At 50.4% G+C, this 115,343-nt stretch carries 89 protein-coding genes and 2 tRNA genes (2 of these 91 running past the window's edge); 48 read left to right on the forward strand and 43 right to left on the reverse strand.

Going from position 1 to position 115,343, the window contains the following annotated elements; genetic code table 11:
- Both HJG54_RS13285 and HJG54_RS13290 read left to right on the forward strand, forming a co-directional pair.
- A protein-coding gene (locus HJG54_RS13285) for a cupin-like domain-containing protein (RefSeq protein WP_316435468.1) crosses the window boundary here: on the forward strand, positions 1–954 show its 3' portion. It extends 45 nt beyond the left edge of the window; only the last 954 of its 999 coding nucleotides appear in the window; its start codon lies beyond the left edge, outside the window; its stop codon occupies positions 952–954.
- Positions 955–1,177: 223 nt separating this feature from the next.
- Complete coding sequence (locus HJG54_RS13290; protein ID WP_316435470.1) at positions 1,178–2,380, forward strand: MFS transporter; 1,203 nt, start codon at positions 1,178–1,180, stop codon at positions 2,378–2,380.
- Between the two features lie 154 nt (positions 2,381–2,534).
- Here HJG54_RS13290 and HJG54_RS13295 read toward each other — a convergent pair whose 3' ends face one another.
- On the reverse strand, positions 2,535–4,238 hold the full coding sequence (locus HJG54_RS13295) for a GH3 auxin-responsive promoter family protein (RefSeq protein WP_316435471.1): 1,704 nt from the start codon (positions 4,236–4,238) through the stop codon (positions 2,535–2,537).
- 646 nt (positions 4,239–4,884) lie between these two features.
- On the opposite strand from HJG54_RS13295, the gene HJG54_RS13300 reads away from it, so the two are divergent.
- Together HJG54_RS13300 and HJG54_RS13305 are read left to right on the forward strand one after the other, a co-directional pair.
- Positions 4,885–6,042 (forward strand): aromatic ring-hydroxylating oxygenase subunit alpha, encoded by a 1,158-nt coding sequence (locus HJG54_RS13300; protein ID WP_316435472.1) that lies wholly within the window; start codon positions 4,885–4,887, stop codon positions 6,040–6,042.
- Positions 6,043–6,325: 283 nt separating this feature from the next.
- Positions 6,326–7,606: an aminotransferase class I/II-fold pyridoxal phosphate-dependent enzyme gene (locus HJG54_RS13305; protein WP_316435473.1), complete on the forward strand. Its 1,281-nt coding sequence runs from the start codon at positions 6,326–6,328 to the stop codon at positions 7,604–7,606.
- A gap of 345 nt (positions 7,607–7,951) precedes the next feature.
- On the opposite strand, the gene hisA is transcribed toward HJG54_RS13305, so the two are convergent.
- Positions 7,952–8,725, reverse strand: coding sequence for a 1-(5-phosphoribosyl)-5-[(5-phosphoribosylamino)methylideneamino]imidazole-4-carboxamide isomerase (gene hisA / locus HJG54_RS13310; protein WP_316435475.1), 774 nt, complete (start codon positions 8,723–8,725; stop codon positions 7,952–7,954).
- Positions 8,726–8,796: 71 nt separating this feature from the next.
- On the reverse strand, positions 8,797–9,585 hold the full coding sequence (locus HJG54_RS13315; RefSeq protein WP_316435476.1) for an Rpn family recombination-promoting nuclease/putative transposase: 789 nt from the start codon (positions 9,583–9,585) through the stop codon (positions 8,797–8,799).
- Positions 9,586–9,774: 189 nt separating this feature from the next.
- Here HJG54_RS13315 and HJG54_RS13320 point away from each other — a divergent pair, with 189 nt between their 5' ends.
- Both HJG54_RS13320 and HJG54_RS13325 read left to right on the forward strand, forming a co-directional pair.
- On the forward strand, positions 9,775–12,252 hold the full coding sequence (locus HJG54_RS13320) for a heavy metal translocating P-type ATPase (protein ID WP_316435477.1): 2,478 nt from the start codon (positions 9,775–9,777) through the stop codon (positions 12,250–12,252).
- 356 nt (positions 12,253–12,608) lie between these two features.
- Positions 12,609–15,125, forward strand: coding sequence for a DUF4347 domain-containing protein (locus tag HJG54_RS13325; protein ID WP_316435478.1), 2,517 nt, complete (start codon positions 12,609–12,611; stop codon positions 15,123–15,125).
- A 94-nt stretch (positions 15,126–15,219) separates the two neighbouring features.
- Here HJG54_RS13325 and HJG54_RS13330 read toward each other — a convergent pair whose 3' ends face one another.
- Positions 15,220–15,822 (reverse strand): hypothetical protein, encoded by a 603-nt coding sequence (locus HJG54_RS13330; RefSeq protein ID WP_316435479.1) that lies wholly within the window; start codon positions 15,820–15,822, stop codon positions 15,220–15,222.
- A 348-nt stretch (positions 15,823–16,170) separates the two neighbouring features.
- On the opposite strand from HJG54_RS13330, the gene pyrE reads away from it, so the two are divergent.
- From pyrE to HJG54_RS13365, 7 genes are all read left to right on the forward strand, one after another.
- Complete coding sequence (gene pyrE / locus HJG54_RS13335; RefSeq protein ID WP_316435480.1) at positions 16,171–16,767, forward strand: orotate phosphoribosyltransferase; 597 nt, start codon at positions 16,171–16,173, stop codon at positions 16,765–16,767.
- 318 nt (positions 16,768–17,085) lie between these two features.
- Positions 17,086–17,919, forward strand: coding sequence for a cobyrinic acid a,c-diamide synthase (locus HJG54_RS13340; protein ID WP_316435482.1), 834 nt, complete (start codon positions 17,086–17,088; stop codon positions 17,917–17,919).
- 76 nt (positions 17,920–17,995) lie between these two features.
- Complete coding sequence (locus HJG54_RS13345; RefSeq protein ID WP_316435483.1) at positions 17,996–18,928, forward strand: alpha/beta fold hydrolase; 933 nt, start codon at positions 17,996–17,998, stop codon at positions 18,926–18,928.
- Positions 18,929–18,960: 32 nt separating this feature from the next.
- Positions 18,961–19,611, forward strand: a complete 651-nt coding sequence (locus HJG54_RS13350) for a ParA family protein (RefSeq protein ID WP_316435484.1) — start codon at positions 18,961–18,963, stop codon at positions 19,609–19,611.
- A 145-nt stretch (positions 19,612–19,756) separates the two neighbouring features.
- Positions 19,757–20,737: a hypothetical protein gene (locus HJG54_RS13355; protein WP_316435485.1), complete on the forward strand. Its 981-nt coding sequence runs from the start codon at positions 19,757–19,759 to the stop codon at positions 20,735–20,737.
- 374 nt (positions 20,738–21,111) lie between these two features.
- A complete protein-coding gene (locus HJG54_RS13360; RefSeq protein WP_316435486.1) occupies positions 21,112–22,413 on the forward strand; it encodes a M16 family metallopeptidase in 1,302 nt (433 codons plus the stop codon).
- A gap of 35 nt (positions 22,414–22,448) precedes the next feature.
- Positions 22,449–23,324, forward strand: coding sequence for a fructosamine kinase family protein (locus HJG54_RS13365; protein WP_316435487.1), 876 nt, complete (start codon positions 22,449–22,451; stop codon positions 23,322–23,324).
- 76 nt (positions 23,325–23,400) lie between these two features.
- Here the strand turns inward: HJG54_RS13365 and HJG54_RS13370 are convergent, their stop codons facing one another.
- The gene (locus tag HJG54_RS13370) at positions 23,401–23,727 is read right to left on the reverse strand and encodes a hypothetical protein (protein ID WP_316435488.1); all 327 of its coding nucleotides are present in this window, start codon (positions 23,725–23,727) and stop codon (positions 23,401–23,403) included.
- A 149-nt stretch (positions 23,728–23,876) separates the two neighbouring features.
- Positions 23,877–28,061, reverse strand: a complete 4,185-nt coding sequence (glgP, locus tag HJG54_RS13375) for a glycogen/starch/alpha-glucan family phosphorylase (RefSeq protein ID WP_316435489.1) — start codon at positions 28,059–28,061, stop codon at positions 23,877–23,879.
- Positions 28,062–28,408: 347 nt separating this feature from the next.
- On the opposite strand from glgP, the gene HJG54_RS13380 reads away from it, so the two are divergent.
- Positions 28,409–30,088, forward strand: coding sequence for a hypothetical protein (locus tag HJG54_RS13380; protein WP_316435491.1), 1,680 nt, complete (start codon positions 28,409–28,411; stop codon positions 30,086–30,088).
- A 48-nt stretch (positions 30,089–30,136) separates the two neighbouring features.
- Here the strand turns inward: HJG54_RS13380 and HJG54_RS13385 are convergent.
- Positions 30,137–30,210, reverse strand: a tRNA-Asp gene (locus HJG54_RS13385).
- A gap of 137 nt (positions 30,211–30,347) precedes the next feature.
- Here HJG54_RS13385 and HJG54_RS13390 point away from each other — a divergent pair.
- The 3 genes from HJG54_RS13390 (at position 30,348) to HJG54_RS13400 (ending at position 33,696) form a co-directional block, all read left to right on the forward strand.
- Positions 30,348–31,838: an aminotransferase class I/II-fold pyridoxal phosphate-dependent enzyme gene (locus HJG54_RS13390; protein WP_316435492.1), complete on the forward strand. Its 1,491-nt coding sequence runs from the start codon at positions 30,348–30,350 to the stop codon at positions 31,836–31,838.
- A 59-nt stretch (positions 31,839–31,897) separates the two neighbouring features.
- On the forward strand, positions 31,898–32,500 hold the full coding sequence (gene cbiT, locus HJG54_RS13395; protein WP_316435493.1) for a precorrin-6Y C5,15-methyltransferase subunit CbiT: 603 nt from the start codon (positions 31,898–31,900) through the stop codon (positions 32,498–32,500).
- A gap of 323 nt (positions 32,501–32,823) precedes the next feature.
- Complete coding sequence (locus HJG54_RS13400) at positions 32,824–33,696, forward strand: phosphatidate cytidylyltransferase (RefSeq protein ID WP_036005946.1); 873 nt, start codon at positions 32,824–32,826, stop codon at positions 33,694–33,696.
- 83 nt (positions 33,697–33,779) lie between these two features.
- On the opposite strand, the gene hemH is transcribed toward HJG54_RS13400, so the two are convergent.
- Positions 33,780–34,943: a ferrochelatase gene (hemH, locus tag HJG54_RS13405; protein ID WP_316435494.1), complete on the reverse strand. Its 1,164-nt coding sequence runs from the start codon at positions 34,941–34,943 to the stop codon at positions 33,780–33,782.
- Positions 34,944–35,289: 346 nt separating this feature from the next.
- Here hemH and HJG54_RS13410 point away from each other — a divergent pair, with 346 nt between their 5' ends.
- From HJG54_RS13410 to HJG54_RS13435, 6 genes are all read left to right on the forward strand, one after another.
- Entirely contained in the window at positions 35,290–36,507 is a 1,218-nt protein-coding gene (locus tag HJG54_RS13410) for a site-specific integrase (protein WP_316435495.1), read from the forward strand.
- Positions 36,508–36,599: 92 nt separating this feature from the next.
- The gene (locus HJG54_RS13415; RefSeq protein ID WP_316435497.1) at positions 36,600–37,232 is read left to right on the forward strand and encodes a class I SAM-dependent methyltransferase; all 633 of its coding nucleotides are present in this window, start codon (positions 36,600–36,602) and stop codon (positions 37,230–37,232) included.
- Positions 37,232–37,420 (forward strand): CPXCG motif-containing cysteine-rich protein, encoded by a 189-nt coding sequence (locus tag HJG54_RS13420; protein WP_036005940.1) that lies wholly within the window; start codon positions 37,232–37,234, stop codon positions 37,418–37,420. Before HJG54_RS13415 ends, HJG54_RS13420 begins: the two co-directional genes overlap by 1 nt.
- A gap of 8 nt (positions 37,421–37,428) precedes the next feature.
- Positions 37,429–37,587 carry a hypothetical protein gene (locus tag HJG54_RS13425; protein WP_158673094.1) on the forward strand — a complete coding sequence of 53 codons (159 nt, stop codon included), beginning with the start codon at positions 37,429–37,431 and terminating at the stop codon, positions 37,585–37,587.
- 214 nt (positions 37,588–37,801) lie between these two features.
- Positions 37,802–38,674, forward strand: coding sequence for a response regulator (locus HJG54_RS13430; protein ID WP_316435498.1), 873 nt, complete (start codon positions 37,802–37,804; stop codon positions 38,672–38,674).
- A gap of 359 nt (positions 38,675–39,033) precedes the next feature.
- A complete protein-coding gene (locus tag HJG54_RS13435; RefSeq protein ID WP_316435499.1) occupies positions 39,034–40,161 on the forward strand; it encodes a PP2C family protein-serine/threonine phosphatase in 1,128 nt (375 codons plus the stop codon).
- 47 nt (positions 40,162–40,208) lie between these two features.
- On the opposite strand, the gene HJG54_RS13440 is transcribed toward HJG54_RS13435, so the two are convergent.
- Together HJG54_RS13440 and HJG54_RS13445 are read right to left on the reverse strand one after the other, a co-directional pair.
- Positions 40,209–40,550 carry an STAS domain-containing protein gene (locus HJG54_RS13440; protein WP_081914908.1) on the reverse strand — a complete coding sequence of 114 codons (342 nt, stop codon included), beginning with the start codon at positions 40,548–40,550 and terminating at the stop codon, positions 40,209–40,211.
- 280 nt (positions 40,551–40,830) lie between these two features.
- Positions 40,831–43,641 (reverse strand): GAF domain-containing protein, encoded by a 2,811-nt coding sequence (locus tag HJG54_RS13445; protein WP_316435501.1) that lies wholly within the window; start codon positions 43,639–43,641, stop codon positions 40,831–40,833.
- A gap of 213 nt (positions 43,642–43,854) precedes the next feature.
- On the opposite strand from HJG54_RS13445, the gene HJG54_RS13450 reads away from it, so the two are divergent.
- The 3 genes from HJG54_RS13450 to HJG54_RS13460 are packed head-to-tail and all read left to right on the forward strand — an operon-like array spanning position 43,855 to position 45,988.
- The gene (locus HJG54_RS13450; protein ID WP_316435502.1) at positions 43,855–45,012 is read left to right on the forward strand and encodes a quinone-dependent dihydroorotate dehydrogenase; all 1,158 of its coding nucleotides are present in this window, start codon (positions 43,855–43,857) and stop codon (positions 45,010–45,012) included.
- Between the two features lie 53 nt (positions 45,013–45,065).
- Positions 45,066–45,521 (forward strand): DUF3531 family protein, encoded by a 456-nt coding sequence (locus tag HJG54_RS13455; protein ID WP_316435503.1) that lies wholly within the window; start codon positions 45,066–45,068, stop codon positions 45,519–45,521.
- 11 nt (positions 45,522–45,532) lie between these two features.
- Positions 45,533–45,988, forward strand: a complete 456-nt coding sequence (locus tag HJG54_RS13460; RefSeq protein WP_316435504.1) for an NUDIX hydrolase — start codon at positions 45,533–45,535, stop codon at positions 45,986–45,988.
- A 50-nt stretch (positions 45,989–46,038) separates the two neighbouring features.
- Here HJG54_RS13460 and HJG54_RS13465 read toward each other — a convergent pair whose 3' ends face one another.
- Positions 46,039–46,404 carry a single-stranded DNA-binding protein gene (locus HJG54_RS13465; protein ID WP_316435505.1) on the reverse strand — a complete coding sequence of 122 codons (366 nt, stop codon included), beginning with the start codon at positions 46,402–46,404 and terminating at the stop codon, positions 46,039–46,041.
- Positions 46,405–47,093: 689 nt separating this feature from the next.
- Between HJG54_RS13465 and HJG54_RS13470 the strand changes: the two genes are divergently transcribed.
- From HJG54_RS13470 to mreD, 3 genes are all read left to right on the forward strand, one after another.
- The gene (locus HJG54_RS13470) at positions 47,094–48,140 is read left to right on the forward strand and encodes a rod shape-determining protein (protein ID WP_263975532.1); all 1,047 of its coding nucleotides are present in this window, start codon (positions 47,094–47,096) and stop codon (positions 48,138–48,140) included.
- Between the two features lie 210 nt (positions 48,141–48,350).
- Complete coding sequence (gene mreC, locus HJG54_RS13475) at positions 48,351–49,190, forward strand: rod shape-determining protein MreC (RefSeq protein WP_316435506.1); 840 nt, start codon at positions 48,351–48,353, stop codon at positions 49,188–49,190.
- On the forward strand, positions 49,187–49,756 hold the full coding sequence (mreD, locus tag HJG54_RS13480; RefSeq protein ID WP_316435508.1) for a rod shape-determining protein MreD: 570 nt from the start codon (positions 49,187–49,189) through the stop codon (positions 49,754–49,756). The genes mreC and mreD overlap by 4 nt, the downstream gene beginning before the upstream one ends.
- On the opposite strand, the gene HJG54_RS13485 is transcribed toward mreD, so the two are convergent.
- The 3 genes from HJG54_RS13485 to HJG54_RS13495 all read right to left on the reverse strand — a co-directional run bounded on the left by HJG54_RS13485 (position 49,753) and on the right by HJG54_RS13495 (position 51,667).
- Positions 49,753–50,535, reverse strand: coding sequence for an HAD family hydrolase (locus HJG54_RS13485; RefSeq protein ID WP_316435509.1), 783 nt, complete (start codon positions 50,533–50,535; stop codon positions 49,753–49,755). The genes mreD and HJG54_RS13485 overlap by 4 nt on opposite strands.
- A 218-nt stretch (positions 50,536–50,753) precedes the next feature.
- Positions 50,754–51,203 carry a D-aminoacyl-tRNA deacylase gene (gene dtd / locus HJG54_RS13490; protein WP_316435510.1) on the reverse strand — a complete coding sequence of 150 codons (450 nt, stop codon included), beginning with the start codon at positions 51,201–51,203 and terminating at the stop codon, positions 50,754–50,756.
- A gap of 56 nt (positions 51,204–51,259) precedes the next feature.
- Positions 51,260–51,667, reverse strand: coding sequence for a Fur family transcriptional regulator (locus tag HJG54_RS13495; RefSeq protein WP_316435511.1), 408 nt, complete (start codon positions 51,665–51,667; stop codon positions 51,260–51,262).
- Positions 51,668–51,828: 161 nt separating this feature from the next.
- On the opposite strand from HJG54_RS13495, the gene purS reads away from it, so the two are divergent.
- The gene (purS, locus tag HJG54_RS13500) at positions 51,829–52,098 is read left to right on the forward strand and encodes a phosphoribosylformylglycinamidine synthase subunit PurS (protein WP_316435512.1); all 270 of its coding nucleotides are present in this window, start codon (positions 51,829–51,831) and stop codon (positions 52,096–52,098) included.
- Between the two features lie 56 nt (positions 52,099–52,154).
- Here the strand turns inward: purS and HJG54_RS13505 are convergent, their stop codons facing one another.
- Entirely contained in the window at positions 52,155–52,955 is an 801-nt protein-coding gene (locus tag HJG54_RS13505) for a glutathione S-transferase family protein (protein ID WP_316435513.1), read from the reverse strand.
- A gap of 290 nt (positions 52,956–53,245) precedes the next feature.
- On the opposite strand from HJG54_RS13505, the gene HJG54_RS13510 reads away from it, so the two are divergent.
- From HJG54_RS13510 to HJG54_RS13550, 9 genes are all read left to right on the forward strand, one after another.
- A complete protein-coding gene (locus HJG54_RS13510; RefSeq protein WP_316435514.1) occupies positions 53,246–53,953 on the forward strand; it encodes a fasciclin domain-containing protein in 708 nt (235 codons plus the stop codon).
- 245 nt (positions 53,954–54,198) lie between these two features.
- Complete coding sequence (locus tag HJG54_RS13515) at positions 54,199–54,753, forward strand: peroxiredoxin (protein WP_316435515.1); 555 nt, start codon at positions 54,199–54,201, stop codon at positions 54,751–54,753.
- Between the two features lie 43 nt (positions 54,754–54,796).
- Entirely contained in the window at positions 54,797–55,396 is a 600-nt protein-coding gene (locus HJG54_RS13520; RefSeq protein WP_316435516.1) for a hypothetical protein, read from the forward strand.
- A gap of 414 nt (positions 55,397–55,810) precedes the next feature.
- On the forward strand, positions 55,811–57,007 hold the full coding sequence (locus tag HJG54_RS13525) for a response regulator (RefSeq protein WP_316435517.1): 1,197 nt from the start codon (positions 55,811–55,813) through the stop codon (positions 57,005–57,007).
- Between the two features lie 159 nt (positions 57,008–57,166).
- Positions 57,167–57,529 (forward strand): response regulator transcription factor, encoded by a 363-nt coding sequence (locus tag HJG54_RS13530; RefSeq protein WP_036005902.1) that lies wholly within the window; start codon positions 57,167–57,169, stop codon positions 57,527–57,529.
- A gap of 30 nt (positions 57,530–57,559) precedes the next feature.
- The gene (locus tag HJG54_RS13535) at positions 57,560–58,114 is read left to right on the forward strand and encodes a chemotaxis protein CheW (protein WP_316435519.1); all 555 of its coding nucleotides are present in this window, start codon (positions 57,560–57,562) and stop codon (positions 58,112–58,114) included.
- A 269-nt stretch (positions 58,115–58,383) separates the two neighbouring features.
- On the forward strand, positions 58,384–61,284 hold the full coding sequence (locus HJG54_RS13540) for a methyl-accepting chemotaxis protein (protein WP_316435520.1): 2,901 nt from the start codon (positions 58,384–58,386) through the stop codon (positions 61,282–61,284).
- A gap of 69 nt (positions 61,285–61,353) precedes the next feature.
- Complete coding sequence (locus HJG54_RS13545) at positions 61,354–64,683, forward strand: hybrid sensor histidine kinase/response regulator (RefSeq protein ID WP_316435522.1); 3,330 nt, start codon at positions 61,354–61,356, stop codon at positions 64,681–64,683.
- A 108-nt stretch (positions 64,684–64,791) separates the two neighbouring features.
- Positions 64,792–65,277, forward strand: coding sequence for a chemotaxis protein CheW (locus HJG54_RS13550; RefSeq protein ID WP_316435524.1), 486 nt, complete (start codon positions 64,792–64,794; stop codon positions 65,275–65,277).
- 64 nt (positions 65,278–65,341) lie between these two features.
- Here HJG54_RS13550 and HJG54_RS13555 read toward each other — a convergent pair whose 3' ends face one another.
- Positions 65,342–67,126, reverse strand: a complete 1,785-nt coding sequence (locus HJG54_RS13555) for a DUF3370 domain-containing protein (RefSeq protein WP_316435525.1) — start codon at positions 67,124–67,126, stop codon at positions 65,342–65,344.
- A 373-nt stretch (positions 67,127–67,499) separates the two neighbouring features.
- On the opposite strand from HJG54_RS13555, the gene HJG54_RS13560 reads away from it, so the two are divergent.
- Both HJG54_RS13560 and HJG54_RS13565 read left to right on the forward strand, forming a co-directional pair.
- Positions 67,500–67,570: transfer RNA gene (locus HJG54_RS13560), tRNA-Gly, on the forward strand.
- Between the two features lie 322 nt (positions 67,571–67,892).
- Positions 67,893–68,486, forward strand: coding sequence for a phosphate-starvation-inducible PsiE family protein (locus HJG54_RS13565; RefSeq protein ID WP_316435526.1), 594 nt, complete (start codon positions 67,893–67,895; stop codon positions 68,484–68,486).
- Positions 68,487–68,665: 179 nt separating this feature from the next.
- Here HJG54_RS13565 and HJG54_RS13570 read toward each other — a convergent pair whose 3' ends face one another.
- On the reverse strand, positions 68,666–69,280 hold the full coding sequence (locus HJG54_RS13570; protein WP_316435527.1) for a TVP38/TMEM64 family protein: 615 nt from the start codon (positions 69,278–69,280) through the stop codon (positions 68,666–68,668).
- A 212-nt stretch (positions 69,281–69,492) separates the two neighbouring features.
- Positions 69,493–70,731, reverse strand: a complete 1,239-nt coding sequence (gene argG / locus HJG54_RS13575) for an argininosuccinate synthase (RefSeq protein ID WP_316435528.1) — start codon at positions 70,729–70,731, stop codon at positions 69,493–69,495.
- 225 nt (positions 70,732–70,956) lie between these two features.
- Between argG and HJG54_RS13580 the strand changes: the two genes are divergently transcribed.
- The 4 genes from HJG54_RS13580 (at position 70,957) to HJG54_RS13590 (ending at position 77,729) form a co-directional block, all read left to right on the forward strand.
- A complete protein-coding gene (locus tag HJG54_RS13580) occupies positions 70,957–71,889 on the forward strand; it encodes a glycosyltransferase family 2 protein (protein WP_316435529.1) in 933 nt (310 codons plus the stop codon).
- 133 nt (positions 71,890–72,022) lie between these two features.
- Entirely contained in the window at positions 72,023–72,619 is a 597-nt protein-coding gene (locus tag HJG54_RS13585; protein ID WP_316435530.1) for a DUF2267 domain-containing protein, read from the forward strand.
- Positions 72,620–73,033: 414 nt separating this feature from the next.
- The gene (locus HJG54_RS35470) at positions 73,034–73,153 is read left to right on the forward strand and encodes a DUF559 domain-containing protein (RefSeq protein WP_420717377.1); all 120 of its coding nucleotides are present in this window, start codon (positions 73,034–73,036) and stop codon (positions 73,151–73,153) included.
- 181 nt (positions 73,154–73,334) lie between these two features.
- Entirely contained in the window at positions 73,335–77,729 is a 4,395-nt protein-coding gene (locus HJG54_RS13590) for a PAS domain S-box protein (RefSeq protein ID WP_316435531.1), read from the forward strand.
- A gap of 307 nt (positions 77,730–78,036) precedes the next feature.
- On the opposite strand, the gene HJG54_RS13595 is transcribed toward HJG54_RS13590, so the two are convergent.
- Positions 78,037–78,651 carry a YiiX/YebB-like N1pC/P60 family cysteine hydrolase gene (locus tag HJG54_RS13595; RefSeq protein ID WP_316435533.1) on the reverse strand — a complete coding sequence of 205 codons (615 nt, stop codon included), beginning with the start codon at positions 78,649–78,651 and terminating at the stop codon, positions 78,037–78,039.
- A 278-nt stretch (positions 78,652–78,929) separates the two neighbouring features.
- Here HJG54_RS13595 and HJG54_RS13600 point away from each other — a divergent pair, with 278 nt between their 5' ends.
- Positions 78,930–79,217 (forward strand): DUF2171 domain-containing protein, encoded by a 288-nt coding sequence (locus HJG54_RS13600; protein WP_316435534.1) that lies wholly within the window; start codon positions 78,930–78,932, stop codon positions 79,215–79,217.
- Positions 79,218–79,517: 300 nt separating this feature from the next.
- Here the strand turns inward: HJG54_RS13600 and HJG54_RS13605 are convergent, their stop codons facing one another.
- Positions 79,518–79,763 carry a hypothetical protein gene (locus HJG54_RS13605; RefSeq protein ID WP_316435535.1) on the reverse strand — a complete coding sequence of 82 codons (246 nt, stop codon included), beginning with the start codon at positions 79,761–79,763 and terminating at the stop codon, positions 79,518–79,520.
- A gap of 91 nt (positions 79,764–79,854) precedes the next feature.
- Between HJG54_RS13605 and HJG54_RS13610 the strand changes: the two genes are divergently transcribed.
- Positions 79,855–80,715, forward strand: a complete 861-nt coding sequence (locus HJG54_RS13610; protein ID WP_316435536.1) for a sulfotransferase domain-containing protein — start codon at positions 79,855–79,857, stop codon at positions 80,713–80,715.
- A 127-nt stretch (positions 80,716–80,842) separates the two neighbouring features.
- On the opposite strand, the gene pstB is transcribed toward HJG54_RS13610, so the two are convergent.
- From pstB to HJG54_RS13630, 4 genes are read right to left on the reverse strand one after another with little or no spacing between them, the layout of a single operon-like run.
- Positions 80,843–81,646, reverse strand: coding sequence for a phosphate ABC transporter ATP-binding protein PstB (gene pstB, locus HJG54_RS13615; RefSeq protein WP_316435538.1), 804 nt, complete (start codon positions 81,644–81,646; stop codon positions 80,843–80,845).
- Between the two features lie 17 nt (positions 81,647–81,663).
- Positions 81,664–82,722 carry a CDP-glycerol glycerophosphotransferase family protein gene (locus HJG54_RS13620; protein WP_316435539.1) on the reverse strand — a complete coding sequence of 353 codons (1,059 nt, stop codon included), beginning with the start codon at positions 82,720–82,722 and terminating at the stop codon, positions 81,664–81,666.
- Between the two features lie 57 nt (positions 82,723–82,779).
- Positions 82,780–84,153 (reverse strand): aminoglycoside phosphotransferase family protein, encoded by a 1,374-nt coding sequence (locus HJG54_RS13625; protein WP_316435540.1) that lies wholly within the window; start codon positions 84,151–84,153, stop codon positions 82,780–82,782.
- 57 nt (positions 84,154–84,210) lie between these two features.
- A complete protein-coding gene (locus tag HJG54_RS13630) occupies positions 84,211–84,963 on the reverse strand; it encodes a phosphocholine cytidylyltransferase family protein (RefSeq protein WP_316435541.1) in 753 nt (250 codons plus the stop codon).
- Between the two features lie 341 nt (positions 84,964–85,304).
- Between HJG54_RS13630 and HJG54_RS13635 the strand changes: the two genes are divergently transcribed.
- The gene (locus HJG54_RS13635; protein ID WP_316435542.1) at positions 85,305–86,033 is read left to right on the forward strand and encodes a glycerophosphodiester phosphodiesterase; all 729 of its coding nucleotides are present in this window, start codon (positions 85,305–85,307) and stop codon (positions 86,031–86,033) included.
- Here the strand turns inward: HJG54_RS13635 and HJG54_RS13640 are convergent.
- The 19 genes from HJG54_RS13640 to HJG54_RS13730 all read right to left on the reverse strand — a co-directional run.
- Complete coding sequence (locus HJG54_RS13640) at positions 85,976–87,235, reverse strand: MFS transporter (protein ID WP_316435543.1); 1,260 nt, start codon at positions 87,233–87,235, stop codon at positions 85,976–85,978. The two genes, HJG54_RS13635 and HJG54_RS13640, sit on opposite strands and share 58 nt — an antisense overlap.
- 347 nt (positions 87,236–87,582) lie before the next feature.
- A complete protein-coding gene (locus HJG54_RS13645; protein ID WP_316435544.1) occupies positions 87,583–91,773 on the reverse strand; it encodes a DEAD/DEAH box helicase in 4,191 nt (1,396 codons plus the stop codon).
- A 91-nt stretch (positions 91,774–91,864) separates the two neighbouring features.
- A complete protein-coding gene (locus tag HJG54_RS13650) occupies positions 91,865–94,198 on the reverse strand; it encodes a BRCT domain-containing protein (protein WP_316435545.1) in 2,334 nt (777 codons plus the stop codon).
- A 176-nt stretch (positions 94,199–94,374) separates the two neighbouring features.
- Positions 94,375–95,355, reverse strand: a complete 981-nt coding sequence (locus tag HJG54_RS13655) for an RsmB/NOP family class I SAM-dependent RNA methyltransferase (RefSeq protein WP_316435547.1) — start codon at positions 95,353–95,355, stop codon at positions 94,375–94,377.
- Positions 95,306–96,418, reverse strand: a complete 1,113-nt coding sequence (gene mnmH, locus HJG54_RS13660) for a tRNA 2-selenouridine(34) synthase MnmH (protein ID WP_316435549.1) — start codon at positions 96,416–96,418, stop codon at positions 95,306–95,308. Before mnmH ends, HJG54_RS13655 begins: the two co-directional genes overlap by 50 nt.
- 196 nt (positions 96,419–96,614) lie before the next feature.
- Complete coding sequence (locus HJG54_RS13665; RefSeq protein WP_316435550.1) at positions 96,615–97,523, reverse strand: glycosyltransferase family 2 protein; 909 nt, start codon at positions 97,521–97,523, stop codon at positions 96,615–96,617.
- Positions 97,524–97,646: 123 nt separating this feature from the next.
- Positions 97,647–98,570, reverse strand: a complete 924-nt coding sequence (locus HJG54_RS13670; RefSeq protein WP_316435551.1) for a glycosyltransferase family 2 protein — start codon at positions 98,568–98,570, stop codon at positions 97,647–97,649.
- 9 nt (positions 98,571–98,579) lie between these two features.
- Positions 98,580–99,869, reverse strand: coding sequence for a lipopolysaccharide biosynthesis protein (locus tag HJG54_RS13675; protein ID WP_316435552.1), 1,290 nt, complete (start codon positions 99,867–99,869; stop codon positions 98,580–98,582).
- An 86-nt stretch (positions 99,870–99,955) separates the two neighbouring features.
- A complete protein-coding gene (locus HJG54_RS13680; RefSeq protein WP_316435553.1) occupies positions 99,956–101,392 on the reverse strand; it encodes a glycosyltransferase family 4 protein in 1,437 nt (478 codons plus the stop codon).
- On the reverse strand, positions 101,376–102,377 hold the full coding sequence (locus HJG54_RS13685) for a glycosyltransferase family 2 protein (protein ID WP_316435554.1): 1,002 nt from the start codon (positions 102,375–102,377) through the stop codon (positions 101,376–101,378). The genes HJG54_RS13680 and HJG54_RS13685 overlap by 17 nt, the downstream gene beginning before the upstream one ends.
- Positions 102,378–102,402: 25 nt before the next feature.
- A complete protein-coding gene (locus HJG54_RS13690) occupies positions 102,403–103,398 on the reverse strand; it encodes a glycosyltransferase family 2 protein (RefSeq protein ID WP_316435555.1) in 996 nt (331 codons plus the stop codon).
- Positions 103,399–103,461: 63 nt separating this feature from the next.
- A complete protein-coding gene (locus HJG54_RS13695; protein ID WP_316435556.1) occupies positions 103,462–104,307 on the reverse strand; it encodes a class I SAM-dependent methyltransferase in 846 nt (281 codons plus the stop codon).
- Between the two features lie 9 nt (positions 104,308–104,316).
- Complete coding sequence (locus tag HJG54_RS13700; protein WP_316435557.1) at positions 104,317–105,636, reverse strand: O-antigen ligase family protein; 1,320 nt, start codon at positions 105,634–105,636, stop codon at positions 104,317–104,319.
- 21 nt (positions 105,637–105,657) lie between these two features.
- The gene (locus tag HJG54_RS13705) at positions 105,658–107,091 is read right to left on the reverse strand and encodes a hypothetical protein (protein ID WP_316435559.1); all 1,434 of its coding nucleotides are present in this window, start codon (positions 107,089–107,091) and stop codon (positions 105,658–105,660) included.
- A gap of 59 nt (positions 107,092–107,150) precedes the next feature.
- The gene (locus HJG54_RS13710; RefSeq protein WP_316435560.1) at positions 107,151–108,320 is read right to left on the reverse strand and encodes a glycosyltransferase family 4 protein; all 1,170 of its coding nucleotides are present in this window, start codon (positions 108,318–108,320) and stop codon (positions 107,151–107,153) included.
- A 56-nt stretch (positions 108,321–108,376) separates the two neighbouring features.
- Positions 108,377–109,636: a glycosyltransferase gene (locus HJG54_RS13715; RefSeq protein ID WP_316435561.1), complete on the reverse strand. Its 1,260-nt coding sequence runs from the start codon at positions 109,634–109,636 to the stop codon at positions 108,377–108,379.
- 1,403 nt (positions 109,637–111,039) lie between these two features.
- On the reverse strand, positions 111,040–112,467 hold the full coding sequence (locus tag HJG54_RS13720) for a sugar transferase (RefSeq protein ID WP_316435562.1): 1,428 nt from the start codon (positions 112,465–112,467) through the stop codon (positions 111,040–111,042).
- Positions 112,468–112,927: 460 nt separating this feature from the next.
- On the reverse strand, positions 112,928–113,899 hold the full coding sequence (locus tag HJG54_RS13725) for a polysaccharide biosynthesis/export family protein (protein WP_316435563.1): 972 nt from the start codon (positions 113,897–113,899) through the stop codon (positions 112,928–112,930).
- 203 nt (positions 113,900–114,102) lie between these two features.
- A protein-coding gene (locus HJG54_RS13730; RefSeq protein ID WP_316435564.1) for a GumC family protein crosses the window boundary here: on the reverse strand, positions 114,103–115,343 show its 3' portion. 973 nt of this gene lie beyond the right edge of the window; the window shows 1,241 of its 2,214 coding nt (coding positions 974–2,214); its start codon lies off the right edge, out of view; it ends in the stop codon at positions 114,103–114,105.

Genomic DNA, 115,343 nt, shown 5'->3' on the forward strand with positions numbered 1-115,343 from the left:
GCAGCAGCTCTCGCGATTGAACGAATTTCCTTTGCTCACCTGACTGCTGCCAACTTTGCCCAACGCTACCAGAAGCGAGGTATCCCGGTGATCATCACTGACCTGCTCCAACCGGAGTGGGACTGGAATCTGGACTATCTGTGCCAGCAGTTGGGTGAGCAGAAATTTTTGTTGCGCTACTACGGCAAAGAGCGTTATCAGCAAGACAAGCGCGAATGGACCAGTATCGGCAGCGGCGTGCAGACCCAGAGTCAGTCCTTCACTGACTATGCCGAGCTACTGCGGAACCGCACCGCCCACGAACAGGATATTTATCTGGCTAAATGTTCGCTGCAAGAGACGCCCCTTGCAGATACCGAGGCGATGCAAACCCTCAGCACCGGACTGGCGAGATTAGGATTGCAGCAGCCCGCCAGCAGCTTCAACCTCTGGGTGGGTCCAGCAGGACATATGGAATGCTTGCACTATGACGCGATGGACGGCACCCTGGTTCAGCTTCATGGCTCCAAGCGGGTGGTGCTGTTTCCGCCCGGGCAAACCTTTAATCTCTATCCCTATCCCTTCTATGCCCATCTCTGGCATGGCTTGAGGCTGCGTTCCTGGTTCAGCCGCGTTTACCCGGATCGCCCCGACTTTGAGGCATTTCCCAAACTGCGCCAAGCCCTTCAGCACAAGTACGAGGTGATTCTGCAACCTGGAGAAGTGCTGTATATTCCGGCAGGCTGGTGGCATGAGGTAACTTCGTTGAGTGATGAGCTGGGCGATGAAATGGTTTGCTCGGTGAATCGGTTTTGGCGGGTGTATCCAACGCCGCGCGCGGTCTGGCTTTGGGGCCGCTGGCGAGCCTATTTGGGCAGCATTTGTGCCATACCTCATGTAGTAGGCAGCTTGGCATTGGCGCTAGTCAGCCGTGACCGCAAGCAAAAAGTGAAGGAAATTTTGCAGATGCTATAGGCGTTTTGGGTTAGGTAGGGTGATTGAGGCGTCAGGCGTCAGAATCATTGGTTGTTTGACTATGGATGGCTGCTGACCGATAACCAGTGACTATGACCAGTGACCAGTGACAGTGACATTAGAACAGCCACAACTTGCATTTGATATTAGGATTGCGATGTAAACTGAACAGCAGTTTAGCCCAGCTAATTCAAGCTACCCGCCCAACCTCCAGTGAAATGCCATGCCGATGACCCAATCCAACCAACGCGCGAAACTGTGGGTGTTGCTGGCGGCAGGTTCGCTAGCGGTGATGCCAGGAGCAGTAATTCTGCCCGTTTTGGGGGATATCAAAGCCCAGTTTCAGCTCGATGAATTTCTGGCCGGACGGCTGGCGAGTGCTCACTACTCGATGGTGGCGCTGTTTAGTCCGATTCTGGGAATTTTGGCGAGTCGGGTCGGCTGGGTGCGGGTGTTGGTGGGTTCGCTGCTGCTGTTTGCCTTGTTTGGGATGGCCGGCACCTGGGTGAATAGTTTTTCGCCGATGTTGCTGACCCGACTGCTGCTGGGAGCTGCTACCGGAGGCATTGCCGCCGCCAGTTTGGGGATTCTATCCCAGATTTACCAGCAAGAAGAAGAACGCTCTCAGGCGATTGCTCTTGCCTCTAGCACCATTTCCCTCGCCAATATTGCCTACCCGCTGCTCGCCGGTCTGCTGGGTGCTGCCAACTGGCAAATTGCCTTTTATCTGTACGGGCTTAGTCTACCGATTGCGCTGGCCGCTCTGCTCAACCTCTCCGACCGACCCCAAAGTACGGAGGCAACGGCTTCCTTGCTCAACTCGGTCGAGCTAGCCAAGATTCTGTCGATGCTGAAAAATCCGAGGGTGCTGCGGTTCATGCTGACCCTGCTGCTCACCTCCGCAACCGCCTACGCCACCGTCACAAATTTGTCGATTTACTTAAAAACCGACCCCATCAATGCCGATACACCTGTGATTGGGTTGATCTTGGCATCCCAGGCGATTGGTTCAGCCGCGATCTCAGCCTTTGGCTTAAAGTACTTGACCCGCCGCTTCGGAGTGGTGCCAACTATCGGGATCGGATTTGGCTTGCTGACCCTAGCGCTGATTGCCATGCCCAATTCAGTTCAGCCTGCTCTGCTGCTGTTAGCGGCCATTCTGTTTGGGGTTGGTCTAGGGATTGTGGTCCCCAGCCACTACAGTGCCCTAGCAACAATTACACCGCCCAACTTACAGCCAATCGTGCTAGCCGTTGGCACCGGCGTTACCTTTTTGGGACAGTTCCTCTCTCCCGATATATTCGGCACCATTTTCAACTCCGAACAACCCATCACTACCTTCTACGCCGGAGCTATGCTTTCTTTCAGCATGGGCCTACTGCTCGTACTTGCGTCTCGCAACCTGCAACGGATCAGAGAAAGCTAGAGAAAGCATAAAGTCTACTCTCCTGCACCTACTGCGATACCTCAGGTCTTTCGGCCCCTAAATCCAATTCTGGAGGACTTTGAAGCACAGAAATGCTTTATCTCCCCCATCTCCCCTCGTTCGGCGAGGCTCACGAGCCGCATCTTCCCTATCTCTACTCCCCATCCCCAGGCAACCGCACCTCCTGCAACACCACTAGATCCTTGAGAAAGTTACGGTCTTCCGTCAGGTGGGGAATTTTGAGCTGCGAATCCGAGGTGCCGCGCTGGAGTTGGCGTTGCCGCACGATAGCGAAACTACCGGGAGTCAACAGACGCAACCGGGGCGGCGGTACTGGATCCTTACGCACAATTCGATATTGGTCATTGAACTCGCCCAGCCAGTAGTCAAATCGCTGCAAAAAGGCGAGCGGGTCGCTGAGGGTTCGTCCGGCAGCCAGCTCGATGTTGACCAGATAATGGGCCGGAAACTCCTGCTCCGACAGCGTGATGCAGAAATCATCCAGCGAGATGCCAAATTCTTGCTGCAACGTCTGCATCGTCTGAGTGAGGTGATATTCGGTAGTTTTCTCGGTGGTGGAAGAGAGCAACCCGCCGCGGCGATGCCGGAAGGCAATAATCGGAGTGTTTTCGTAGAAGCCCAACACTTCTACCACATCGCCAATGTCATAACGATAAAAGCCGCTGTAACTGCTGAGCAGGATGCGATAGAACTCTCCAGCTTTGACTTCCGTAGGCAACAGGGTTTTGGGCTGGTCTACCTCCCACTGATCCGGCGGCACAAACTCGTAGAAGCCGCTTTCAATCGCTAAAATGCAGCCTTCGGTGTTGAGGTCGTGGTAGACGCCGAAATTAGCTTCTGCTGTGCCATAGACGCCGCCAAACACCGGGATGTCGCCAAAGTATTCGGGAAAGCGCTTTAGGTAAAAGTCGGACGTGCCGCCCATTGCTGTACCAATCGTTGAAAGCTTTGGCCAAGCGTCTTTGGGAGTGAGTCTGCCTTTTGTCTCTAGGATTTGCCGCAGTTCTGCCGCTCGCTGGGGATGAGGCCGCCAACGGCGTTCGAGTTGGGTCCGCAGTTCTGGTTCAATCGTCAGCCAGTTGGCAAAGGTTCCGGCTGCAATATCTTGAATCAAATCGTCGGCATACTTGTCGAGATAGCCGCAGATCCGCAGCACCAGCATCGGAAAGTTGGCCGTAAGACCACGCACCGCCGGATTAGTAAGGGCAAACAGCAGACAGACATAGTGACGACTGACGCTTTCCGAAATCTCCATTGCCGCAAAGGGTTGGGCAAACCCCTGCTCTAGCAAAGCCCGATTCATCCGAAAGCTGCCAGCCGTCACCGGGCCATATTCAATTCCTGCCTCGGTCCGTCCCTGCAACCGCACTGAATTGGCTGAAACCACGCGGCCAAACTCCAGCTTGCGATCGCGCCCGACCGAGTGTTTTGACAATGCCTCCAGCAAGAACCCTAGAGCTGCCGCATTGGCTTTGCCCAAGGACGCCGTGAAGCGATGGGTCACAGGCACCATTTTTTGCTTGCCGGTGGTGCCGCTGGTCAGGTTGATGTAAAGTACCGGGTCGGCGTTGAGCACGTTTGGCTCGCCGCGGGCTACCCGATCGGTATACGGCTCGTAGCTGGAATAGGGCAGAATTGGCACTCGGTCACGAAACTGATCGATCGTTTTAATCTCACCTAACCCAAATTCTTGTCCCAGTTCGGTTCCCTGCTGAACCTGCAAGAGTTGCCGCAAGAACTGCTCTTGAGTTTGCAGAGGTTGCCGAGTTTTACGCACAAAGTTTGCCTTGGCATAGGTTGCATACGCTTTCACCAATGGCAGCACAAGATTGGCCATAGAAGTTCTACAAAATTTTCAACGTTTCGACAGATTTCGACCGATAACGAATCACAACTGCTCCTTACTCTAGTAGGAATAGTTGCCTAAAGACCAGAAAAACGATAATAATTTCCTAGTCCAATGGTTCAAATCAATCGGTTTGAACCTGCTCCATCCTGGCTCAGCTCAGTGCAGGCCAACTTCCTACAATGGAGGCAAGCTGGCTCATACACTGGTTGATCCAGTCAGCTCATACAATCGGTCGATAGCGGGTAGACAAAGGAGTGATAGTAGAATTACTCAGTGAGATTATTTACAGTACAACCACCTTAGTGCAACGATTCATAAGTGCTACCCATTCATACGCTGGATTCGCTCAGGACCACTCGCAACGATTTACGAAGGATGTCTAGGAATGACCACTGGAAAGGAACAAAAGTGCCTGAAATGCTTCAAATGGTACAAATGCTCGTTGATCGAGCTGCCGATTCAGTAGCGCTAACTTTGTTGTAGAGGTCACTTCAAGTCATCTGGATCCACAGCTGGGAACCCCGACATTAGCCTTTTTTCTAACTTACTGAATATGCACTTTAGCCAGGGTGAGGCCACCCTAGAAATTGAGTTCAATGAGCAACCCATCGTGAGCACTCTATAAGGTAAAGCTATGGAACTAGCGACGACGCTAAAAGGTGAGACCATTCAGAACCGGGTGCGGGAAATCGGTATCAATCCGAACTACTGGTACCCTGTTGCTTGGGCCGACCAACTCAAGCCGAATCAGGTTTTGCCAGTGACGCTGTGGCAGCAGTCAATCGCCATCTATCGCGATAACAACGGCCAAGTTCACGCTTTAGAAAACGCCTGTCCCCACAAAGGGGTGGAACTCCACAAGGGGCAAGTGCAAGGAAATCGACTGGTCTGCCCTTATCACGGCTGGGAGTTTAATCCGGCGGGTGAGTGCGTCAACATTCCCTACTTTCCGCCAGAGCAAAAGTTGCCCTGCGCTAACGCCCGCAGCTACCCCAGCGAAGAACGCTACGGCATCGTCTGGGTGTTTCCGGGTGAGGCTGGTTTGGCAACCCTGCGGCAAATTCCAGAAGTGCCTGAATATGCAGAACCCAACTGCTTAATGATCCCGATTACCGGTATTTTCAAAGCCCATTTTTCGATCAGCAACGAAAACACAATGGACGTGTTTCACGGTTTTTTGCACAAGAACCTGCAAGGCTGGTTTGATCCAGCGCTACTGAAGCTGCAACAAACCGATGATTCGGTGCAGGCGAACTACCGCGTCTCCTATCAAGGGTTTCTCACCAAATTTTTGGGCTTGAGTACCGGAGATGATGGCATCACTACGCGGACGGTTTCAATTCACTATCAATACCCCCACTACCACAGCACGATGGAGGGCGTTTCCTCGCTTTACCTGATGCGCCTGCCCGTTGGCCCGAATGAAACTCGCTCGTTTAGCCTGCTGTTTTTGCCCAATATCCGCATGCCGAAGTGGCTGCAAAGTGTGGTGAAACCGGTGCTGGTGCCTTTGGTGCGTCGCTTCCTGTTCATGCGCTTTCTAGAACAAGACGTGGAGATGATGGAAAGCGAACAGCGGATCTTTCGGCAGAATCCACAGCGGCGCTATGTAGAAGTCAATCCGGCAATTTTGGCGCTACAGCGCGTTCTGGTCCGGCAATATGAACAATTTGTGCAACAATCTAGTCAACTGGAGCATCGCCATCCAGAACCGTCTGACCCTACTCAGACCGAAGCAGAAATTCTAGTCTCGCTATCCTCTGAGCCAGCGTCAGAAAGCCCAGTGTGGTAAATGCAGGGCAATTCGTTAAGCGCGATACTGCGCGTTAAATGTGACTGTGGCTCAACTGGACCAGTCTGAGTTTTACGGTTCATCAACTTATGGCAAAGTGATAAGTAATTTTTTATCTATGCCATATTCGTGCCAACGGTCGCTAGAAGATGGGTTCAATGCCAATACCACTGGGATTTCCATGCTGTACACCGTTGAATCAAGTCTGGGTTTTCAGCCTAGAACGTCTACTACTGAACCAGCGGCCATATGCGACCAAACTAAGGTGAGGGGAGTATAAACTGTGCAAGTCGTTAAAGAATATATCCAGCGTATCGATCAGCTTGGGCTATTGCCTGACGAATATATTTGCCATCGCAAGCAAGGAAATATCGTTGAGATTGAAGAGGCAGAGACCGGACGGCGACGCACAGTGCTGACTTTCTGTACAAATGACGTTTTAGGACTAGTACAAAATCAAGCTGTCCAGCAAGCGGCCATTGATTCAATCGTGAACTATGGCACTTCGAATAGCTCAACTTCAGCACTGAGCGGTCGCATTGATCTGCATCGGCAATTGGAAGACACAATTTCAGAATTCAAGCATTTGCCCTATACGCAACTGTTCCTGAATGCTTGGATGGCAATGCAGGCTCTGGTAGATGCCTTCTGCCATTTGGCCATCCCGGCTCCTGGATTTCAACATACGCGAGAAACGCTGATTCTCACCGATGTATTGAATCATGGCTGTATTGTCTCGGCGCTGGCTCATGCCGATACCCGTTCTGGCAAGCTGTTTGGTCACAGTCCGCGGGTACGAGTGCGAGCTTACCGCCACTGCGATATGGAAGACTTTGCCCGCCGATTAAAGCGGTTTGCCCGACCTGATGACCGGATTTTGGTTGTGTCGGATGCGGTCTTTTCGATGGATGGCGATATTGCGCCTCTGCCCGACATGATCAACATTATGTCCAACTACGAAGGCAGCGTGCTGCTGATGGATGAAGCCCATGCTAGTGGCGCGATTGGTGCCACCGGACGCGGCATTTACGAGCACTTCGGCATTACTCCCCAGTACGCGATTGAGCGGGGCGTGTCTCCGCTAATCATGACTACCTTCTCCAAGTTTGCTGCCTCTGCCGGTGCAGCGATTAGTAGCCATGTCAAAGAGCTGAAGCCGTTGCTGGATGTATCGCCAACTTCGATTGGTACGGTCTCCTTGGCCCCACCGCTCACAGCCGCTGCCTTAGAGAGCATTCGTCAGGTGATGCAGCATCCAGAGCTGGTGCAGCGTTTGCAGGAAAACACGCGCTATCTGCGTGCCCGTTTGATTGAGCATGAGTTCATGCCAATCGGGGAAACTAACGTCGTACCAGTGATTCTGCCGTCCGATATCAATCCGAAGCACTTTGCCCGCAAGCTCATGGGCGAGCACGGCATTTGGGTGTCACCGATTTGGTTTATTGCCAAGCCCCGGTTACGGATTACGGCCAATGCCCTCCATACTCGTGAAGAGATTGATCGCTTGGTGACCGCAATGTCGGCAGTACGGGACACCCTGTGCAAAACCACGATTAGTGCCTAGAGTTTGACCGGATTGCAGCACTCGTTCAACACCAGCCAACCTTAGACAAACATCCAAATCGGGCGCGAAGAGCTAGTTAATAAACTGGATCCTCGTACCCCCGATTTTTGGGTCTAGTTTTGGTCTGGATTTTCGTCTTACTGTAAGCCGGCTAATGATCTTATCTGTGCTGCAACTAAGTAGAACAACATAATTAAACGTAAAACCCAAAGAAGGTGTTGTCGCGCCCGGAGGGCGGCGACAGCACCTTGACCTGATCTTAGTTAAGTTGAATCACTTATTGCATTGACTATTTTTAACGAACGTCGATGCGACGGGAATGCGATGAAACGGTAAACATTCCGATTACGCAAAAGCAGATGAGCCAAAATCGGGCGGAATATCTTGCCAGCGGCCTTGCCCCACCGCTCGGATCGCTTCCTTCAGCTCAATGTTGCCGGTATACAGCGCCCGTCCCACAATTGCGCCTGTGACACCAATTGGCTCCAGCGTTAACAAATTCAGCAAATCTGTAACCGAGCTGACTCCACCGGAAGCAATCACTGGAATAGTGATAGCAGAGGCGAGTTCCCGTAACGCTTCTCGATTCGGTCCTTGTAGTGTGCCGTCTCGGTGGATATCGGTGTATATAATTGCGGCCACGCCCAACTCGGCCATCTGTTGGGCTAACTGAACAGCCTCTACTTCTGAAGTCTCCAACCAGCCCCGCGTTGCCACTTTACCATTACGAGCATCGATGCCCACCACGATTTGACTGGGAAATTCTTGACTCAGTTGCGCTACCAGATCGGGCTGCTCCACGGCAACGGTTCCTAAAATCACCCGCTGCACCCCCAGCTTCAACAGTTCAGCCACACTCTGCCGATCCCGCAAACCGCCGCCTACCTGCACCGGTACATCCACGGCTCGCACAATTGCCTCAATCGCCATTTGATTCATAGGCTGTCCGGCCTTGGCACCATCCAGATCCACCAAATGCAGGCAAGTTGCGCCCTGATCCACCCACTGCCGTGCTACTGCTACTGGATTGTCGTCAAATACTTCAGACTGCGCATAGTCTCCTTGATACAGCCGCACGCAGCGCCCTTCTAGCAAATCAATTGCCGGAATCACTTCCATGATCTATCCTCGCCCAGTTTGGTCAAGCGTTGATTCTAGCGTCTTAATGGGCTTGTCTTAAAGAGACGTCTTTAAGACAGTGGCGTGGATTCGTCTGCGAGTTGTCGAAGCGTTTCCAACGGTAACTCGGTTACTAGGGCAATTTGCTCTAAAGGCAAATTTTGCTGGATCAGCTTAAGCGCTACTTCCCGCATAGCCTCCGCCCGACCTTCCGCCCGACCTTCCTCTAGTCCTTCTTCCCGGATTTCCTGGTAAATTACTGATTCTCGCATTAGCTCACTCCTGAGAATTCTGCGAATCAAGTCTTTCTTCAATACTAGACCAGCCAAGATAGCCGTGGAAGCTGCTAAGTTACTCTTCACTCTCGGATCTTGGATCTCCTGAATTCGTTGTGCCGCTTGCCTCAAGACTGCTGACGAATCGTCGGTTTGGCAAAGTGCTGCGAAAGGTAGCAGGCCAGGAGTTTGCAAAAAGGACTCAGGATTCTGCTCCCAGAGGCGAATCACTTCAAACTCGTGGCGGGTTCTCGGCAAGACGAATGCCGTTTGCTGAACCAAGTCCGACTCAGTAGCGCTTAGATAAATCACAAATTGATGCATCGCCTTTTGGGGAAATCGTCGATACACGCGCAGGCGATAATCAATCATGCGAAAGGGAATTGACGCATCTGGCTGGGTTTGGAACTCCAAATGAAGCACCATGTCCTCAGCTTGCAGCAAGATTAGGGCATCGGCCCGGATTGGCTCTAGAGAAAGTTCGGCAGGACTCAGCTCGGTTAACGTCCTTGGTTGCCCGATTAGCCAAGCGGCAAAATCGGTTGAGAAGGTCTCTGCGAGAAATTTACAGACATTGTCGAACATTGGATTATCCTACAGCAGTCTTAAATGAGCTGTGACATTGGTGGGGAGCTAGGAGTCAGGAGTCAGGAGTCAGGAATCAGGAGATGGAAAACTAGCCTGAAATCTCCCCTGTTTAGCTCTAGGCAATCCGGTCTAATTCACCTACCCTCTAAAGAAGAGGCTCAGCCGCTTTTGTCAGTTGGTGTGTGTATGCAGACAGTTTCAGAAATTCACGAGTCTGATCGCTCCGCTAATTCTTTGATGCCCCCATCCGAAACTTACATGCTGGATGTGGGTGGCATGAAATGCGCGGGTTGCGTTAAAGCGGTTGAGAATCAACTTTTGCGGCAGCAGGGGGTGTTAGCAGCCACCGTCAATCTGGTGACCGAAGCGGCCTTAGTTGAGTGCGAGCCAGGTGTCGATCCCCTCACTTTGATTCAAAAACTGACAGACAGCGGCTTTCCCAGCAAATTGCGTTATGCCCAGAGCGAAGTAGACGAGGCAGAATCCCTCACCCCTGTTGAAAAACAGCAGCAAGAAACTCGGCGTCAGTTGCGTCAGGTGGTGATTGCGGCGCTGCTATTGTTAGCTTCTGCGATTGGTCATCTCGACCATCTCGGCTGGATTCGCGTTCCAGGCTTGAGCAACATCTGGCTGCACTGGGGGTTGGCAACTATAGCACTAATCGGCCCCGGACGCCCGATCCTAACCGACGGCTGGCGCGGCTTACGACATAACATGCCCAACATGAACACGCTGGTTGGCCTAGGTACGCTGACCGCCTATAGCGCCAGTTTAATCGCCTTGCTGTTTCCTGGTTTAGGCTGGGAGTGTTTCTTTGATGAGCCGGTAATGCTGGTTGGGTTTATTTTGCTGGGTCGCGCACTCGAACAGCATGCCAGAAGCCGAGCCACAGGTGCCTACCAATCCCTGTTAGCCCTCCAACCCTCGATAGCGCGACTGATTAGAGTTCCGAGCGAGTTAACAGCTGTCCCTCTGACCAATGCAGCAATTTTAGAGATTCCAGCGAGTCGCGTTAAGGTGGGCGAATGGTTGCAAGTGCTACCTGGAGACAAAATTCCGGTCGATGGAGAAGTGATGGCTGGCCAATCCACTGTGGACGAGTCGATGCTAACAGGCGAAGCCATGCCGGTGTTGAAGCAGGTCGGCGATTCTGTGACAGGCGGTAGCCTCAACCTATCGGGTGCAGTCACGATTAAGGCCACCCGCACCGGCAAGGACACCACGCTGGCGCAGATTATCAACTTGGTGGAAACGGCCCAAACCCGAAAAGCCCCGATTCAAGGACTGGCCGATATAATTGCGGGTTACTTCACCTATGGCGTCATGGCTTTGGCGCTTCTAACCTTCCTGTTCTGGTATTTCATTGGCATTCCCCTCTGGTCAGACCAAATCGCTGCCCACGTTCATTTGATGGGAAGCGCCCACGCCCTGATGCCCACCCACCTACCCGCTCACCCATCCACCCCTGCGCCCCTGCTGCTCAGCCTCAAGCTTGCTATTGCCGTTTTGGTGATTGCCTGTCCCTGTGCGCTGGGCTTAGCCACGCCGACGGCCATTTTAGTTGGGTCGAGTCTGGGCGCAGAGCGGGGGCTGCTGATTCGTGGTGGGGATGTGCTGGAGAAAGTACATCAGCTGCAAACAGTAGTATTCGATAAGACAGGTACCCTGACCCTAGGTCAACCCAGCGTCACTGATCTTCTTCCCCTCAGCCAAGATTGGTCAGCCCAAACGCTGCTTCAGATCGCGGCGACTGCCGAACGGGGCACTCAACATCCGCTAGCAATTGCAGTTCAACAGGCAGCTACCAAACAAAATCTGCCAGAGCTAGCAGCTCAGTCCTGCCATACCGAGCCAGGATATGGCATTTTCGCTCTAGTAGACAACAAGCCAGTGCTGCTGGGTACCCAAGCCTGGTTAGAACAGCATGCGATTCCGATGAGTCCAGAGGCGGCCTCTACCGCTCAGTCTCTGGCTGTAGCTGGCAAGACTCCTATCTATGTCAGTGTCGAGGGCCAGCTGATTGGCCTGATTGCCGTCCAGGACTGTCTGCGGCCTGATGCCAAAGACGCAATAGCCCAGTTGCGTCAGATGGGATTGCAAGTGTTTATGCTAACCGGCGATCAGCCGACTGTCGCGGCGTCAATTGGCCAGGCGCTTGGACTATCGGATGCAGAAATTTTTGCTGACGTGCGTCCAGGACAGAAAGCAGTGATTGTTCGACAGCTTCAAGCCGCCAAGGCTCTCCCACCCCAACTGCCAAACTCAAAACCCCCATTCTTCCGCCGCAAACGTCAAACTCCCCTAGTCGCCATGATTGGGGATGGTATCAACGACGCTCCCGCCTTGGCGCAGGCCGATATCGGCATTGCTATGAATTCGGGGACTGATGTGGCAATCGAAACTGCAGAGATTATTTTGATGCGCGATCAGCTCAGCGATGTCGTTGAAGCCATTCGCCTCAGTCGCGCCACGTTTGAGAAAATTCGCCAAAACCTGTTTTGGGCCTTCATTTACAATGCGTTGGGCATCCCGATTGCCGCTGGCTTGCTCCTGCCTTTCTGGGGGATTGCGCTGAGTCCAGCTACGGCAGGTGCACTCATGGCATTTAGTTCTGTCAGTGTTGTGACGAATTCCTTACTATTGCGGCGTCGCTTCGCGGCCTAGGTCTTTCAGCATTCACCTTTTCAGCATTAACCCCAGATTGCAGAATGGCCTTGACTTTAAGCTCAGCAGTTGTACGGTCATCACAGCCATTCACAGCGGCTAAAACGTTGTAGACACTTGCTCAACTCGACAGCAGCTTCGCCTGGGCGTCATCTTGCCGCGACTGTCTGATTGGGCGTTGTTGATGTTTAGAAAATTGCATTCGCGAGGCAGGAGTTTCTGTTCCAGCTCTCGCCATTTGCGCTGGCTGCTCCGGTTGTTTTATATGGTGAGCGGTTTAGGCGCTTGGCTGAGGCAATTTTCATTAGTTGTGCAGTGGAGTAAATCAAGGCAACTTTCGTTTTTCTGAGTGAATTATGACAATCAACTTGCTGACTGATGTCCCCGGTGTCACTCCCTCTCATACTCTGCTAACGCAAACGCTTGTTGTAATTGATCCTACTGTTGCGTCTTCTTCTAGCTTAGCTGCTGGTGTTCTCGCCGATGCATCCGCTATCGTGCTCAACCCGAACGAGGATGGCATGCTTCAAATTACAGAAGCACTGCAAGCCCGACCTTGGATTACCGATCTGCACATCCTCTCCCACGGCGCTCCTGGAGTACTCTACCTGGGCAATACCCAACTCAGCTTGGAAACGCTGGATCGCTATGCTCAGCTATTGCAAACCTGGTTTGCTAATCCTGAGTCCACGCTGATTCTCTATGGCTGCCAGGTTGCCACAGGCGATGCCGGAGAAGAGTTTTTGGCGCGACTTTACACGCTCACAAAGGCTAATATTGCCGCCTCTACCAGTTTGACAGGTAGCGCAAGTTTGGGTGGTAATTGGCGTTTTGAAGCTCGCCTGGGCAATCCAAATCTGTTTCTGCCCTTTGAACCTGCCGTTCTAGCTGACTATAACGGGGTATTTAAGAAAATTGTCTGGTCCAAAGGTGTTGGCAACAGCTTGGACAGCGAAGGCAATTTCTACCTCACCGGCAGCTTTGACACCGGAACTACCCTGAGCGCAGGCAGCACGGAGATTTTTGTTACCAAACTGAATGGCAATGGCAAACCGCTTTGGAACAAAAGTTTCGTTGTAACTGGGGCTAAGCTATTCGACTGCCTCGCCTTGGACGGGGCAGATAACCCCTATCTCATCGGCAGCTTCAATACCAGCATTAGTTTTGGCAACATCACCCTCACCAGCAGCGGTAGCGATGACATTTTCGTAGCAAGATTCGACAAAGCAGGGAACGTAATCTGGGCTAAGAATTTTGGCAGTAGCGGCTCAGATTCGGCTAGCCGTCTCACAGCCGACCGTGAAGGTAATCTTTATCTGACGGGAAGTTTCAGCAACAGTATTAGCTTTGGCAGCACCACCCTCACCAGCGCAGGCAGCGAGGACATCTTTGTCACCAAACTAGACAGCACGGGCAATGTGGTCTGGGCCAAAAACTTTGGCGGCAGTAGTGCGGATTTTGCCAGCAGCACCCATATCGACAGTACCGGCAATCTTTATCTGGTGGGGAGTTTCAGCAACAGCATTAGCTTTGGCAACACCACCCTCACCAGCGCAGGCAGCGAGGATATCTTTGTCACCAAACTAGACAGCACGGGCAATGTAGTCTGGGCCAAAAACTTTGGCGGTAGTGGAGCTGACAAGGCAAATACGGTGCTGGACAAAGCCGGTAATCTTTACCTTACCGGCAGTTTCAGCAACAGCATTAGCTTCGGCAGCACCACCCTGACTAGCACCGGCGAGACGGATGCCTTCATCACCAAGCTGGACAGCACAGGTAATGTGGTCTGGGCCAAAAACTTTGGCGGCATCAGTGCTGAGGTTGTAGATCGCATCTTGGTAGATCAGAGTGGCAATCTGTTTGTGATTGGTAGTTTCAGTAACAGCATCAGCTTTGGCAGTACCACTCTCACCAGCACTGGCAGCGAAAACACCTTTGTCACCAAGGTCGATAGCACCGGCAACGTGGTTTGGGCCAAAAGCTTTGGTAGCGCGAATTATCAATATGCTCGCAACTTCAGCTTGGATCGCAGCGGCAATTTGTTTTTGATTGGTAATTTCAATGGCCTCACGGCTACCAGCATCGATTACAGCAATTTGTTTATTACCAAACTGGACGGCAGCAGCGGCACCACTATTTGGGACAAAACCTTCAACAGCTTCAGCAATAGCCAAGAACTCGCTTTTCTGGGCGTGGGCATTGCCGTTCAGGCCATCAACTTCCGGGGTGGCAAAGGCAAAATTGGGATCAAGTTCAAGGGCACCGCAGAATCTGAGATTGTAGAAGGCAGCCCGTTCCGCGATGTATTGCGAGGCGACGATGGGGATGATCGCATCTCTCCTGGATACGGCAAAGCCTGCTTTGGTAACGACCGGTTGTTTGGTGGCAACGGCGACGATTGGCTAAACGGTGGCAACCACAATGACTGGCTAGAAGGCGAAGCCGGAGACGACGAACTGCTGGGCGGCAATGGTCGCGATCAGCTCTTGGGTGGTGACGATGACGACAAATTAATCGGCGGCAACGGAGCTGATATCCTAGTGGGCGGTGCTGGCAAAGACACCCTCACCGGCGGCAGAGGCGTCGATATGTTCGTCTGCGATGCTCTCACCAAAGATGTGGATGTGATCACCGACTTCAAAGCCCAAAATGATTTGCTCGACCTGCGCGGCATCTTTAAGCAGCAAGCGTTTAGCGCTGAGTTCAGCTTCGTGCAATATCAGCGGTTCATTAAACTGGAGCAGGTTGGCACTGGCGTTGCCGTCAAGATCGATGCCGATGGAAATGGTACCGGTACCCGTTTCAGCACACTCGTCACGTTAAACACAGTCTCGGTGAGTGAGCTAAGTATGAGCAATTTTGTGCTGAGATAAGGCCAGGTTTTTATAACCTCATGGCATAAAAAGCAAAGGGGTGCGACAACCGCACCCCTTTTTGTTTTGCCCTTTTGCTATGCCTCTGTTGCGACTACCATAGGGCTGGTACCGGGCCTTCTCGGCGGGGAGCTGCCTCGGTTTCGGTCCGGGGAGAATCCGCGGGCGGAGGAGCCACGGGCGGACGGCCAAAGCTGGGGAAGGGAGGAGGCGCAGGTACAGGTTCTTCCGTAATCACTAGCGGTGTGGTCAGGATAGAGCCGGTATAGGGATTGGGCAAATCGGGCGTCCGCAAAACGGGACCGCTAGAGGTCTGCTGCTCCAAAACATCCCGATACAAGCGATTCACCGCACGACCATCCTGAGAAATGGAATTATCTACAAAGTTGGGAACGCCGAAAATCAGGCGAAATTGTTGCCAGATGCCGCGATTATCAAAGAAATTTCCTGTATGGCTGTAGAAGGCGCGGTTAAATGCCTGGGGAATAGTGGGTAGTGGTCGCACCTCACGATCACGGCGATAGTGATGATCACGCGACTCAGCCATCAGCGTTTCTTCTGAGCTGCGGTCAGAAAAACCAGTCGTCTGGGATGGCTTTGCTGCTACGCTTTCGGCCAACAATGCGGCTCCTGCCGTTACCAAGGTAGTTCCCAGGAGTCCCCATAGCACTGTTTTGTTACCTGTTTTTTTACCCATTGCTTCTGCCCTCACAAGCCTTTGCTGCAATTTGAACTGAATCTGACTAAACTAGATCCGCAACGCGGAAGCGACACTGTGGTAAATCCCTATATTCTTTACTCTGCCTTTGCCAAGCCTGATAACTCCAGCCATAAATCTAAATTACTGAATATTCTCTCAAGCCCTAATTAATCATAAACTCTAGGATAAGAATTCGTACATAAAAATCTGGGACAGCCAAAACCTAGAACAGCTAAAACCTGGGACAGCCCAATTCGATAACAGCCGCTAACCACTCGACAGTTCAGCGCGATCGCGTGATTGCTATAGTGACTGTTGACTAAAACTTAGAACTTTTCAACTTTCATGCAGTTTTCTATTTCCATTCCCCAAGCGGACCTATCCACCCTACGCCAGTGGCTACTCGATTTGTTTTGCCAGGTTGCCTACAAAGAAGGAGATTTTACGCTTTCGTCTGGCCAGCGCAGTACCTATTACATCAACGGCAAACAGGTGACGCTTCATCCTCAAGGAGGAGCTGCCGTTGGGCGTATTCTGCTGTCGATGTTACCGGCAGAAACTGTAGCCGTTGCCGGTCTCACCCTAGGCGCTGACCCAATTGTCACAGCGACGAGCGTGGTTGCAGTCTATGAGGGCCGTTCGATCACGCCGCTAATTGTGCGCAAGGAAGCCAAGGGACACGGTACGCAAGCCTATATCGAAGGACCGGTTTTGCCGCCCTCCAGCCCGGTGGTGGTGCTGGAGGATGTGGTGACAACCGGACAATCGGCCCTTAAAGCCGTCGAGCGGTTACAGCAGGCGGGCTATGAAATCATGCAGATTATTGCTTTGGTGGACCGGCATCAAGGCGGAGCAGAACTTTATCAACAGCACCATTTGCCGTTTGCCAGTGTGTTTTCGATTCGAGATATCCAGGCTCGCTGGGCGGAGTTGAATCAATGATTGAAGGAAATAGGACCAAGCCTCAAGTGCGAATCGGTGAATCAATCATGCCAATTAAATCTGCGAACTTTCGCCGCCTGACCTCTCGAGAATCTGATGACCTTGTGATCTTGATCTGGTGATCTGTGATCTTGATCTGATGATCTAAAGTGGGCAAGCTAGCTGTAACCAGTACTCATACCATTTCCCTTTAATCGGGCTACAGATTACAGCATTCGATGGGTTGCGGTATGCAGCTTCCGTAATTCAAAACTCAAAACTCAAAACTTAAAACTAAGAATTGGTATCAGGTGGTCCAATGGTTCGCCTAGCGTGGGTATGACATCCTTTTTTGAACAATCTGAGCAGTTTGAACAAACACCAGCTAAGCGGCCAGTCCCGTCTTCCCCTGTTACGTCGGTAGATAGTATTCTGGCCCAACTGCCATCACCGGCTAAAGCCTGGGTCGAGAGTTTATCCTGGCAGCAACGACGCTATGTGCTTTCACTTTGCCATCTGATGTGCGCGGCTCCTCCTGAAGTGCAGGCAGAGTTTCTCGATGAATATACGGCAGATGGTCTGGTTTCTAAAAAGCTGGAGGATCAGGAAACTCGACAGCGAGTCGGCCAGTACCTGAAGGAGTTTCAAATTGAAACCGATTTAACCGAAGCGGGGCTGAGAGCCTACATTCGGCAGTTCTATCTCCACTCGGCTCAGGATATGCGCCGCCAGCCAGATCTTTATTTGCAGTCTGCTCTGCGGCTGGTGTTTAGCACCGAGGAGCGCAACAATGTCTTTAACTATATCCTGGGGGTTGAGTTACTCAAAATGATGTTTTGCATGAGCTGGTTTCAGCATGAGAAGCTGTATCGATTGCAGCGAAACCAGGATGAATTCATCAATCAATACATCAAACCGATCCAATATGCCCATCGGATTAACGGCATTATTGTTCCGAAAGATGAGGACCGCTTCTTTGCCCGACGGGATTACTTTGTGCAAAAGCCCAAGCTTTCGCGTACTAAATTAACCGCGCTGGTGATGGCCACCTTTACCACCGAAGTGGCATCCAACTTTGGCTTTACAATTATTCGGCACCCCAATTCCCTGTGCTTTGATTACGACTACATTTTTCAAGACAATGAGCTTGAAATAACCGGTTTGCAGCCATAGCGAGCATGAAGCCGCAAGACAGCCAGCGAGACAAAACAAGAGAGAAAAGAACCAATCGGGTGCGATACTGATCCCTATGGCGACCCGTTTTTTGTCTCTCCCGCTGGATCAACTCACCGAACCCACTTCGATTGCCCTGGCCCAACAGATTGAGTGCGCAGATATCTTGACGCCGCTGAGCCAGGAACCAATTGCCACGGCATTTGTCCGCCAAGGGGAGGGGGATATTCCACTTGTGCTGCTGCACGGATTTGACAGCTCGGTGCTGGAGTTTCGTCGTCTCTTGCCGCTCCTTGCTTCTCACTATCCAACCTGGGCAATTGATTTGCTGGGATTTGGTTTTACTGCCCGATGCGGCAACAATCAATCAGCCAAGCCATTAGCCAAGCAATCAGCCCAAATTCCCTTTAGCGCTGCCGCGATCAAAACTCACCTCTACGCCACCTGGAGTGTGTTGATTGGTCAGCCGATGGTGCTGGTGGGTGCATCGATGGGAGGGGCCGCGGCGATCGATTTTGCCCTCACCTACCCCGAAACGGTGCAGCGTCTGGTGCTGATTGACAGTGCTGGGTTTTCGGCTGGACCCGCGATCGGCAAATACCTGATTCCGCCCTTGGGATATTTGGCGACGGCCTACCTGCGCAACTTGAAAGTGCGGCAAAGTATTACCCTCAAAGCCTATCACGACCCTACCTATGCCTCTGCCGATGCCCTCCGCTGTACGGCCATGCACCTCGATCAACCCGGTTGGCAGCAAGCTCTGATTGCCTTTACCCGCAGTGGTGGCTATGGCTCTTTTCAAGCTAAACTGGCCCATCTGCAAACCCCTACCCTGATTCTGTGGGGAGAGCAGGACCAGATTTTGGGAAGGGCGGACGCAGAAAAATTCCAACAGGCGATTCCTCAGAGCCAACTCGTTTGGATGCCAGCCTGTGGCCATGTGCCCCATTTAGAAAAACCCCGGGAGACGGCCCAAGCCATCTTCAACTTTCTGGAAACCTCGCCCTGAGTCCATGCCCCATTTATCGTCGGAGGTCTGCTGTGAATGCCGCATTGAATGCTCCCAAGGTGCTAGCCATCCTCAACGGTAAGGGCGGCGTGGGCAAAACTACAACAGCAGTGAATTTGGCGGCGATTCTAGCTCAGACCTACTCGGTGCTGCTGGTGGACGCCGATCCGCAGGGATCAGCGACTTGGTGGGTGGAGCAGGGCAGCGACATGGGGTTTGACCTGACACAAGAGAATGACCCCCATCTGCTCAAACAAGTGCGACAAGTACCAAACTATCAGTTTGTTGTGGTAGACACGGCACCCGCTCTTGACTCTCACGCTTTGGCGGCGGTGATTCCGGCAGCAGACTACTTGCTGTTGCCTACACCTCCGGCAGCTATGGACCTCTCAGCGCTAGTGGAAACAATCAAACGAGCGGTTAAACCAACTGGTGTGGCCCATCGGGTTTTGATCACTCGCGTGGATCCGCGCAGTCAAGCCGATGCAATCGAAGCTCAAGCAACCCTAACTGAACTGGGGATCTCAGTCTGTCAAACCTTTATTCGAGCCTACAAAGCGCATGAACGAGCGGCCCTAGAACGGGTATCAATTTTGCAATGGCGCGGCAGAAATGCCAAAGAGGCACAGGCGGATTATTGCCGAGTTGCGGAGGAGGTGCGGCGGGATTTGGAGCAGGGGTAGGGATGGGGAGATGCGGCTCGTGAGCCTCGCCGAACGAGGGGAGATGGGTGATTTTTGCGGTTTGTCTCTTGCTTCTCGTTCTAAATCAGATCGGCTGTAACCGGAAAAATCCGCGATGATAGAAGGAGCAGGATTAGAGGTGGTTATGGCAAGGAAGCGATTGTCGGATCTATTGCGGGAAGAGGACCAAAAAGTGGCAGCCCGTGAGAGTGCTCCAGAACCCGCGTCGAACCAGCCTTCGGTTGACAAAACTGATGGCAAGTCTGATGGCAAATCTGGCAATCAATCTAGCAATCAATCTGGCAATCAATCTGGCAATCAATCTGGCAATCAATCTGGCAATCAATCGGACCAAACTGCCGATAGCAATCTAAATCCTAATCTAAACCCTGATACCGAGGCAGCCGCCATTCCTGTAACGGCAGAAGTGATTGCTTCACAGGCTGAACAGGTGGGTGATTTTGTTAACGAATTACGGAATGCAGCGGTGGAGCCAGTCGGAGCAGAAGCCGCAGAAGTCGCAAAAGAAAAGGCAGCTGAAACAGATACGGTTAAGTCTAATGTTGCTCCTACTGTCAATCCCGAGCTGGTTGAAACGCTGGAAGCTACAATCGCTCAATTAAAGCAGGAGTTAACGGTGGCTCAGGAGCGTGCTCAAGCTGCGGAAGCAAAGCAAACGGCGCTGCAAGACCAGATCATCAGTTTAGAAACTCAGGTCGCGGCTCAATCAGAAGCTTTGCAATCACTCCAGAACGAGAAACAGCAATTACAGCAACAGTCGCAGCAGGTCGAACAGCTCCAGAACGAGTTGGCAGATGCAAAGACGATGATTTTGCAGCTTTCTCAGACCAACACTAAACCGGTCGCCAAACCCCTGCCCAGCACCCGCGCTGCCGAACCAGAACTAGAACCAACGAACAGCCAAATCGTAGTTCCAGCGGCCAAGCCTGCTCCACCAGACCGCCCCAAACTGCACCAGCTTGAGCTGCGCAGAATGCTGGATCACCCCACTCAACCCGGCTCCCTGCCGCCGATGCCGTCTGAACCCAAACCAGTTGAGAAAGACAAAGTCAAGGACAAAGACGAAGTCAAACTGTCTGAAGCAGATGTGGGCTGGATCGATTAGGGAATTGATGGCATAGCTGCACGTGGCAGAAGCAGAGTCCGCCTACGGTTTGTGCAATCGTTCTAGATCGCTCAGTTGAGTGATTGGACATACGCTTGGCATCCTCCTACGGTGTCTACAACCATCTCATGGCGATGGCAGATGCCCGCTCTCGATCTACTCTGTAAGTAGGTAGGCTAAATTAATCTTCGCTCCACAATGCCGGGTCTCGACTCCGCTCAACCCTCTGCTTCCCGAAACGTTGCGCATTGAGCGGAGTCGAAATGCGTCTTCTCAATCATTGCGCCCACCTACTTAATTGGCTGGAATTACTCAGTACTAATTAAGATAGTTGAAGAACGTATCAACCCCTTAAAACAGCTCTTAAAAACTGCATGACTTCAATTCTCGCGAACTCTGCGGCAGCACGGATTAATGCACCTACCGTTCACCGCTTGCCCAATGGTCTGACTATCGTCGCTGAACAAATGCCTGTAGAGGCCGTTAACTTGAGTCTTTGGTTGGGGGTCGGCTCCGCCGTCGAGACTGATGACATCAATGGTATGGCCCATTTTCTGGAACACATGATCTTTAAAGGCTCGGCTCGCTTACAAAGCGGTGAATTTGAGCGAGAGATTGAACAGCGGGGTGCGGTGACGAATGCAGCTACGAGCCAAGACTATACCTACTACTACATCACTACAGCGCCGAAGGACTTTGCCACCCTGGCACCGCTTCAAATTGAAGTGGTGTTGAACGCGGCGATTCCAGATGTGGCCTTTGAGCGGGAACGGTCGGTTGTGCTGGAAGAAATTCGTCGGTCAGAAGATAACCCACGGCGGCGCACCTACTACCGGCTCATGGAGGCCGCCTTTGAGCACCTGCCCTACCGTCGTCCGGTTTTGGGACCTTCCGAAGTAATCGAACACTTGAAGTCCCAGCAGATGCGCGATTTTCACGCCACTTGGTATCGGCCTCAGTCGATTACGGCTTCTGTCGTCGGGAATTTACCCGTCGAGCAGTTGATCGAGATTGTTGCTGCTGGATTCGCTCAGGCCGAAGCTCACCGATCTGAGCCAATCAGCTTCTGTCCGCCCGATTTACCAGAACTCAGCCCAGAAGCTGCGTTTACTGGCATTCAGCGCTATGAACACATCGACAATAGCTTGCAGCAGGCCCGCTTGGGCATTCTGTGGCGGGTGCCGGGTATGGCTGATCTGCCCCAGACCTATGCTCTAGATGTCTTGGCCTCGATATTGGGACAGGGACGAACCGCTCGGTTAGTGCGTGACCTGCGCGAAGAGCGGGGGTTGGTTTCCGGGATTTCTGTCAGCAATATGACCTATATTCGCCAGGGGTTGTTTTATATCTCTGCCCAACTGCCAGTCGAGAACCTGGACACCGTAGAAGCGTTGATCCTCGATCACATTCGCAGACTACACCTTGAACTGATTAGCGAAGCGGAAATTCAGCGCGTCCGTACTCTGGTGGCGAATCGCTATATTTTTGGTAACGAAACTCCCAGCGATCGGGCTAGCTTGTATGGCTATTACCAGTCGATCATCGGCGATCTGGCTCCTGCCCTCAGCTATCCTGACCAAATTCAGTCCCTCAACGCTCAAGCCCTGCAAGCCGCTGTACAGCAGTACCTTGCTCCCGACGCCTACCGCGTTGTTGTCCTCAAACCTCAAGCTTAAGCTTAAGTTAATCCCTAGCCTTTTCTACTGCCGCTATGATGTCCCACTCTGCTATGTGGAACCAGATTGCTCTGCAGATCAGCCAAGCCACCGGCCAACCTTTTCAAATTGGGCATCGGCGTTCAGTAGGGGGTGGCAGTGTCAATCAGACCTATGTAGTCTCAGAGGAGGAGCGGGCCTACTTTGTGAAGCTGAACCAGGCTAGCCGCGTGGCGATGTTTGAAGCTGAGGCGCTGGGATTGCGGCAGATTGCTGAGAGTCAAACGATTCGTGTCCCGCTTCCCGTCTGCTGGGGGGTGGCAGAGCGGTCGGCCTACATTGTGATGGAATGGCTGGATTTGGGCTACGGAGACCAATCAGCCTGGGAAAGGATGGGGCGCAATTTAGCGACAATGCACCGCGTCACCAGCGACCGCTTTGGTTGGCAGCAGGACAACACAATTGGGTTTATTCCCCAAATCAACACCTGGACCGACGACTGGGTCGAGTTTTTCACGCGGCATCGCTTGGGCTATCAGTTTCAGTTAGCGAATCGGCGGGGCGGCCACTTTCCCAAGCAGGAGAAATTACTGGCCGCCGTTCCTGAAATTCTGGCGGGCCACCGTCCCCAACCTTCTCTGGTGCATGGCGATTTGTGGACGGGAAATGCGGCAGTGACGAAACAGGGTGAACCGGTGATTCTCGATCCAGCGACCTATTTTGGCGACCGCGAAGTCGATCTGGCGATGAGCCAGTTATTTGGCAGTTTTCCAGCTGCTTTCTACCAGTCCTATAACGCCGCCTTTCCGCTAGAACCGGGCTATGAGCAGCGCCAAATTCTCTACAACCTCTACCACATTCTGAATCACTTCAATCAGTTCGGCGGTGGCTACGAGTCCCAGGCCAATCAGATGATCGCGGTGTTGCTGTGAGGCGGATGGGGCAGGGGAGTAGGGGTAGAGGGTAGAGGGTAGGGGGTAGGGGGAGCCTAGATTAACGGTTTCTGGCTTAAATCCGGACGATTGTAAGCTGGAGTTCGCTGTTTGTTGTTTGATCGATGGTGTCGCTGCCGAGACAGAAGGCATATAGTGTGGTGGGTTCCAGTACCTCTAGCGTTAGAATGTCGTCGTAGCCGTTGAGGGTTGACCAGGTAGCCGCAACCGGAACGCCTGTTTTCTGATTCACAACGTTGCCGCCATAGATCCACAGCATTACAAGGGGTTCACTGGCCCGGTCAACTCCTCCGCTGCTAACGCAAACTCGTCTCAGGCTAACCATGTGAGTGCCGACCTCCAGCGATACCGGCACCGAAACCTGATGTTGCAACTGCTGCATGGCTGCCGCATCTAGCAGATAGCAATTTTGCCGACTGTGGACTTTGAGTTCAGTCTCGATTGCCTGTGGCTTGATTTGATGGGTGAAATCCTGGCTGATCGTCGGACTCGGTTGCTGGTTCTGAGTTTCCTGAGGACGAATCAGCTCGGCTACTTTTTTGTTGGCATCGACTCCGTAGCTGCTTCTGGCTCTAGCTCTGGATTGGCTGCTGGGTTGGCTGACGAATTAACTGCTGACTTGGGGGAGTCATTGGGGGAGTCGCCAATGGTAGGGGTGACCTTCCAGATCGCTGCCGCGTAGTCTCGCACTGCCTGGTCTGACGAGAACCGTCCCATCCGCGCTGTGGTCAGGATCGACATGCGGGTCCATTCCTCTGGATCGCGATAGGTTCGGCTGACTCGCTCCTGGCAAGCTACATAGGAGGGGTAATCGGCCAAAAGCAGATAGTGATCGCTATAGAGCAGCAGGTTGATGAGCGGCTGAAATAGCTCGGTGTTGCCCTGGGTTAGTTGCTTAGAGGATAGTAAATCGATGGCTCCCCTCAGTTCGGCATTGGCCTGATAGAGCGTCATGGGGTTATATTGGCTGCGCCGTTGCTGCACTTCTGCTGCCGTTAACCCGAATTGGAAGAAGTTGTCAGTTCCTACCGCATCGCGAAGTTCTAGGTTGGTGCCGTCGGGTGTGCCGATAATCAGGGCCGCATTCAGGGCCGCAATCATATTGCCGGTATCAGCAGCTTCGGTACCGGCCAGGGAAATATGCTCGGATAGGTCAATGGCCGGATAGATAGGCTGGGCGGTTTTGATATTGAAATCTTTCAGGAACACCACCTTTAAGCGGTCTCGCACAGCGGCATCACTATTCACCAGATCGGCCACGGCATGGATCAGCCTGATGATCAGCTTGGCAGTGGAGTAGTCGGGGGCAGCTTTGCCTGCAAAGATAAAGGTGCGAGGCGCAATTTCAACCTGGGGATTAGCTTTGATCCGGTTATACAGCGTGAGGATATGCAATAGGTTCAAATGCTGCCGCTTGTATTCGTGGATCACCATCGCCTGCACATCAAACAGCGAGTTGGGATTCACCTCAAGGCCGGTCTGGTGGCGGATGCGAGTAGCCAGTTCGTGTTTGGCCACCTGCTTGATCCGCAGCCATTCCCTACGAAAGCCTGGATTGATGGCGTAAGCTTCCAACTCTCTCAACTGGTCGAGGTTGCGAATCCAGCCCTGACCGAGCTTGCTGGTGATCAAATTGGCCAGTTCGGGATTCGTCTGCAGTAAGAAGCGGCGTGGAGAGACTCCATTGGTTTTGCTGCTGAATTTGTCGGGGTATAGCTGGTAAAAATCTCGGAAAACCGTCTGCTTTAGCAATTCGGTATGCAATTGCGAAACCCCATTCACCGCGTGGCTGCCTACGGTTGCTAGATAATTCAACCGAATGTAGCGCTCTCCCCGTTCATCGATCAACGACATGCGGCTGAGGCGGGCCGGATCCTGCTGGAACAATGCCTTCACCGTTTCCAGTAGGCGATAGTTGATTTCGTAGATGATTTCTAGATGACGCGGCAGGAAGTAGCCAAACACGCCCACGCTCCACTGGTCGTCTAGTGTTTCTGGCATCAGGCTGTGGTTGGTGTAGCCAAAGGTGCGCTGGGTAATTTCCCAAGCTTGCTCCCAGTCAATCTGATAGTCATCGACGAATAACCGCATCAACTCGGCAATGCCAATGGTTGGATCGGTGTCGTTAAGCTGGAGCGCCCAGCGTTGATGAATGGTTTCAGGTTGTCCTCCTGCTTCCAGGTGCAGCCGCATGGCATCTTGCAATGCACAGGCGACTAAAAAGTACTGTTGCTTCAGCCGCAGCGCTTTTCCTTGTAAATCAATATCAACCGGATACAGCACTTTACACAGGTCGCTAGCATCGGCTTTCCAGAGGCGCATCAAGCTAGCGGTTGATGTTTGGTAGCCCGGTATGGGCGTATCGTAAGCAACACCCCGCACGGTTTCAGCCGGCAGCCAGCGAACTCGATAGCGGCCTTGGTCATCGACATAGGCAGAGCTGGAACCGCCAAAATGAACGGTCACGAACCGATCGGGGCGTTCCACTTCCCAGGGGTTGCCGTGGCGCAGCCAGGTGTCGGTAACTTCGACTTGCCATCCATCGTGGATCTCCTGGTCAAAAATGCCGTATTCATAGCGGATGCCATAGCCGATGGCTGGAATGTTAAGGGTCGCCAGCGACTCCAGGTAGCAAACCATCAGCCGCCCTAATCCACCTTTACCCAATCCCGGTTCTTCTTCTTGGTCGATGATCTGCTTCAGATCGAGGCCCAGGTCCTGCATGGCCTGCTGCGCCTGGGACATCAACCCCAGATTGAGCAAACTGTTGGCTAAATGGGGACCGGGCATGAACTCTGCCGCAATTTCTCCGACTAGCCGCGTCTCTTGTCCCAGCTTCGCTCCCGGTAGGCTGAGCGCTAGCATGCGGTCCCGTAACAGGGTTGCCAGAGTGGTGTATTGCTCTAGCAAAGTAGCTGTCTCCAGGTTTTGCCGGTACAGGTAATGTAGAAACGCCTGCTGGAGACCTGCTGAATCTAGCGGGGCTGTTAAATCAGGTAGTTCTGTGCCTACGGCTCGTTGGTCCAAGAAATCAGCCGGAATGCGCCATACGGTGCGGGGCTGTACCAACTCAGCCGAAACCAGAGCCGCTGCTGTCTCTGATGATTCTGATGATTCTGATGTTTGTAATCGACCCGCTGCTGTTGCTCGGTCTGCTCCGCTGACCACATCAGGTGATAATTCTGCCTCAGGCAATTCTGGTTCAGCGAAGGCTGGACTGCCTTCCTCCCAGACAAAGGGCGTCTCTGCCGCTGCTTCGGCTGTTTCAATTGGCTCTTCCGCAATTGGCGCTTCTGCAACTGGCGCTGCAATTGGCGCTTCAGCTGACTCCGCTTCGACCAGTTCGGCTCTAACGAGTTCGGCTTCAATCAGCTCCGCTTCGACTAGTTCGGCCTCTGCCGCTTCAACTAGTTCCGCCTCAATCACGTCTGACATTTCCACCACTTCCACAACCTCAGCCGTAATTTCGGTATCCGCTTCAGCAGGTTCAGCAGACACTGAGTCAATCGTCCCTGAGTCAATTGACTCAGCATCTGGAAGCGGCACTGACCTCTCCCTATCATCAGAGGGTTCTTCCTCGGCAACTGGCTCTAGCGCTGTCAGCGGCATCGGTTGCGAAACGGGCGGCTCCTCTTCTTCAATCTCTTCTTCAACCTCTGCTGTCGCAACGACTGGACTGGTGGTCCCATTGGGTGGCTCAGGTACCGGAGTTGGTTCAGGCGGGGCTTGCTCCTTGGTAATTGGAGGACGAAACCTTGTAGTCAGCCAACCAATCAACAGTCCTACCAAAATCAGCGGCAACCAGAGCCACCAAAACCAGGTGCGATCCTCGGTGGGCAGAATAGCTGGCTGATCTAAATCTGGCGTTACGGGCTGCGCTACCGGGAGTGCTACTGGTTCACCCTCGGCCACCGCTTTCGCTTCCGTGATTTTGGCGCTGGCCACCGCCGCTTGTCCGGATTTAGCTGTCGCGAAGCCTAAAAATGCCTGTGCTGCACTGGTCGGAGTTTGTTTATAGGCATAGCCACGGGGCTGGGTATAGGGATAGAGCGGATCGTCGGGCAAGACATCTAGCCTGAGCACGAGTTTGACAATCCGGGCCTGGTCTTGCTCGGCGAGCTGACTGGCAATGGCATAGCTAATTCCGTCGCGACCCAAGGCTCGAATTACGGCGGCTGTATCATCGGTATCTAAGCGTATCACCTGCTCGCCCTTGGCAAAGTCGGGGTCTCGAAACATGGGATATCGCCGCAGTGCTAAGCGCGTATCGCTGAGAATGGGCCGATCGATTACCCGAATCGGGCCGGGTTCACCTCCTACCTCTGACCAGTCCGTGATTTCGCCGCCAAAAATTTGGCTGAGCTGCTCCACCGTCAGGTCGCCTTTGAAAGGATTCTCCTGACCGACAATAATGGCAATTTTTTCGCGGCTAATCGGAACTTCCTTTAGCCCCTGGGCTTTTTCTGCTGCCGTTAGGGGACGCCCGATCGCCGCCAGATCGATTTCGTCATTCAGTAATTCCTCAATGGCTGTTTCGGTACTGCTGGTGTTCAGCTTCACCTCGGCACCAGGGAACTGCTGCTCGTAGCGCTGTTTTAGCAGTTGATTGATCGCCGCCATATTGTCAGAGCCATCGATCCGCACCGGTTCCCGATTGGTGACTTCAACCGGCACAGCCGCAACCTCAAGCGCAAGCGCAGGCGATGTGAGAAGCATTGTCGATGCCAGAAATACAAGCACCAACTTCAGGAAAAAGGGGCACCCTCTCTGAAGCATAGAAAAATACCAAAATGTGTCAGGTTTGCACGAGGTAGAGGCATAATCAGACCGCTAGCGATACTCTCAGAAACTCCGAGAAAAGGAAGTTTTGCTCTATACCTTATTGAGCGGGAACCAGCGGGTTGATTCAGCAGGTTACCAGTGAATGCAGCTAGATTTGCTGAAATTAAGTGCTGGAATCAGATGGTTGTGCTAAAAATAAATCCTTTTAGCACCGGAGCTTAGCCCCAAGCTTAGAACCGCAACTGCCTGAGACCATCCTGAGACAATCCAGCATCATCTGCATGTTAAACAAAATTCAAGCGATTTTCCGCTTTATTTGGCAGCATAATCTGTTCATGAAGGCGCTTGCCCTAGCGGTAGCAGCAATTGCCTTCTGGGTTTCATTCCATGCCTATGCTGGATTCCTGGCGGTAGATTTTGATGCGGATCAGGCGATTCATGTTTTGATGACGGCAGATTTGCAGTTGCCAGCCGATCTGTATTATTGGGGGCAGCAGCGCGGTGGCAGTATTCTACCGGTGTTGGGCAATGTTCTACTGCAACATAGCCGCCTTTCTCCGATTGAAGCCGTTTCCTATGCGCAATACTTTGTCCTAGGCATCGGTTATTTAGCTTTTGCTGCGATTTTCAAAACGAATTTAGCCAGAATGTTATTTGCCCTGGTTTGGTTTTTGCCGCCCCATCCCTTTGCCTTTCTACTGATGCTGGGGCATCCCTACTCGGCTCAGCTTGCCTTTCTAGGACTGGCAATGGCGCTGATTACAAAACTGCCCCATCCCCCCGGATTGTTGCGCCTGGGGCTACGTCATCTAATGATTGCGGCGGCGGTGGCCTGTTTGTTTATCAGCTACTGGGCTTCAGATTTCAGCATGATTTCGATGGCGCTAATCGGTGTCTTGGCCGTTGGTGGAATGCTGTACCGCATCTGGACTGCTCCAGTGACGCCGGTCCTACCGAGGCTTTCCCGGTCATGGAATATTCTGCTGGTGATTGCGCTGCTAGCGCTGGAGGCTGGCACTATCTTACTCACCTCGCGCTATGGGGTTGAATTCATCCGCTATGCTAAGCAACACGCTGCTCCATCGAATGAGCCACTGCTGCAAGTCAACAGTTGGGAACAAGCTAAAGCTCTGTTCGACCTATTCAGCCAGCCGACCATTCAAGCCCTAGCGCTACAAAGCGACCGCTTACGAAACATTTGGATAGGGTCGATTGTCGCTTTCTGGGCCTGTGCAGCCACCTTTTTGGCGGTCTATGGCTTAGTTTGGTTACTCCAGGCTTGGCTGAGAAAATATCCCCTGCCTCGGTTAGCGCTGTCTCCTTGGTTGGGGGTGCTGGTGGCGAATGTCGTGCTCGGGTTGATCGCCATCTTGTGGTCCCAGTGGGTTTACATCAACTCAATCGACAATGGCTCCGGTAAGCGCTACTTTGTGCCGCTCTACATTCTGGGTTGGGTTGCCGCCCTATTGTTTACCGAAGGCATTCCCCGCCTAGCCGCCAAACCCCTCTGGGCAATTTTGTTAGTAGTTGCTGTAGTGGGCAGTGCTACCTTACCGGCTTCCGTGTATGGGTTAGAGCAGTTTCAGCCCACCGTTGTGCGGCTGCAGGAGATTCAGCGGTTGGGGCCGGTTGGCATCATTGGCAATCACTGGACTGCCTATTTGCTGTGCAGCGTCAATCCCCACTTGCAGAGCTGTACCCAATTTGACGAGTATGGTCAGACGTTTTGCCTTAATGTTGAGGAGCCGCCTGTGCGTCGTCCTAGTGGCCGTTGCTTTCGGTGTGTGGAGCGCGTGCTGAATGCCCAGACAGTTTACCTAGCCAAAAATTCTTGGTTAGAAGAGTTTCCCGAAGAAACCGAGCAGTTTGGCGAATGTTTGGTCAAAATCGGTGAACCAACGGAGGTCGCAGGCTACACACTAGCTCCCTACCGACGCAGAATCCTACTCCAACCAAGTTGAAGTCTCAGGGTTAAATCCGGAATCTAGCTAATTCCGACTAATCTTGGACGGGACCGACGGGGCTCGAACCCGCAACTTCCGCCGTGACAGGGCGGTGCTCTAACCAATTGAACTACGGTCCCTCAATTGGCGCGATCTCTATTATCCTTAGCCAGGAGAGGTTTGTCAAATTTTTAGCGGCGATTTTTGGCTAAAGTTTTGGCTAAAGTTTGAGCCGAGCTACAAAATAGGGGATTACCGACTTCGTTTTGCCTTTGCCATGACCCCAGCCAACCAACAGGCGGCTCCCCTACTCGACTGCCTTCAAACCCTAGCCAACCGCCAGCGAGCTGCCTTCCACACGCCCGGTCACAAACAGGGCCAAAGCGCCCCCGCGCCGTTAGCCAACCTACTAGGAACCCAGGTCTTCCGAGCCGACCTGCCCGAATTGCCCGAACTCGATAACCTATTTGCCCCGACTGGCGTGATCCAAGCTGCCCAAGCCTTAGCTGCTGCTGCCTTTGGCGCTGAACAAACCTGGTTTTTAGCCAATGGTTCAACCTGCGGGATTGCTGCTGCCGTATTAGCCACCTGCTGCCCAGGAGAGCGTCTGATCGTGCCGCGTAATGCCCATCAGTCATTGATTTCAGCGCTGATTTTATCCGGAGCTATCCCGATTTGGGTGGAACCCGATTATGACCCAGACTGGCAAATCGCTCTCTGCCCCTCTCCGGCCTCTATTCAAGCCGCCTTGGCCGAGCATCCCGATGCCAAAGCCGTGCTGCTGGTTTCGCCGACCTACCACGGGATTTGTGCCGACATCGCCTCAATTGCCCAAATTACCCAACAGTACGACATTCCTCTGCTTGTCGATGAAGCCCACGGCGCCCATTTAGCCTTCCATCCTGATTTGCCACCCTCAGCCCTAGCCAGTGGTGCTGACCTCGCCGTGCAATCGATTCACAAAACTCTGTCTGCCCTAACCCAGGCCGCCATGCTGCATGTCCAAGGCAATCGTCTGGACCGCAACCGCATTAGCCAAGCCCTCCAGCTTGTCCAATCTACTAGCCCCAGTTATTTGCTCCTAGCGTCCCTCGATGCCGCCCGTCAGCAGATGGCCACCACAGGCGAAGCCCTCCTCGATCAAACCCTCCACCTCGCCGCCCAAGCCAGAACTCAGCTCAGTCAAATTCCCGGACTGGCCGTACTCACCACCTCTAGCCAATCACCCACCAACCGCTACCAGCTCGATCCCACCCGTCTCACGATTGATATTACCGGATTGGGACTAACCGGCTTCCAAGCCGACGAAATCCTACACCAAAGCCTGAATGTCACCGCCGAACTGCCAGGGCTAAATACACTCACCTTCATCCTCACCCCTGGTAACACCCCAGCCGACATCGCTCACCTCATCCAAGCCTGCCAATCCCTAGCCCCCACCCCTCACCCCTCACCCCCCACCCCTCACCCCCCACCCCTCACCCCTCACCCCCCACCCCCCACCATCTCCCCCCGTGCTGCCTTCTTCTCCCCCACCCTCGTCCTACCCACAGAACAGGCAATTCATCAGATCAGCGCCGAATTGATCTGTCCCTATCCGCCCGGTATTCCGGTTTTGCTGCCAGGAGAATTGATTACAGCTGAGGCGGTTGCTTACCTGAGGCAGATTTTAGCCAGTGGCGGTATCCTGAGTGGTTGTGCTGACCCCACGCTCGATACCCTAAGAGTGATCCGTCAAACGAGTAATGATGAAACGGGGAAACAATGATTTAATCAGCAAGTGATCTGCTATATCGACCTTCTGACCTGTTCATCCTCTTTGCCGTTATGTCATCTGCTCTCTGGCCCTATGTCACCCCCGGCATTCCTGACCATTTGTTTGAGCGACTGCCTGGTATTCCGCTGAGCCAACGCGAGATTCGACTGCTGCTACTGGCCCAAATGCGGCTGCTGGCTGACTCGGTGGTTTGGGATATCGGTGCGGGAACGGGCACCATTCCAGTAGAAGCAGGACTGCTCTGTCCCCAAGGCAAAATTGTCGCCATTGAGCGGGATGAAGAGGTAGCCAGTTTGATTCGTCGCAACTGTGACCGCTTTGGCGTGGAGAATGTCGAGATCTTGGAAGGAAGTGCGCCTGACTGTCTTCAGCAGTTAAAAGCAGCCCCCGACCGTATTTGTATCGAAGGTGGGCGAGCGATCAAGACCATTCTGCAAGCAGCATGGCAGCGGTTAAAACCCCAAGGGCGGATCGTCGCAACGGCTACTAATTTTGAAACGCTATACGCCATCTCTGAGAGTCTGGCAGAAGTTCAGGCCCGTAATGTTGAGGTGGTACAGTCGGCCATCAACCGCCTGGAAACTCGCGGCAACCACCAGGTGTTTGCAGCCGTAGATCCCATATATATCCTTAGCGGAGAAAAATTAGAATAGGGAGATTGTGTTGGGCCAGATCGGGGTTGTAGGTTAAATTTGCCATGAGCATAGCCACAGGTTTCCAGTGGGTGCAATCTGCCAAGACACCATCTGAATTCATGTGGTTGAAGCAATGAGAGTAATGAAGACTGAATTTATTCAGAGCAAGAATTCAGTTAAAAATTGACCCTCTCGTTCTGGTAATGCAGAATCCAAATCGCTAAAAATTGGTCGATTTATGCCAGAGTGATTCTTAACCTGAATTTAAGAGGCTGTCTGAAAAGGCATGAGAGATCATCCATTACTTCAGTTCAGGTCAGTCTATTGTCAATTTATTCCCTATGCCGTTATCGCGAATCCTCAGTGCTATTGTTGCTATCGTCCTTGCTCTGGGGATGATTGTCTTGGGTGGTTGGTATTTTACGGTTGGTTTTGGCGTGATTGTCTATTTGGGGCTGCACGAGTACTTTGATTTAGTTCGTGCAACTGGCATTGCTCCGGCTGCTAAAACCACTATTGTAGTGAGTCTGATTTTGCTGATTACAGCCAATCTAGCTCCCAATTTAGTCGATGCCGTAATGCCAGTAGCTGGAACGTTGATTTGTTTCTACCTGTTGTTTCAGCCCAAGCTGGCCACCATTGCTGATATCTCCTCCTCAATCTTGGGCCTATTCTACGGCGGCTATTTACCCAGCTACTGGGTGCGGCTGCGGAATTTGGGTAGCCCAGAAGCGAGCAATTTGCCCCTGGGTGGTTATTTACCAGAGTTTCCCCTGCCCCATCCCCAGTTATTGCCTCCTGGCTTGACGGTGACTCTACTTGCCTTCGCCTGTATCTGGGCGGCTGATATTGGGGCCTACATTTTCGGCAAGCTATTTGGCAAAACTCGCCTGACGGATATCAGCCCTAAGAAAACCGTTGAAGGTGCAATTTTCGGCGTTTTAGGCAGCATTGCGGTAGCGACCGTTGGCTCCTGGTACTTGGGTTGGGCTGGGTCACCGTTAAGCGGCATGGCGCTTGGATTGTTAATCGGTATTGCCAGCCTTTTGGGTGATCTAACTGAGTCGATGATGAAACGCGATGCCGGGGTTAAGGATTCAGGTCAGTTAATTCCTGGTCATGGTGGAATTCTCGACCGCACCGACAGTTATGTTTTCATTGCGCCGTTGGTGTATTACTTTGTCACGCTGCTGTTGCCCCTTTTGCCTGCCTGACTTCCAGCAATTTGCGCCCCAGATGAAGAACCGCTGCAACTGAGCTAGCCTAGAACCAACCTAGAACTAAAGCATGGCGAGCACTACAGCAGACCTACGAAATGCAGGGGACCATGCCCGCTGATCAGCTCAATCAGCAAAGCAATGAAACCAATCATGGCAATCCGCCCGTTCCAAACCTCAGCCGAAGTTGTCAAACCCCATTCCCAGCGTTCCTGGGGATACATCTTCACCTGCTTTCGCATCTGGGGCACCTCATCCAGCTTCAGACTGGGAGAGTGCATCGCATTCAGCACCATCTCAGCCAGATCGTTGATAAACACCGGATGGGTATTGAGAGCGGGCACCCGTTGAAAATGGTGAATACCAGAGGTTTCTGCAAGTTCGCGATACTCGATGTCAATCTCTTCCAGAGTTTCAATGTGCTCCGAAACAAAGCTGACCGGCACCACAACCAGGGTTTGCACGCCTTGTTCCGCCAGTTCCGGGATGGCCTCCTCGGTATAGGGCTTCAACCACTCGACCGGACCCACACGGCTCTGATAGGCCAGGGTATAAGGGTTAGGGCGATTCAGGGTCCGCATAATCAGCTCCGTGCACTCTTCGATTTCCTGCTGATAGGGGTCACCCGCCTCCTCGACATAGCTCAATGGCACGCCGTGGGCGCTAAAGAAAATATGAGCCTCGTCTGGATTGGCAAGCTGGTCTAACTCTTGGGCAATTAACTGGGCCATCGCTTTGAGGTAGCCAGACTGCTTGTACCAAGAGGGAATCACCGTATAGTCAATTTTTTGCAGGGTCGGGTCTTCCTGCCAGAGTTTTTCTAACAGCCGAAAGCTGGAACCGCTAGTGCTAATGGAAAACTGCGGATAGAGGGGCAAAATCACCAACCGCTCAATACCGTCTCGCTTAATTCGAGCAATGGCCTCTTCGGTAAATGGGTGCCAGTAGCGCATACCGATATAGACCTGAGCATCCTGTCCCTGTTCGCGTAGAGCTGACTGGAGGGCTTGAGCTTGCTCTTCGGTAATCCGACGCAGGGGTGAACCGCCGCCAATCAGCTTATAGTTCTCCTGCGATTTCTTGGCACGACTAGTAGAAATTAGCCAAGCCAGCGGCTTTTGCAGCCAAGCAAAGGGCAGCCGAATAATTTCTGGGTCAGAGAATAAATTGAAGAGAAAAGGGCGAACATCTTCAAGCTGGTCTGGTCCACCCAGGTTGAGTAATAAGACGCCAACACGACCCATAGTAATTCCAGTTCCTTGCCCTTAATATTTGTTACCGATTTTAACAATAAACTCCACCTGTTTCAGCGTTTGTCTCAGATTTCACTTTACTGAAATTCACACTAAAATGCATGCCTTCTTCTGAAGCTTTTGCTGCGTGTGCTTCTCCGCTCAAAAATTAGAAAGGCGCAATTCTTTATAATCTGCCTTAATATCAATTCTTGAATCCATTCTTGGGGTTGACTGCCCGCAAAAGCAATCTTTAGCAATCGTTAAAATGATCTTCTCCTGCGCTACCAGGTTTTTCTTTCCCCCCAACCTGCTTTCGAGCGCCCGAATAAAAAGCGATCCGTCTCAGTGAATAGGCATGCCTAAATCCCCTGGCCAATCTACCAGTCCAACTGCCACAACCAGTATTGACGACCAAATTGCCAAGGTAAATCACCGCTTAAAGGTCGCCCAACTTGGCCTCCAGGTTGAACGACGCGGGCAAAAGCTAAGTCTGCGGGGAACTCTGCCGCCTCGACCGGGGAGTGATCGGCTACGGCCCCATCAGCAGCGGATCAGCCTTAACTTACCAGCCACTGCCGCTGGCCTGAAGCAAGCCGAACAGGAAGCCAAAGTGATTGCGGCCCAGTTGATTCAAAACTGCTTTGACTGGCAGCAGTATTTACCTGTGGCTGGAGGCCGCCTGCATCAAATGGACTTGGCCGAGAAACTGGCAGCCTTTCAGCAAAGTTTTCTGCAAGATGGTTCCGGCTTTGCCCAAGCAGCATCACGCCAAACGACTTGGGACGCGGCCTATGCTCCGTATCTGCGCAAACTAGAAGAGATTGTCCAAGCTCGTCCCCACCTCAGTCTGCCAGAAGCGATCTATGCCACTGTGCAGGCGACCCGCTCCAACAGCCGCAGTCGGCAGATTTGCTGCACCGCCTTGAGTGGTTTAGCCGAGTTTTTGCATCTGGAATTGCCAATTCCGCTCAAAACCTATTGGGGCACCTATGGCCCCAACCAGACCAAAACCCGCCGCTTGCCTTCCGATCAAGAAATTGTCACAGCCTTTGGTAAAATTCCCAACCCAGCCTGGCAATTTGTCTATGGCATCATGGCAACCTATGGCTTGAGGAATCACGAGGTATTTTTCTGTGACTACAGCGGGCTGGTGTTGGGGCAATCCGAGGCGGTGATTGAAGTGCTAGAGACCAGCAAGACCGGCAGTCATGCTGTTTGGCCGTTCTATCCAGAATGGGTTGAGCAATTCAATTTACGGCAGGTAACTCTACCCGCACTCAATACTGACCTGAGCCAAACCACACTGCGGCGGATTGGGCAACAGGTTAACTGTCAGTTTCGCCGCTATCAAATTCCGTTCTCGCCCTACGATTTGCGCCATGCTTGGGCAGTCCGAACAATCCATTTCGACCTTCCCGATGCGGTGGCTGCTCGCATGATGGGGCACTCGGTGGCGATTCATAACCGGACTTACCATCGCTGGATTACCCTGCGCGACCAGCAGCAAGCGGTAAAAACAGCCCTCAGCCGCAGCAATTTGCAAGCACCTCAACCGGAGAACAATTTGTCATAAAAGCAGGAAATAACTTGCCCCTCCTGAACAGAAAGCCGGGAAAAGCCTTAAAGTTGGTTATAAATACATAGAATCACTAGGATTTGTCAATTGTGGCAACAATTCTTAGAGAGTGGAGCTATCGCTACCCCTGGTTTTATGATGGGGTGATTCGATTGGCAGCCCTTACGGTGGGAGGAGAAACCAAATTTCGTCAGTTGGCTCTAGACGGATTAGAAATTACTCCCGATCTGCACCTCCTGGATTTGTGTTGCGGCGATGGGCAGGCCACGCGATTTTTAGTAACACGCTCTGCCCATGTCATTGGGTTTGATGCTTCACCGATTGCAATTGAACGCGCTAACCAAAATGTGCCTGAAGCCAAGTATGTCAGAGGTTGGGCAGAAGCTATGCCGTTTGAGGATCAGCAATTTGATCTGGTTCACGTCAGCCTTGGTCTGCACGAAATGCGTCCGGTTCAGCTATGGCGAATCATGCAGGAAGTGCATCGGGTGCTGAAACCAGGAGGCGTTTTCACACTGATTGATTTTTATGTTCCGGTGAATTGGTTATATAGCTTAGGATTAAATTTATTTTTGCTATTGTTTGAGACCGAGACAGCTTGGCAATTCATCAAAACCGATTTGTTGGATTTATCAGCAAGAGTGGGTTTTCAGGAAGCTGATCGGACCCTTTATGCTGGAGGAAGTTTGCAAGTTGTTCATGCTCGCAAAGGAACACAATAATGCAAAATACAGCCGAATATTATTGTGCCTATTGTGGTGAACCCAATTTAACGTTCATTGATTTCAGTGCGGGTGGTGATCAATCCTACGTCGAAGACTGCCAAATTTGTTGCCGTCCCAACATTCTCTACATCCACATTGACGAAGAGAGCTTAGACATTGAAATTAGCAGCGAGTATGAAGGATAAAAACCGCAATGACATTCTTAACCCTTGCTAGCATTCTGCTGTTTTTTGTACTGATTGTGAACAAGCTGCTTTTAGAGCCGCTTGAGTTTTTAGCTTCGTTTCATTTGCCTTCCTGGTTGATGCTGACCCTTGGCCTCAGCTTACTGGCTTGGCTGATCGGGGAATAATTAATCTGCACTAGCAATCTAAACGAAAATTATCAGGAATCATCTGTACTGGATGCTGATCGTTTTGCTCAATTAAACTGGGAAGAATAGCACATCGTTACTCCATGGCATCACAGTAACAAAGGCTGTTGGAGTAGGTTTAGTGGAGGTGGGCTGGTCTAAAAACTGCTAGTTGCAACAGAATACTATTAATCGATTGCGCATCGTAGCCACTATGGGAATTGAACCAGAATTACCATCCCATCCGCAGCCGCTTGCATCAGCGACTCAGTTGCCGATGCTCAATATCCTAGTGGTAGAAGATAATTTGACAAATCAGAAAGTAATTATGCGGCAATTGCAATTTTGTGGCTATCACCCCGATGCTGTTGCCACAGGTCAGGCAGCCCTAGATGCCATCGTCCAACGCTGCTACGACATTGTGTTTATGGATTGTTGCCTGCCCGAAATGAATGGTTATACTGCCACACGTCTGATTCGTCAGCGCGAACAGCAGCTCAATCGAAACAGAAGCATCATTATTGCTCTCACAGCCAGTGATGATCCTCGTATCAAAGAAGAGGCGATTGCAGCTGGGATGAATGATTTCTTGACCAAGCCCCTGCGCCGAGAGGTTCTAGCTGCGACTCTAAACCGCTGGAACCAATATCTGCGTCAAACCAGCCCTTCTGCCCAATTGCTGATGGCGGTCAACGAGGAGCAGCCGATATTCCCCGACTATCGCTCTTCGCTATGGGAGCTTCATTTCGACCTAATTCAACTTCATCAACTCTCCGATCACAATCCAGAATTTGAGCAAGAACTGTTGCAACTCTATCATGCAGATACCCAGGACCAGCTTCAGCAGCTCCAGCAGGCCCACAGTAAGCTGAACTTTCAGCATATCGAGCGAATTGCTCACCACATCAAAGGAGCTAGCGCCAGCGTTGGGGCCAAAATGTTAACCGAAATTGCTGAGCAATTGGAGCATCACGCTAAACAGCAGCAGTTAGATCAGGTAGATTACTCGATGCAGCAATTAAACCAAGCTTTCAATCAACTTCAAGCTCTTTTTAGTAGTTCCGATCAAAGCATTTCTAATAATTAAAATTAGGTCACCTATCATTTGCTGAAAAGAGCTAGATTAAACCAAAATCCACCCCAAAACCGCCAAAGATTCTATCGATCTAAGGTTTTTTCTGCTATTGGGTTCAAACACTGCGCTGCTCAGGCAGTTCTGATTATGCTGGTGCTATCAACGAAATTCAAAAAACAAAAAAACCGACTAATGCTATTTTTAATAAATCAGGATGCCCGATTATGAATTGCCGTCTTGCTTACTCTTAATCCCAGGGTAAGTAGTCAGTTTGGCTTGCAGATTTATTTGAATGGTTTGAATGAACTGTTTGAAAGGACTGATTGAAAGAATTGTTTGGCAAAACTGTTTAGCACCGCTCGATTTTTAAGATGTCTAGAATTCTTGTAATTGATGATGACCCAACTGTCTTAAAGATCATTCAGCGAGCGCTACAACATCAGGGGCATGAGGTTTTGGTAGCATCCAACGGCAGAGAAGGATTAGAGATGGCCTGCCAAAATCAGCCTGCTCTCATCATTTGCGACTGGATGATGCCCTATCTCGATGGGCTAGAAGTTTGCCGTCAGGTAAAAGCCAATCCCCACCTATCTACTACCTTTTTTCTGCTTTTAACATCTCGAATTGGTCTGGATGACCGGATTGAAGGACTCAATACTGGCGCAGATGACTTTTTATCAAAACCGATTGAGATTGCTGAACTGCAAGCACGAGTGCGGGCTGGCTTACGGCTACATCAGGTCAGCCAGGATTTGCAAACGCAGAAGGAGATTTTAGAAGCTGAATTGGCCGAGGCGGCTGCCTATGTCCGAGCACTGTTGCCTCCTCCCATGAGCGGTGAAGTCACGGTCGAGGCTCGCTTTATCCCCTCGCGGCAGTTGGGTGGCGACTGTTTTGACTATTTTTGGCTCGATCCTGACTACCTGGTTATGTATTTGCTAGATGTCTCAGGTCATGGTTTAGCCGCAGCTCTGCCTTCAATTCTGGTGCTGAATCTACTGCGCTCCCAATCATTGCCCAACGTTAATTTTTATCAACCTCAAGATGTTCTGAAAGGGCTGAATGACACGTTTCAGATGAGCACCCAGAACGAGAAATACTTCACCATCTGGTACGGGGTCTACAACCGAGTCAAGCGCCAGCTCACCTATGCCAGTGCGGGTCATCCACCCGCTGTGTTGATCACCCCAGAGCAACCTAGTCAACAGGTACAGCATTTGCGGACCCCATCGTTACCCATTGGTATGCTTCCAGACGTTGCCTTCACCTGCGAGCGTTGTACCATACCTGTGCATGGAACGCTCTACGTGTTTAGTGACGGTATCTATGAACTTAATCCGATAGGGCATCACAATTGGAGTTTGGATGACTTCATTCGGCTGCTGACCCAGCTCGACCCTGATCTCAGTCCCGATGCCATTTTGCAGCAGGTTCAAGAAACCAATGCTGTTGGCACGTTTAATGACGATGTGTCGCTGCTTAAAATTCAGTTTGCCTAGTAATTTTTGGCGCAATTTTTGGCGCAATTTTTGGCGCAATTCGTGCGTTAATTGAGGTTGACGCTGCTCGTTACCTGACCATTGACTTTATAAAAATCGTTTTGATCTCGGAAAATTTCAAATATCCGATCCATGCTAGTTAGCTCGAACAGAATTCTCACTTGATCGTTCACCGAACATACGCATAGCTTTCCTCCTTCCGACCGCACCGTTTTCAAGGCCGTCACCAAAGCGCCCAAGCCTGAGCTATCCATAAACGTCACGTCTTTGAGATCCACCAAGATGATCTTTGCTCCTTGTTCAATGCCTTGGTCAACCCGGTCGCGTAGTTCTTGGGTCTTAGTGCTATCTAGGATTCCGCTGAGTTGAATAACTTCGGTTGCCAACATAATGAATTTGAGTAAGTGAGCAGGTTATAAGCGTCGTGTGAGTAAGGGATAAGCACCTAATTCAGGATCGAACGGCTGAGAAATCAGACCATCAGGGATAGAACGGTGAACAGATCGATTATAGGCAGCTGATTGTAAACTTCCCGTGAACTTAGGTTTAGAGTTTCCTCAGAAGCTGCCCTGAGTTGAACAACTTATTTGACCAACCTATCTGAACAACTCATCCTTAGTATTCCCAGACTAGAAATCGGGATGCTTAAAAAACTTAAAATTAAGCCCACTAGAAGAAGCCGCTGATTTCGTGCTCACCGCGGATTGGGGACGTTGCACCAATCGCAACCGGGATAATCAAACGGCTTAGCATGCGTCCGTCTTCTAGTTGATCCAGCATAAATTCTCCCCCCATGCGTCGGATCAAGGCTTGGCAAATGGCAAGATGCAGTCCGGGGGGTTCGTCAAGCAGCGATGGAACCAACAGGTCTCCACCTCGCCCAGTGTTCATCTGCTCCAATAATTGGGGTTCAATCAAGCCATTGTCAGTAATGGACATCTCCAGCCAGTGGTCATCCAGTTGCCGACACCAGACATCGAGCCGTCCGCCAATAGGAGAACGCAAGCAGGCCGCCATCAAGATTTCATGCACAATACACTCGATTTTGGCAATATTGCCGCCGATGCTGAGATTGGCTTCGTTATGCACCTGTGACCAGAGCTGCCGCTGTTTGATCAGGTGATCGAGCCGCTCTAGAGACCGCTTCATTAGGCTAGCGAGGGGAATGGTTTCATAGTCATCTTCAAATTGCCATTGTTCCTGTTTCAGCAGCGGGGTAGCAGCCGTCAATGTATTGCCTAGATGACGTAAAACTTGCTGATAGCGCAGGCTCGATAGGGCATCTTTTTGGTGGCTTAATTCATTTAACCGCCGCACGCCTATGCCCAGAATGCGATAGATTTCCTCTAAGCGCCGGTGTTTGTACCAATTGAGCTGCTCTAGGGTGCTGCGCTGCATCACGAGGGTTGCAGTCAGCTTTAGATAACGACGGCACCAAGCCAACTGATTGACTAAAATGCCAACAGCGCTCAGCTGATGCTGAGACCAAATTCGTTCAGCCCGGTCACCAATCACAATTAGGCCGGTCGGTTCGTGCTCTGGAGCAGTACGCAGGGCATAAACCAAAATTTGGTCTAGATCAGCACCATTCAGCCACTGGCGCGTCTGTGGACTCAGCTGATTGGTCGGAAGAGGCTGCAAGTCGTCGTTTTGCAAGGCCCATTGCAGCAGTGGATCATTGACTACAGAAATTTCCGCTTCGGTTGCCACTCCGAATTGGGGTTTAGTGGAGGTGGCGGCTCTGATTTGAGCGGTTGGGTGTCCGGGTTGCCAGGTGACTAGGGCTGTTAGGGGAACCTGTAGCAATTGGGCAATCTGCTGTACAGAGGCTTGCTCTAAGCGCTCTAGCTGCTGAATTTGCTGCATGGTGGCCAATCCCCACTGAACCGCCTGATAGGTTTTGCGGAGCTGCTCAGTCTGATCCTGCAACTTGAATTGGTGCAACAATAGGCCAATCTGCTGGCTAACTACTTTCAACAGCTCGCGCTCAGCTCGGTTCCAACTGCGGGTCGCCTCATGGCCGATCACTAGCACTCCCTCAATCGGTTTACCAACCGATGTACTGCACACCAGCAGTGACCGCACCTGTAGGTCTAGACAAAGCTGCCGCCAAGCCATCAGCTTCAGGTCCGATTCCAGATTCTCGATGCCAATCGCCTCGGTACTACGCTCTAGCATCTGCCAATCGACCGGATTGAGGGTATCAAGGCAACCAACAATTGGCCGACGATTGGGAGCTTGCTGCTGGTAGCAAATCTCGAACTTTTTGCGGTCCGGATTGTAGAGCAAGACCAAGAACCGTTCGGCTTTCAGGCGTTGCAGCAGTCGATCGGCACAACGGTGCATGGTACTTTGCCAATCGGCTTCGCTGTAGAGGGCATGGGTCACCTCAGTTGTTAAGCTCTGATCTTGTTTGACCTGCTGAATCGTTGCTTCAATGTCTTCTAGCGGGGCAACGAGAGCCACCAGTTGGGCTACCCCACGCACATATTTCTTTTCCTCCTCGTGCCAGATACGGGCCTCTGTGCCTTCAACGGTTAAAAAGCCAAGCAACTCGCCTTGGAGCAGAATCGGAGCGGCAATCAAAGAACGGGCCTGGATTTGCTGCATCAGCCGTCCGGTTGCATCGGCTTTAAGGGAACTGCGGGCTTCTCCGATCGACACCACCTGATCGGCAGTTAAGGCTTGATAGAAACTTCCCAAATCCTGTACAGAAATCGGATTTTCGCCATTGTCGGCTAAGGTTGTCGCTTTGTCGCGATGGCTAGATCGCTGCCAAAAATAACGCTGTTGTGGCTCATACCAATAGATGCGGGTGCGGTCTGGGGCAATAAAACGATGGGTTGCTTCTACAACAGCTTCTAGACGTTTATCCAGTGTGGGGAGGCTGCGCAACTGGGATAGCAAGTTCAGTAACGGTTCATCGGGATGTTTGGTCAACCGCCGCCGCTGCTCAACTTCTGCCTGGTAAAGCGCTTCGGCTAAACTGCCGAGAATCATAGTCAGACGGGCTTTTTCTTCGGTGTGGGGGGAGGTTCCCCACAGCTGTGATCCTAGCAGTACCACTCCAAAACACTGCCCCTTATGTCGAATCGGCAAAATCACGGTTCCTTGAATAGCATGTCGCTGGGCAATACTACGCCATTCCCCGGCCCTGGGTTCCTCCCGCAGGTCGGGCACGCCAAGCGAACACTGCTGGATGACAACCTGCTCTAGCAAATCCCCCGGATTTAGGTGAATCCGTTGTTTCAGCAGGCTCTTTTCCCCATTTAAACAATAGCCGCCTTTTCCTGAGAGGCGATGCTCTACCCGCTCATACAATCCTACCCAGATCAGCGCATAGTCGAATCCGGTCTGGAGGTAATCCAGGACAACTTTGACAGCGCCATCTACGGTTTCCTCTTCTCGTAATGCCTGAAGAGCGCGTCCTAGGGTAACTAATTGTTTCTCATTGTTTGACGGCTCTTTCGAAAAAACCATGCCAACTTAACTCCTGGGCCGCACAGGTTAGCGATTTTACTAAAGGTGTAGTCTAAATCTCCACTGGGGTGGCTGTTGCCAAGGGTAGCCCTGTTTCTAAAGTTCCCGCAGAAAAGGGGTCTGATACCTTTTTGAGTTCCTGGCTTTGAGATCCCGGCTGGGGGATTTAAGCAGTACTCTGGAAAGTAGGTCGCACGTAAGGTTTCTTCCAGTTTGGACATCTACAAATTTGGGCTTCGCCCCCTTTTGTTTTCCGGTTTAAAGGCCGATCCAGAACAAATTCACCATCAAATGCTGCAAGTGTTGAGTCGTCTGGACGATCAGCCCAATCACCCACTTGCGCACTGGGCCAAGCTAGTTCTGAGTCAGTCCTGTCGCTTTTACCACCCGGCTCTAATTCAATCACTGTGGGGCTTGTCCTTTGTGAACCCGATAGGACTGGCAGCTGGTTTTGATAAAGACGGTGTGGCGACTGGTCTCTGGTCAGCTTTTGGGTTTGGGTTTGCTGAACTGGGAACTGTCACCCTACATGCCCAACCCGGCAACCCACCACCCCGTTTGTTTCGCCTGCCGCTCGACCAAGCCGCATTAAATCGCATGGGTTTTAACAACCAGGGAGCTGCGGCCTTAGCCAAGCGTCTGGAAAGGCAGCGACAGCGCTGGATTGACCGAGAAGAAACCAATCTAATTCCGCTGGGGGTGAATTTGGGCAAGTCAAAAGTGACGCCTCTGGAAGCAGCGGCGGTCGATTACCTGGAGAGCTTTCGGCTGTTACAGCACCTGGGAGACTATTTTGTTGTCAACGTCTCGTCGCCTAACACGCCCGGACTGCGCTCTCTGCAAGCTGCCGATCAACTAGATCCAATTTTGAAGGCGCTGCAACAGGAAAATCAGGCTAAAAAGCCGCTTTTGGTGAAGATTGCGCCCGATTTAGACTGGGAGGAAATTGAGGCCGTGATCGAGCTGGCTCAAACCCACCGTTTGGCTGGCTTGATTGCGACTAACACCACGATTCGGCGTGATCAGCTAACCACGCAAACCATTGCGGCAACCGGCAATCCAGTCAGTGCCGAAGCGGGTGGCATCAGCGGTGCTCCCCTGCGCAGCCGAGCCACTGAAGTGATTCGCTTCATTTACCAACAAACTGAGGGAAAATTGCCAATTATTGGTGTTGGCGGTATTTTTGACGCGGAGGATGCCTGGGAAAAACTCACCGCCGGCGCTAGCTTGCTCCAAGTTTACACAGGCTGGCTCTATGAAGGACCCTGGATGGTGCAGCGCATTTTAAAAGGACTGGTAGAAAAACTGGAAGCCCACGGGTTAAGCCATATTTCTGAAGCGACCGGCCTGAGCGAGAAAGCTGGAATATAGGCCACCTTGGGCACGATTTCAGCAAACACAACCCCACCCATTACCCTTGACTTATGAAAGTAGAATTTCGCGAATGTGATTTTTTTGATCTGTGGATTTGGCTGGAGCTGCCACTGCCGCCAGCCCAAATGGAACAGCAGTATCTCGAAGAAGTGTTTAGCTCCTGGTTTTTGCTAGGCAAGCTCGGTGGCTTTAACGCCGAAAACTTGCAAGTGCAGGATGCTGGCCTTGATATTAGCTACATCGATTACGACGAACAAAGCGCTGGTGATAGCTTTATGGCGCTGATGCACAACATGAGCGAGGTCGAGTATCAAGGCAACTGGGCACGCTGCTGGTTTGACCTGGGCACGACCGATGCCCTAGCGCTGGATGTGTTGATCAATGCGCTGGAACAGCTCAGCAAGGACTATGTGCCGATTGAGCGGGTGATTATTGGAGGCGAAAATCCAGACTGGAAGATTCCTGGAAAGAAACGGTCGGAGTTTGTTGATTTAGAAAATAATTGATCACCTTTTTAATGGATCACCCCAACCCAATCCTCACTCCAACTAAGCAACCGCAAATTCGTGTGATTACGCTGGGTCTAATCAAAACCTCCACCCATCTACTGGTCTCCAGTGGCTACGATTCGGTGAAACAGCAAGTCTTCCACCGCGCCCTCGGTGGTGGCGTGGAGTTCGGTGAAGCAGGCCAAGATGCCTTGCGGCGAGAATTCCAGGAAGAAATTCAGGCGGAGCTAACCAATATTCAGTACCTCGGCTGCATCGAAAATCGCTTTGTCCATGAAGGCAAACCAGGACATGAGCTAGTCTTGCTGTATCAGTGCGATTTGGCTGACCCCCAGCTCTACCAGCAAGAAGTCATCTCTGGTTACGAGGGCGATCAAATGTTGACGGCTCACTGGGTCGAGATCGAGCGGTTCAAGTCCGGTGAGCTGCTGCTGGTGCCGCAGGAATGCCTGCAATTTCTCTGAGCTAAGATTGGTCGAACTGAGGGCGCGTGCTGCTTTTTCGAGAACTCGTACTAGAACTCGTCCGCTGAATAACCGGAGTCCATTCCAGCTTCATTATCCTTACGCGAACCCAGCAGTTCCAATCGATCCACGCGGATAATCGGCTTAGTACGGTTGGCTCCAGTAGTGCGGTCTTGCCAATGGTCAAATTTAAGTGGACCGCTGACGCCAATCAAACTGCCTTTGCGCACGTAGTTAGCAGCTGTCTCAGCCGGCTTGCCCCATAGCTCCAGATTGAACCAATCCGGCTCATCGCTATTGCGGCTCAGCTTTCTGACTGCCAGAGTCAGGCTACACTTCACAGCTCCAGACTCAAAGTACTTGACATCTGGATCCCCACCGACACGACCAACCAATGTGACAATATTTAAACTCATAGGACGTCTGCACTGTCTGCACTAAATGAACTGGAAATAAACTGGACTGGATGAGCTGAAGAAAAGGAATAGACGGCTTGAGTTTGGACTTGATGTTTTAGCTTAACCACTTAAAGCTTAACCACTTAAACTCAACCACAAGCCCAACTACCGCAATTTTTGAGCAGAATTTGGTACAGGGGTACTACCCTGTCTTTTTGCTATTTTATATCGACTTTTGAGGAAACGCACCGAATTTGATAGACTGCCAAGGCGTCAAAGTCTAGAGCGCGCGCTAAAGCATTCATCAAAGCGTTAATTTAAATGGCGGTAGGTTGCGCAGATAGCCTGAATGCTATAAATTCAATTGAAACATCAGCCGTGTGGATTCGATTCAGCAGTGGAGCCGTAGCATGAATCCAGCGAAAGGCAGTCATTCCATTGCATTCTGGTTTGTGAACTGGTTCAGTGGTTTATCCTGATTTTGCCACCTTGAACTGAATAGGTTGCTAGCGTTGGCGGGTGCATTTGATGGTAATCTGATTTTTCTAAGGCGACTAGACTCAGATCCAAAAACATATTAGGATCCACCTGTAATTTTGTTAGTTGGAGATTCTGTAGATTCGCACGTGGATCGCGCTGGATTGTTATAAGTTGTTATAGTCTAGTCACAAGTTGAAAGCAGCTAAATTTGGGGGCTTAGAAAGCTAGTGGGTTTCTTCAATCGCTTCTCATTCTCACGTGACATGGGCATCGACCTTGGCACTGCCAACACACTAGTCTATGTGTCTGGTAAGGGCATTGTGTTGCAGGAGCCTTCCGTTGTTGCTATTGACCAGGAAGACAAAGTGCCCTTGGCTGTTGGCGAAGATGCCAAGAAAATGCTGGGACGAACCCCCGGCAACGTAGTTGCATTGCGTCCTCTCCGAGATGGTGTGATTGCCGATTTTGATACGGCAGAACTGATGCTGAAACACTTCATTCAGCGCGTTCATGAAGGTCGTACTGGGCTGATTGCTCCTCGGATTGTGATTGGTATTCCCAGCGGGGTTACGGGCGTTGAGCGTCGAGCTGTTATGGAAGCGGCATCTCAGGCTGGTGCTCGTGATGTTTACCTGATTGACGAACCTGTAGCAGCTGCAATTGGGGCTGGTTTGCCGGTTGCTGAACCGACCGGTAATATGATTATCGACATCGGTGGCGGTACGACTGAAGTGGCAGTTCTCAGCTTGCAGGGCACAGTATTGAGTGAATCGGTGCGGGTGGCCGGAGATGAGCTAAGCGAGGCAATCCTTAATTACATGAAGAAGGTGCACAACCTGGTGATCGGGGAACGCACTGCCGAAGAAATCAAGATCATGGTTGGCTCGGCCTATCCAATGGATGACGATGACGATGCCATCATGGATGTGCGTGGTCTACACCTGCTGTCGGGTTTACCCCGAACCGTGACCGTAAAGGGGCCAGAAATTCGCGAAGCGATGGCCGAACCGCTGTCGGTAATTATTGAAGCTGTAAAACGCACGCTGGAACGTACACCTCCTGAACTCGCGGCTGATATTATCGATCGCGGCATTATGCTAGCTGGGGGTGGGGCACTGCTACGGGGTCTAGATACCTTGATTAGCCACGAAACCGGTATTGTGGTGCATGTGGCTGCTGATCCCTTGAGCTGTGTGGTGCTCGGTACTGGGCGAGTCCTAGAGAACTTTAAGCAACTAGAGCGGGTATTCAGTGGGCGCTCACGCAACTTCTAACCAATTAAATCGATCGCGCCATTGCTCAGCTTTTCTTTTCTGACTGTAGGTAATAAGTAGGATTGCTTATCTCGGAAATTTAGCGCTTGAACTAGAGCTGGCCTTGGGGTAGGTTGGGATAGGTAATAGGACTGGTTGTGGCTGCCGTGTTACCTTGGCGACTGGCCGCAGCTTTGTTCGTGATTCAGATAGAGCACCCTACAGAACTCAATGTACGCAGTACGTCGCTGGTGGGATCGAAATGGCATCAGGCTAGGGCTGATTGGTTTAGCCTTGGGTAGCGCTTGGTTGATTCGGCAAACTCAGGGTGGATTGATTTATGAAGTTTACCGTGGGTTGGCTCAGCCCTTTGTTCCGCAGACTCCTCAAGTCGAACAATCGAAGGACCCGAAGGTATTGGAACTGGAACAGCGGCTGGTTGAATTAGAGAGCCAGAACCGTCAGCTTCAGGAGTTGCTAGGGTATGTGGAAAAGCACCCCAGTGGGGGGACGGTTGCTCCGGTGATTGGTCGTAGCGCTGACCATTGGTGGCAACAAGTCATCCTGGGTCGCGGCAGCAAAGATGGCATTCAGATCGGAGCAATTGTCTCTGGCGATGGTGGTATTGTTGGCCGTGTGGTGCAGGTGACGCCCAACACCAGTCGGGTGTTGCTGATTAGCGATCCGACCAGTCAGGTCGGAGTTACCATCAGCCGCTCACGCAACATGGGATACATCCGGGGGCAAGCCGCCAATCGCGTGATCATGGAATTTTTTGATAAGGTGCCAGATGTGCGTCCGGGAGATGTCGTATCCACCTCTTCCTACAGCCAAATATTCCCAGCAGGTTTACCCGTTGGCGTGGTGGAATCAGTTAATTTGAATAAAAGCCCAGCGCCGGAGGCCGTAGTAGCCTTATCGGCTCCAATCAGTCGTTTAGAATGGGTGATTGTTTCGCCGAATCCGAAGGCGGGTGCAGCAGAGCTATCCTCTCATACCGATCTGGATCCGAATCATAAAAATCAGCTAGAGAGTGCTAGCGGTGTTGCATCAGCAGAGGACAGACCGTGATTGACTTGACCCGTTGGCATCCTACAGCTCGACAAGCGCTCAATTGGGGCGTCACCGTAGGTTCGGTGCTGCTGTGTTTGTTAGTACTACCCACTCGCTTTCCAGGTATGGCTTTGCTGGATGTGGGGCCGAATTGGTTGCTGATTTGGGTGGTCGCTTGGAGCATCAACCGAACCGTATTTGAGGGAGCCACTGCGGGACTAATTTTGGGTTGGCTGCAAGATGGGATGTCCTCTCCTAATCCGACCCACGCTCTCAGCTTGGTGGTAGTGGGTGCGCTCACGGCTCGTTTGCAAAAACAGCGCTATATCCAGGAAGACTTTATTTCGATTGCCTTGATCGTATTTGGCATGGCAGTCTTAGCTGAAACGATCACAGCGATCCAGTTCAGCTTGCAGACCATAGGAATCGCATCTGCAAATCAACAGCTGGGCAATATTTGGCTCTATCATCAGCGCATTGCCCTGACTTCGGCAATTCTGAGCAGCCTTTGGGCACCAGCCGTCTACTACCCCTTAAATCGCTGGTGGGAACACATGGCGGAGTTTGAGCAACCCCAAGCCTAGGCTACGGTTTGAGCAGAGTGCTGAGCAGAATCGGTCAAGAAATGAGCTGCCGAGAGCAAATCAGCATGAATTCGAGTCGGCTGAAATTTCTGCAGGTAGGTCCGGCTGCGAATACCGCAAGTCAACGCAATCGTAGGAATAGAGCTAGCCTGCCCTGCTAGAATGTCTGCCTCAGTGTCACCCACCATCCAGGCTGCAGTCGGAGCACAGTGGCTCATTGCGGTTTGCAGCAGACGAATTTTGTGCTCCGATTGGTTTAGATAGGCCACATCTTCATCCTGAGTACCCCAGATCTGGCTAAACAGCGATTCTAGTTCATGTTCACGCAGAATTTGTGCGGCTTGGTTTTGCTGTCGTAGCGTCACCAGCACCAACCGCACCCCCTGGCTATGGAGGAGCGCTAAGGCCCATTTCACACCTGGCTGGATCTGATCTTGATGCAGCAGCTTGGGCTGATTCACAATTTGCTTCACTCGATCCAGGAATTGTTCAATCTGGTGGCCTCGCAAACCCGAACGCATAGCAATTTCCACATCAGGCGTGCGTTCCTGTTTCATTTGCCAAAACCGCTCTTTGGTCAACTCGTTCAACCGCGGAGCGATGCCTTGCCGCTGATACACTGACTTGATTTCAGCCAGTCCCAATTGATAAGTCTGGTAGTAGCGTTCAGAGACATCTACAATTGGCCCATCAAAGTCACAAAACAAGGTGAGCGGCGCATCAGAGGAAACAGAGGACTGGATGAATCGGTGAGCTGAGCCTGCAGCGGCATGAATCATAAAAATTTACTTAAGAAACCAAATGCGAAATGTTTATTTACATTAGCAACTGTTTTGATAAGTCGTCAATGCATGCCAAAGTTTTTCTATTAAAAAAATTTATATATAAAATATTTCAGAATGACTATAGGAATAATCCGCGATTGCCGTAAGGTTCTGCGCAATCAGCCGCTAGTTTGATTGAATTGGGTTTGACCTTGAGCTTGGCCTGAACGCGACTAGGATGCCGTTTTTTCCAGCAGAATGGTTACGGGTCCGTCATTCTCGATCGAGACTTGCATCATGGCACCAAACTGACCTGTCTCGACTTTTAAGCCACTCTGACGCAGCCTTGTCACAAATTCTTCGTACCGTTTTTCAGCTATGGGCGGAGCTGCTGCTCGATCAAACGATGGCCGTCGGCCTTTGCGACAATCTCCATATAAGGTGAACTGGCTAATCACAAGCAGCTCACCCTGGATTTCCTGAACTGAACAATCGAAGCGGTCGCCTTCAGCACTAGGAAACAGCCTCAGCTCCAGGCATTTTTTGGCCATCCAGTCTAATTCTGCATCCGTGTCGGTCTCGGCAATTCCGACCAACAAATTCAAGCCTCGTCCAATTTTGCCAATCACTTTGCCGTCAACCGTAACTTGAGAAGCAGTGACTCGCTGGATCACGACACGCATAGCCAAGATTTGCCTTGAAATTTCAACTCTTCATTATCGGCCGATCAAGGGTTTAATCAAGAACCCGATGACCCACTGAGATGGGCGAGCTGGCATTTGGTGCAAAGGCCAAAGAATTCTAATGTATGGTAGAAAATTTTGAACTGATAGGACTGGTGCAACTGCGTTTCTAAGTCATGCACTGGGCATTTATCGATGGGGATCGAAATGCCGCACTGAAGGCAGGTGAGGTGATGACGGTCTTCCTGCATGGTGCTGTAGAGAGACTCACCGTTAGCAAGGGTCCGCACCTGCACTGCTCCTTCTAGCTTCAGCGCCTCAAGCGAGCGATAAACCGTAGCCAACCCCATACTTTCATTGCGGTTGCGCAGTTCCATATAAATATCTTGGGCCGAAATAGCACGGTCCAATCGTTTGAGTAAGTTGAGGATTCGATCTTGACTACGAGTCCGTTGGGATTTCATACAGTAACCTGCTGGCTGCTGGGCATGGGGATCGTTGGCAAGCCGGTGATCAGAAGTTATCTCAGCCTGATGTCGTGTGATGGTGTCACGTGGCTCACGATTCGCTTGCTTCCATCATAGAATGAGGTCTATAACGTTCAGCCTAGTCAGCCTAAATTGCCGTGACCCAAACCTATCAAGCTCGGATTTATGTCACCCTGCGCCCTTCGGTGCTTGACCCAGCCGGAACCGCAGTCCAGTCAGGACTGAAACATATGGGCTATGAAAATGTGGAACAGGTGCGGATTGGCAAATATATCGAGTTAGTACTCACCGCCGCCGATGAAGCCGCAGCCCATGAGCAGCTTGACCGCATGTGTGACCAGCTACTAGCTAATCCCGTGATTGAAAACTATCGGTTTGAGCTAACGGCTCTGGCAGTCAGTGGATAAGCGGTAGATAGATGAGTGGATGGGTTGCTTCAACCAACTTGACTACCCAATGCTGACTACTCGATATTGATTGAGGTGGGGCCTGTGCCCGAAGTGGCGGTTGATTCGCCTGGAATCCCAACTTTACGGTAGGTTGCATAGAGCCGGTCGCGCCATACCCAAAACAAATCATAAGCTGGGTTGTCGGCTAATCCTGGCACCCCCATACCCTTCAAAGCTTCGGGTAGCTTGAGGTAAGCCCCCGCAGGGAATTTGACATACATGGTCAACGCCGCCACGGCAAAGTCGGCCAAGGTTGGTTCCTCTCCCAATAAATAGGAACTATCCTGTAACAGCACGCACAGCGATTCTAAATTCTGCTGCATTGTCTGACGAGCGGCTTTGACCGCATCGGGACCAAAACCTGCACCCATGCCCAAGACTTCTAGCGCTTCGGGGGGCACCGAGTCCACCACGGTTCTAAGGAAATCTGGCGTTGAGGATGGTAGGAAGGCTCTACGGAAGGCCGCACTTTGGCTAAAGGCTCCAATCATAACTTTGCGAGCGTTTAACCCAATCGACTCGTCAGCCCACTCTTCCATAACAAAACATAGCGCTCGTTGCTTTGGATCAGTAGGAATAATCGGTCGTTCCGGATAGTGCTGATCAAGGTATTTGGCGATTGCGGTCGAATCTGCAATTACCTCGGCCCCATCTTTGAGGACAGGAACCTGGCGTTGCCCAGATAGACGGTAGAGATCCAGTTGCCCAATTCCGGGCGTTACTTCCACTTTGCGATAGGGCAACCCCTTGTAGTCCAGAATCAACCGAACTTTTTCACAGTAATGCGATAACTCGAATTGGTATAGCTCTAGCATGGCTGCCTCCTAGCAAACAAGAAAATCCTGGCCCATGGCATATTCCCATTGCATATTCCAAGTTACAGCAGATCTTCTGGGAACAGGAGCATCGTCAGAGACAGGGGCCTGCTAACCCAGACATAAATCACCGATATAGGAGACAACTGATTCAGAATTCAAACCAAACTGGCTGCTAATCATATAAAGTTCCTATGGCAAGGCAGGGAACCCGGTCTTAACCAAAACGTCATAAACTGCAAAGGAAGTTAACACTTTCTTGATGGTGCAGTAAGTAAGGACGAAATTCCATGAACTCACTGAATAACGTGAACTTGGTTAAGCGAACAGTTGGTTTGGTTGGTTTTCTGGCCAGTGCAGCGATTGTGCTGCCTGTGGCTGCTCAAGTAAAGCCCGCCACCGAATCACCTGCGCCAGACGCCCAGATGCCCGCGGTTGAATCCCAAACTCCTGAAGTCCAAACTCCGGCATCCGGTGACCCTCAATCCCCGACATTAAGTGTTCCTGCTCAACCTCAAAGTGCTCCATCCGAAGCTGAGGCTCCTACATCCAATACACCGGCTCCCGCACCGGCAGTGGCTGCTACCAGCGGCACGATTGTTGACATTGCTTCAGCCAGCGACTCTTTCCAAACCTTAGTTGCTGCGTTAACCGAAGCTGAATTGGCCGAAGTCCTCGCCGGGGAAGGTCCATTTACAGTGTTTGCCCCAACAGACGAGGCATTTGCCGCTCTACCAGAGGGTACGGTTGAAGAACTGCTCAAGCCCGAGAATCGGGAGCGGCTAGTTACTATTCTGAAGTACCACGTGGTTTCTGGTGCTTATCCCTCTAGCAGCTTGTCTTCAGGTGAAGTTCCTACCGTTGCAGGCAGCCCGGTGATGGTGGATGTCAGTGAAGGTCAAGTTACCGTCAATGGCGCTAATGTGATCCAGCCGGACATCACAGCCACCAATGGCGTTATCCACGTAATCGACCGTGTAATTCTGCCTCCCCAGTAGCTCCGCTAGCTCTGGTTAATCAATTCACTGGATTCACTTTGCTTCACTGTTTAAGGCTCCTCATGCGCAGAGGGTACAGGTTATCTGTGCCCTTTTTACGTTTTAGCCTTGTGGTCAGTAGCCCCACGATCAGGAACCTTGTGGTCATAGAAGACCGTGTTTTTAGAGCACGACAATGGTGAAATGTGTTTCTCGGCCCAAATTGTATGTAAACTTTTATTAAGAGATAGTTTAATCATCTTGCTATGCCAGTTTCCCGTCGGTTTGCGCTCAAATTGCTAGCGGTTGCTTTTCCTAGTGGGTTGGCTGCCTTTAATGCTCCGTCTGCCCTAGCCTTAGGTGGCCCCCAACCACCTTTAAACGAAGTGGCCCCTACCTTTACTCTGCCTACTAATACTGGAGACGGGCAAATTTCCCTGGCCGATTACCGTGGTCAATGGGTTGTGGTTTATTTTTATCCCAAGGATTTCACGCCAGGTTGCACCTTAGAAGCACGCCGGTTTCAGCAGGATTTGCCCAAATACAAAGCGAGAAAGACACAAATTCTAGGCATCAGTGCTGATGATGTGGACTCCCATGCCGAGTTTTGCGACTCGGAAGGGCTGAAGTTTCCGCTGTTGGCCGACGTGGATGGTACGGTGAGCAAAGCGTATGGTGCTTGGTTGGGTTATGCTTCGTTACGCCATACCTATATCGTTGATCCGCAAGGTCGATTACGTGCGATCTTTACCGGCGTGAACCCTGTCGTCCACAGCAAGGAAGTTTTAGCTAGATTAGATGAACTACAGGCTGATTCCTAGCTGGAACGCTGTTGAATAGGGACTGGTGAATCTAGACAGGGGTATGGTTGAGTCGGCTGCAAAACCTGAGTTTCTGGAAATTTTGACGGCTGCTGCTCAGGCGCAAGCATCGAATCGTCCGGCTGCCAGCATGGTTGTTGAAGCTTTGCTGCAGGCCGAAAGGACAGCCAAACAGCAGCGCCACCTCTACCCATCTGAGGCATTATCGGGCGAATGGCAGCTTCGCTTTGCCACTGGAACCCGCAAACTACGCCAGGGTGGCATTGCCCTCAGCAAAGGCTATTACCTACCTCGGTTTGTGCAGGGTCAAATTGGCTTCGAGCCATCACCGGATGCTACCGATCGGTTTCAAATCAGCAATCAACTTCAGGTGGGAGCAATACGCTTTCGGATCACGGGACCGGCTAAATACCTCAACAAGAAAAACCTGCTCGCGTTTGACTTTACGCAGATGGAACTCGCAGTTTTCGGGCAGGTGCTCTATCGGGGTGGCTTCCGGGGTGGACGGATGCAGGCAGATACTTTTGAGCAGCAGCCAATTGCCAAGTTGCCCTTCTTTAGCTTTTTCCTAATCACCAACGATTTTATCGCTGCTCGTGGACGGGGCGGCGGACTGGCAATCTGGGTCAAAGCTCCAGTTTAACTAGAACCGTTAATTGGAACTACCGCGGTGGGAACACTAGACACAGAGACCAGCTTCAGAGGTTAAACAAGAAACCACACGAATTTTACGTCTAAGTAGAACAACATAATTAAACATGAAACCCAAAGGGGGTGTTGTCGCCGCCCGAAGGGCGACAACACCCTGATCTTGGTTTTAATTAAGTTGAATTACTTAGTAATTACTTTGTAATCTATTTGTAATTCACTGGTAATTTACTCATAATTCACAAATCGTTCCCCAGTAATCCATTCGGCTAATTCAATATAGAATCACTGTTCCTACTAGTGCGACCCAGGTTGACGAGAGTTCTGGCAATTTTCGCTTGACTAGCCGCTAAGGGATCTCACTTGCTTTTTCACCCTGATCAAATTTCAACCCCGGATGCACTTAACGATGACCGCCGAAGAAGCTCTACCCATTGTTTGCATCGAAGATTTCTCTGGCTCAAACCAAACAACCTTTTTCAAACTGCTGAAACAGCCTCGCTTTTCAGGGCAGTTGATCTTGTCAGATTGTAAAGGACAGAGCTGGATATTCTACATCTATTTAGGCCGCATTACCTATGCCACTGGTGGTCCCCACAGTTATCGCAGTTGGAAGCGGAATATCCTCACCCATTGTCCCCACATGACGCCTTTCTCATCTTTGGTGAGACAGGCGGCTAAACAAATCCCTGAGCTGGATGCAAACGCCGGTTGGCAACAGCAAATTCTTTCGCTATGGGTAGAGCAACAAAAAATTACGCGGGAGCAGGTAGTCAAAGTTGTGCGAGCCGTTGTTATTGAGGCATTATTTGATGTCACTCAAGCCAGACAGGTTTCTTACCAAATCAAACAGGATCAGGTGTCTGATACACAGCTCGCGTTACTGGATGCGGAACAGATTGCCACAGAAGTTCAAGCCCTGTGGAAAGTCTGGCAGGCAGCAAAAATTGCCGATCGTTCTCCCAATGCGGCTCCGGTGATTCGCCAGCCCCAACAGCTAGAAAAAAGTACCTCTGCCAGCCTGTACCAAGCTCTGAGTAAACTGCTGAACGGACAACGAACATTGCGGGATCTGGCCCTGCAAATGAAACGAGACGTAGTGGATGTAACTCGCTCGCTGTTGCCCTATGTGCAGCGGGGCTTCATTGAATTGGTTGATATTCCAGATCTGACTTGGCCAATTCAGCCATCCTTACCAGTGCAGTCATTGGTTCAAGCTAGTGTAACCAGCCCGTTGATCGTTTGCATCGACGACAGCCCCGTGATTTGCCAGAGCCTGGAAGAAATTATCAAAGGTGCACAATATGAATTTTTGGCTATCAATGATCCGTTGCGAGCCATAGCGCTGCTCATGTCGCGTAAGCCAGCGTTGATATTTCTCGATCTAGTGATGCCAAACGCAAATGGATATGAAATTTGTGGGCAACTGCGAAAGCTGACGATTTTCAAAGAAACGCCAATTGTAATTTTGACTGGGCAAGATGGCATTGTGGATCGAGTGCGGGCCAAGTTGGTTGGAGCGTCTGATTTTCTCTCTAAACCTGTAGAGGCAGCAGCAGTGCTCGGTGTAATTCGGAAACATTTGCGGCATGGGGTTGGGGTTTAAAGGAGGACCAATTGTGCCCTGTTCAAGAAAAGGGGAATCCTGTAATCGAGCCAATTTTTCTGACCAATGGTCAGTCAGTTGCACGGTTCAGATTGGTGAAAGAGACATCTTTTAGCGATTTAGCAATTGTTGTTATTGAGGTAAATAGAGGCAAATATCATGGGAACTGCATTGGTAATCGACGATTCCATGACAGATAGAGAAGTGCTGACTGCCTGCCTAAGGCAAGCTGGAATGACAGTGATGACAGCAACAACGGGTGAAGAGGGACTGGAGAAGCTGAGCATCAGTCAGCCAGACATTATTATCGTTGATGTGGTTTTACCAGGATGCAGCGGTTTTGAGGTTTGCCGTGAGCTAAAAGCACAGGCAAAAACCAGCAAAATTCCAGTCATTATCTCTTCAACAAAAGGAACAGAGATGGATAAATTTTGGGGTATGAAACAGGGTGCAGATGCATATATTCCCAAGCCAATTGATCAGGAGGAGCTAATTCGCACTGTTAAGAAATTGGTTGGATAACGATTGTCGATCGGCTAGTTTGTAAAAAATATGTCTATACGCTCAGGTCTACCACCTTCTGTAAACCATACGGTCAATCCTCAAACAGGTGAGCAGTTCTTGCGTTGCTGTTTAGCCCCTGATGCACTTGTCATGCTACCTGTAGCCCAACTCACTGAGGTTTTGCGCATCCCGATTGAGCAGATTACTCCCATACCGCATCTTCCTGCCTGGGTGATGGGGGTTTACAACTGGCGGGGTGAAGTGCTCTGGATGGTAGACCTGGGCCATCTACTTGGATTTGAGCCTTGGCATCAGCGGTCGGTGAGTCCCCTCTACACAGCCGCCGTTCTTCATGCTGATTTTTCTGATCAACGGTTAGGAGTGAATCATGAGCTTGGAGAAGACCGTCAGATGCTCGGTTTGGTGGTTACTCAAGTACAAGAGATTGAATGGTGCGATCCAGGCCAATTACAATCACCGTCGCCTTCTGCGGTTACACCCGAATTAGCTCCTTTTCTGAGAGGCTATTGGCTAAAGCCAACTGGTGAAGTGCTGGCTAGTTTGGATGGTAATGCATTGCTGGCAGCTATGCCCAAAGCTTGATTCGAACTACAACAGTTGCACTTTTATGGATAGTCAACCTAACTCCTACTCAGTACTCTCAGTATCACCGTTCCATTTGTAGGAAAAATGGCTGCGCTCTATCTGTCGGTGATTAGGTTGAGTTACCGACAGCTGCGATCTTTCAGCTTCAATCTTTATAGTAAACACCGCTCACTCATCTATTCATTGAGATTCGCTTATTGCTTATCGCTTTGGTTGATGCATTTTTCTAGCAACATTCCACCCAATCATTACTTAGTTAGACCTCTATGACTCAGAATCTCTCTGGTTCCGAACTACATGTCAACGGTAATAGCCGTATTGCTTCAATATCGACTCAACCTGATACTACAGCTTCTCATTATGCTGTACCTGAGCCTGAAGTGCAGCCAGCTGCAACAGATACGCTGCTTCAGTCGCCGCAAGCAACTCTAAAATCAAAGCAATTATCGAAATGGCTGAATAAGTCAAATTGGCGTAAGCTGAGCTTGCGAAACAAGGCCACGATCCTGGCGGTTGCGATTGGTACAGTCCCGACCATCCTAGTTGGAGGCAGCGCTTACTACTTTGCCAACAAATCCTTGGTTCAGGAGATCACCAACTCGCAGGCTGCCAGTACCAGCGAAATTGTCGATAAAGTCGCATTCTACATGCGGGAACGGTACGGCGATATTCAAATTATGGCGAATCTGGATGTTTTTACCGATCCCCAGCTGCGACTGACCACCAATCGCCAAGAAAAGCAAGCCGCTCTCGATCAGTTCGTCAAAGCCTATCCCATTTATGACAGTGTGGCCGTTTTTGATTTGAACGGCAATCTGATGGCCCAATCGCAGGGGCAACCTTTGGGCAACCATCGGGATCGGGCCTATTTTCAGCAGGTACTCAAAACCAATCAGCCGGTGATTGCAGATCCGTCAGTTTCCCAATCTTCAGGCATGTTGAGTGTGCATACGGCAGCTCCTGTAAGGGATAAGATCAGCGGACAGACGATTGCAGTAGTTCGTGCTCGCCTGCCCGTTAGCAACCTGCATGAGCTATTGGCAACGATCGTGCAAAGTGGTACGGCCCAGTCTAACCGGATCAACGAAGCAGTGAAATTATACCTGACCGACCGGACTGGCAAAGTGTTTGTTGGTTCCGACCCGGCCTATAGAGCATTGAAGGGATCCCTTGAAGGGACTACGCTGTTCCCACCCTCCTACACAGAAATGCGCGCTGCGAATCAAACCAACGTCAGCCTTGATGCAAAGCAGCTTGTCACCTATGTTCCTTTTCCCCAATATCAAGACAACTTCCGGGCCGAACTGCCAGACCTAGGCTGGCGAGCAGTTGCGACGGTGGATCGGGCCATCGCATTTGCCCCTCAACAGCGGTTGCTTTTCACCCTAATGGCAGGAACAGCCCTGGCGGCGGTGGTGGTTGGTGTATTGGCAGCCTGGATCGCGAACCGAGCAACGCGACCGATTCTGGCTGCTGCTGATGCAGCTGAGAAAATTGGTCAAGGGGAGCTCAACACTCGTCTACAAACAGCAGGAGGCGACGAACTGGCAAAGCTGGGCGCAAACATCAATACAATGGCAGCGCAGCTCCAGGAGATTTTGCAAGAGCAGGAAATGACCGCCGACAAGGCTCGCTTCCTGACCTCCATCACGGCTGAATCTCGGGCCAACAATGAAGCAGCTCTCAACCAGGTGTTTGATCAAGCCTTGGAAAAAGCCCGCCAGTATCTGCAGGTGGATCGGGTGGTGATCTATCGGTTTAAGCCCGATTGGAGTGGTTTTATTTCGCATGAGTCGGTGGCGGCAGGTTTACCAAAAGCACTGGAAAAGAAATTGGAAGATCCCTGCATTCCCCAGCATCTGCTTGACGCTTATCGCAACGGTCGGATTGTTCCCACTAGCGATGTGTTTCGCGCGAACTTCCATCCAGACCATGAAAAACTGATGGAGCGCTTGCAGATTAAAGCTAATCTGGTGGTCCCCATTCTCAACCAGGGCCATTTATTCGGTCTGCTCGTGGCTCACCAGTGCCACCAAACCTATTTCTGGAAACAATCTGAAATCGAGTTTTTATCGCAGTTAGCTACCCAGCTTGGCGTTGCGCTATCGGTGCAAGAGTTAGAAGAGGCGCGCCGCATCGCTGAAACGCTGGCAGCCGAACAAACTCAGTTAAAAGAGAACCTCCAGCGCCGTGCGTTGGATTTGTTGTTAGCCGTTGATCCGGTCAGCAAAGGAGATCTGACGGTCCACGCGAGAGTCACTGAGGATGAAATTGGCACGATCGCCGATTCCTATAACGCCACCATCAACAGTTTGAGGAAAATTGTGGTGCAGGTGCAAGAAGCAGCTGTGCAGGTAGTTGCCACAACTAACAGCAACGAAGCAGCTGTGCGGGAACTATCAACTGGAGCATTGCAGCAAACCGCAGAAATTTCTGCGGCCCTCGATCGGATTCAGGAGATGGCAACCTCGATTCAAATCGTGGCTCAAGACGCTCGCCAAGCCGAAGTTGCGATGCGGCAAGCGGTTGAAACGGTACAGACTGGAGATGTGGCGATGAACAGAACTGTAGAAGGAATTTTGGCAATTCGAGAAACGGTTGGTGAAACAGCTAAAAAGGTCAAACGGTTAGGTGAATCGTCGCAGAAAATTTCCAAGGTTGTGAACTTGATTAGTACGTTTGCGGCCCAAACCAACTTGCTAGCTTTGAATGCCTCGATCGAAGCCGCTCGCGCTGGCGAAGAAGGGCGTGGCTTCGCGGTGGTGGCCGATGAGGTGCGCTCCTTAGCCCGTCAGTCGGCAGAAGCAACAGCAGAAATTGAGAAGCTGGTAGCTAGCATTCAGACGGAGACGAAGGATGTAGTAGCGGCAATGGAAGCCGGAACAGAACAAGTCGTGACCGGAACTCAACTGGTGGACGAAGCGCGGCAAAACCTGACCCAAATTGCCACCGTCAGCGCTCAGATCAGCGAACTTGTCAACGCAATTGCCCAAGCCGCCCAGATGCAGTCCCGCACCTCTGAAACCGTGACTCAAACCATGTCGGACATAGCCGCCATTGCCGATCAAACCTCCAGCGAAGCCACCCAAGTTTCTGATGCCTTTAAGCAGCTTTTGAATGTGGCTCAAGCGCTTCAAGCAGAAGTCAGCCAGTTTAAGGTGCGCTAAGGTCAACCTCTCTATTCTTCTGATCCTTATATCCTCTTCTGATCCTTATATCCAGGCTCAATCCCGCTTATGCTCAGTCCTGATATCCGCGACCAAGCCTATCAATTTTTCATCGAAGAAGCGCCAGAGTTGCTGGAAGGAATCGAGAGTGGTTTATTGCGGCTGCGGCAGGGCCGAACTACGGCAGACGTGCATGAACTGATGCGAGCGGCCCATTCGATTAAAGGTGGAGCAGCTAGTGTACAGCTTGATTTGATCAAAACCATTGCCCACCGCTTGGAAACCATTTTCAAAGCCTTGTATGACGACAGTGTCGCCGTAGATTTGACATTAGAGAGCCAGTTGCTAGAAGCCTACGACTGCTTGCGATTACCATTAATCCAGCAAATTGAGATGGGTTACGTCGATGCAGAGCAGGCGCTCACCAAGGCAGAAGCTATTTTTGCTCAGTTGGAAAATCGCCTTGCTGCCTCGCTTGCCCAAGCCGACGGCTATATTCCCACATCGTCAGATCTAGGAGTTGATATGGTAGGCTCCATTTTTGAAATTGATGTAGCGCAAGGTTTAGAGCGGTTCTCTGCAGTGTTGCAGCAGCCCGATGCCTACCCAGTAGCAGGGGAATTGCAAGCGCAGGCAGAAGTGTTTATGGGATTAGCAGAATTACTGGATTTACCAGGATTTGCTGCGATTGCTCAAACCGCGCTGACTGCATTAGAGACCCATCCCGATCAAGCGTTGCGAATTTTGCAGCTTGCCTATGCTGATTTTATTGCGGGACGGGAAGCGGTCTTGCAAGGCGATCGCACTCAAGGAGGAACACCTTCGGCTGAACTGTTAGCTTTAACAGATGCAGATTATCTAGACCCTAGCCAACCAGGTAATGACCGTTCAGATCATCTATTTGACAAGTCGTCTGAGAATAGCCAGGACGACTTATTTGATAACTTATCTAATTTGGCATCTGTTTTCAGCGAGGAGCTAATCGATCGTTTGGATCTGGAAGAATTAACAGCGCTAGATTTTATAGAGAGGAATATTCAGACAGATACAGCAGTAGATACAGAGATTTATGCAGAAAAAGATAATCTAATTGATGTAGAAGCAGATCATCCTCTAGTGCCAGAAGCAGCGCCATTTCAGGAATTGTTTGGCATTGAGCCAGAGTTAAATAGCACGCCCGTTCCCGTTCCGATTGATGCTGCCTCTGTGCCTACAGAACAGCCTGAAGTCGAGCTATTTCCTGAAAAGCAGGAAGGGGATCAAACTAGCACGGAACTTTCCCTCGATATGGCTGTGCGAGCTGCTGAGCAGCTATTTGATCAACTGCCTGCTTTGGCAGACGAAATCCAAGCTCAAATCCCTGATTTTTCTGATAACAAATCCGTAGCCGCGAGCGCGCCTGAGGAAGAAACCAACTGGAAACAGTATGTGCGTCCAACTCAGACCGGCAAATCGACTCCATCCACCTCTACCAACTTAACGATTCGAGTTGATCTGCATCGGCTGGAGCGAATGAACAATTTAGTCAGCGAATTGGCGATCAACCGCAACAGTTTGTCTTTGCAACATGAGCAGCTTCAGGCAGCGGTACGGGACTTAGGTGAGCGATTTGAGCAGTTTCAGAGCTTGATTGAACGCTTGCGAGAGGTTTCTGACCGCATGCTGGTGGCTACAGCGGATCGTTCTAGCCCTCAATTGGGCTCAAGCGACGCCACCTCTACCCTCCTGGCTGGCTTCGATACCTTAGAAATGGACCGCTACAGCACGCTGCATTTTCAACTTCAGGAAATTTGGGAGCAAGTGATCCAGCTCGAAGAGGGACTAGAAGATGTCGGCCTATTTGCGGGTCAATCCAACCAAACTCTCACCGAACAACGGCAAAAGCTGACCCAACTGCAAAACGAACTGATGTGGGCACGCATGCTGCCCTTGGGCAATGTGTTGAACCGCTTTCCGCGAGTTTTGCGTGACCTCTCTGCCAAATACAACAAATCCGTTAGCCTCAAACTCAGCGGTACCAGCGTGTTAGTAGACAAAATGGTGCTAGAAAAACTCTATGACCCATTGTTGCACTTACTGCGGAACGCCTTTGATCACGGAATTGAAACGCCGGAGATACGACAGCAGCGAGGTAAACCGGAACAGGGCAGCATCGAAATTCGCGCCTATCATCGTGGGAACCAAACGCTGATTGATATCGTGGATGATGGTCAAGGCATTGATGTGCAGCGGATTAGCAAACGAGCCGTCGAATTAGGCTGGTTATCTGCCGAAGCGTTAGAAACCGCAAAACCGACCCAATTGCTTGATTTCATTTTTGAACCGGGCTTTTCTACCGCAAGTCAGGTGAGTGAATTATCAGGGCGGGGAGTTGGTTTGGATGTGGTGCGCTCCCAGGTGCGGGCATTGAAAGGTAGCCTGTCGGTCAATTCCAGACCCGGTCAAGGGACTACCTTCACACTGCGCATTCCTCTCACCCTAACGATCGCCAAGCTATTGACCTGCCTGGTGAATGCCACACCAATTGCCGTTCCTGCTGACAGCATCGAAGAAATTTTAGTGCCCAAAGCAGAACAGCTCAAACAAACGGGTTCACAGCGGTTTCTACACTGGCGGAGCCAATTGGTGCCGATGTATCGACTGGCTGATTTGCTTCACTATGCCTGCCCACTGCCGGAAAATTCCATCCGTGCCACGCTGTCTGGCTCACCTGCTCCAAAGGAATGGGCAATGCCTATCTTGGTGATTCAGCGGGCACAGCATAGCTTTGCGCTAGAAGTGGATCGACTGATTACCGAACAGGAGTTGGTGATCAAACCGTTCGGAGCCGCCATTGCTCCCCCAGCCTACACCTATGGCTGCACCATCTTGAGTGACGGTAGCCTAGTACCCGTGATCGATGCCGCGACCTTAGTGGATCTGATGCTAGATCCCAGTTCAGGAACCTCAGCCACTCACACTGCCCTAGCCGCCAACCTGTCTTCCTCAAGGCAGCCAATGCGGCCTAGCGCCTTATCAACTAGAGCTACCCAGACAATTCTCGTGGTGGACGATTCTGCAACACTGCGGCGCATGTTGGCACTGACGCTAGAGAAAAGTGGCTATCGGGTTCTGCAAGCCCGTGATGGCCAAGAAGCCCTATCCCACCTCCAGCAAAGTTCATCGGTGCAGTTGGTGATCTGCGATATTGAAATGCCTAATATGAACGGCTTCGAGTTTCTGAGCCAACGACGCCAAGATCCGAATCTAACTGCTATTCCAGTTGTTATTCTTACGTCTCGCAATAACGAAAAGCACCGCCGTCTAGCTATGCACTTAGGAGCAACTACCTATTTCAGTAAACCTTACATTGAGCATGAACTACTGGATGCCCTCAAACATCTTCTAGTGCAATCTTAAGTCGGTTAATAAAATTATTGAGAAAGCTGCTGAGTAGTCACTCTTTATTGGTTATTGGTTATTGGCTATTGGCTATTGACTGCTGGTTACCATCATTTACTCTTTGCGATGTCACAATCTTCTATATCTTCTCAAGATTCATCAATCGTTCATCCTAACGCTAAATTAGTTGCATTCTCTGTCGGTCAACTGACGTTAGCTGCTCGGATCGAGCAGGTGGACAAAGTTGTGAACTTACCAACTGTATATGGGAGTGGCCTCAAGCCCGTAGGGCTGGCCCAAGTAGATGAGCACGACATTACGGTGATTGATCTACAGCGACATCTGTTTGGCATCACGGCTCAATCAATGCCAACGCCCTATCTAATTCTGCTGCATACCCGCAGTGGTGAAGGCATCGGTATTCCGGTCAGCGATACACCCATACTGATAGAAGTACCAACCAACCTAATCCGCAGCTTACCAGCGTCCTACCGTCGGGCCGATACCCTAGAAATCGCTAGCCATATTGCCATTATTTCTGAAGCCGAGCAAACTCGGACATTGTTCCTCCTCGATGTGGAACAGTTGAGTAGTTCAATCCAAATCCATTGATCAGCTCTCGTTTCGTCGGCGACGAGCTAACTTCCCGTCTTTAACTGTTGATTACTTTTGTATGTCAAGGTGCATTTGCGATTGATCTCTCTATCTCGGCCTCACTTCTGGAACGGGTAGGGGCATTGGGTTCCTGCACAACGCCGTTATAGGATTGGGTTTCTATAGTTAGCACCTGGGGTGGAGTAGAATCAGGTGGATAGAGGAACTGAACTTCAACTTGGCGGCGCTGCCCCCTGGGCAACGTCAGCCGAATCAGGGGTTGTCCCTGCTGACCACGGCGCTGAACTAGGTGCATGTAGCGAGTTTGCCGGATGCCCAGGTCATCGGTATAGCGCAGGCGTATTGTGCCGCGAAAGAAAATTTGATCGTAGGGTGGATTGCGAAACCGTAGAGCTTCCCCTTTCAATCGTTCATCTTGCAGCGGTGTTTGCAGCATAATGGCTACTCGCTGGGGCGAATCTGTGTCATTGCGTAGCGGCAAGGTGATGTTATAGAGAATGCCATAGTTACCGTGGGCACGATAGGCAGTATCAGGATAGCGAACAAGCATAGGTGCACTTTGGATTTGTCCAGTGCCGAATGTATTGCGATCAACGCTGCTAATTACATAGGAAATGGCTTCACCCGGTTGTGGAATGCTGAGGTAATCCACATCGGGTTTATCAGTAACTCTAGCGGTCCACTGAGAGCCTTGCGCTACTCCAGCCACCCGGCCATAGTAGAACCGAGGCACAAATCGCGTATCCGGCGGCGTTGGCTGTCGGTCTCGCGGACCAGACACATCGGAGGTTCGCAGCAGTTGCACCCACTCCGACAAACTGGGAACCCGCTCATCACCTGTTGGCGTGCGGGGAGCATACATGGCTAAACTCGCCACATACACCGGACCGCTGCTCGAAAGTCGCATCAGGATTGTACGACCGTTGATTGGAACTGGACGATTGTCGTTGACCGGGGGGCGAGATGGGGGCGGAGGACTAGCTGGGCTAGCTGCACCGACTGGATTTGTAGCATTTCGAGTTGAAGCCAGCGTTACCGCGCTCGCCGTTGATTGGGTGTCTAGTTGGGGTTGGGCGATGGTGGTTGGAAATCCCGGAATAATTGAACCGGGTGGCAGCGTGCCGTTAGTTGCCACAGTCAAACGTCGAAGTGGAATTGGTACATTGACAAGCAGTTGGGCGCTCTTAGCTGGAATGGTTACATGGCTCGGCCACTGGTACTGCCGCTCACCTCGCAACACATCATTCATCACCCGACTGCCCGGTCCCGCAAATACGGTACCCATCGGATTGGCGACATAGGCGGGTAAATCGTTGAACGGAGCTTCTTGGCTAAGATAGGTGACACCCTGCAAAATATCAAGTTTGATCGGTCGGTCGGCTGGGTTGTACACCACAACGCCTACATACAGCGTTCGCACATCATCGGCATTTATTCCTCTGGCAACATGATGAGCAAAAATGTCAAAGCGGCCTTGCAGCGGATGGTTGAGATGGGCCGATCGAACTTGCATTCCCTCGGGTGGAAAGGTGGAGAGCAAAATGCCGTCTTTTTGAATCAACTCAGGGCTATTACTGTTAAATACCGGAACGTCATCCAACTGCCCCGGTAAAGGACGTACTTGCTGAGATCGAACAATGTCCGAGCGTTGGGGAACTGTCTCCGGCAGAGGAGGTGTATCGGGTAGAGCAATAGGAGTTCCAGAAAACGGATCGCTGCTGACCGTGATTGGCGCTGGAAAGGTGCTTGAGACCGGCTCTGTTGAAGCGAGAGATGCAGGTAGGTTGGGTGCAGAAAGGGGTGAAAGAATTTGAGCGAGTGGTAATAACGATAAAACTTTGAGCATGAGCGAACTTGACAAACCTTAAAGATCAACAGACAACACAACTAGCAATTGGTTGATGCACCAGCGAGCAGACTAATTATGCCCAAAACGAACAATTTGCGCCCGAATAATGGCTAGATGCGTAATCATACGGGATTTCCTCACTTTTTTGATCCGTCAACTACGCAGCAACGGGGTGAATAGCCCATCCTCCACCATATCATTAAGGAAATCTATATTTATACTCAACCGCCAAATAATCTTCATAACACGCATTGGAATTCGATTGGACCCTGATTCGCTAGAACTCCTAAGAATCGCGAGCTGCCAGAGCTGCCAAGGTTCTCTAGTCAGAAGGTTCAACCTATGTTATCCTAGGATAGGTTTGTGAAATGCGGGCATAGTTTAGTGGTAAAACTACTGCCTTCCAAGCAGTTAATCGGGGTTCGATTCCCCGTGCCCGCTTTATTAGGTTTGAATAGCCATCGGTACGAGCGGTAGTTCAGCGAAGTCATCCTGCGAAACTTGCACAGCGCGCAGAGCTAAGGAGTCCTGAATCAGCGATTCACCAATGGCAATGACAATTATTGGGTTTGGCAATGAGACCGGCAATTGCAGACGCAAAAGCTGCGTGAAAGCCAGCAGGCCGCAATCAAATTGCCTATTGTGGCAAGTTCATTAATCTACATATTAATAGCATCAGTTTTTTTGATTGAAAATACCTTTTCTGATAAGAGGAGCTGAAGATAAGCTAAGGAAGATTGCGTCAGCTGTTAGGAGTAAAGCCATGCAGAACTCAATTCCTCCTGTAACGACCCGTTATGAGTGGCTCAAGCAAAACCAATTGGTGCGGGCACTGGAAGCCGTTCAAGATTTAATTGTCGTGTCCTTATGCATCGGACTGTTTAGCTTTATGCTGATTCAATTGCGGGAGATGTTTCTGTCACTGTTGCCGCCGCTTGATTTTACGGCTGTTACCGCCGATATTCTGTTTTTGCTGATTTTAGTGGAACTATTTCGGCTGCTGATTATTTATTTGCAAGAGCAGCGGGTTTCGATTGGGGTGGCGGTGGAAGTGTCGATCGTTTCGGTTTTACGAGAAGTGATTGTTCGGGGCGTATTGGAGGCTCCGGTCGGCCAAATTTTGTCAGCTTGCGCATTTTTGTTGGTGTTGGGTGCTCTGTTGATGATTCGGGTTTGGTTGCCGCCCACCTTTGAAGGAATTGACCCAGAGCATATTATTTCACTGCGTCGTCAACAGGAACTTGCCCATACCCGTCCTGATCTGGCCAGTGCGCCTGAGGAATTGCTTCATCCGCCAATTACTGCTGATCTGGAGCTAAACCACTTAAATACAAACATCGATTCGTTGATTCATTGACTTGCTCGATGCTTTGAGCTTGGTTTACCCAACTGAGTTCTACCAATTGCTTAGCGCCTAAACCAAATAGCGGACTTATACCAGTTCTTAGTTTTGAGTTTTGAGTTTTGAGTTACGGACCCTGCCCAATCTAGCCGGTTGAGCTTGGTGATCTGTAGCCCAATCAAAGGGAAATGGTATTAGAGCAGTGCCTCCAAGAGACTCGTGCCCAGGTAGATGTAAGCAGCCACCACTACAAAGCCACTCGAAATTAGCGCCACCAAAAAGCGGTGGTAGGAGATGGGAGTCAACCCAGCAGCATAGCTGACAATATCCTGCGACAGTGGCATTACCAAAGTGAGATAGAACAAGCCGCGATTTCCTTCTAGGCACTGAGTAAACTGATCCAGTTCCTCCAAACTGTTTTTGCCGATCAGACGAGCCACCACCTGCCGACCCAACTTGCGAGAGAGCCAAAAGTTAATGCTGCACCCAATTATTGACGCCACTAAGCTCAGCCAGAATCCGGTCCCCTTGCCAAACAGTGCTCCCCCGGCAATAAACAGGGAACTGCCGCTGAGGGGGGCAATCACCAAACTCAAGGAACAGAGAACCACAAACACAATCGGTGCCCAAGCACCAGACTGATGAATGAACCGATGTGCGTTCTCCAGGCCGATCGTTCTCAGGACCAAAATCATCACCAGGTAGAACAGAGCCAAACCGAGTAGAGCGAGCAGAATTCGCTTTAGCGCATGGTCTTGACGGTTGGAGTTTAGGCGGCTGGAGTTTAGGCGGTTGGAGGTTCGGCGCATGGGTTGGCTCGATCAAGCATCGAAATCGGCGTGTCCAGCAGAATTGCTTTTTCTGGCCGATAGAACAGTAGCTGCCATCCGCAGCCCACCTTTCCACCATAGCCCAGGTAGTCCGTTGAGATACAGTTTGCTGGATAACAGGCTGCTGAAATCCAGGCTGCTAGCTACAGTTTGCCACCGCTCGATTTCGGGATGCCCGCCTCAGGAATGCCCTAAGGCGTAATTTGGCCGCTCGTTGCCAGGACTCTGGCGCTGACCCCAAACACGCGCAGCAGGCCCTCGGAATCGGTGTGGTTGTAGTCGCCGACGCCTTCCATCGAGGCGTTTTCTTCGGAATAGATCGAGTGGGGCACATCGGTGGCAGCCACAAAGGAGATATTGCCCTTGTAAACCGAGACGGTAATTGAGCCAGTCATCAGCTTGGCCGTACACTGAACTGCCTGCAACGCCATTTGGGTGGCCAGGTCAAACCAATAGCCCTGATAGATCTGTTTGGCAATCAGCAGCGAAAGCTGGTCAAAAAATTCGCGAGCGCGGCGATCCAGAATCAACTGGAGCAAATAGGCATAGCAGGTGCCCAACAGCTCAACGCCTGGACTTTCGTAAACCCCCCGCGACTTGATGCCGACAAAGCGATTTTCGACCAAGTGCGTGCCGATGCCCACTCCATACTTACCGCCGATGGCATTGGCTTGCAGAAAGGCATCCACCAAGCCTACAGGCTGACCGTTGATCGCCACTGGCCGGCCTTGCTCGAAGCGAACTGTAAACTCTTCGGCAGTGTCAGGCGCATCTGCCGGATAGCAGCCCATGATTGGCTTGACAAACTGCGCTGGCGTGGTGAGAGCCTCCAGCATGCCCGACTCGTGGGTCAAGCCCAGCAGGTTGGCATCGGTGGAATAGGGTTTTTCTTTGCTGGCCGTGACGGGCAATCCGTGTTCCTGACAGAAATCAATCATTTCGCTGCGGCCCGGAAAACGGGAGAGAAATGCTTCATCGCGCCAGGGAGCATAGATCTCAAATTCAGGAGCCAGCATGTTGGTGATCAGCTGAAAGCGCACCTGATCGTTACCGCGTCCAGTAGCCCCGTGGCTAAAGATCGTCAAGCCGCGCTGTTTCATTGCCTCGACCATAGCCTTAGTCAGCACGCAGCGAGCGATGCCGGTAGTGTTCCAGTAGCGGCCTTCATAGCAAGCCTGAGACTGAATCACCTGCACGCCTGCCTCGGCAATCCCTTCCCGCGCTGGCAGTAAAACAAACTCCTTGGCACCGGCCTGCAACATGCGATTGCGAATCGCCGACACGTCTTCTTCGTCGGGCTGACCCAAATCCGCCGTAAAGCAAACCACCTCGACGCCCATATCACTGAGCCAGCGGGTGATGGTGCAGCTATCTAAGCCGCCGGAACCGGCAAAGGCAATGGTTTTTCCCTTTAGATCTTGCGCTTTCATATCGATGTCCCTCCTCGGTGGCGTACCCCAACCCCGGTGTTGATTGGATTCAAGAACAAAACTCTCATTATCTAATCAAAGCGACTGAATTTCCTGTTGGAATCAGTACAGATTTACAAGCAGAAATCGGTCTACAGGTTTGCGCGGTTAATCAGGCTAGACAGCAAGTTGGCTCCCTTAGCCTTTATCCTGGTTTAGGGACGTGAGGGAGGGAAAAGGAAAACAGTGTTTTTGAGTGTGGTGATTCCAACCTACAATCGGCTGCCGATTTTGCAGAAGTGCTTGCAGGCCCTAGAAAACCAGCAGGTGCGGCCAGAACCGATCGTCGGCTACGAGGTAATCGTGGTAGACGATGGCTCGACCGATCGGACGGTGGCGTGGTTGCAACAGGTCAACCTGCCTCACGTGCGCTGGTTTGAGCAAAACCATCAGGGGCCTGCGGTGGCCCGGAACCTAGGCGTCGAGCAGGCCAAAGGCGACATAATTGTTTTCATTGACAGCGATTTGGTAGTAACGGAGCGATTTTTGCAGTCCCATGCCGAGGCGCTGGTGCGGGGTCAGCAGCAATTTGGTCACGACCGGCTGTTTACCTATGGCAGCGTGATCAACACCTGTAACTTTGAGCATCCCACCACGGAACCTTACAAACTGACTGATTTTTCTGCCGCCTATTTTGCGACCGGCAATGTGGCGATTGCGCGGCACTGGTTAGAAGCTGCCGGACTGTTCGATCCGCGTTTTCAGCTCTACGGCTGGGAAGATCTGGAATTGGGCGTGCGGCTAAAGCAATTGGGACTGAAGCTGATCAAATGCCCAGAAGCGGTCGGCTATCACTGGCATCCGCCCTTTTCGTTGGAGCAGTTGCCGCAGTTAATCGATAAAGAAATTCAGCGGGGCCGCATGGGGGTCCTGTTCTATCAAAAACATCCCACCTGGAATGTGCGCATGATGATTCAAATGACCTGGATTCATCGCTTGCTGTGGGGTGGTTTATCGTTGGGCGGATGGTTGAATGAACGCACAATGGCTCCGTTGCTGCAATGGCTAATTGACCGTGGTAAGCCCCAACTCGCCTTAGAAATTGCTCGGATTTTTCTAAATTGGTATAACGTCCAGGGGGTGTATGCCGCCTATGCGGAACTGAAAGCGGCTAAATGAGATCTGACTGCAATCTCTACCTTCTGTGTTGCGGCACTTGGCACCTAAGAAAGATGTTGGTCAACCTCTGCTTGCGTACCTTGATTGAGAGACAAACGTTTGTGTAATTTGCTCAACATGAAGGGAAATAGCAATGGCTGATAACACTGTGAACCAGGATGTGAAGCAGGATGTGAAGCAGGATCTACCTGAACAGCATGTCCCGGAAATTGATCCAACCGAAGTTGAGGATTCCAGAATTCTAGAGGCCGATCCAAATCGTTCCTTTTTGGAAAAGGTGATGGTCGAGGGCGGGTTTGCTGACCCCTATGATGCCAGAGATTTTGCCGAAGTGGTGTTCCGCGTCATGCGCGACCTGATGAGCACCGAATCGGCTGAGCGGGTTGAAGCTGAATTACATGAAGAAGCCCTGCCGACCAAGGAAAAGGCGCTGCAAATGGAAGTCGCCGATCTGTGGCGCGATACCAACCCGCTAGTAGATTTCCTGAGCCGGGTGCGTCCACCTTGGCAAGGTCCTGGTATTTTCAAGATTGATTCAGACCGCTTCTTCTTCCGGGTTGCCAACGAAAGCGGCTTTGAGCGTGGCTTCGAGAACAAGGACGCAGAGCGGAAACGGGCAGTGAAGGCCGTATTCTCAGCCACTAAGGCAGAACTGTCGCAGGAGCGGATTCAGGAGATCGCAAGCTGGCTACCCGAAGGTGGTGTGCGCGAACTTTGGCAAGAAGCCTAGTTCAGTCGATTGTAAATCCTGTTGAGATCCCCCCTAGCCCCCCTTAAAAAGGGGGGAATTAAGCTAATAGTGGTTTGAAGTCCCCCTTATCAAGGGGAATTTCGGGGGATCAAACCTTGTTGATTGGTTGATTGGAAATTGATTACACAGGCGGGTTTAGCGAACTAGCTAGTATGCGATAGTTTGCTCAAGCAACCCGCCTTTACTATTGCAAAAATACTATTGAAAAAATTCAGCTCAAATCGTTAGAGCAGTAAAACTAATACCAATTTAAATTGTGATCACAATAGATTAAACCCCTCCCATCCTCCCTTGGGTAAGGCTACCGTGTATACATAAGTGTTTAACTGACATTCGTTTCAGTCTTTATCGCCCCCTAAATCCCCCATTCTGGGGGACTTTGATTAGACAAAGTTGATCATTCGATCCGGTAAATCCAGGGGGAGATATCGAGTCATTCGCTTCAAGAACCAAGCTGTGATGTCAGACTTAACGGCCGTCCTTACAGAAATTGTTAAAGCCATCGACCCCTAATTCCGCTCGACTCAAAGTCCCCCAGAATGGGGGATTTAGGGGGCTGACAGGACTTGTCTATACACAGTAGCTTGGACAAGGGGAGGTGCCGCCTGCGGCAGGTAATACGGTACAGTTACCTTTGAACAATTAAACTATAAACCATGCCAAAGTTCTTGACCTTCTCCCATGAGTAGCCGACATGAATACTCCGACCATCCTCTGTGTTGATGACGAACAGGATGTTCTGCTCACCCTGAGAACTCAGTTGATGCAGGATTTTCCTGATTACATGGTCGAAACTGCTGAGAGGGGCGATGAAGCCCTAACTCTGGTTGATGCGCTGATGGCGAAAGGTGTTGAGATCCCCTTGGTGATTGTTGCTCAGAACATGCCAGGGATGCAGGGTGATGAATTGCTGATGGCACTCCACGCTCGCCATCCTGAAATGCTAAAGGTAATGCTGACAGAGCAAATCAGGATAAAGGATGTAGTCAATGTGGTGTATCAGGGTAGTCTTTATCGGTTTATTACCAAACCCTGGGATGAGACAGATCTGAGCCTGACCGTAGCCGAGGCTCTGCGACGCTACCAGCAAGACCAGCAGATCGCTCGTCAGCAGGCCGCATTGGAGCAAGCGAATCGGGAACTGGAAGCGTTAAATACGGAACAGAAACGGCTAGAAATGACGCTACGTGACAGTGAGGAACAAAATCGCGCCATTTTATCAGCAGTTCCAGACATCATGACAATCATAAATGCTGAGGGCCAATATCTCAGCTTTTCCCGCAATCAGTTTATGGGTGAGTTAATCGCTTCAGAGAACTCGGACCTCACCGGCCTACATGTTAACGATATCCTTCCTCCAGAGCTTGCGATTCAGTATCTAACCGCTATTCGACAAGCGTTGAACACAGGCGAGATACAAACTTTCGAGCAACAAATTCAGTTTGGCGATCGGATTCAGTATGAAGAAGCTCGCATTGTTCCCTACCAATCGGATCGTGTCCTATGTCTGGTGCGAAATATTAGCGAGCGCAAGCAAATCGAACTGGAGATTTCCCGCAGTCGAGATTTGCGAGAAGCGATTTTCAACGAGTCAACCGATGCGTTGTTTCTGGTTGATCCAGATACGCTACTGACGGTGGACTGCAACAAGCGGGCCATTGAGATGTTTGAAGCCGATAGGAAGGAAAGTCTAATCAATATTGAGGGCCATACCCTGCAATGTCACCCCTTTACGGTTGAGGAATTGCAGCAGATTTCGGATGAAGTGCATACCCAGGGATTTTGGAGCCGGGAAATTGAGTACATTACCCTGAAAGGCAATAGTTTTTGGGGAAATCTGGCCGCTAATCGGATCTCAGTCGCCGATAGACACCTGAACTTGGTGCGGGTGACGGATATCAGCAATCGCAAGCGCGCTGAACTGGCCCTAGCCGAGGTCGAAAGCCAGCAGCGATCGATCTTGGAAAATGTCCCCAGCTTTATCACCAAGGTGGGTCGAGATGGCAGAATGTTGTTTGTTAACCGGCTTGCTGCCGGTTTTAGCCTGGACGATGTGATTGGACATACTGTAGACGAGTTTACTGCACCCGAAAGTCGGGCCATTCAACGAGACACCTTGGCCGAGGTATTTGCGACGGGGCGAACGCTGACAATCGAGACACTAGGAACTGGTGACAACGGAAAGCCAGCTACTTACGAGGTTCGTATCGCACCCATTCAAACCGAGGGGCAAATTGATGCGGCGATTCTGGTCGCTACCGATATTAGCGAACGCAGACAGACTGAACTAGCGCTTCAGCAAAGTGAAGCCCGGTTCCGGCAATTGGCAGATACTGTAAGCGAAGGATTTTTCGTATTCGAGGTGGCTTCCTTCCAATATTCCTACGTCAATCCAGCCTATGAAGCAATTGTCGGCATTCCTTTCCAGGAGATCAACAGTGTATCCTCCTGGCTTGACTCTGTCCATCCCGATGACCGAGAGCAGGTGGAAGCAGGGTTACAACGAGAATTGCAGGGCGAAGTTTTTGACAAAGAATATCGCTTTATCCGACCTGATGGAGAACTGCGTTGGCTGAGATGCCGCGCCTTTCCAATTGTCGATCAGACAGGCGCGGTGATTCGGATTGTGGGTACGGTGGATGATATCAGCGATCGCAAACAGGCTGAAATTGCCTTGCAACAATTGAATGAAGAACTAGAGCAACGAGTTCAGCAACGCACTCAGGAATTAGCTCGTTCAGAGCAAGATCTACGCACTATCTTCAACAATGTCTACGACGCTATCTTCATTCATGATCTAAATGGCACCATTCTAGATGTAAACGATCGCGCTCTAGAATTACATGGCGCTGCCCGAGATCAACTTCTTGCTGCCACCATTGCTGATTTGTCAGCGCCCGACACACCCCGTGAGCGCATTTCTGAAATGCGCCAACAGGTGCAAACCGGAAAAAGAATTCAATTTGAATGGAAGGCACGACGCTTTGGCGATCATTCTAGCTTTGATGCCGAGATCTCGCTGAAGAAGACAACCTTGGGGAATCAGCCTGTTTGTATCGTTGGCGTGCGCGATATCAGCGATCGCAAACAAGCTGAAGCACAGCTCCGCGAGCAGGAACAATTTCTCCGCAGTATCTACGAAGGGGTGAATCAGCCGATTTTTGTGGGTACCGTATTGCCCGATCAAAGTGTGCGTCAGCTCGGATGGAATCCAAGTGCAGCTCGGTTGATGGGTAAATCCAGTGAAGAAGTAGCAGGGAGGCCACTAGAGGAGATCTTTGCGGCTGAGGATGCAGCAGAAGTGATCCAACGCTATGCCCAATCTATCACTACCAAACAACCTTTTACCGTTGAAGAACGCATCACCTTTCAGGGCCAACCCCGTTGGGTGCTCAGTACCTATAACCCCCTAATCAACGAAGCTGGGCAAGTTCATCGCGTGGTGAGCACACTGTACGACATCACAGATCGCAAGCAGCTAGAACAGGAATTGCTGCAAATCAACGCCGAACTGGAACGCCGGGTCGAAGAACGAACGCTGGATCTGGAACAAGCGATGAGAGCCGCCGAAGCAGCCAGTCGGGCCAAAAGCACCTTTCTAGCCAACATGAGCCACGAATTACGAACTCCCCTCAACGCCATCCTGGGATTCAGCCAGTTGCTGAGTCGCGATACTACCCTGCCACCCGAACAACAGCAACGAGTCAATATTATCAACCGCAGTGGTGAACACCTGCTCAACCTGATCAACGACATCCTGGAAATGTCCAAAATCGAAGCGGGTCGGGTGAACCTAACGCTGAAAAACTTCGACCTGTTCGATCTCCTTAAGAGTCTGGAAGAACTCTTCCGCTTAAAGGCCGAATCCAAGGGATTGCGCCTGGTCATTCAATCCGATGCAGATGTTCCCCAATATATCCAAGCCGATGAAGGTAAACTGCGTCAGGTGCTGATCAATCTGTTGAGCAATGCGATTAAGTTCACCCAAGCAGGCAGCGTCACGCTGAGGGTGCAGGCAGAATCGGCCAAGAATGAAAAATTAGTGGCTCAGTCTGAAAGAGCACAGGCCAGAGCACAGGCCAGAGCACAGGATCCGGCGTTGATCGGTTCTCAATTTTTTATTCGCTTTGAAGTTGCAGACACGGGTCCCGGTATCGACCTGCCTGATCGGGAAGTTGTGTTTGAACCCTTCGTCCAGACTGAAATCGGGCAAAACTCCCAGGAAGGCACCGGCCTGGGACTGCCGATTAGCCGCCAGTTCGTCCAGCTGATGGGCGGTGATCTGACTGTTGAGAGCCTGCCTGGTCAGGGCGCTACATTCCGCTTCACAATTCCGGTAGCATTGGTTCAGGCGGTTGATTTGTCGGCTGAGCGCCCAATCCGCAGAATGATTGGACTAGCACCGAATCAGCCTGTTTATCGGCTGCTAGTCGTGGAAGATAATCCCGAAAACCGCCAGTTCCTGGTGCAACTTTTGCAATCCGTTGGTTTTGAAGTGCAGGCAGCCAGCAACGGACAGGACGCCGTGACCCTATGGCAACAGTGGGCACCCCACCTGATCTGGATGGATATGCGAATGCCCGTGATGGATGGCTACGAGGCAACCCGGCGCATTCGTTCCCTTGTCTCGCCCTTCCACTCCCCGCCTAAAATTCTTGCCCTCACCGCCAGTGCCTTTGGAGATGAAAGCGCTGCTATTCTAGCGGCAGGGTGTGATGATCTGGTCTGTAAACCTGCGACAGAAGCCAGCTTGTTTAGGAAGATAGCGGAGCACCTTGGGGTTTGTTATGTTTACGCAGAGCAGCCTGACGGTTTAGAACCAGAAGCCTTAGCGCTAGAAACCACATCACCAGAAAATGCAGCACAATTAAATCAGCAGCTGGTTGACGTGTTGCCACTCATGCCATCAGAGTGGATTGAGCAATTGCAGCAGGCGGCTCGCAGGGCTGATGAGGAACTTATTCTCCAGCTTCTAGAGCAGCTTCCTCCCACTCAAACATCGCTGGCCGATGCCCTGAGAGCGCTAGTGAATGAATTCCAGCTAGAGCAATTGATTGAGTTAACAGGGAATGTAACCAAAGCCCTTTAGAGGACCGATGATTTGCTCTATTCCTTCGACGGGGTTAGAGAATGCAGGCAGGAGCATACCAGCAGGGATGGCCAAGCCTTCGCTGCCCCCAAGCCCCAAGACTGGGCGCTTTGAAGAGTTATATCAAATCCGGTTGATCAGCCAGAGTTCGCGTAGAGGCGTTTCGCCGAAACGCCCGTACAATGCGGCATTTAAATTTAGGGCGTTTAGTCGGATTTGATATTACGAGTTGGTTCCCAAAAAATGGGGGCTAGGAGGGCATACTTTCACATGCTGGAGGAATAGGAGCGGTTCGCACCAATGCTAATCAACCAGATTTGAGGTTAGATTCAGAACAATCCAATGCAGAAGGCTCCGATTGAGCACGTCGGTGAACGCAGTTGGTCCAGATTTCGTCCGGAAAGACGATGCGATTGAGTAGCCCCTTCGATTCTGCACTACTGGCTTTGAGGTCAATGCCTTGAGTCAAGTAGGCTTTGTAGACGAGCTGACTGCAATAGAAGGCGTCTTCGGTGTCTGGATCGGGAAAGACAACGTTATAGGGCTTTTCTAGCATGGCCTGCTCTAGACAATAGGCCACTACTGCTTTGCGGATTTGGTTTTGTTCAACGATGGATAGGCCGCGATTGGCTAATGGATAGGCAACCCCGTAAAAACTATCAACAAAGTGCCGTTGTTCTGCAAGGGAACAAGCATCCCATTGTTCACCGGCCATTTCATAGACAATCACGCCGCCCGGTCCCGCTTCTACACATCGGCCCTGTGGTCCCAGATAGATTGCACAATGATCTACTTCACCGGGTAGAAGTCGCCCAACCTGCCGCCAAAATTCACCATACAGGCTGCCAGGAACGCCATCAACGGTGCAGATAATATCGCCGGTTGTAAGGGGAACGCCATTGAATTGGTGGGTGTAAATCATGGGTGGTGTCGAGTGATGTCGTAATCCGTTCTCAGTCATTAGATCAGTCATTAGAGTTCGTAGTCAGTCATTTTATCAGGTTGGCTCTACCCGCAGGCAGAAGCGCATTCTGTTCGGAGAGTTTACTGTGAAGCTAAATCTTGCCAAGACTGTATTAAGATTGCTGCAACTCAAGTTTTTGAGTGTTCCACTGAACCATTCATTACAATGCTCAACGAGCATTCGCTAGTATTCACTAAGGGTGCCAAATGGATATCTCTCAGATCAAAGAACATTTGATGGTTCACGCGAAAAGACCGGGCAGTACGAATGATGCAGGCGTTCATATTGGTACAGTTGATCGACTAGAAGACGGACAGTACATTAAGCTAACCAAAGCCGATTCGCCGGATGATCGCCATCGTTGGTTTCCAATTGATTGGGTCGAATCGGTAGACGACAAGGCGGTGTATCTCAACAAGACCGAAGCAGAAGCGATTGCCGGGATGCTGAATGAACCTCCAAGTCAAGCTATGCAGGATGCTTCACCAACAACAGATCCGGCTACTGGTGCGGGAGTAGATTGATATATGTGGATTGATATATTGTTAGGGGCTAAGTCAGGGATCTGTAAATGATTCTGTGTCGCTTCGTGGCCTGAGCTGCCCGCAGATGAATCGCGGGCTAATGAAGCAAGTCCACTAAAGTGAACTAAAATCTTCGTCTAGTCTGCTACTCTGCGAGAAGGCTTCGCCTAGAGCAGACTTCCTCCGTTAGCCCGCAATGGATTCGCGGGTAGAAGAAGTGCGAAGTCAAACGCTAAATTGACACAAAATTCTGGACAGACCTTAAGTCAGACAGTTGCAGCAAAATTCGCCCAATTCGGTTCAGTCAGTGCAGTAGGAAACAGTCTCACCATTCACTGAAATAATTTGATCGAGCCGGATCTCGGTACCGTCCTTCAGCTTCAAAAAATCGGCTTGATTGGCGGCATAGACATCCACAATCCAATCTTCTACTTCAGTGATTGCATTTGCTTGATTGCGGTAAACAATCTGACATTTTTGCCGTAAGGTAGCGAGCGCTTCTAGCCAATCGTGGAAATCGCAGCTAACCGGGATATAGGCACCCATTGCAAATCCTCCCTACGAGACTGGATTGGACTGTCTTCATCCGCTATTGATCAGAGTAGCGAATTTTTTGAGGTTTGAGCTGGGAGCGTTTATGTGGGTATTTTGCTGCGGCATGTATCGTTCGGCGTCAACCTTACAATTTCAGATCACGACCCATCTCGTTCAGCAGTTTGACTTGGGGCAGGTGGTGGGCTGGATTGACGCGAATCGGTTTGCTGAAGTGCGTCAGCAGGATAAACAGGAAGCTGGGCTGAAGGTAATCAAGGTGCATAAATGCACCGAGGCCATCAAAGCCGAATTTCTCAACAATAATGCTATCGGCATCTATGCCCATCGAGATGTGCGCGATGTCTATGCTTCGATGATGAAGCAACGGCAGAAGTCGTTTGAGTTTTTGTGGAATGAAGGCTTTTTAGAATCGTGTCTAGAAAACTATCGAAAATGGACGAGTTTGCCAAACGTGTTAGTTTCTCAATACCAAAAGATTATTGCCGATCCAGCAGACGAAGTCAGGCGAATTGCCACTCATCTGCAAAACCCAGTTGATCAGGACTTACGCAGCTCAGTAATTTCTGCCCCCCTAGCCCCCCAATCTGGGGGGAAACAGATTGAAAGTCCCCCATTATTGGGGGATTTAGGGGGCAAATGCGTAAGTCCAGTTGATGCTAAAACCTGCCGCGAGATTGCTGATCACTACACCATTGAATTACAGCAGGAACGCATTGGCAGCTTTAAGCAAAAATTATTACAGCTTCAGCGTAGCCCTGATGATCATCGAGATATCGTTGACTATCATGATGAGAGCACCTTACTGCATATGAATCATATTGATGCGGTTAAAGCAGGCCGCTGGAAACAAGATCTCTATCCGCGGGAGGTTGCACAGATCGAGCAAACTGTGAATGCCTGGTGCAGGCAACATGACATCGATGCAGCTATCTTTCTGACCTGAATTGCGCTACTTGTTAAACTTTTAGAGAAAGCATGTTCGGCAAATCCAGATGTCAACAACTGCGCAAAACAACAAAACCGGCACTCAAGTTGGGGTGATCACTATCTCCTAACGCAGGTATCGCCGTCTATCCAAATCGTCCACTCACATATTCGCGAGTAATTTCTTGCTGGGGACACTCAAAGATCGTTTCAGTTTTATCAAACTCGACCAGATAGCCGCTGCCTGCTGTTTGGCTGACATTGAAGAAGGCAGTGTAGTCTGACACTCGTGATGCCTGCTGCATATTATGAGTCACAATCACAACTGTATATTGCTGCTTGAGTTCACGAATCAATTCTTCAATCCGAAAGGTTGAAATTGGATCGAGCGCTGAACAAGGTTCGTCCATGAGAATCACTTCTGGCTGAATCGCGATTGCTCGCGCAATGCATAGGCGCTGCTGCTGCCCACCCGAAAGCGCTAAACCACTCTGCTTGAGCCGATCTTTGACCTCATCCCACAGAGCAACTTTCCGTAACGACTGCTCGACCAACTCATCCAAATCACCGCGATAACCGTTGATGCGAGCACCAAAGGCAATGTTGTTGTAGATCGATTTTGGAAACGGGTTAGGCTTTTGAAAGATCATGCCAATGCGCCGGCGCACTTCGACCGGATCAACTTGTTGGGCATACAAGTCTTGATCCTGTAAGGTAAGGTGACCAGTGACACGAGCGTTCGGGATCAGATCGTTCATGCGATTGAAGCAGCGGAGCAGCGTACTTTTGCCGCAGCCAGACGGGCCAATAAAAGCGGTCACTTTTTGCGGAGGAATATCCAAGAAAATATCTTGGATGGCTGGAGTTTTGCCATAGTAGACACTGACTCGCTCGGCCCGTAGAATCGTGTCTGAGTGAGTGGGTAACGATGGCTGAATTGAGGAAGTCATAGGCTTTCGATGAACGTCTATATATGAACCATTGAGGGTTGCCGAGACAAAAGGCGTTCGATTGCCGCAATGCCGCGTTGGGTCGCTTGATTATCTCTAGGATTGAATACGCTATAGTGCAACAGGGATTCGCGCATGGTTTGATAGGAATCGACGGCTAGGTTAGCCTCCACCAAAGACTTGATCTGCCGCATATCATGGCAGACTTCGCCACATTGCCAGAGGTACGTCATGGACGCAACATCCGTGCTCGGTTGCAGCACACCGGGCTGGGGATTCAGAAATATCATCGGGCGGTTGTAATAGAGCCATTCGTAGCCTGCCGCAGAAATATCGCCAATGAATAGATCCGACTGGGCGTACCAGGGCATCACGTTGCCAGAGCGAATCAATTTCAGATTGGGCAACTGCTGAAGCTGCTGCAAGCGATCAACGATACTGGGATCATAAAACTGGCGATCGGGGTTAAAGAGATTGGGATGGGGCTTGACAATCAGATTGTAATCTTGGGTGAGCTGTTCGATGACATCGGCGTGATCGAGAAAGATCTCGATAGAGCTAATGTTTTCCTTCCGCCAAGTAGGACAGTAGATGATTGTTTTGCGATTATTCTCAAACAATGGCGCAGCCGTCGGAGGGTGATCAAACTTGGGATAGCCAATCAGTGTCCATTGCATTGTTTGATTACAAGGTGTTTGCAAGAGGCGCTCGACTTGGCGTTGCCCTACACAGAGACAGAGAAGATAGTTGCTGAAGTCGCGTTCGTAGGTGAATGGTTTATCGGACATGCCGTGAAAGATCTGAACCGCCGGAGTCCGGTCACTGCGCTCCTCTGGCCGCAGAAAGGAAGGTGTGACGACGAGATCGTAGCTATCTAGGTCACAATCGGTGGTGAATAGATGGGTGAATCCTGCATACTCTGGATTTTGTAACCAATCTTCGTTAATTTGAGTAACAGCGAGAAAAACCTGGTGATGATTTGCTTGAACAAAGTGGTTTAAGTAGGGTTTAATCGCAGCGAAATAATGCAAGTTACCGCAAGAGCGGAGATAGAAAGCAATCCGTTTGGTGGTCATAGTAACAAGGTATCCTTCTCAGAGACAGTTAGGGAAGAGCGTTGTCAGGTCAAAAAATTATGATGCAGCGATAAAACATTGGGAAAGCGGCGGTAGCACAATGTATTGACTACAGCCTGCCAGCAGCCATTCTGCTTCAGCCACGACAAACTCTAAATCCTCTTGCCAATGGGGAGGTAATTTCCGCAGCGAGGAAATCTTGCCGCGTAGCAGGATTTGCATCGTCACATGCCAAGCCAGACAGGTGCGATCAAGCTGCCAGGTAATTGCTGATTCATAGCCTTCCAGTAGCGCTTCAATGCAGGTTTTAACGGTTTTAGTTGCAAGCTGCTCGCGTCCGGCTAAGTATAGAAAGTGGGCAATCAATCGTCCGACATCGTAATGGGGATCACCCAAGGATAAGGTATCCCAATCGACGATGCCAATTTGATCACCACTGTAGAGAATCTGATCACCGAATAGATTGGCGTGAATAGGATAGGAACTGGAAAAATCAATGTGATTTGCTAACTCAGTTAGTTGATTGCTAATCCAATCGATCGATGGGGCTAAATGGGGCAACGCCAGTTTCACGTCCGCCATGGCGATGTTGAAGAGTCTGAATTCCTTTGCAGGTGTCCAAACGCTAATGGGATGCAAATGGGTTTGGTGGAGTTCCGCTAAAACTTGTCCGACTCGCTTGAAGGGCTCTAGTTGGGGTCGAGCTTGGCACATCACCGTCGTAAACTGCTGTCCGGGGAGTGCCCGCATCGAAAAGGTCCGAGATACAGGATCGGCCGCAATGGGTTCTGGCACTTTAAAGCTGAGCTGATCCGATTGCGCATAGATCTGCTGAAAGTTAGCAACGACTTGAGTGAACTCCAGTTCCTGGCAGAGTTTGACGAAGTAGCGATGCTTGCCATTAGGAGCGTCCCAAGTCAAGATGGCGCGTTTGAACGGCACATAGCGGAAAATCTGCGGGGCCGGATAGTCGTTTGGATTGATTGGCAGATCATCCGGAGCAATCAGCAGCGGGCAGAAGTAGTCAGGCTGCAGGAGTTCGGTCAGTTCGGGTAGGCATGGGGCATGGGGCAATGTCCAAACCACGGTTTGCCAAGCATTGATTGCGAAAACGGGCAAAACAGCGTTGGGAGGGACTGCTAGTTCGTAACCCTTGTTAACTTGATGACGAACCTTGTCCGGATCCGCGAAGCTGTGAAAAAACATGTGCAATTTCAGCGGCTCTGCAGCGTTGCTAGTCAATACCGTTACCTCTGCGACCACGCGGGCGCAATTAAACGGACGGTAGTATGTCAAAATTGGCTTCACTTTGAGACTTTCGGGCGTCTCTCCTAACCAGTGATTCCAGGTATCGATCAAAATCGGTTCAATGGCTGTAGGGTGATTAATTTGCTGGACAGCATGATAAACCGGATCATCAGAGTAGCTCATGATAGTATTCCTAAACAGAAATTCGGGATGTACGAAATGTGTAGGTTTCGGTAATCGTTAACCGACACGATGCTGGCGTTTTGTTAGCTGCGGGAGAGAAGCAGTTGGAATCATCCGCCAAACGGTTTGCCGAGCATGGTGTAAATCGGCAGGAAAATCGATTTCAACCCAGGGCAGTCCAGCCACATCGATTCCAACAATCGTCTGCTGCTGAGCGAGCCGGGCAATTGCTGCGGGTGCCCACTGGTTTTCACCACCGAGTTTCAAAACCGTTTCAGCTTCGGTAAACAGCGCTTTCATGCTGGCCTCGGTCAACTTCAGCAGCCCCAGACTTTCACCTTGAGAATCTTCTAGAGACAGCGATTTGCTGATCTGCTGGAGTTTTTTCTCGTGGAACGATACTTTCATATGCTCCTGATCACGACCTGACCAGGAATCGTAGGTCAAGGCATTGCCAGCGGAATTCAACAATCGTTTATAGATTTTGGGATGCGCTAGGACATCGCTGTTCATGATCAGGCAATCATCTTGAACCCAATTTCGAGTCAGCCACAGTGAATAAAGACTGTTTGTCTCAGCATAGCGTCGGTTGATAATGCAGTGACAGCGATCACCAACAGCGCGGTATACTTCATGAGCGCGATAGCCCAGAACGATGCAGATATCGGTGATGCCAAAGTTATTTAGAACAGCGAGCTGATATTCAATCAACCGAATGCCATCCTCTAAGGGCGCTAAACACTTGGGTTTACCTTTGAGAGCTTTTGCCAATCGTGAACCACAACCTGCTGCTAAGATAATCGCCTGCATGGTGAGTATCCTCCTTGAGTGATGAGGGAGCTTAACTTTTGAGCTGAATGACTGAATTCGACAGGTAGAGCTTAACGGATCATTAAACTTAAATTCGCCTTCTATTAACCTTGCTTTAATCTTGACCGAAGGTCGTTAGCTAAACATGAGGCAAGCGTGAGAAATTTCTCATGCGGTTGATTGATCTAACTCCGTTTTGTTTCGATCGCGATTAATCTGCTCTTAATGCTGATTTAATCTGGCTGAGATGGAACGGGTATGAAACGGGGATGAGAAAATCCTCACAGTTAGTAGCGATTGCTACGATTGATGGTGATGCAATTCTGGGCGGATGAGATGGTATGCAGGTGATCGGACATCGTGGTGCAGCGGCCTTAGCCCCCGAAAATACTTGGGAAGGGTTTGATCTGGCGCTCTCTCTAGGGGTAGATGCCATTGAAACTGATATTCGGGTAACTGGTGATGGCGAACTCGTTCTCATGCACGACCGTCGGCTAGAGCGAACCACCAACGGAAACGGCGCAATCGACCAGACCGCTTGGTCCGTGGTGCAGCAGTTAGACGCAGGGTCATGGTTTGATCCGCAATATCGCCATGCCAAAGTGCCCCGTTTGGATGAAACCCTAAAACGCTACGGGAAGTGCACCCATTGGGTTCTAGAAATAAAACAATCGGGGCTAGAAACTCAGGTATTAGAGCAGGTAATTGCGCTGGGCTTACTCGATCAGGTGACGTTTACAGCCTTTGAGTTTGGGACGGTTCAAGCCATTAAAACTCAAGCCCCAACAGCACGAGTCGGCTGGTTGACGGCCAATATTGACCCGGCCACGCTTGCCCAAGTTGTTGCCGCTGGTTTTGAGCAGATCTGTCTACCGGCTGCCAGCCTCTCTGCAGCACTAGTGGCTGATTTACACGCTATGGGTCTAGAAGTGCGAGCTTGGAAAGTAACCGATGAGGCGGCAATGCAGAATGCGCTGAATGCTCAAGCTGATGGCATGACGATTGACTTTCCTCATCTGTTGCTGGCCGCTTTGGGCCGTTCAAAGGCTGAGATAGAACGGCTGAGATAAATCGTATAGGCTTCGGTGGCAATGGCGAGCAGGACGCGCACCCCCAGCATGACTGACAGTCCCCAGGTACTCCAGAGGAGACCGGCCAGAACAGGTCCGGCAATCGCGCCCGCATCTTCTCCCAGCAGCATCCAACTCATCGTCTGTGCCCGCCGTCGGGGGTCAAAACTAGAGACATGGGTCATGAGCGCGCCCCAGGCTGGACGAAAAGCGCCTTTTCCGGCATCATCTGCTAGTTTGCCAACCATAAAGCCAGCCAGATCGGGAGCCAAAATATATACGATCGAAGACAGAATGTTTCCCAAACTGCGAACTAATAGAACTAGCTCTTGTCGCCCGTGATCCGACAGCCAACCAAAGATTGGCCCGGAAACCAGCACAATCACCGTTGAGGCCGTATAGATCAATCCCGTCTCTGCTTCGTTTAAACCGGCATATTCCGTTGCCAAAATCGGAAACAGACCGCGCAACATCTCTGCCGTGCCATTAATTGCAAACGAGAGAATGCTAAAGGATAGAATTACTCCTTTAGAACTGGCTGAAACACTCGGCTCGATAATGGCGGCAGGAGGAGCGACTTTGGCAGGAACGCTGACAGGGCCAGCCTTGCTCCCAGCCCTTGCAGGACGAGCGGCATCGTGAATTGACTTGTGACCGCACCTGCGATCGGATTTGACGTAGCGAGCAACGCTGTAGAGCGGCAGTAACGACAGCAGAAAGGCAATATTAAATACTAAGGAGAAGTTAGAAGCGGTGAGAGTGAGCAGGATACCCGCAATTGCTTTCCCCATCGAACCTGCGACGATCTTGGCGGTATGATACCAAGCAAAGGCAGAGGCAATCGCTTTCTTCCCGCCTTGCTCTGCAATCAGGGCATTTGCGGCTGGATCGCGTAGCGCTTTTGAGGCACCGTGGATTGACTTGATGCCGTACAGTTGCCAAGGTGACTGGGCCACCACCAAACATAGCGCAATCAAACTGCGAAAAAAGATAGCGGCTGTAAAACTGCGTTTTAGTCCAACCCGATCCGCCACCCAACCCATGACTGGTTTTAACGCCATTGCCACAGCCTGGTTGAGCGTCATCAGCATGCCAATTTCAAATAGGCTTAATCCTAGGCGATGGGCATAGAGCGGCAACGCTAGACTAATGATGCCAAAGCTGAGGCGGGATAAAAATCCCTCGGCAACAATGGCCAGCATTGCCAGATTCCTAGCGGGGGGCGAGGATTGCGGAGATTGTTTAGCTGTCATTGAGGTAAAGACGGTATATATCAGGTGAAAGCACCTTTCCCTAGGATGCGGTTTCAGAGCGATGAAACGACGCAGAAAAAGGTTAAACAGAAAAATCGCTATCAGCGCGAATAGGTTATAGAAGACAAATGACAGTTTTTTCCTGAAGATCGAGAACAGCTCAAGTTCTAGATTGCAACATTGATATGAAATGCATTTAAGGAATTCATGAGACAGTACTCATAAACGGGTTACCCTGCTGAGAGTGCTTGCATCCAGCTTGGGAGCAAAACGACCTCGCTCAGGCGAGTAGGCCCTCACCCGGCCTGGATTAGCCGCAATAAATCGTCGGTAGACATTTTGCCGCTGAGGTCGGCTCCTTCTAGCAAGCTATCGGCCAGATCGCGCTTGTGCTGGTGCAGGTCCACAATTTTCTCTTCGATTGTATGTTTCGCCACCAGTCGGTAAATCGTCACCGGGCGCTGTTGTCCAATTCGGTGTGCCCGGTCGCTGGCCTGATCTTCGACTGCCGGATTCCACCAGGGGTCCATGTGAATCACATAGTCGGCTGCTGTGAGATTCAATCCGGTGCCGCCTGCCTTGAGGCTGATTAAAAACACATCGCCTTGACCAGCTTGAAACGCATCAACTCGCTTTTTGCGCTCAGCGGCAGGAGTGCTGCCATCTAGATATTGATACCGAATCTGTTGAGCATCTAGATACTGTTGCAGGATATGCAAATGATCCACAAATTGGCTGAATACCAGGGCCTTGTGCCGATTGTCCAATAACTCGGCCAGCACTTCCCCAAACAGATTCAGCTTCGAGCTGGGCAGCGTCAGAGCGGGGTTGACCAATTGGGTGTTGCAACAGGCTCGCCGCAGCCGCATGATTTCTGCCAGCACTTGCAGATGTTTTTGCCCTGCCGTGGCGTCGCTCTCTGCCAGTTTGGTGATTGCTTCCCGCCGCAGCGCTTCATAAAACGCCACTTCCTCCTGGCTCAGATCCACATGCAGCAGAATTTCTGTACGCGAGGGCAGTTCGGCCAGCACCTGGTTTTTGGTGCGCCGCAGCAGAAAGGGTTGAATTAATTTTTTCAGCTGGTGGCGGGACTGTTTGTTGCCATAGCGCTCGATTGGGATGGCAAAACGCTGATTAAAATGGTCCAGCGAACCGAGTAGGCCCGGATTGATGAAGCGAAACAGGTTCCACAGTTCGCCCAAATGATTTTCGATCGGCGTGCCGGTGGTGATCAGCTTAAAGCCACCTTGCAGATTCATCGCCGCCTGAGAGCGCTTGGTAGCGAAGTTTTTGATCGACTGAGCTTCATCCAGCACAATCGTCTGCCACTGCACCTGAGCCAGCATTTCGGCTACCTCTTCCTGCTGCAACAAACCATAGCTGCAAATCAACAGGTCGAAGGGGTGCAGATGGTTCAGCACTTTCTGGCGGTCTCCCGTGCCCAACTGGATTGGATGCAGCGTTGGGGCAAACCGTTGCGCTTCGCTAATCCAGTTCATACAGACCGAGGTGGGAGCCACAATCAGGGTTGGACCTGCTGCCGCGCGAGTCAGGATCACCGCCAGCGCCTGCAAGGTTTTGCCCAAGCCCATGTCGTCCGCCAAACAGGCCCCGACGCCCCAGGTCGCCAATCGCGCTAGCCAGCGGAATCCGTCGATTTGATAGTCGCGCAGCTCGGCTTGCAGCGTCGAAGGCAGGGGCGGCTCCAGGGTTTGAATTTGCTTGAGCTGCTGGATGTGAGCTTTCCAGTGCTTATCGGCCTTGAGGTTGCCCACCTCGTCGATCCAGTCTTCCACCGCCAGTGCCGCCAATGGATGTAGCCGCAGTCCCTGGCCGGATTTTTCCGAGAAGGCTCGCAGTTCGTCTAACCGCTTGCGAAACTCCTGAGTCAGGGCCAGAAATTGCCCATTGCCTAGCGGAATAAACCGACTGGGAGTCTGCTGCAACAGCTCCATTAACCGCTGCATGTCGAGCACTTGCTGATTGGCCAGTTTCAGCTCGCCCTGGGTATCAAACCAGTCATTCTGGCGTTTAATGATTAGCTTAAAGTCCTTCAGGCCGGCATGCTGACTGACGCGCAGTTTTTCACCTTCGGGCCATTCTAGAATCACATTGTCTTTGAGGGCCTGCAATTCCAGCAATAGCTCCAAACAAGCTTCTGGATCGCCTAGCCACCATTCACCCTCCTGTTCATCCTGTTGCACCAAAGTGGGGCAAGCCACTACTGCTGCATCTGCCAATTGTTTCTCCTGGGCCAGATCGCGCGTGGTTTGTAGCCGCTGGCCGTCAATCTCTGCAATCACCGTCTCGCCGCCGCTGCCTGGATGGTAGTAGGGGCCACCCGTTGCAAAGGGACGCGACAGGATGGCGACTTTGAGTCCGGCTCCCGCTGGCAGCAAATGCAGATGAGGCTTAGGATCGGAGGGAACTTCGGTAGCACTGGCCCTGCCACCGCCAATATCGGAATGCACCGTCACGATACCGGAGACGGCATTGATTGCAGCTAAGACGCGCTCCTTAGCAGCCATTGGTACTTCCAAACGGTTCTGCTTGCCCAAGATTTCGCCAATCCGGCGATGCTCCGGCGTTACTTCGATCACCTTGAGGCGGGTTGGGCTTTCCTTCACGAGCAAAATGTCGCGGCTCTCCTTCAGCTCCGGCACAAACTGGAGAATCAGCTGTTCGCCCTTGGCTTTTTTGACCACTAGTTCCGGTTCGCCTTTCACCACTTCAACCCGCGTCGTGGGAATATCTTCCCAAAACACTAAGGGATGGCCAATCAGAGCTGCCACGGCCTTGTCGCCAAACGTGTAGTCGGTTTTGCCCCAGCCGTAGGACTGGATTTTGATTTGAGCGCAAACCCGCAGATCTTGAGCCGTGAGGTAGCCAAACTCATCGGCGCTGTTCTTCAGACGTTTGAGCGCAATTGGGCGGCCCTTGCTCCACTCGCCTTTGGCGTTAAGCGACTGCTCACGCGGTTGCAGCATACAGGAACTTCCGTAGAGCGTGATCAACCAGGCGAGGCGTTGATTGGTTTCTAGTTTGGCAGTAACCGGCGATTCTGAGGCTTGGTTGAGGTTGACCAGCGCATTCAGGCAAACCTCCCAGGCGTCCTGCGGCTGAATCAAATCCACCAGCGGTGGAACGCTGGTTTGTTGCAGGGCTGCTCGTTTACCGTATTGACTGGGTTTCAGTCGGGCCAACAGCGCAACCGCCTCGCGGGCTATCCAGGCGTAACCAGCGGCCTCGGCTTGCTGATAGAGCGGTTCCACTAATCGCAACAGATGGCGCTTGGCCTGATCCGCATCCACCCAGTAGAGGCAAAGGGAGCACAGCAACACCTCCAGGCTCTGGGTCAGTTCGTGGGGCGCAATCGGTGTGTTGAGAATGACTTCGCGTTTGGCCAGATCGCCCTGCTGCACCTGTACCACATTCTCTAGGATGCGGTAGGTAGGGCTGAGCCAATGTTTCGCCTGACGGGCCACGCTGGCATAGGTTTCTGCACTGCTGAGGCTGCCGGGGGTGTTTTGTTGCAGCAGAGCCAGGATAAAAAACAGCCCGCTGATCGATTGAAAGTAGACTTTCTTTTTGCCGCTGCCTTTGAGATCCTGTACGGCGGCAGTATAGAGCGCAATTGCCTGCGAATAATCGCCCTGCGCAAACGCCAGCCAGCCCTGGAGGTTTTTAGAACGGCTGCGATAGGGTTCGCCAAACTGCTCCAGGAGTTGTGCCGCGTCTGAGCATCGGCCCCGCAGCATCAGTTGCTCGAATAGGACAACGCGCAGTGAATCTGAGCCAGTTCGAGCGGCACAGGTTTGCTGGAGTAAGGCAAACGCTTCGTCCGCAGGCGTCAATCTCAGCATCGACAAGTTCAAAATGCTCGCCAGTGCTGGCTCATACAATTCTGGCGGCAGGGTACCAAACCACTGCGGATCAAAAGGATTATCGCAGATGCGCTGATAGATTTCCTCTAGGCTAAGTCTATCTTTTTTATAACTGTATTTGTAATAGGCTTCTAGCTGTTGATGAATATATTGAATATCATTTCGGTAAATCCCAATCCGCACTTCTCGAATCAATTGACGCTCATTACTAAATGCACGCGGCCCGCCCTTCCAGCGCAACGGTATTGGGATACATCCTTGTACAGCCTGAGCCAGGATTTCAAACCGACCGAGCCTGACAGCATCACGAGTGGCAATCTCGGTTAGCAGCGGATGGCATTGGGGTCCGAGGCCACCACCCTGCACCAACACACCCAGATCCAGCAACCGATCGATGTAGGGTTTAAGGATTGGGCCAGTAAAATGCTTCCCCTGTTTATTCTGCACTGCTAACTGATTTAAGCACAGCGCCACCGTCGCTCGGCTAATCGGCTCGTAAATCACTGAGAACAACTGCACGATGAACTGCTCTAGAGACGGTAATTCATGATATTTTTCGACCAGCGAGTGACGCGAGACCGGATTGGGAGAAAGAGTGGACATACAGACGAAAATGTAAATGAGCAGATAAGTGAATAGGCGAAGATTACTTTAGTTTGAATTACTTTGGGGATGGGTGAGACTAGAAGGGTTGCTAAGAGTCAGGCTGGATATTGAGCAGTTCCAATAATTGCGCTTCTGTGAGCTGGGGAACTTTGTATTTCTCGGCTTTTTGCAGTTTGTTGCCCGGATTCTCTCCCACCACAATGTAGCTAGTTTTGGAACTGGGCATACTGTTAATTCGGCCACCAGCCTCCTGAATCAGGGCCTGTAGTTTTTCCGGCGACATTTTTAGCCGCCCTGTAATCACAAAGCTCTTTCCTTCCAGAGATGGTTTCTCCATTAATGGGGTTTGGGCCGGTTCGGAGCCGGGTTCGGATTTGGGCTGTGGCTGTAGTTTTGTCTCTGGTTCGGGTTTTGATTCGGGGGCTGGTTCAGAGTCTAGTTGTGGCTGCGGCGCTGGTTTAAACTGACGGCTTGCTTGACCTTTGAGCTGTTCTGCTTTAGGTTCCGACTGTGTAGACGTTTGCTTAGACTGCTGTGTATCCTGAATCACTTCCCTTAATTCTACCGGCTGGCTTACTTCTAACGAATGCTGTTTGAGCTGATTTAATTCACTCTCAAGCTCTTGCTTGTCTTGCATTAGGTCATTCACCTGTTGTTCCAGCGTCGATACAACCTCTCTAGCCAGTGTCATCGCTTCTTCTAGCTCGGCTTTGCGGCGTTCCAGATCCTGGAGCTGCTGCTGTAAACCCTGGAGCTGAGCTTGTAGGCTGGAAATCAACTCCTGATCGGCCTCATACCTGCGGTTGATCTGATCACGTTCTTGAGAAAGCTGGCTGATCTGCTGCTCAAGGCCAAGGGGACGAGCTTCGGCTTGCTGCAGGGCATCGCTCAGTTCTGCGTTGCGTTGTTCTAAAGTTTGTAGCTGTTCCTCTAGGGTCGTTTGTCTCACTGTGGCGGCTTGTAGGGCTTGGTTGAGCTGCTCGTGGTCTTGATGCAGCGTAGTGAGCTGCTCATCGAGGGATAGGGCGTTCAGCTTAGCGGTTTGCAGTTCACCAGTCAGGCTATCTTTCTGCTGCGTCAGAGCTTCGACCTGCTGCTGTAGCGTGGCAATGCTGGCCTGACTGGACTGCAGCGCTTGATTGAGTCGATCCCGCTCTTGGGTGAGCTGTTGGACTTGTTGCCCCAATGCAGCAGGAACAGCCTCGGCATTTTGCAGGGTGGCGGTGAGTTCGTCGCGCTGCTGTTCTAAATCTTGCAGTTGGGCTTGCAGTGCAGCAATAGCTTGGTCGCGCCGTTGTTCTAAGTCCCGCAGTTGAGACTGCAGCGTGGCAGTCTCTCCATCTTGCTGTTGTGCCAGATCCCGCAGTTGAGCTTGTAGGGTAGCGGTGGCTTGATCGCGCTGTTGTTCCAAGTCCCGCAGTTGGGTTTCAAAGGTGGCAGTCAGTTCGTCGCGCTGTTGCTCTAGGTCTCGTAGTTGGGTTTCGAGTGTAGTAATTCTGGCTTCAGCCGCCTGTCCGATTTGGGTCAGGTGTTCGCGCTCCTGAGTGAGCTGATTCAGCTGTTCAGTCAGGGTGTTAATGGCAGTTCGGTTCTGCTGCAGGTCTTGTTCGAGCTGGGCGTTTTGCTGCTCTAGGGTTGATTTCTGCTGTTCTATATCTTGAAGCTGCTGCCGTATAGCCGCGAGTGCCGCTTGGTCGTGTTGCGTTGTTTGTTGCAACTGCTGAATTTCCTGGCTGAGCTGGTCAATCTGTTGGCGCAGAGCGGGTTCGGTGGCCTGCGCCTGCCGCAGGTCTGCTTCTAAACTGGCAAGGCGCTGCTGCTGCTGTTCGGCCTCTGCAGTTTGCTGCTCCACCTGCTGTTCCACCTGCTGTTCTAGGGCCGCAATGGTGGCTTGGCGCTGGCGCAGTTCGGCGGCCATTTGCTCGACTTCTAAGCTGAGGCGGTGGTTGAGTGCTTCGGTTTGCTGTTTGCTCTGCTCCAGTTCGGCAATTTGCTGTTGCAGCGACTGGCGGGCTTGTTGCAACTCAACTTCTAGCTGTTGTTTCTCTTGCTCTAGTTGCTGGATGGATTGCTGGAGCGTGTCAACGGATTGCTGAAGTACATCAACGGTTTGGGCTTGCTCCTGCTGGGTCGCGGTTAGCTGCTGTGTTAATTGCTGCTTCTCCTGCGTCAGCGTGCCGATCTGCTCTTCTTGCATCGTCACGGCAGCTTTGGCTAGTTTCAGCGCCTCCACCAGCGATTGTTTCTCTTGCGTTAGCTTGTTCACCTGCTGCTCTAGGGCAGTCTGGTTCTCTTGCGCCTGAGCCACTGCCGTCAGCCGTTTTTTGCGCTGATACACACCAAAGCCGAGCAATACTCCTACTACACCCGCTGCACCTGCCAATTGGTAAATCAGTTGAACGTCCAAAAGTTGAGCATCCATTGCTAAGCCCCCATCTATGGTTTCCAGCCAGATCACACCCACGTCTATCGCCAACGGTAGCAGAGAAATTTCCCCCCCGACTCAATCGTTATTGCAATTTTACGCGTTGCGTGCTCTGCTGCTCATGTCACTGCTGTTCTCGGGAGAGGCACTCTTCTCTTCTGGCAAACACCAGACTAGATATGGGTCAATTTGGCGATCGAGTGAATTACCGGATGCTGCTCTAAAAAGTCAGTTAGTCTCTGTATTGTTCTCGGTTCCGTCGGAGTTTCTGTATTTTGCAACAGGATGGTGAAGGCTCCGGCTCCCAAACCCGACTGCGGAAACATGCGGTAGCAAGGCAAATCGGTGAGGTGAGACTGATAGGCTCGCAGGTAGGGCACTTCAACCGGCTGAAACTGGGGAAACTTTTGCAGCAGCCATTCGCTCACCTGTTCATTTTCTTGCGGCGAGTAGGCGCAGGTCATGTAGGCCAGAAATCCTTGAGGTGCAACCGTCTGGGCTGAGTTAGCCAGGATCCGCTTTTGTCGATTGGCATTTTTGTTAATTGTCACCGGATGAAAGCAACCGGGATTTTTTTCCCCTTTGGCTAGTAGCGATTGGCCGCTACAAGGAGCATCGACTAGCACTAGATCGGCAGTCTGGGAAAGCTGGACCGCCAGCAAACTGGAATCCAAACTAAAGGCGAACGAGGGTTGGATGTGGCAGCGCTTCAGATTAGAGATCAATGCCCCCATCCGTTTGCCGATCACCTCATTGCAGAGCAACTGTTGGGGTTGAAGGGCCTTCCAGGCAAAGATGCTTTTCCCACCAGGAGCCGCACACATATCGAGCACAACGCTGACCGGCTGCTGAATCGTCAGCAACACCGAGGCTGCAAACACCGAAGAAAAATCCAGACAGTAAAATGCTCCCTGCTGGTGTAAGGCATGCTGGCCAGGTTTTTCACCCAACGCTAGCCGATCTACAAAGTCAGGCTGCCAGTCTATGGGTGGTTCGACAGCAAAGGGAAAGGGGTTTGGCTTTGGCTGCAGCCAGAGAATGCAGGGATGAAAGGGTTGGGGATGAGTCAGCGCGGTCAGAAACTGGTTTTGCTGATCGGGTTGGTCAAACAGCTTCTGACTGAATTTTTGCAGCAGGCGTGGTGCGGGTTCCATGAGCAGGCGCAACAGAAGGAGAGAGGAGCAGCCGTGGGTTTTCTGATGAACTTTCTGGCAGTAGAGTTTGCAGCAGGGCAGCGCTCTCGGTAGCGGATAGCCCGGTGATATCCACTGGCTGAATTGGCCGATTGCGACGCTGCAAATCGTAGGTGTAGGTGCGGTCGTAGTAGTCCAGAATCAAATCGAATGCCTCTGTCAGTTTACCTTGCAGTAGCAGCGCTACGGCTTGCTGGGTGCGTAACCCGCCCAACCGTTTGCGGATCCGCTCTGTGGCCGTGATCAGTGCCTGCCGATCTGCCGTGCCGTAGATCTCTACCAGAGCTGCCAGTCGCTCGGAGCGAGGTCGTTGGATTTCGATAATCTGGGCACAGTCCATCTGCTGAAACACGGCTTCGGGGATGCGGCACAGCCCAATCCGGCGGCTCTCGGCCTCCATCCAGACAGGTTGGTTAGGGTTGAGCTTGGCCCACTGGAGCGCTAATAAGTTCTCGAACTGTTCGTTGCTGGGCTGGGGCGGCAGTCCTAAAGCACCAAAGCTACTGCCCCGATGATTGGCTAACCCTTCCAGATCGATTACCTGGGCACCTTGCTGGGCTAGCGCAATCAGAATTGCGGTTTTACCCGTGCCGGTCATGCCGCCTAAAATCACAATCGGTTTGGGAGTCTCAAATTGCTGGTGCGCCCACCGCCGAAATGCCTTATAGCCACCGCTGAGTAAGGTGACCTCGAGTTTTGCCATGCCCAAGACCCAGGCCATTGCTTCGCTGCGCATTCCTCCTCGCCAGCAGTGCAGCCGCAGTTGACGATCAGGGGCTAGCCGTTTGGCTTCAGCAATGAATCCAGCAAATTTGGGTCCAGCTAGAGCAAACCCCAACTCGACTGCCGGATCGGGGCCTTGCTGCTTGTAGCATGTTCCCACCTGTGCCCGCTCTTCGTCGCTAAACAATGGCAAGTTGATTGCCCCTGGAATATGGCCTTGGGCAAATTCAGCCGGACTGCGCACATCGAGAATTGGCCCCGGGGCATGGAGAAATTCGCTGACTGACAGAGACTGAGACACGTGCTAGAAAATCGACTTGCTAAGTTCTTGATTACCTTTATATATGGTAAGGCTCAGGAAGGGCAGTCAGCATTGTTTTAAATTCCGACGAGTGAGCCGTTGGTCTTGCTCGCCTTAGGTTTTGGTTGGGCTAACCCTTCTCAAACATGCTCACAGGAAATTTAGCTACTCACTGCATTGTAGTTTGGAGAGGTTTTCAATGAATCATTAAGATGATCCATCGCTTGATCAGCCACTTAACTAGGTTGCGTGTATAAGCATCTAATAGGATCGGAGGGTAGAAGCGAATTGCAGTTAGCAGTTTATAGGCTGCCATTTGCACCCCTCGCAAATCGGTACTGTTCTTGAGATACTGCTGAGTGCAATATTGGTGAATCCAAGCCAAACTCCGGTTTTTCAATGAATGATACTGCAAAGGAGCATTTCGATAAGCTTTTTCAATCACTTTTAGCGCTTCTGCTTCCATCACCTCAACTTTGGACGTCATAGCATTTGGTGATTGGCGATAGAGGATCTGCCATTCCGGTACTACTACAAATTGGTATTTGGCTGCCAACCGCAAATAAAAGTCCCAATCTTCAACCGACTTAAGTGTTGAATCAAATCCTCCTATAGACTCAGCCGCTTCTTTATAAACCAAGATATTGGAACCATTAGCTATAAAATTGTTCAGCAGCAGTTGATGGTAAACGTCACCCTGGAAATAGATAGGATGATAGCGAGCTAAAAGGCTACCTTCTTGACCGATTAAACAAGACCAACTATAGGCAACACTTGCCTCTGGATGCTGTTGTAGGACCTTAAGCTGAAGCTCTAGTTTATCCGGCGTCCACAAGTCATCCGCATCAATGAATGTAATCAGCTCTCCTATCGCATAGGAGATACCGCGATTGCGAGCAACTGGAAGACCACCATTTTGATCAGAAAATATTTTGATGCGTGAATCATTTACGCTTTGCACCAGCTCTAGAGTTCGATCCGTTGAACCATCATTGATCACGATAATTTCTATATCTGAAAAAGTTTGGTTCTGAACGGACGCAAGGGTTTCTAAAATTGTTTGTTCAGCGTTGTAGGCTGGAATAACAACAGATATAATCGGCATCTTGGTTCACGAATTCAATTAGATGGAATGAGGTTAAAATTAATTCTTAGGGCGGAATTTTTTTAGATTGCAAGTAGGCTGCACTGTATAGGCAATAATAATATTAAGTTGTGGGTAAGAACATTATTGAGCGAGTTGAGCCAAAACTGATATTGCTGCTTTGCTCCACCACTTGAACAAGTTAAATGTATATGTCTCTAATAAAATTTTCGGATTAATACAAACTGCTTGCCACAGCTTTTTCCCGGCGCATTTTATATTGTGCAAATTTCCATTACAGTTACGGAGATACTGCTGAGTTAAGTATCGATAAGTGCAGGATAAACTGCGTCGCTTCAAAGGTTGAAGGTAAGCAGGCGCAGCGGCAAAAATTTGATCGATGGTTTGCAGCATGGAACTTTCTAAAATTGCTAAATTTTGATTAGAAGCAGAGTACGGTGAATGGTAGTAGAGGATTTGGGGTTTGGGTACCAAAACGAAATTCCACTTTGCAGCTAATCTAAGCCAGTACTCCCAATCTTCTCCATAAGACAGGCATGGATTGAAATTGCCAGTCGAAAGAATGGCCTCTTTGCGAATCAAGGGATTTGAGCCACTGTGCAAAAAATTTTTCAGCAGTAGGTCCGCATAGACATTCCCTTGGTAAGCTTGAGAATCCTCAATAAAAGAGTCTGCCTTGTCCTCAAAAATAAAATGTGTGTAGCTATAGGCTACGCCTGCATCTGGATGATGTTGTAAAGCAGCAAGCTGAGCTTCTAGTTTATCAGCTGTCCATTGATCATCGGCATCTAGAAAAGCAATATAATCGCCGCTAGCCCGATCCAACCCTCGATTGCGAGCGGTAGATACGCCGGCATTAGGATAGGAAAATACTTTAAGTCGCTGATCTGAGATAGATGCTAGCTTCTGAACCGTGCCGTCGGTGGAGCCGTCATTGATTACAATAACTTCCCAATCTGAGAAGGTCTGTTTCTGCACCGAAGTAATAGCTGACAAAATTGTTTTTTCAGCATTGTAAGCCGGAATAATCACAGAGATAGTCGGCATAGGTATCCTCTATCGCGGAGGGTGAACTGGATCAAGCGAGCTGAAATGGAGCCTTTCGGTCAATCCGTAGCGATTCCCCAAAACGGCAAAAATCGGCAAGACTATTAAATGCGAGAACAGCACTGCCGCTGCCACCCAATACAGGTTAACCTGAACGGCAATTAGAATTGAAGCCGCAAAAATTACGGTGAAGCCAATATCAACGTAGAGTGTAATATGGGTTTTATCAATAGCGTTTAGCAATAAGTAGGTAGCCCAGGAAAAGATGCGGGGAATAACAGAGAGGCAGATCATAATTAAAATCGGAATTGCTGGCACCCAGCGTTCACCAAAAATAATTGGCACATAAAAGGAGGCCAGGAGCGATTGGATCAGAATCAGCGGGATGGCAATTATAGCCACCTTCTTCAGGCTTTGATAATAGCGTTGCCGAAATTGATCATACTGATGGCGCACTTCACAAATATGGGGATAAAGGGCTGACATAAATGTATTGATCACGTTCATGCTGATGCCTAATCCGGCGTTAAAGGCAAAGTAGTAGAGACCCAGAGCTTCTACTCCTAAAAAACGCCCCACTACTAAATAATCAAAATTGCCTCTGAGCTTATTGAGTAGCTCGACTCCCAACAAATTTTTGCCAAAGTTGACTATATTTTGCCACTGCTCTAGCTGAAACCGACGAGGAGGCCGCCAAGCCTGGTTCCTCCAAGTGATTACGATCCAAATCGGCGTCGTCAACACCATTGCCCAAACGATCGCCCAGATTCCCCAGCCCAGCAGCGTGAAAGCGACAATCGCCAGATTATTCAAAATCGAGTGAACGGCAGTGCAGAGCGCGATGACTTTGAGGCGATTTTCTCGCTCAATCAAAGCTGAATGCACGATATAGAATGGACTCATCAAATAAACTGATGCCGCGACACATAGCGGTAAGACCAACTGCTGATTGTTGTAGAACTGAGCAATCGGAAACGCAATAGCGCATTGAATCACAAATACAAAACCGCAAAGAATTACATTAATCCAAAAGGCCGTGTCTGCTAAAATATCGACATCCTGTTTGTCGGCTTGAATCAGCTTTGCACCAATGCCACCTCGCAAGGTAAATACCGTTGCAAAATCAAATGCTGTATAAAGAATTGCCATCAAGCCATAGTCTTGAGTTGTAAACAGCCTTGCCAGCGTAACCGTTGTGCCCAGGCGAAACACTCGATTGATCAATTCTGCTGCACCCAACCAGCCGACATTTTGCAGAAATCGGTTAGAGAAAAGCTCGCGAAACTGGTGGATCAACATGCTGATAAGGATGGAAGCTAATTACGACGGAATTATTGGTCTTTAATTGGTCTTTAATTGGTCTTTAATCGGTCTTTAATTGGTCTTTAAACAGTAGATTCAATTTTTTGAGTCGTTAGCAGGTCAGTCTGGTCAGATGAAGACAACAAAAATTCCCGTAACTGCTGGCCAATTACCTCCATTGAAAAGGACTGAACATGCTGATAGGCCCGTTGTCCGAGTGTCTCTGCCCAGCCAGAATCATCAAGCAAGTTTCCCAGGGCATCAGCCAGAACACCCACATCCCCACGAGATACCACCAGACCACCATTCGCTTCTCCATCGGGCAAAATATCTGGAATTCCGGGTGCATCTGCTGCCACGATGGGAAGGCCACAAGCCATCGCTTCCAGAGGAGCTAGCGGAAATCCCTCTAACCGCGAAGGAAAAACATAGATATCAGCAGCATGCAAATATTGGCCGAGCCGTGGCTGATCGCGGATAAATTCCTTGTGCCACTCCAGCCCCGGTAGGGGATTGGCTGCCAGCCGCTGCTGCAATTGCTGGGCGTCGCTGCCAGTTCCAACTAGAAGCAAACGTAAATCGCGACCTTGCCGCTGCTGCTGAATTTGTTGCCATACGGCTAGCAATATATCCAATCCTTTGCGTTCAATTTCAACCCGACCATGCCAAATTACGACTTGAGCAGAAGCAGGAATGCCTAGCTGCTGCCGCGCCTGTTGCCGCAATTCTTGCCGATTGTTTGCAAGTTGCGTAGACCAGACACTCGGATCAAATGGATTGAAGATCTTGGCGATGGGACAGTTTGCAATTGAATAGCGTTGCCTGACGCGCTCAATTTCTCGTTGAGAGGGAATGATCAGCCCAGTGCACTGCTGCAAGGTCAGCCAGCGCAACGGCACCTCTAACCCACTCTGCGTGCGATCACCTCCCTGAAAGGTGGCAAATACCGGCAGCCGCAACCATTTGCCTAGCAGTACACAAACATCAAACCGCGCGTACTCATATTCCTGGCATAAAATTACCTGACAGTTTTCTCGCTGCAATTCATCAGCTAGTAGATTCAACGGCATACAGCAGTAGGTGCCTAAACTTTTTAGGAAGTCTTTGATCGGCGTCAGCCCTGCCCGCAGCCCGGAACTGGCAGACTGAATATCTTTGAAAGATTGCCCTGCTTCGGCTCCATACAAACTGAGGGAATGGCGACGCAGTTTGCGGTAAAACCGATATAGCTTGGTGGGTGGTAAGACACAAATAGTCGCGCCAGTTGGTCGATGCAGAAATCGAGTGGGCGTCTGCACCTGAGCCGAGATGCAAAACAGCACTACTCTGACATTGGCTTTTTGTAAGGCAGTAATGTAGCCAAACATCCAACTGCCCATAAATTGATCACAAAACTCTTGAAAGGAGAGATCGAGCGTTTGCAAAAAATCTTCAATCAGGTCGTAGCAATGTAGAAGCGCTATGGTTGAACGACAAGCAGTTTGGCGCTCTGCCGTGAGGATTTTATGACTTGGCAGCATGGTCCAAACTCCTAGGCAGTCGGGGATCGGGAATGGTGCGCGTCTGGCTCAATCGTTGCAGAACTTGGTTGGCAATTGCTGGCGGGAATATGCGTCTGAGGCATAATTTGACGATGCTGCGTTGCATATCTCGTCCGAGTATGGCTTGGGGCTGAAGCTGAATTGCTTGCCATATATGCTCCTGTGCTTGGCTCAGTCCTTCAGGTGTAGGCTGGTGATTCAGATAGAGACCTGTGCAGTATTGATGGAAACTGATCAGCGTCTGCCGTTTCAGCTGCTGTAATTCCGGCGGTGCTGTTTGATACGCTTTTTCAAGTGCAGCCTGAGCAGCCATTTTCATACCCTCAACTTTAGCCGACATGGCTTGAGCAGACTGTCGGTAAAGAATTTGATACTGCGGCACCGCTCTGAAGGGCCATCGCACCGAAGCCCGTAACCAATAGTCCCAATCAGCACATTGGGGCATGGCTGGGTCAAATCCGCCTGTCGTTTCAACCGCCTCTCGCCGCATCAGAACATTTGAGCCGCTATAAATAAAATCTCCCACTAATAGCTTCTGATAAACGTTACCTTCAAATCGGATGGGCGGGCAGGGATGAAATTCTAAGGTATTGTTTTTCTCATACATGTAGCAAGTCCAACTATAAGCCACACCTGCTTCTGGATGCTGCTGTAGTGCTTGATACTGCAATGCCAGCTTATCGGCTGTCCAGAGATCATCGGCATCTAGAAAGGCAATATAATCGCCGCCACATTGCTGAACACCACGATTACGAGCAAGCGATAATCCTGCGTTTGGATAAGAGAATAACTTGATGCGATCATCACCAATTGCTTCAACAACTTGCGCCGTGTGATCGGTTGAACCATCATTGACCACAATCACTTCAAAATCTTGAAAGCTCTGTTGTTGAACGGACTGAATTGTCTCCAGAATAGTTCGTTCAGCATTATAAGCTGGGATGATCACGGAAATAGTTGGCATTGGCTTTTCTCCTATATCAGGAAATTCACTCCGCTATTTTGATCACAATCTTGTGACTAATTACAGAAACGCTGCGTCGGAGTTGATGAAACAGGGCTAAAAACTGCTGATAGCCAGTAGAGCCAAGCCAGCGCAGTAGTATCATTGCTACTGTTAAACGAACATATTCTTTGGAAAATCGCACCTTTGGCCAACTTTGTACAGCCGCGTCACGAAATGCAATAGCTTGACGATAATTTTGCTCACGAGATTGAATTGCTTTCCAGGCTAAACAGAGATTGGCCGAGGCGTAGCTTTGTTGCTTTAATGGCAAGAGGTCCGGCGTAGCGTTGGCAAAGGCTTTTTCGATCACAATTTCATAGCTTTTCTGTACCATTGGCCAGTTTTTAGAAGCATTATTGAAATGCTGTCGATAGAGGACGAGCGGCTCCTTAATTACCCTAAAAGGATAAAAAGCGGCAATCCGCAACCACATATCCCAGTCTTCATTTATGTTGAACCTAGAGAGCTGAATATCGAACCAGCCAACCCGCTCCAAACAAGAGCGCCGAATTAATGGTACGCTACCACATCCAACTATGTTGAATCCGACTAGCTCTCGCCAGACATAACCTTCCACATGCTTTTCAAATGTTCTGCCTGTAGGATGGCCATTCTGATCAATCAGAGCAACCCAGGTGTACACTAAGCCAACTTCTGGGCACTCTTCTAAAACCCGGACTTGCTTCTCTAATTTAGTTGCATCCCAAAGGTCATCTGCATCCAAGAAAGCTAGGTATTCCCCTTGCGCATGAGCAATGCCAGTGTTGCGTGCGCCTGCCAGTCCTTGATTGGCCTGAGAGATCAACTTGACTCGTGCATCAGAGAGTTGAGCGACCCATTGCTCAATTCCATCTGAACTGCCATCGTTAATCACGATCATCTCAAAATCAGCAAAGGTTTGGCTCAGGGCACTCGTCATGGTTTCCGGAAGATAGGCCATCGCGTTATAGGCTGGAATGATCACAGATACTTTCGGCATAGTTAGAAAATTCTGAAGATGGCCTCTCTCAGCAGGAACAAACGATATGAATGAAGGGCAGCTCTATTTCTCTGCCACAAGTATGACTCCCAGCAGTGCTCTAAAAAACATAGTTCTGGCAATCTTACTTCTTACCGAGAAGGATAAGCTACTGAGAAAGCGCTCAACCCACTGAATCAAAGCTAAAGGAAACTTCATATATAGCCCTTTGCCTCCGATATAGGATGTTATTTTCGAGAAACCAACCACTGAAAACAAATCAGCTAATTCAGTACAGGTATATTCTTTCAAATGAAATCCTGAAGCAGTTTCATCAAAGTACTTTGAAACATCATGTGGCCCAGAAAGCCGATTGGGCGTGATGCAGATATAGATTCCACCTGATTTCAGCAGTCGATAAACCTCATAAAGTTGATCCACAGCATCATCAGGATGAAGATGCTCCATCAGTTGATTACTGTAAGCAAGGTCAATAATATTGGCTGGCAGAGGAATGGTGTACCCATCAAAAATAATCAACTCGAAGTTGTCTGGGCAATTGAGATTTTTGGTGATTTCGTTAGACACATCGATGGCATAAACCTTTTTTACCTGCCTAGCAACTTCAAGGGACAAACGACAGTCACCAGGCCCAATTTCTAGAAACACCAACTCAGGAACCAGATACCGAGCTAGTAATTTCAGCTTTCGGCTTACCTCTTGCTGGGACTCGGCTACATCAGCTTTTCGAGCCAGTTGGGGATGATGAGGAATCTGTTCAAATAACTGATCATAGAGAGCAGTATAGAGATATTTACGCTCCTGTTTATCCGCCGTTTTCAGCTGATGGGCTAAGCCTTTCTCTAGCTCATAATGCTGTTTAATTTGTTCTAGTGTTCTGTTATCATCTCGGGCAATTTTGATAGACATGAGAATCTCCTAGCTTGCCTTTGGTTGACGCGCGACTATCCTCTCCTTGAATGCAATCCCCATAACAACCAACCCTGGCCAGAATAGGTAAGCAAAAAATTCGATGTTGTCAGCAAATGAGCAAACAAACAAAACTAACAGAACGCTCAATCCAGTTTTAGCCAATCGAGAGCGTTGTGCTTTAATGACCAGGTCAATAAAACTGCAAAGGAATGCAACCGCCAAAACGCTAGCACCAACTAAACCGTAAGAATAGAGCACTCCGATCCAAGTATGGTGTGAGCCTAACGGCAGTCGTGACACCAAAAAAGGTCCCTTTTCTCGCTGAGTTAAGCCCCAAATTGGCGATTCACTCCACCATCGCTCCAGAGAAATCCGGTACAGAGTTTCCCTCACTTCAGAAGAGCCAGAGCGAACTTTATCGAACTCTGCTCTAAGCAGAACCAATGTATCCACTAGCGTGGTTGCAAATACGCCAACCAAACCACAGACAAATCCTGCCACAATTTGTACCCAGGGGCGAAAGAAGTTGGTCAATATCCAAACCGTTACCAAAACTACAGGCAAGCAAAGGGTTGCGAGACGGGAACGCGAGCCTAAAATTAAGACTATAGAACCCACCAAACCAACCCAGCGCCACTTTTTATCGGATTCCTCCAACGCAAAAAAGAAGTAAATGTTGCCAAGCAAAGCCGTAAAGGTTGGCCAGACTCCAAACAGCGTTAGGCGCGTATTCGAGATCGAGTGAAATAGATTGACATAAAACTGCTCAGGTGCGCCTCCAGCTACTCTAATCATCACATTCAGAGGAGATTCATAGCCAATGGTGGGCAGATTCAGCAGATCAGCTGCTGTGCCAATTGCAGTTACCAACAGGCTCTGTAGACAAAGGATGGAGGTAGCACGGTAAATGAGCTGAGGGCGAATATTCAAATGCCCCACCAGCACAAATAGCGCCAGTAATCCCCAGGTGATATACCACAACAGCAAGGCCCGGATCAGGTCAACTGGACCAAGCTCTAGAGAGATGTGTCCTGCCAGTGTTACGACCCCAATTACCAGAATCGCCAGAATCCACATCCAAGTGGGCCAAGAAATAGTAATCCTCTCGCTCTCTGGTGTAGCCTCGGTTTGAGTCCAATACTTAAACAATAAGTAGGCTGTGAGACCCGTTGCTAAGCAAGGAGCCAGGAGATATTGAGCACCACAGAGGTAAATCAGATAAGTCCCCAAAATGTAATACCAGATCAGAAATTCTGGCAAGTTCTGGGGCCTAAGGGGCCTATCTCTGGTGGTGGAAGATGAGTTGGCGAGAACGCTAGTAGCCATCTAGTTGAGAGAATTGGGTTGTCAGGAACCAGGATTCCGATTGTGCCGCCAGAGGGTAACCATTCCTGTAGTCAAAAACACTGAGCCGAGTGCTGCCCCCAGGAGTGCAGCAACCGAAGAGAGTGGAATGCGTGGATCTTCTGGCAAGTTGGGAGGGGTTAGAAGGGTGGTTGGAGGATAGGAGATAGAAGTATCCGTTCGATTCAAACTGAGTCGAGTTTTGTTACCAGAGAAGGTTGCTTCAGCAATTTTGACATTGCGTTCTAGACTGTTCAAGGTTTCTTCCTGCGCAGACAGGCGGGCTATCTGCGCTTCCAGTTGAGTAATTTGCTGATCGAGTTCTTGGGCCTGAGCTTGAGTTCCCTGCTGCTGAGTCTGTAGCGAGATCAACTGCTGAAACAAATCAGCCCGTTGGGAAGCAGAACTGGAAGAACCTCCGCCAGTTAAGACTAGCCGTTCAATGGCACTGAGAGAGATTGGGCGGCCCAAAACGGCTCGAGCTTGAGTCAATAACGCAGCCTGAACTTCATCTTTTTCCCGTTGTTTAGCATCCACAGAAGGGCTAGCAGGCAAGAACCGGGCACTCATTGAGGTAAGTTCTGCACTCACCTGACTGTAGTTCGCTAAATATTGCTGAAATAGCTGATCAGACTGTAGTGCCAAGGCATCGGCTGCCTGCTGAGACGATAGATTGAGATTGGCAGCCAACTGTCTGACCTGAGCGTTATCGCGTTGCAGCTGGGCCACAAGCTGTGCTCTTTCGCGACGCAGCCCTTCTAGGTTTGAGGTAATGTCTCGCAGTTGATCAGATGATCGCAACGCAGCACGAGCTTTATAGTCAGTCAGCGCTTGCTGAGCAGTTGCTAACTTTTGAGCGTCTGAGCCAAGGGCAATTTCCAAATTTTGGTCCTGTTGGGCCACTTCTAGTTGACGCAGCGCAGCTAATCTTGTCTCTAACGTTTTTTGCAGGGTTTCTGCTTTTCTTTGGGCCAGTTCGGGCGTAGCGCCGTTAACTTCAAACTGCATGATGGTGGAATTATCCAAGATTCTCACCTTCGGCTTACCAAATTGGGCGAGCGTCATTCCCATCTGCTCTGCCGCGACCCTGAGTAGGTCGTCACTCCTAATCAGAAACCGATAGTTCTCCCTAGGGTCAGAAAACCCTTTGTAGGCTGAATCAGACCAAGAAGAAGCCTGCCCAATCCCCGGCAGTGTTACATTACTGGTGCTGGCAGCAGAAAGAGGAACATTGATGGCCCATTTACTGGTATACGAGACAGGTTTGTATTTGATGTACAGCAGGCACCCTGTCCATAGCAGTGCGTTGGCCAACAACCATAGACCGAGATAAAACTTCCCACCTCTAGCAATCTTGAGTCGGTTGGACACAGCTGGAGTTGGAATAGCCTCTATAGCATTGTGCGGCATTTGGGATCCGGTCGAAGAGTCAAACATGGGCGTATATCGGTATGAAGCACTATTTCAGGAAATCCTTGAGATGCGTGTTTGAGCCTCTATCGTTGAATTAATTCTGTAGCTGGTTTAACTTTGGAGCGCGGGGGGCAAAGCAACGATTCATAAGTTCTCAAAGTAGCAGCCGTAATTCCATCCCAACCATACCAGGTTTGCACATGCTCCTGTGCTTTTTGAGCCATTTTTTTCATTTCTTTTGAGTGCTGTATTGCCCAATCAATCATCTGAATGCAACTCTCTAAATCGCCAGCATGAAATAGCCGTCCTCGGTTCATTCCAATCAACTGGCGATGGGGAGGAATATCACTAGCCACCACTGGAATGCCTTCCTGCATAGCTTCTAACATCGCCAATGGTAAACCTTCTAGGTTAGAAGGTAAAATAAATAACCCTGCTCCACGCACAATCTCAGCCAAGTAACGTTCCTTGAGTTCCCCAGCAAATATAATGTTGGGATTAGCAGCAGCTAGCTTGAATAGATTCATTTGATAAGCGGGTGCATCACTTTGCCCTCCAACAATAGCCAGTTTCCATCCGGTTGATGTCAATCTTTGAAATGCTTGAATGAGTAAATCTGGGCATTTTTCAGGCACTAATCGCCCTAAAAACAGTAAATATTTTTGCGGTTCTAATCCAAGCAATTTTACAAACGAAAAGGTTGGATCGGACTGCCAATAACTAGCAGGACCGTTGGGAATATTGATGGCCTCTACAGCGTAAGTATCCTGAAAGTAATCGACCAGAGCTTCAGAAACTACAATGATTTGATCCGAGCAGCGGATAGCGACTTGTTCACCTAGCCAAATTAAGCAACTAGAGCAATTTCCCCATTTCTCACGCTGCCAATCTAATCCATGACAGGAGACAACTACTTTAGCAGACGCAGCCATTCTCGGTAGCCAGCAGAAGAGCGAGGGACCCAACGCATGGAAATGAATGATGTCATAACGCTTGCCTAAACAGGCTATTGCTCCCAAGCTCGAACTGATCAATCCATCTAGTCCTCGTTTACCAGGACAAGGTAAGGAAATTACCTGTACACCGTGGAATCGACAAGATTGATACCAAGGTAGATGAATCCAAGAAGAACGGGCGAACAAATCTACTTGATGCCCTTGAGCAACCATCCTTGGATAAACTTCAGCACAATAGTGCTCAATTCCACCTTGTCTGGGCGGCAAGCCCTTGGAACCAATGACGGCAATTTTCATGAAATTTGTTCTTTACAGGTAGATGCAAACCATTCAGTCAGAATGAATCGAATCCTTTAGGCAGTTGATAGTGAGATTCGTTTGTCCCAACGCTGGAGCATATCATCATACACATCACGAATTACCGAACGGGCACTAAAAGGTTGGGCCACTCTGACACAAGCTTCCGCAGAATAATGCTCTGGATGCTGCAACACCTGCCGAAGTTTGTCAGCCACAGCGACGGCAGTCCGCTCTTGGCAAATCCCGCCGCTATCAGCCGTCAGCAGGTTTGGTGTATCACCACAGCGAGTTGTGACTACAGGTGTACCACAGGCAAGGGATTCTAGAACAACCAAAGGCATTCCCTCATGGGTGCTGGTCAGCGCAAAAACATGAACAATTTGATGTAAATTGGCTAGCTGAGCCTGAGCCAACGGTCCAAGCAAGGTAACATGGCTATATATACCCGCTCGTTCAACTTCTGAACGTACTGTAGGGGCCAACTCTCCATCTCCAGCAATTAGTAAGTGCACGCCTGGATCAGCCAAAGCTGCAATAGCACGCACAAGCAAGACTGGATCTTTCTGTGGATGCAAACGACCTGCAAACAGAACAAACTTTGTATCTTCTGGTAATCCCATACCGTGTGCAAAGGTGATCCTTGCCTGCTGGCGCTCCTCCGTGGACAGTGGATAGAATGTATCTGTATCTACAGTATTACGAATGTGAGAAATCTGACCTAGAAGAGCGGAATAACGCTCCTGATAAAGTTTCACAGATTCAGCATTACAGGAAAGAATTTGATCAAATTGACCAATTAGAAGCCGTTCAAGCAGAAAATAGGCTTTAGGAAAGCGTTGCCACAACATTGCATTGCTATTACCTCTGTGCTGAATTTGCTTGCGAATGTCGTTGTGAACAAACAGCGTTTTATCGCCTGACCACGGTAAAGCCGCTAGTGTTGGCTCGAGGCGATGAAAATGCATGAAATCGGAGCTCAACCGATGTCCTAGGAGAGCCGCCGTATACCTCAAAGTCGTTGGAAAGATTTTTCTCACATTGTCATTTTGCAATCTGAATAGAGGCATAAACCAAACTGCCCTATCCGCGAAATTTGCTTCCTGCCATTTACCTACAGCTTGATCAGGTTGGCTTGCTGTGCCAACAACCCGTAGCTCAAACTCGTCCGGTGCATACTTAAGGAAATTAGCAATTATAGTTTGAATTCCGCCAATTGTGGAATGCCAAGGGTCAAATTGATAGAAGATTGTCAAGACAGGTTTACGCATGAAGCAATCCCATACAATTAGGAAATAGAAGTTAGAAGCTAGCACGTTTCCTAACTCCTGACTCCTTAATGAATTTCACAACTCAATTTAGGACTGCTATGACATTAAAGGCAAGTAAGTATCGCCTTTGTGATCTTGTTTGTGATCTTGCACCTCTTCACAGCAACTGATAAAAAATCCGCAATTGCAACCAAGCTATAAGCCAATGTGACTATCAGGAACTTAAATATTTGCGAGAAACTATAACATAACTTAAATCGCTTTACAACGGCACAAAAATGCGCCATTGACGGTAAGTATTTTACGCCGCTTTTATGTAATTTTACGTCGATTTCGTACTTCTCAAGGCTTTAGATTTGAATTGTTTTAAAAGTAGGTTGACCTCGAAATCTCATGGTTTTATAAAACGTATCCATCAGCCATAGTACGATCTGGATATTTTTTGATTTAAAGTTACTCAATTCCTCACCTCTTCCAGGTATAATCTCTCCCGCAACCCACATTTTACAAACATCTCCAAAGCAGGAAATGCTGATTTTTTCAAATTTAGTTGCATTTTATACTTGCTGCAGGAAGATGGATTGCAAGATGAGAATTAGAAGACTTGCTGAGAAAGAATAGGCAATTATTCGTCTGCTTTTTGCAGATCGGATTTTAGATTGAAACGCTACAAGATTGAAACACAGAGGTTGATAAAATTACCAAGCAATACGACAAGCCGTTAGTTTATTTCTGTAGAAGAGGGAATCTCAATACATGATTTCAAAACACTTACAGCCTTTTTCAGGCTAGTGAAGTACGAAAAACGGGGTGCAGGGGTAGTCCCTCTGCGTGGGGGCGAAGCCCCCATACCTCACATGAGTGAAAAACGCTGTAAGTGACAAATATAACTAGTTAATTTTGTTGGAAAAGTAAGATTTTAATGATTGAGCTTTAGATTTTCCTTTAGTAAACATAGAAATAAAACTATGAATCTTACTTTTTTGCTCTGCATAATGCAATGAATATGATTGCAAATGCAAAGTTGTACAAGTTTTGCTGCTCTCAATTCGTTTGATAGTACGAACGTCCTAAACGATGAGCTGTGGAATTTGCTGAGATATCAGGAGCCAAAAATACAGCCTTGAGATTTTGGAAAGAGCGAAATCAGCAGAACAGACAATTGTTTTGTTAAATGATCAAATTGCAACTGCTAAGAGACTGTTTGTAAATGAATTTTAAGAGGCTAGAATCGACTTCACATCTGATCCTCCCTAACCCTCCTTAAATAAGGAGGGAACCGAGTTAAATCTCTGAAGTCCCCCTTAAAAAGGGGGATTTAGGGGGATCTCAAGCTTTGTTTACAAACAAGCGCTAAGTCGATCAACATCATTAATCCTGAAAGCGGGTTTTATCCTTGTAGGTGCGACTTCGAGTTGCCAGCGATTAGGGTTCTGTCAGTCAATCAGTTAATAGGCTCCAGTTTTGCACAGCACTACCTTCACCGTTTGCAGCAGAATTTTTAGATCCATCCACAGTGACCAGTTAGCAATGTAGGTGATGTCTAAATTGACTGCTTCTTCGAAGTCTGTGATGTCAGCCCGTCCGGACACTTGCCACAGGCCCGTAATTCCAGGTAGCACCTCTTGCCGGATGTAATGGCGCTCCTTAAACCGCTCTACATCTCGTACCGGCAGGGGGCGCGGTCCGACCAAGCTCATCTCACCCAGCAGCACGTTAAACAACTGTGGCAACTCGTCTAGGCTGTACTGACGCAGAAACTGGCCAACTTTGGTGACGCGCGGATCGGCTTTCATTTTGAATAGGACTCCATCCTTCATCTCGTTCTGAGACTCCAACATGACCTGCAACTGATCGGCATTGACGACCATCGTGCGAAATTTCCAAACCTTAAATTTGCGACCATGCAGCCCGATGCGCGTCTGCCGGAAAAAGATTGGTCCAGGAGAATCCAGCTTAATCCAAACCGCAATTGCAATATATACCGGCAATAGCAGCAAAATGGCCATCAACGCACAGCAGAAATCAAAACAACGCTTCACCCAATAGTCGCCGCCGACCAAAACTGGGGACTGCACCGTCAGTGAAGGGACACCGCCGATAATCCAAAACTCGGATTTTGGAAAGAACGAGTTGACATCGGTCGGCAAAATTCTCAAGGTGATACCCGCACTCTGAAAATGCCAGCACAAAAACAGGCGGTTTTTAATCGCATCCCAGGAGACAAAGGCTTCTACAATTCCCAAATTGCGCAGCGTCTCAAAGGTGGCTTCTCGATTGGCGCGGTCCAAGGCGCTGGCTCCGGCGACGCCTAGAATGTTGTAGCATTTTTCTTCCCGAATTAACTGGAGACTGCGTTCGCGAGATTGGGCATCAGCAATCAAAAAGGCTGGATGGCAAATCATGCCGCGTTGACGAATTAATTCAGTTCCGAGGTCAAAGACAAACCGTCCCAAGCAGATAAACAGCGACGTCAGCACCCAGGAAAGCAGAAACGAGGAGCGGGAGATGTATTCGTCTGGCTCATAGAGAAAGGCTACCAACAGCAGCAAAACTTCGGATATCGTTGTGGCCTTGATCAACCCTAGATAGTTACGCCGATCTTCCCCAGGGCGATACATGCCGCGGGCTGCAATCACCGTGATGCTGACTGCCACAATAAAAGGCAAAAAATGTAGGCCGTTTCTTTCAGTCCAGGGTGATACCAGATAGGTTCCGTAGGCCACCGACAGGAGCCAAGCCGAAGCAATTGCCAGCGCATCAAGTACCATCAGAATCAGCGTTCGTATAGTCGCAATCACAACGCCCCGCCGCAAACGTGTGAATTTTGGTGAACGCAAATCTGGTTTGAATGCCGGCAAAGAATCAGAAGTCACAGTTCTCTCTCCTACCCCTAGTTCATGTATAGCTAGTTGGGATTTGATAGGTCGCCTGCTCTAGTGCAGTTATTTACTCTGGCTCAATCAGTTTCCGCTCAATTAGTTTCCAGCTTCACAACTATGCTGAGCCTCATAGTTTCAGTAGATACAACAGGGAAAGCGAGAACAGTATTTAGTATACAGAAATCTATCTCAAAGTAAAGCTTAGATTGAACTTATTTTTAAATAAGTAGAACAACATAATTAAACATGAAACCCAAAGGGGGGTGTTGTCGCCGCCCGAAGGACGACAACACCCTGATTTTGAGTTTAATTAAGTTGAATTACTTATAATGGTTACTGTTTATGTAGATCGCAATAAATTAGTTGGGCGCAATTACGATCGCCACTAGAATTCAGGCTTAGGCAGATTTGAGAAAAATTTTGGACGATTTTTTGGCAAGCTTTAGAGCAAATTCTAGAAGCGTCCAGGAATTCCCAGCAACAGAGTAAGGGGATTTAGTAGACGAGTAGCGAAATCGAGGACTGAAGCAATATCTTTTTTAGGCACAATCACCACATCTCCCGCTTGAATTTGATAAGTATCGGTTAAGTTTCTTAAATCTATCACTTGACGGACTACTTCTCCTGATTCATTCATCCGTACATGTACAACTTGACTCAATCGGGCATCTACAGTAGGACCACCGGCAATTGCAACTGCGCTAGATATCGAGCTATCGGGTGGCACCTCTACTTCTCCGGGTTGCTTGACTTCGCCCACCACCCGTACCCGCACGGTCTCTGGAGCAAATTGGGAACGGGCCAGCAAGCGACGGTCAATTGTATCGGCGTTGGCCAATCGGGGTACAAAGATCGAATCACCATCCTGCAAAGCAAAGTTTTCTAAAACACTGCCGTTAGCGATGGCATCCCAAAGATTAACTGTCGTTTCGTATACTTCACCGTTTGTTAACGTGCGTCGCAGCGTAATCTGCCGCATATCAGCATCCTGACTCACACCCCCAGCCTTGATCAAAGCGGCTGCGATGACCGGCATCTCTGGAGATTTTTCGGTTTCGTTTGTCTGGTTGTAGAAGCTAATTGGCCCAGGTCGCTGAACGGCTCCTGCTACATTGACACGAACCGGGCGCAGCTCGGTTAGGCTGACAGTAACGACTGGATCGATTAGGAAGGGTTGCAATTTCTGCTGTAAGGTTTGAGCAAATTGAGCTGATGTTAAACCAGCAGCTCGTACCGTTCCTACCACTGGCAATGAGATCGTGCCATCTGGGAGAATGACTTGAGTTCCCGTGTATTCTTCATAGCCGAAAACGGTAATCTGCACCTGATCGCCTTCTCCCAACACATACCCATGCTGTGCTGCACTTTCTAGGCTAAGGGATGCTTCAGCGGCTGATTGAGCCAGGGCAGGTGTAGATTGCAGCAAACTGCCAATAGAGATTTGGATAATACTGCAGTATATCAATGCAATTCGCAGGCAATTATACATCTTTAAATTTGAGATAACAAATGATGCCATGACTTAATGAATTTTAAGGATATTTCAAAATCCACAAAAGCGGACACTACACATTAGACAATGCTTATCAGAAAATTGGTCAGGGATTCACCGAAAGTTGCTGAAAGCAGTCAATTACGTGCATTTTCTTGATGAGACGCTAAGGGAACTAAGCGTGAGTTTGGCTCCAATTCCACATCGAGCTGTTCGCGGCGATGATAGAAGTAGCCATCCCGCTCTTGATCCAGAGGAACACCATTAGCAACCAAGCCGAGCACAGGTTGATTGGACTGAGTCAGAAATTCTTTAGCTGCCGTTGCGCTCGTGGAATCGGCGACACCAGGTCGAACGACTAGTAAAATCCCGTCTGACATCCTGCCTAGAATGGCCGCATCAGCCACCTCAACCAAAGGTGGTGTATCGAGAATTACTAAATCATAGGTATGGGCAAAGGTCTTGATCAACCCAGCCATGCGTTTAGAATCTAGCAATGCAACTGGATTGGGAGGCACCACGCCTGCAGGCAGGACATCTAACCCTGGCATCGCTGGCTGAATTGCTGTACTCAGCTCTTGCTGGCCCACAATCACATTACTCAGGCCACCCGTGTTGAGCAAATCCCAGATATGGTGCTGTTGTGGGTAGCGTAGATCGGCATCGATCAGCAAAACTCGTCGGCCAACTTGAGCAGCAGCGGCAGCTAAATTAGCTGCGATTGTAGATTTTCCTTCTTTAGCAACTGCACTTGTCACCACCACCACGCGAATTTCCTGATCTGAACTGAGAAACTTCAGATTGGCTTGCAGCATGTGATAGGCTTCGCTGATCGGCGATCGGGGCAAATCACGGGGAAAAATTCTCAGGGTTGCAGGTTCAGCAGATTTGCGTCTGCTGGCTCCTAGCTTGGTGTAGTCGGGAATTAGCCCCAGCAGCGTATAGCCGAATAGGGCTTTAGCTTCCTGTACGGTTTTGATCGAGCGGTCGCACAGGTCGAGAAGAAACGCCGTAGTGATGGCAAGCAACGCGCCTACAATCCCACCCGCCAGCAGGTAGACTTTTTTACTAAGGCCGCTGGGTTCTTCAGGAACGATGGCGCTAGAGATGACGCGGGCATTGCCAACGTTCTGGTTCTCGGCCACTTGCACTTCTTGCAGCCGAGTCAGCAGCGTTTCATAGGTGGACTGGGCAGCCTGTAGCCGGCGCGCCAACTCTCCCTGGGTTTGAGCGAGTTTGGGCAGTGTACTTGCTCGCTGCCGATAGGCGGATAACGTGTTGCGCAGCGTCTGAGTTTGTCCCAGTAAACTAATCCGTTCGACTTCGGCATCGATCAGATTGGCCGTGAGCGTTTCCCGCAGTGTTCCCAACTGCAAAC

The organism is Leptolyngbya sp. NK1-12, assembly GCF_032598965.1.
GTDB lineage: Bacteria > Cyanobacteriota > Cyanobacteriia > Elainellales > Elainellaceae > Elainella.

Coding starts and splice junctions, on each gene's coding strand:
- HJG54_RS13390 (WP_316435492.1), top strand. CDS start 30,348: ATGACCCCAGCCAACCAACAGGCGGCTCCCCTACTCGACTGCCTTCAA.
- HJG54_RS13545 (WP_316435522.1), top strand. CDS start 61,354: ATGCTCAGTCCTGATATCCGCGACCAAGCCTATCAATTTTTCATCGAA.
- HJG54_RS13330 (WP_316435479.1), bottom strand. CDS start 15,822: ATGGGTAAAAAAACAGGTAACAAAACAGTGCTATGGGGACTCCTGGGA.
- HJG54_RS13690 (WP_316435555.1), bottom strand. CDS start 103,398: ATGCCGAAAGTATCTGTGATCATTCCAGCCTATAACGCGATGGCCTAT.
- argG (WP_316435528.1), bottom strand. CDS start 70,731: ATGAAAGCGCAAGATCTAAAGGGAAAAACCATTGCCTTTGCCGGTTCC.
- HJG54_RS13640 (WP_316435543.1), bottom strand. CDS start 87,235: ATGCTGGCCATTGTTGCCGAGGGATTTTTATCCCGCCTCAGCTTTGGC.
- HJG54_RS13705 (WP_316435559.1), bottom strand. CDS start 107,091: ATGTTTGACTCTTCGACCGGATCCCAAATGCCGCACAATGCTATAGAG.
- HJG54_RS13380 (WP_316435491.1), top strand. CDS start 28,409: ATGTTAAACAAAATTCAAGCGATTTTCCGCTTTATTTGGCAGCATAAT.
- HJG54_RS13585 (WP_316435530.1), top strand. CDS start 72,023: ATGGCTGATAACACTGTGAACCAGGATGTGAAGCAGGATGTGAAGCAG.
- glgP (WP_316435489.1), bottom strand. CDS start 28,061: ATGCTTCTCACATCGCCTGCGCTTGCGCTTGAGGTTGCGGCTGTGCCG.
- HJG54_RS13625 (WP_316435540.1), bottom strand. CDS start 84,153: ATGAGCTACTCTGATGATCCGGTTTATCATGCTGTCCAGCAAATTAAT.
- HJG54_RS13495 (WP_316435511.1), bottom strand. CDS start 51,667: ATGAAATCCCAACGGACTCGTAGTCAAGATCGAATCCTCAACTTACTC.
- HJG54_RS13340 (WP_316435482.1), top strand. CDS start 17,086: ATGACATCCTTTTTTGAACAATCTGAGCAGTTTGAACAAACACCAGCT.
- HJG54_RS13325 (WP_316435478.1), top strand. CDS start 12,609: ATGACAATCAACTTGCTGACTGATGTCCCCGGTGTCACTCCCTCTCAT.
- pstB (WP_316435538.1), bottom strand. CDS start 81,646: ATGACTTCCTCAATTCAGCCATCGTTACCCACTCACTCAGACACGATT.
- HJG54_RS13510 (WP_316435514.1), top strand. CDS start 53,246: ATGAACTCACTGAATAACGTGAACTTGGTTAAGCGAACAGTTGGTTTG.
- HJG54_RS13550 (WP_316435524.1), top strand. CDS start 64,792: ATGTCACAATCTTCTATATCTTCTCAAGATTCATCAATCGTTCATCCT.
- HJG54_RS13525 (WP_316435517.1), top strand. CDS start 55,811: ATGACCGCCGAAGAAGCTCTACCCATTGTTTGCATCGAAGATTTCTCT.
- HJG54_RS13345 (WP_316435483.1), top strand. CDS start 17,996: ATGGCGACCCGTTTTTTGTCTCTCCCGCTGGATCAACTCACCGAACCC.
- HJG54_RS13655 (WP_316435547.1), bottom strand. CDS start 95,355: ATGGAACCCGCACCACGCCTGCTGCAAAAATTCAGTCAGAAGCTGTTT.
- HJG54_RS13675 (WP_316435552.1), bottom strand. CDS start 99,869: ATGTTGATCCACCAGTTTCGCGAGCTTTTCTCTAACCGATTTCTGCAA.
- HJG54_RS13295 (WP_316435471.1), bottom strand. CDS start 4,238: ATGGCCAATCTTGTGCTGCCATTGGTGAAAGCGTATGCAACCTATGCC.
- HJG54_RS13315 (WP_316435476.1), bottom strand. CDS start 9,585: ATGTTCGACAATGTCTGTAAATTTCTCGCAGAGACCTTCTCAACCGAT.
- HJG54_RS13465 (WP_316435505.1), bottom strand. CDS start 46,404: ATGAGTTTAAATATTGTCACATTGGTTGGTCGTGTCGGTGGGGATCCA.
- HJG54_RS13595 (WP_316435533.1), bottom strand. CDS start 78,651: ATGATTTACACCCACCAATTCAATGGCGTTCCCCTTACAACCGGCGAT.
- HJG54_RS13430 (WP_316435498.1), top strand. CDS start 37,802: ATGGGAATTGAACCAGAATTACCATCCCATCCGCAGCCGCTTGCATCA.
- HJG54_RS13520 (WP_316435516.1), top strand. CDS start 54,797: ATGGTTGAGTCGGCTGCAAAACCTGAGTTTCTGGAAATTTTGACGGCT.
- HJG54_RS13685 (WP_316435554.1), bottom strand. CDS start 102,377: ATGCCAACTATTTCCGTGATCATCCCAGCTTATAATGCTGAACGAACT.
- HJG54_RS13605 (WP_316435535.1), bottom strand. CDS start 79,763: ATGGGTGCCTATATCCCGGTTAGCTGCGATTTCCACGATTGGCTAGAA.
- hisA (WP_316435475.1), bottom strand. CDS start 8,725: ATGGAAGTGATTCCGGCAATTGATTTGCTAGAAGGGCGCTGCGTGCGG.
- HJG54_RS13400 (WP_036005946.1), top strand. CDS start 32,824: ATGCCGTTATCGCGAATCCTCAGTGCTATTGTTGCTATCGTCCTTGCT.
- HJG54_RS13425 (WP_158673094.1), top strand. CDS start 37,429: ATGACATTCTTAACCCTTGCTAGCATTCTGCTGTTTTTTGTACTGATT.
- HJG54_RS13515 (WP_316435515.1), top strand. CDS start 54,199: ATGCCAGTTTCCCGTCGGTTTGCGCTCAAATTGCTAGCGGTTGCTTTT.
- HJG54_RS13435 (WP_316435499.1), top strand. CDS start 39,034: ATGTCTAGAATTCTTGTAATTGATGATGACCCAACTGTCTTAAAGATC.
- HJG54_RS13670 (WP_316435551.1), bottom strand. CDS start 98,570: ATGCCGACTATCTCTGTGATTATTCCGGCTTACAATGCTGAAAAAACA.
- HJG54_RS13565 (WP_316435526.1), top strand. CDS start 67,893: ATGCAGAACTCAATTCCTCCTGTAACGACCCGTTATGAGTGGCTCAAG.
- HJG54_RS13710 (WP_316435560.1), bottom strand. CDS start 108,320: ATGAAAATTGCCGTCATTGGTTCCAAGGGCTTGCCGCCCAGACAAGGT.
- HJG54_RS13530 (WP_036005902.1), top strand. CDS start 57,167: ATGGGAACTGCATTGGTAATCGACGATTCCATGACAGATAGAGAAGTG.
- HJG54_RS13645 (WP_316435544.1), bottom strand. CDS start 91,773: ATGTCCACTCTTTCTCCCAATCCGGTCTCGCGTCACTCGCTGGTCGAA.
- HJG54_RS13420 (WP_036005940.1), top strand. CDS start 37,232: ATGCAAAATACAGCCGAATATTATTGTGCCTATTGTGGTGAACCCAAT.
- HJG54_RS13695 (WP_316435556.1), bottom strand. CDS start 104,307: ATGTCTATCAAAATTGCCCGAGATGATAACAGAACACTAGAACAAATT.
- HJG54_RS13620 (WP_316435539.1), bottom strand. CDS start 82,722: ATGACCACCAAACGGATTGCTTTCTATCTCCGCTCTTGCGGTAACTTG.
- hemH (WP_316435494.1), bottom strand. CDS start 34,943: ATGGGTCGTGTTGGCGTCTTATTACTCAACCTGGGTGGACCAGACCAG.
- HJG54_RS13445 (WP_316435501.1), bottom strand. CDS start 43,641: ATGGTTTTTTCGAAAGAGCCGTCAAACAATGAGAAACAATTAGTTACC.
- pyrE (WP_316435480.1), top strand. CDS start 16,171: ATGCAGTTTTCTATTTCCATTCCCCAAGCGGACCTATCCACCCTACGC.
- HJG54_RS13555 (WP_316435525.1), bottom strand. CDS start 67,126: ATGCTCAAAGTTTTATCGTTATTACCACTCGCTCAAATTCTTTCACCC.
- HJG54_RS13460 (WP_316435504.1), top strand. CDS start 45,533: ATGGATCACCCCAACCCAATCCTCACTCCAACTAAGCAACCGCAAATT.
- HJG54_RS13410 (WP_316435495.1), top strand. CDS start 35,290: ATGCCTAAATCCCCTGGCCAATCTACCAGTCCAACTGCCACAACCAGT.
- HJG54_RS13635 (WP_316435542.1), top strand. CDS start 85,305: ATGCAGGTGATCGGACATCGTGGTGCAGCGGCCTTAGCCCCCGAAAAT.
- HJG54_RS13680 (WP_316435553.1), bottom strand. CDS start 101,392: ATGCTGCCAAGTCATAAAATCCTCACGGCAGAGCGCCAAACTGCTTGT.
- mreC (WP_316435506.1), top strand. CDS start 48,351: ATGTACGCAGTACGTCGCTGGTGGGATCGAAATGGCATCAGGCTAGGG.
- HJG54_RS13700 (WP_316435557.1), bottom strand. CDS start 105,636: ATGGCTACTAGCGTTCTCGCCAACTCATCTTCCACCACCAGAGATAGG.
- HJG54_RS13610 (WP_316435536.1), top strand. CDS start 79,855: ATGTGGGTATTTTGCTGCGGCATGTATCGTTCGGCGTCAACCTTACAA.
- HJG54_RS13365 (WP_316435487.1), top strand. CDS start 22,449: ATGATGTCCCACTCTGCTATGTGGAACCAGATTGCTCTGCAGATCAGC.
- HJG54_RS13455 (WP_316435503.1), top strand. CDS start 45,066: ATGAAAGTAGAATTTCGCGAATGTGATTTTTTTGATCTGTGGATTTGG.
- HJG54_RS13355 (WP_316435485.1), top strand. CDS start 19,757: ATGGCAAGGAAGCGATTGTCGGATCTATTGCGGGAAGAGGACCAAAAA.
- HJG54_RS13535 (WP_316435519.1), top strand. CDS start 57,560: ATGTCTATACGCTCAGGTCTACCACCTTCTGTAAACCATACGGTCAAT.
- HJG54_RS13300 (WP_316435472.1), top strand. CDS start 4,885: ATGGAACTAGCGACGACGCTAAAAGGTGAGACCATTCAGAACCGGGTG.
- dtd (WP_316435510.1), bottom strand. CDS start 51,203: ATGCGTGTCGTGATCCAGCGAGTCACTGCTTCTCAAGTTACGGTTGAC.
- HJG54_RS13650 (WP_316435545.1), bottom strand. CDS start 94,198: ATGGATGCTCAACTTTTGGACGTTCAACTGATTTACCAATTGGCAGGT.
- HJG54_RS13320 (WP_316435477.1), top strand. CDS start 9,775: ATGCAGACAGTTTCAGAAATTCACGAGTCTGATCGCTCCGCTAATTCT.
- HJG54_RS13540 (WP_316435520.1), top strand. CDS start 58,384: ATGACTCAGAATCTCTCTGGTTCCGAACTACATGTCAACGGTAATAGC.
- HJG54_RS13360 (WP_316435486.1), top strand. CDS start 21,112: ATGACTTCAATTCTCGCGAACTCTGCGGCAGCACGGATTAATGCACCT.
- HJG54_RS13600 (WP_316435534.1), top strand. CDS start 78,930: ATGGTTCACGCGAAAAGACCGGGCAGTACGAATGATGCAGGCGTTCAT.
- HJG54_RS13570 (WP_316435527.1), bottom strand. CDS start 69,280: ATGCGCCGAACCTCCAACCGCCTAAACTCCAGCCGCCTAAACTCCAAC.
- HJG54_RS13630 (WP_316435541.1), bottom strand. CDS start 84,963: ATGCAGGCGATTATCTTAGCAGCAGGTTGTGGTTCACGATTGGCAAAA.
- HJG54_RS13440 (WP_081914908.1), bottom strand. CDS start 40,550: ATGTTGGCAACCGAAGTTATTCAACTCAGCGGAATCCTAGATAGCACT.
- HJG54_RS13665 (WP_316435550.1), bottom strand. CDS start 97,523: ATGCCGATTATATCTGTTGTTATTCCAGCCTACAACGCTGAACAAACA.
- cbiT (WP_316435493.1), top strand. CDS start 31,898: ATGTCATCTGCTCTCTGGCCCTATGTCACCCCCGGCATTCCTGACCAT.
- HJG54_RS13290 (WP_316435470.1), top strand. CDS start 1,178: ATGCCGATGACCCAATCCAACCAACGCGCGAAACTGTGGGTGTTGCTG.
- HJG54_RS13370 (WP_316435488.1), bottom strand. CDS start 23,727: ATGCAGCAGTTGCAACATCAGGTTTCGGTGCCGGTATCGCTGGAGGTC.
- HJG54_RS13505 (WP_316435513.1), bottom strand. CDS start 52,955: ATGCTAGAGCTATACCAATTCGAGTTATCGCATTACTGTGAAAAAGTT.
- HJG54_RS13590 (WP_316435531.1), top strand. CDS start 73,335: ATGAATACTCCGACCATCCTCTGTGTTGATGACGAACAGGATGTTCTG.
- HJG54_RS13485 (WP_316435509.1), bottom strand. CDS start 50,535: ATGATTCATGCCGCTGCAGGCTCAGCTCACCGATTCATCCAGTCCTCT.